Source organism: Microcoleus sp. B6-A1, assembly GCF_036705085.1.
Lineage (GTDB): Bacteria > Cyanobacteriota > Cyanobacteriia > Cyanobacteriales > Microcoleaceae > Microcoleus.
In genome coordinates, this window is record NZ_JAUBTU010000027.1 from 1 (window position 1) to 82,492 (window position 82,492).

Consider the following 82,492-nt stretch of genomic DNA (forward strand, 5'->3'; position numbering starts at 1 on the left):
TCACGCTTTGTCTCGGATGATTCACTTTTACCCCCTCAATCCGCGTATGTGCCAGTTGGGGGTGCGGAATGTGGGTTGTAAAGAGATGGCTGTTGGTTCTGATTGCGCGCTAAAACCGCCTCTACAAGTCTCGAATATATCAGAACGATCGAGGTTTTGCGATCGCGCTTTAAAATCCCGAACCGGGTTGTCTCAGAAACTCGGCTTCTTCGGGGGTTGTTTCGCGTCCGAGAATTTGATTGCGGTGGGGAAATCTCCCAAAACGCTCGATTATTTCTAAATGCTTCATCGCGTATTCAATGAGTGAATCGCTGTCAGGTTCGCCGCTGAGTTGGCTAAATAGTTCGACTGATTTTTGCTGGTTTTCTAAGTTTTCGCTGTGTTCAAAAGGCAGATAAATAAACAATTTTTGTACAGTCAGCAATTCGCGATCGAAGTTATGATTAACAGCGTATTCGGCGGTGGCTAAAGCTTTGTTGTCTGTGGCGAATGCTTGAGGCGTTCCGCGAAACATATTACGCGGAAATTGATCGAGCAGTATAATTAATGCGAGGCAATTTTCGGGGGAATCGTGCCATGAGTCGAGTTTACCGGAGGCAGCTAGTTCGTATTGTTGCAGAAATCGCGAGCGCACTTGGGCATCAAAATCCGCATCTTTTTCAAACCATTTCTTGTGGACTTTGCCAAACTCAGGAGAGTGCGATCGACCAAACCAAAAATCTAAAACTTCATTCATTAGCAATCTAGTAGGCGATTGATTATTAATTAAAGCTTCTGTGTCTGTAGTTGCACAAAATGCGCTATCTGTCCAACTACAAATCCAGGGATTAATTATTACCAAAGATGACTTCACCCAAACACAGTTACTTGCTTTCCGAGGCTATCGAGGATCGAGAAAAAAAATTAGATTACAGAGTTTAAGCTTCCAGATTCATCTGTTATCGAGTAAATCTAAAATCTAAAATCTAAAATCTAAAATCGACTGACTTAGAAACCTTTGTTGTCCGGTGCTTAAAGTTACAAACTAGCAAACAGTCTGTCCCAAGTTTTGCCTCCCACAACTCCGTCTACAGGAATATCCGCTTGTCGCTGAAATCTTTTCACTGCATTTTCGGTTGTCGGGCCGAAAACGCCATCAATTACGATCGGGTGTGCGGACAAGCCCCGCGCGTTCAACAACTTTTGCAGTTTCTTCACATCTGCCCCTTTCGAGCCACATTTTAAAATCCTTTTATGGTGTCTCACTACTGGTTGATGGCAATCATCTGTGTGGCAAACTGCGGAGCTCGCTGCATAGTTGGCTCTACTTGTGCCCGTCAGAACTAATAGACCGAGAATTGCTAGTAAATAATAAAAAGTCTGTGTTCCCGCCATACTTTCCCTGTTAATTTTCTCAAGCGTTTTTTGCAAGTTGGACGATTGTTTGAGAGTGAGAAACCGGGTTTCTGGGATGGGTGCATCCAATCTCGATTCACCTGGTTTCTGGCAACAGTCAACCGACATTCTACAATATAAGTGGCTTTACTGCAAAATCTCCGATCGTGCAAGTTAAATTTTGTTGCTCTTTGGTAGCAGCAAAGGTAACAATTACTTCGCAGGCAACTGCAACTGTCAGCATTACCAAGTTTCTCGCCAGCGGGTAATCGCAAACGTCATCATTCGCCGCTGAAGGAACCCGATAGTGTTGGTTCCAAATTATTTCCGAGTAATCGGCAGCTAATCCGACGTGCACGCAGGGAAGGGAGACACTCGCACAGTAATCCTTGACTGCTTGCCGCCCGACACTGTTATCAAAAGTATCGATGACTGTGGCGCTGACAGCAAGCAGCCGATCGGCATTTGCGGGTGTCAATTCTTTTGAGTGCGCGTCAATGCTGACTCCCAAGGCGCGGTACAGGTTGTTGGCGAGAATTTTGGCTTTGAATGCGCCGATGTCCGATCGATAATAGGGTTGAGTGGAAAGGTTGCGTTCCTCGATGCGATCGCGATCGATGACTTTTAACTGACAAAAGCCCGATCGCGCCAGACTTTCTGTAATATTCGCACCCAAAGCGCCCGCGCCGCACACCGTTACCGGGAAATTTTTGATCTGCGACATCACGGCGGCACTTCTGTAAAGTTGTTCGTGAAAAAATATACTCATGGTCAGTAGGCAGTAGGCAGTAGGCAGTAGTCTGTAGTCATTATTTTTTATCTATTTTCAACTACTCCAACTAATGATTGCAAGTCGAAGTCTTTGTCCAATCCGCTGAGACAAATGCCAGCACTCATAACAGTCAAGTCATTTTTGGCGATCGCAGAAGTGTGATGTTCTCCGGTTCCGCTAGTCCATTCAACCAGCCAATAATTTTCGCGATCGAAAAAATCCCGCAATTCACCGCCGCCCATTTTCAACGCCCGCTGCAAGCGCTTTTCTTCCCGCACTTTCGGATCGAAATCTTTAATATTTCGGGACACCAATTGGTAAACAGTTCGCATTTCCGGCGTCATCCCTTTAAAGCGAACTTCTTGAGGCAAAATCAACTTTTTTAAAGCTGCTTTCAATTCCTCAGACGGCAGCGGATCGGCGCGCCTGTCAATCTCTTCAAACCACAAACAATGACCGTCCCAGCGCGCAACAATCGGCTCAAACTGCGAACCTTCTGTTACTAAATGGACTGGTACGGGTTTCGCAACACCTGTGCGCTGTTTAGCATCAGATTCGTTCACAGGATAAGCCAGCCATGTTTGCCCTTGCAGCACGTAAGCCAAGTGCAAGCGAACGGGGAGGAGGAGTTGCAAATACTCGGCCACTTGCGGCAAACTCGGCTCCTCAATTACCGCAGCAATTTTCTCATTTACTGGCGCAAAAATAGCCCATCCTTCAAAGTTGCGTGGCTGCGGTTGAAAAGTATAAACCATTGAGCTAACTCTTATCCGCACGCTTCCCCCGCGCACGCAGGGAGCCAGGAATTGGGTATCGAGTAGCTGCCCTTCTTCGGCCGCAAGTTGGCTGAGAATTCTGCGAATATCTGCCAATGGATTGACCTCCTTAATCTTACTTGTTTTACAGAACGCACTTTTAATTTAAGCCAATAAAAAGAATTGTAAACACTCTTGACACGAAGGAATATCCTAATATAATATTGAGCGAGGATAGAATTTTAACCTTGTAAATATCTCAAGTAAATATGCTGCCAAAGCTTTTTTCTAAGTTGGTTGTAGTGACAGCTCTGACACTTCCTATTTTGGGGTCAGCCCAGGTAGCTAAAGCTCAGACCACCTATGGAGCTACTGCTTATTCTGCGACTTCTGGCGCCACTGGTATTAGTTGGAATCATGATTCACAGAGAGGAGCACTAAACGCAGCAGTAGCCGCCTGCAATGAAGAATCAGGAGGTGCTGACGACTGCGAAGCGCTGACCTATAATACCGATAATTGTGGAGCGATCGCATTAGGCGAAGGAGGAGCAGGTGCGGGCTGGGGTGACGACAAATCAGCAGCAGAAGCTCAAGCTCTCGCCGCTTGCAGCGAACTAGAGGGTGGCCGTTGTAAAGTGAAGCTTTCAGCTTGCAACGAATAATTAAACTGATAAAGATCGGTCGGAGTTGTTTATATTTTCGCTGGTAAAACAGCTTATAAAATGGTAAGTGTAAAGTGCTCTTCGGCGCACCTTCCACTTACCATTCGGCTAAAAGTAGGGTGCTATCAGAGCGCACCTTACAGTTAATCTCCTACTTCGGAAGTAACTGCATCGGGTGGCAGCAAACTTTCTAATCTATCTTTAGACCAGTATTCAGTAGGATAAGCGAGTGCAATAATATCAGAGAGTCGAATCAGCCACGTAACTTGTCCGTAAGCATCGATATTTTCCGCCTGTTCGTTAGGGGGAACTATCACCAAAAGTTCCGCAAACTCCCCGAACAAATTAATCGGGATGCCGCCGAAACTGCTATTATTTGTTTTAATCCAAACTTTGCTGCCTCGATCGAGAGCTTCTTGGAGTCTGGCGCAAAGCAAACTGGATTTTTTGACCTGGGATTTTTTGGCTTTCGACTTTTTTCCCATAGTTTTAAGAAGTTAAAGTAGTTGTATTGTGGGTTGCACAGTTCGTTAGACAGTGGGTTGAGATTTAGTGCGCTCCTCTTCGTTGGCGTAGCCCCCGTAGGGGCGGGCTTTCCTTCGGATCGCGAAAGCTAACGCTAACGCGGTTGGGTATTGAAACGGACAAAAGGAAAAAGGGATCTCGCCCCCTCGCTACCCCATTACTCTAGTCTATAAGAAAGTGCTGTACTGCGATCGTAATAACAATTTAATCGCCAAATCGGGAAATGACACCAGCTCAAAAAAAAATGCCACAGTCGCCAAACCCCAAACCCTGGTTGTCATCAGTGATTCCCAATCTAAAATCTCAAATCTAAAATGGTATTACCTGCCGTATCATGTTACACAATCAGTCAACAAGGCCCGTGTTTCCACTGTGCCCAAATGCAGTATAATCGGCGGAATCTTCCCAAATCGTTTAAGTAAAACAATGGACTGGCGAAACCTCCTTCATCCAAAGCCGAAAACTTTAACAAGTCAACCAGCGCCGCCAGAAACTCGATTATCTGTAGAATTTTTGCTGGGACTCTTTGCTGCGGGATGGACTCAACAGCAGGTTTTAGAGAAATATCCTGCACTCACTGCGGAAGAGTTGCGCGCTGCTTTGGCTGGTGCGGATTCCCAGTTAGTGTCATCCATCGCTAATCCAGAATTACAAGCAATTATCGCTCAAACTAGAGAATAATTGAAAATCGGGAAAAACTGGCAAAATTAAAACTTCAATTTTCTTCTTGCTCACTTGAATCAATTTCTCTTGGTTTAGTCACAAGTGCTAATCCTGCGAGAATCTGTCGGACTCGTTTTAGAGAGAGTTTGCCAATTTTATCTGTCAACAAAGCCTTATCTACTGTAAAAACTTGAGACACATTCACTACGCTTTGTTCTGCTAGATCTGCTTCTCCTGCTTCAAGCAATACATTACCTATCGCCCTAGCTCGTCTGAGATTAGTAGTCAATGCACAAACAATAACAGTTCTGATTTGAGAAATGTTCAGGACATCGTTTTGAATCACGACATAAGGACGAATATAGCCAGGTTCCGAACCTATCGGTTGTCCCAAATCTATCCAGTAGATATCCCCCTGACAAATTACCATTATGTTTATGTGAATTGTCGCTGATGCTGACGCATTCCCTCTAGCATAGCTTGCTCTGACGGATCTAGTCCATCTGCATAAGCATCATTGATACTGTCTAGCAGTTGTCGATCGCGAGCGGTTTGCAAGCAGTCACTAGCGATCGCTACCTGATTTTCAGTATCATCCTCTTCATCAAGCCCAAATTTTTGGCAAATTTCATCAAGTGTCTGAGGTTGAACAACTCTTGCTTTAGCTCTCTTTAATGCAGTCAGCAAACGAGTTGCATTAACGGGCGCTCGCAGCAAATAAAGAGTTTCTAGCAAACTTTCTAATTCGGCCTTAGAAATCAAAATCGCATTTTTGCCGTTAGGTCTAGTAATAACTATTACTTCCCCAGTTTCAACAGCCCGATCGCAGAGATTTTCTAAATTTGCTTCAGCATCAGTGTATGTAATCTCATTTGACATACAATAATTTTAACTCCCACTAAATTTGCGAGCATTGCCCGCCAGCTTAACTGACGAGCTATACTCGATTATATCACTTATCATCCCTCACAGGCAGCGACGTATCCAGAATTTCCATCAACAATTCCAGCCGCGAAGGACGGCTCAACATCGGCACTAAATTCGGCAAGGAGTAGTAATCTCCCGCAAACGTAAAGGTTTCTACCGATACTTGTTTGTCCTTCAATTGCTTCTGGACATATTCGCACCAAGCGCCAACTCGCACAATCACAACATCAGGATTTACCCCCAAACTGCGGCAGTAATTCTGATAAGCATCTGCAAAATAAGGTGCAGCGTTTTCGCCTTCATCTGTTACCATAATGAATTGCTCGACAACCTGCTTTTTAATCCGCATTGCTTCCACCGCGCAACCGCAACTTGTGCCGCCGCCACCGCGAATGTGCTTGAAAGCGCGTTCCCAGTCTGTCAATTCGCTGCCATTTGCTTGCACTGGATACGGCATCGTGTCAAAGGCATAAACGAACAGTGCAGCCTCGGAAATGCCGGAAATCAAAGCAGCCAGACGCTTCCCAACTTCGATCGCACTTTCCATACTTCCCGACTTGTCAATCAACAAACCAGTTGCTTTCGCAATCTTGCCGCGCTTCTTCACCTGTTCGTTTGTCACCGCTTCCAGCTTCACCGCCGTTGCTGCGTCGAAGTTTGCGCCCGCGCCCGCAACACTCGCTTTGTAAGCAGAAACCCGATCGCACTTTGCCGCTTCATCCAACTTCGAGTCAATCAACTGCTTGACTTCGGCGTGTTCCATCGCCCCGCGCGACTGAATCGATTTCAAATTGTTGATAACTTCCTGCGGCGACATCGAGTTAATCAGCGCAGCCAAAACCGTTGGCGTTAGCTGTTTGATCGCACCAACTGCGATCGTATACGGAATCTTGTACTCCACAATCAAATTCGCCTGTTCCGCAGGTGTCGCGGCTTTTGCCAACTGCTTCAAAACGAATGCCAGAGAGTCTTCCGGCGGATTGTCTTTAAACAGAATAGCATTAGCGCGATCGCTCGGCTTGACGTGCAGCGTTGCGTACAAATGCTTCATCGCTTTGCGGTTGCGGATGGCGGCGCGATCGAAAAACTGCGGATTCTTTTCCCGCGATTTCAGATAGCGAGTGACAGCAGTGCGCGCGCTGCGGGGAACCTTATTCTGGTGCTGCTTCATAAAGTCCACAATCCGCGAAACCTCGTAGGGAGGGAACTCTTGCAGCATCATAAAACCGGCATCTCGGTGTTCCGTCAGCGCCGAAGTCAGCAAATTTCCGGCAAAAACTTCCTTGTGATCGCGCACGTCGCCGTGACGTTGATACCACACTGCTAAATGACCGTAAAATATTGGGTCTAATTCGATAATTAACTTGTGAATTTCTGCTACTTTTTCTAATTGGCGGTGAGGAGTTGTGAGCAGGCTGTTGAGCATTTCCAAACGTAAATCGCGCTCTGCTGTATTCATATTCATTGGTGTTACCTTCCTATTCGATTTTGGATTTTGGATTTGAGAAGTATTCAAAATCGGTGGTTGGCAGTTGTTGCACGCTAGCGAGTGAAATTTAAAAATCACCGCGCAAGTTTGGGGAGCTTTTTTTAGTAAACCTATGGCTAAACCTAATAGGGTCTGTATGTAAGCTCTCGCGATTGGGGCGCGGCAATAACTGCTAGTGAAAATTATTTGAGGGAAGCTGTTTCTAATTCTATCGCTCTCAAATCTGGTTCAACCCAGTTAATTCGAGCTTCCCAAGACATCAGGCGATCGCGCGTGTAGTAGCGAAATGGTAAAGTGTGTGAAGCGGAGCTATCCCGTAGGGAATCGGCATATTTTGCAATCAAACCGTTAGCCAAATGTACGATCGACCGATTTTGACTTTCATCGGCGAGATACCGACGAATAGTTCGCACCCAAAACAGCGTTAGCGTTTCGTGATACCCGCTGTTTTGTGTGATTTCAATTCCTTGAACCGAGTTGTAAAGTTTAATCCCATTGCGAATCGCATTTATCGCTTCTTGCTCCGAGTCATAACACAGATACCACAGGGCAACGGTTAAATGTGCTTCGTGCGTCCATTGACTTCGCGACAGGTTGCATTCTTGGAAGGCATGAATCAGACTGTCTATCTCCTTGGGCGAGCGGTAAATGGCCAGTCTTTTTCTCATGGCTAATACCCAATTTATTCTTGAGGACGGAACTCTTCAATACAAACAGGATTATTTAATTATTATCCTGAATTAACAACCGAATCTTATCGCATTAAAAGTCACTTCGCGCAAGTTAAGAAAGCCGTTGTTCATACGCAGGAGTAGCACCTACGACTTCTATTTTCAGAGAAATGCCCAATCAAGAGCTAGTATGTAGGCTTCCTTTGTTGGGGCGCGAAGTGGAACTTTTAAGCGCCGGATAGATATAAAAAATTCAGCTATAAAAGGCAGCGCACAAGTCAGAGAAGCTTTAGCCTCGCGGCAAGTAGGAATTGAACCTACAATTCGATTTTAAGTCGAACGTATCCAGTTTGTAAGCTTCTTTTTTTAGGGTGCGCTGCCTAATACGTGCTTTAAGTGAATTTCTAGCCGTAAACGGCTTCTGGGCGAACAATTAAATCGCCGCTGGGACGGCGATCCAGAACGTAAGACTCGAAGCGAGATCCTTTGACATCAAAATGATTTGCCAGACGTTCCTTAATAGCCTTGTCGCTCATTCCTGCCGCGATACCCAGTTGGTCTTCGGCCAGATCGTAGGAACGTCCTTCAAAACGAATGTGAACCATTACCGATACCTCCTAGAGCAATTTTGGATTTTGGATTAGTAGCTTATCTGCTCTCGAATTTGGCTTTTTGTGAGACGCGGGCAAATTGCCAGTATCGGTAAAGATTCACGAAATCTGATAATCTTTACTGAAAGAAGCGCCGTTCTAAATGATAAGCTTGTTTAATTTTGCGGATTTCCTCAGCCTTTTTGGTTGATTGAAATCTGGCTGAACTTGTCTGTTCTGAATCCGCATGAAATTCGTTGAAATTAGACTGATTTCGTACAACATCTGACTCGGTTCGAGTCAATTTGTAACCGAACAGTCTCGTATAAAGTAACAACATGACAATCGAGTCTCTATTGCAAGACTTTTAAATTGATCTTCATTGAAATTTTGAGCAATATTCAGTTGTCAAGGTTCAGAATTTGCACGAAAAATACAGGTTTTTGCTTGTCCTGCGCTTTCCATATTTATATACTACAGACGTAATACACAGTTGTCAAGGGGGTCGGGAAAGTTTTTTAGATAAAACTTACACGAGTGGCGAGAAACCGGGTTTTTTCACGAAAATATTTCGTTGGTACCCGTAGATCCGGTAAAAAACCCGGTTTCTTGGGTGGGAGTGCGATCGCCCGCTGTAACATCAATCAAACATCCTTAACATAAGAAATGCTGTCGCGAATATTGTGGAAGCCAGCAGACTCGTAAAGACGCAATGCACCTGATGAATTTTCAGCATCGACGCCGATAATAGCAGTAGCCACACCGGCAGCTTTCAGTCGATGCAAACCAGCGAGCAACATTGCTCGTCCCAATCCCATTTTGCGGAAGCCACGCCTAGTGCCGAGACAAGCAATCCAGCCTTCATTGCGCCCGGTACGATCGCACTCTTCCACACTAATCTTGCAGTAACAAAAAGCGACAAATGTGCCGTCATCAGCAACAGCAATCAAGTCTAAATCATTTCTGTAATCGGGTTTAGCTAACTCGTGCTTAAATTTATCCACCGTTAAATCGTGATGATTCCAGTGATCTATAAACGACTGGTTGAACATTTCTACCCAAGCTGCCGCATCCTGTTCGCCGGGGAATTGACGCAGGGCGAAACCTTCGGGGAAGTGCGGTTCTGGGATCGGTTCAGAGAGCGATCGCGCCATTCGGCAAAAATAGCGATCGACCTTAAAACCGCAACTTGTCAGCACAGAAATGCGATCGCAATCCTCAGCGCGAGCGTAGGTTCGCAGCTTCACGCGCCCGCCCCGCATCGCAGACACCTCGCGCATCCGCACTTCACCCCAGGCGATCGCGGCTGCTTCGACATCGCCTCCGCGCGCGTAGGGGTGAACGCGAAACCACAGCCAACCGTCAATTACTTCCCCTGGTTCAGAAATCCACAACCGAGCGAAACCGATTAATTTTCCCTCCGCATCTTCCCAAAGGCGGATATCGCGGGCTTTGTCTAGGGACGGTGCGTTAAATTCTTGTTGCAATTCCGAGATGGAAGTACCTTCATCGAGCCGATCGACTTTTTCGCAAGTATTGATTAAATGGGCGATCGCATCTAAATCGCGATCGCCCGCATAGCAGCGCGCCGAGAGATTTGCCATCATAGCTAATCACCATTCCCTGTTGTTATTCAGTTTAAAAATAGCTTGGGCGATCGCACTTTTATCGATCGACTCGCCCCAATGCTCGATCGGCATTAAAAATCCGACAAGGCAAACACCCCGGCGCATCGAACCGCTACAGCAGTTGACTGCACTCGTGAGTTTGGATAAATTCAGGTTCAGGATTTGGGATGGGAGTAGAAGGACTTGAACCTTCGACCTTGAGATTAAGAGTCACCTGCTCTAACCAACTGAGCTATACTCCCGCATCTAGAATAGTATAACATACTATTTTAATTTTCGCATATTTCACCTTTTTTATTAAGTTGTGTGGTTACTGCGTGCTTCAGAGTGTAACTAATATATCCAATCGCTCCCTTGGTTAGAGATTTGCGATCGACCTTTTTATTTGTTAGCGGACAGTTTCGCAGCAGCAGCCATTTTATCGCGCTGCGCCCGCATCCCTACAGACGATCGGAGCAAAGCGCGATCGGTACTCGGAAAGAGGATAAGCTGATGTCAACTAAACATGACTGCTTGAAATGGCTGACAAAGAAGAGACTGCTGTGATCAAAGTCACAGTTCCCAAGCGTTTGCACGAAAAACTGAGAAACATCTCCCAGCAGACAGGAGTTCCTATGTCCACTCTGCTAGTCATGGCGGCTATCAAGGAATACAACCTCGTGGAGGAAACTGAAACTAAGTAACCATTAGTATACTTTAAGTACCCTTGAAAGGTACTATATGGTACAATCCAGGAATAGTCAACCCTGGAGGTGTGCTTGTGACTCAAGATGAACTCGAAGCCCTTGTCGATGAACTCGGCTTAGTGTCAGTCGTCAGCCTGCTGGCAAATATCTGCCACAACAAAGCCCGACAAACCTTGTGCCTGAAAGGACAAGGGGCTACTCCTTATACCGCTTGGAACAGCAATGGCTTCTTGCTGAAGCAGTTGATGACCAGACTGCGGCCAATCGGCAGCTACGATCGCGATTTAGACCTCAAGAACAACTGAGGTTCTGAGGTTCAACCCGTGCAAGTGCGTAAAGCATTGGTTTTAGTCGGTTAACAGCCGAGTATGTATGCTTTAACTGTTAGGGCACGGGTTGAAACTCTTCGATTTGGACTTGAACCTTGAATGGAGAGGACGGGACTCGAACCCGCATCAATCGACAGCAACTTTCAGGAAACGCGCTTCCTTACTGCCCGCCAGCAGACGGGAACTGCCCCCATCTCGGACTGTTAATTCCTTTCAGTGCCTCCGCAACCCGCTGCCAGTTTGCGTTTCCAGGGAACGTCGCGAAGCAACTTTTTACCCTACTCAACAAACCCGATCGTCCTTTTGGGAGCCGCTTTTCCAAAGTTTTTACGGTGCCATTCCACTTAGGCGACCTCCCCATAATTTTGCTCAGTATATGAGAGCAAAGCTCGTGAAAAAATCAACCATTATCCTCCATTATTTATATATAAAATCTTAAGCAATCCACCGGAGAGGTACGGCCCCTCCTATCTCTGCGTTATCAGCACAGTGCCGTACTTTCTGGCTCCCGGTGGTCAAAAGGAAGATGAAGGAATCGAACCCTTACAGTTACCTGTACCCCAGTTTTCAAGACTGGTTGCCAACCATTTAGCGGCATCTTCCGAGGGGTATCTGACGGGAATTGAACCCGCTATTACTGGTTCCACAAACCAGCGCCGCTACCACTTTGGCTTCAGACACCGCAGTGGAATCAAGGAGAATTGAACTCCTAACCTCTTGCGTGCAAGGCAAGCGCTCTACCAATTGAGCTATGACCCCGTTTTTGCTGGATCGTGGTCGGACTCGAACCGACATTTTCCTAGCAGCGAACTAGGTGCTTTACCAATTAAGCTACAAACCCAAATTTGGTGGATTGCGATCGGATTTGAACCGATATCTTTCTAACAGCCAGTTAGATGCTTTACCAATTAAGCTACGAACCCATTCAACAGGAGCGGTAGGACTTGAACCCACAACATTCGAGGTAGAAGCTCGACACTCTATCCTGTTGAGTTACGCTCCCATGTTTTTTGTTAATGCGCGATTCCCTACGGGATAGCTGCGCCGCGCGTACTTTCCGTGCAAGTTATCAGAGCATTGCGTTTTCTCAGTTACTAGAGGGACTCCGCCGATGAGTTATTACACACTCTTTAAAGGATGGCTACTTTCAAGCCAACCTGCCGGGTTCAATGCACTCCTCGTTCTCAAACGCCCGCTGATTTTGACAGCGTTACCTTTCCTCTCGTACTAAAGTATGTAGGCTCCAAAGATAGGGACACGCAAAGGGCGATCGCTCTTACTATAAAAAATTATCCATTCAATGGAATCAACCTCCTTAAATTAAAGCAAAAACAACGAGAGTGGTAGGACTCGAACCCACAACATCCGCGTCCGTTAGCGAAGCGTGCGCGGTAGCGCATAGCGCGGCGCTCTATCCATTGAGCTACACTCCCATAAATTGGTAGTCCTGACAGGAGATTACCCCGCGTCTGCTTGTAAGGCAAACGCTCTACCCTCGAAGCTCAGGACTACAAAAGCGGATGATGGGACTCGAACCCATGCGCTGAGAATGGCATACTCAGATGCTAGCCGCTACATGACATCCGCAAACCGATTTTAGATGGGAAATTTGAGATTTTGGATTGAAAAAACCTCTCGTTTAGCCAAGCGGATAACGAGGCTCGAACTCGTGCCTAGAGTTTGGAAGACTCGAATGCTACCGTTACACCATATCCGCAATTAGTTTAGCGATTGTATCTCTTTAACCTCAACATACAGCCTTTACAAAATTGTCAAGTAAGTTTGCGTTGGACTGATGGGTAAAGTTACTAATCGCTGATTTTTTAAATCTAATTCAATTCCCAGGGCTTCTAGAGGAATCACGCCTAATAAAGGATTCATACCTCCGGGCAATTCCAAACACTCAAACGTGCCTTCGCGTCCTACTAAAGAAATTTTAGCATCCTGAAAAATTCTGGCTTTACCAATGCCATTAGCAGTCTCTACATCCACTTCTTTGAGCAATTCTAAACCGAGTTGTGCAATGATACTTGCAGGCAAACACAATGTTGTTGCACCTGTATCAACTAGCACATTATTTAGAGTGACTGAACGGATTTGGTCGGAAGGCATAAATCCTCTGGCTGCGACATTTTGATCGGCGCGGTTAGTCACGGTGAGTGTGGTAATAATTTTTCCCATTGAGGTGTTGTCAGTTGCTAGCATAGTTTAACCTTGAACTACTCAACCTCAATTATGACAAGTTTTTGGAAAAATGAGTGCGATCGCCATTAGTAATTTGCTAAACTAGGAGCGGAGATAAAACACATGAAACTTATACTTACAGCACCCAATTCCCAACTATTCGCCGCATTCCAAGAGCATTTTTTCTACCTACCCAATGTCGAAATTACCAACAAACGTTTCGAGGATTTAACCGAGTATGACTGTTTGGTTAGTCCCGCCAATTCATTTGGCATGATGGATGGCGGTATCGATGCAGCCATTGTTGATTTTTTCGGTCATTCTCTAATGGTTAGGGTTCAGGATCATATCTTGGAAGACTATCTAGGCGAACAACCAGTTGGCACGTCATTTATCATCGAAACTCACCATCCCAAACATCCTTTTATCGCTCATACTCCCACCATGCGCGTACCGATGTCTGTCGTAGGAACAGACGTTCCGTATGTGGCAATGTGGGCTATGCTATTAACAATTCGGCGCTACAATCGACACGCAAAACGTAAAATTGAGAGTGTCGTTTGTCCGGGTTTAGGAACGGGTATAGGCAGAGTTCCTTATCGTGAAGCCGCGCGGCAAATGGCTCTGGCTTACGATTATTTTGTGTATCCCACGCCGTATGTCAACTGTTTTGTTGCAGCAGAAAGACAACTGCAAATTTGGGAAGGGGGCGATCGCAATCCTGCTTAAAGAGCGATCGTATTTTCCCAAGCAGGTGACAGGAGTTGAACCTGCAAGAAAGCTTTACAAGAGCCTCATGTTGCCAATTACATCACACCTGCATTTTTGGTGGCGGGGGCAGGAGTTGAACCTGCTATTAAGAGGCTTATGAGACCTCCAAGCCTACCCAGGCTACTTCACCCGCGATGTCACCAAATACCCCTGACTGGCATCGAACCAGCACTAACTAGATCCTAAATCTAGCGCCTCTACCGATTGGGCTACAGGGGCAAAACCGATTTGAGATTTGAGGTTTGAGATTTGAGATTGAATAAAACCTCATACCCCTGACAGGCCTCGAACCTGCAAAAAACACTCGTTTTGAGCGAGTGATGTTTTCCAATTACACCACAGGGGTAAAGTCGGGATGGTTGGATTTGAACCAACGACTCCATGCTCCCAAAGCATGGCTTCTGGCCGCTGAATTACATCCCGTTCATGCTCCGGGTGAGACTCGAACTCACAATCAAAATCAAACAGATTTTAAGTCTGCCGCGTCTGCCAATTCCGCCACAGGAGCAAGTAGAAACGTAGTGGAAAATTTGGTACTCCTGGTAAGATTTGAACTCACACAACACAATTTTTGAAATTGCGGCCTCTGCCAATTGGGCTACAGGAGTGTAATTGCTCTGCTTTGGTAATAGCAGAACTGGGAAGGCAGGGATCGAACCTGCATTTTTCCGCTTTCAAAGAGCGGTGCCATACCGATTAGGCGACTTCCCAATAATTGGGTGCCGGGGTAGGCTTTGAACCTACAGAAACTCCTATTTCAGAGATAGGCGACTTTACCAATTTGTCTACCCGGCAATTTAAAAAATGGCTGCCCCAGTAGGACTCGAACCTACAACCTAGCGGTTAACAACCGCTTGCTCTACCATTGAGCTATAAGGCAACGCAATCCCCCAAGTCAGTATCGAACTGACGCCCTCTTGTTCTTCAGACAAGCGCTCTACCAACTGAGCTATCGGGGGAAAACGGAGAAGGAGGGATTTGAACCCTCGACGGCTGTTAAACCGCTCTTTCTTAGCAGGAAAGCGCCTTAAGCCACTCGGCCACCTCTCCACACCGAGAACGGAGGGATTTGAACCCTCAATCTTCAGTTTTATTAACTGAGATGTTATCCGGCTACACCACGTTCTCAAGATTGCAACTGCATATTAAATACAGTTACAAATGGGTCGGGCTGGAATTGAACCAGCAACGCTTTAAGCTACTGTTTTACAGACAGCTACCCACGCCAATAGGAGGGCCGACCCAAGATAGAAATTTTGGTAGGTCGTCGAGGAATTGAACCTCGATCCATCCGCTTAAAAGGCGGCTGCAAAACCATTCTGCCAACGACCCACGAGAAGTGCTGACGGGAGTTGAACCCGCAATCACTTGGGTGAAAACCAAGCGGCTTAAACCATTTGCCTACAGCACTATAAATTGGCACAGGAACTGAGATTTGAACTCAGAATGCTGGTTTTGGAGACCAGAGTGTTGCCAGTTACACCATCCCTGCTTTTGGTGGCAGCGGCGGGATTTGCACCCGCATTGACCAAGGTATGAACTTGGCGCTTTACGATTAAGCTACGCTGCAATGTCACTTTCGCTTCGTTCCTTTTCAAAGTTCAAAAATTCAATCAAAAGACTGTTAGTTTAATCTTTTAATTTCTAATTTTTAATTTCTGATTGGGAACAGAGGTTAGGGCGGGATTTGAACCCGCGCAATTCGGTTTTGCAGACCGACGCCTTCAACCACTCGGCCACCTAACCTGGGAGTCCCGACGAGGTTTGCACTCGCAATCTTCACGCCAGAGGGGGAGACGGCTTGACTTTTGCCTACGGGACTTTGACCCCCGCCGAAAAACGGATACTTGCTTTCCCACAGGATGTGTGGATTTTAGACCCTAGTTCCAATTCCCAGATTCTTCTCCTGTAGAGTAAATCTAAAATCTAAAATCTAAAATCTAAAATCGACAAAACGGATACTTGCTTTCCGACAGGAGGTGTGGATTTTAGACCCTAGTTCCAGTTCCCAGATTCTTCTCCTGTGGAGTAAATCTAAAATCTAAAATCTAAAATCTAAAATCGACTGACGGGAGTAACGAGACTTGAACTCGCAACCTTTCGCTCGACAGGCGACTGCTCTGACCGATTGAGCTATACCCCCGCGAAAATGAACAATATTCTGTCCTTGAATTACTCAAGTTGGGACGGGGTGGCGGTTGATTCCGCGTACTACAACCCGATCGGGCTATTGTTGCCGGAGTCTACACCGCCGATGTCCACAATTATGTGACATGATTAACTTCCTATTCTGTTTTCAAGGTTCATATTGCTCGTGGGGTAAGGCTTTGAAGCTCTTTCCCCTTCGCCATACATTTATACTACATTGCGTAATACAAGACTGTCAAGGGGGTAATACAACTTTTTTTTAAATTGGGTTTTTCAATGGGGTGTCGATCGCTCCAACCAACCCTATGAATCCCCCAAAATCCTTATAAATCAAGAGATTTGGTGGCTAAACAGATGTTGTGGCTAAGGTAAATCTGATGCTGAAACTGTACTACACTCCAATGTCTCTGAATTCTCGCCGTCGCGCGAGGTGGCACTTCTGGAAAATGCGATAATCAGCTTTTAGATATCAAATACTACAAATCAAACGTTGTCTGAATTGCCCTTAACTCCCGTGTCCGCAACCACAGAACCAGATCGCCCAAACCTCCCTCACTGGCTACACTCGTTGGATACCTGTCCAAGTACCAACAGTTGGGCGATCGGCCGCGCGGCCCAACTCCACCACGGAGATGCAGTATTTACTAGGCGACAAACCAGCGGGCGCGGCCAACACGGGCGCACCTGGCACGCCCCAAGCGGTGTCTTGACTGTTAGTTTTGTACTCGACAACCTCAACCCCACTCTGTTGCCGGGGATCAGTTTAGCAGCGGGTTTAGCTGTGATTTACGCGATCGAAGATTTGGTTCCCGACTGTCGCGATATGCTGCGCCTGAAATGGCCAAACGATGTCTGGATCGATCGCCACAAATTAGCCGGAATTCTCTGCGAAGCTACTTCCGGCAATGCTTTGGGCAAAACTCGCGCCGTTGTGGGAATTGGACTCAACCGCTGCGTAGATTTCGCGGCTGCGGGATTGGATGAAAGTGCGATCGGCAATGCGATAAGCTTGCATTCTATTGCTAGTACAGTACCGGATGAACTGTGTTTGGTCGATCGACTGCGGCACTATTTACTCGAACTAGCCGATATGTTTTCTACCACAGACAAGCCAGCCTCCAAGTCCGGTTTAGCGCTACTTTTGCCGGAATTGCGCCGCCGCGATGCGTTGATTGGCTGCCCGGTGGCGATCGAACTTTCCTCGGAAACCATCTGCGGAGAAGCCGCCGGCATAGATGGATGCGGCCGCTTGTTAGTATGCTTGGCGGGCGATCGAATACAAGCCTTTACCTGCGGGCGAGTTCGATTAATTTAAGAGTCATTAGTCAGTAGTCATTAGTCAGTAGTCATTAGTCATTAGTCATTAGTCATTAGTCATTAGTCATATCCTGTCGATTACCCGCAATCAGGTAGGGGCGGGTTCACCAACAATACCTGCCAATAATTGACCATCTCAAAAACCCGCCCCGACCGGGATATTATGGTTAATCGATCGGACATGATATTAGTCATTAGTCATTAGTCATTAGGGAAAATGCCCAATTAACAATTCCCAATTAACAATTCCCAATTCCCAATTCCCAATTCCCAATTTTAATTGATCACCTCAAATACTACCAATCTGCTCAGCCACAGCGGTTGATTAGCCTCCACACCTTCGGGACGACCCTTAGTAGAAGCAACTTCTATTCTGTTGCCATTTATCCCTTGTCTAACCAAAATATTTTTCACATTTGTCGCCCTTTCCAGTGCCAACTTTTGAGTTTCTACCGGAGTGCTTTTAAAATCGCTGTAGCCAACTACCCTTAAATTCTTCGTGCGATTTTTATCCATATATTCCTTGACTTTGCTCAGCTTTTGTGCTACATCTTTCGCCTCCAAACTTGCCGAGCCTGCACCGAAATACACGCGAACTGGCATTATTATCTTTGGCGGCGGTGGAGTTCCTATTATCACTGTATTTGTTACAGACTTCACCCCCGGAATTTTCTCAAAAGCTTGAGTTATTTTCTGAGCATCTGGCACTTGGCTCACGCTGCCTGCAACGGCGACTTTTCCCTCTGCATAGCGAGCTGAGATATCAATGCTTTCTACTTTATTCAAAAGAGCTGCTGTCCGCTTGACATCGGCTTCTACTAAAACTGGATCGGGAGGTACTTCAACGGCTATAATTTTATTTTCAATTCTTGATTGTGGAGCCGCTTGCTGAGCGATTTTTTCCGCTTTCGATCGCAGATTTTGATTCGGCACTCGTCCCGAAATCTCCAATACTTTATCTTTAACATCTGCCACGAGGCGATAAACTGATAAATCGGGAGCAGATTGTAATGCTAAATTCGTATCTGCTTCTAAGCTCGCTGCAACTCCGCTGCGGTATTGATGAATTCCCCAAGGTACGCCAATTAAACCTAACGCTGCCAAACCGATCATGGGTACAATGGGTAGTTTAGGAGATTTAACTTTTACCTCTGTATCGATTAATTTTTGCAATTTCGAGTTTACTTCGGGTGGCACAGTTGCTGGATCGCCGTTAAATGACTGAATTTGAGCTCCGTATTCTAGAACAATATTGTTGAATATCGATCGCATTTTATACTTAAACCACTGGCGGGTTTCTCCTTGCATCACTACTGCTAGATAACACGAACCCGCTACTTCCAATACGATGGTAGATGTGCCGTATTCTATGGCATCAATTTCTGCAATATTTCCCGACTGAGATATGCAATCGTTGACAAAAGCCCGAATAGCAGTCAGCATCCCCGCTACCATGTCTGATTCTAGCTGTTCGCGTTCAGAGTGCTGCACTGCTGAAATTACTAATCCCGATTTTGCTTGAATTAAAAAAACAGCTTTAACACTCAGTGGTGTTGTTTCTTTCATCAGCAATTCTGCTTCAGAAATGCCCTGCAATTTGGATTTAATTTTGCGACTAATTCTCTCTGGACTTAAAGATGATTCGAGTTTTTCATTAATTTCCCGCATCATCTCGGCGATGTATTTCAAAATCGTGCTACCGATAATCGGATAAAGTGCATCCGACATTGCTTCTCGCTTGAGATGAATTTGCTGTTTGATAGCGGCGGCCATTTCCGGCGCGATCGCCATTGCAATTTCATCGGGCGATTCACTCATTCTGTGGCTGATTCCCACAGTCAGAGCCGGCGATATGGCTACTCCCATAGATTGTCTATTTTCTCGGGTTTTCGTATTAATTATTTCATCAATTATCGGACTTATGGTTTCGACAAATGATTTTCTCGACTCATTAATTGTTTGGAGCATCATTTCGGGAAACATGATTTTAATTCGGGCGATTAATTCTTCCCGATCGCCTCCCCATTCCGCATCAGTAATTTTGCGATCGAGTTCCCCTACTTTATCGTTGAGTCTGTAATTATAACTTACAACTTCATCTAACAATGGTAAAATAGATTCGATGACAGACTTTTGCAGTTGGGCGTGATGGCTAACCATCAGCTCGTCAATCAATGGTTTCAGTAAATCGGTAAACAAGTCTGTCGATTCATAAATCCGGTGTTCGATCGCCACAATCTGTTGTTCGATCTTCGCGAGTCTTTGATCGATCCTTTTATTCTGAATGATTGCATCGACAGCGGGGGCGATCGCAGATTCTATCTCTAGCTGGGCTTCCCCGATGTTTCGAGACAGCATTTCTACAATCACTGGCATTATTCTTGCCATCAACCCTTCTATCTCGGCTAAAACTTGCTGCTGAACTTCGAGAATCTTAGTTTCATTATTTAATATTTGTGCTGCAATACCGCTGTTTTGAATAGCCGTATTGACACCAGGCGCGATCGCCTCTCTCACCTCTAACTTTGTCTCCTCGATTTTCCGGTTCAGCGACTCAATCATTAACGGCATTAACCTTGCCATTATATCTTCCGGCTGCGTTTTTTGCTGTCGCTGAAGATTATTGAGTCTACTTTCTACGTCGCTCAATTTTCCTTGAACTTCTCTTTGAAGAATTGCTGATTCTATCAAAGGTTGGATCGTCGCTGCTACTTGTAGTTTTGATTCATCGATTTTCTGATTCAGCAAATCAGTTATTGCCGGCATTAGCATCGCCCTTATCTCTTCTGGCTTTTGAGTCGGCGAATGTTGCGTAGCCAGTCGGCTCTCGATGAGGCTCAATACTTTTTCTTCTATTTCTACCCAAGCTATTCTTACCTGTACTGAGGGGGCAACAGCTTCTACAACCTCTAACTTTAATTCACTAATTTTGCGGTTCAGCAAATCGCTAACTACTGGTACTAGCTGCTTGATTAAATCTTCCGGTTGCTGCTGGTAACGCTGCTGAATATTTGCAACTCTATCTTCAATTCTTACTACCTGTTCTTCAAGTCCGTTTTGATTGTGAATTACTTGATTGACTCTCGGTGCGATCGCCGAAGCTACCTCTAACTTAGACTCCTCTACCTTACGGTTTAGCAGATCGCCCACCACCGGCATCAGCCGTTGGATTAAGTGTTCTGTATTCGGCAGTGGCTGCTGGTTCAAGTTCGCAATTTGATTTTCCCAATCTGCTAATTTTGCCTCCAACTCTATCCGATTAATTTTATTATTGCTCGCGAGGTCGATCGCCTTTTTTAATTCAGACTTCAATTCGTCTAATTCTTCTCTCACTAACTCAGGAATTAACGGTTTCAGTAAAACCATCAATTCTTCTGGTTGAGACATCAGATTCTCAAAATTTTCTAACCTTTGTTCCACGCTCAAAACATTACTATAAAATTCCGGTAAATCCCTTTCAAACAGCAGTTGTTGCAACTGTTTAAACTGCTCTACTGCTTGTTCTAATTCTTCCTCCGAGGGGCGATTATTTTTGGCGACATTCCCGGCTATAGATAAATCGGGTTCCTCATTATTGTTTTCTCGTCTTTGAGAGGGGATCTCTTCATCGTTAGTTAATACTTCCGGTACAATACTCGGTGATTCGATCAGGAAAGACAATTGTTTGCGCCGATTTTCCTCATCCTCTAATCGCTGAACTGACTTTTCCGAAAGCGGTAATTTCAGCTCGCTTGGCTCTTTTTTGGATTTCTTTAATAACTGAAATTCAGTCAGTATGGTTAGCAATTCCTGAAGTTGCTCTCCAGCTTTAGAACTTGCCAGAGTTGCATCAGAAACCTCTTTTTCTGACTGATATATTTTGCCTGAATTATCATTAGATGCTGCCATACTGCGCTACCAATAGTTGATTTTAATCTACCGAAGGAAATTACCAGCTTGCTTGCCGCCTCACCCCAGCGAAAATCAATAGGAATGACACAATTGTTCCAAGCGTCAGGCGTACTAAAGCTATCGCCTTATTTTAACTGCTGTTCTGCGACTAGCCAACTGAGCCGCCAACTGCAATGCTGCCTTCATGCTGGAGGCATCTGCAATCCCTTGACCTACAATATCAAAAGCTGTGCCGTGATCGGGAGATGTGCGGACAAAAGGCAAGCCAATTGTAGTGTTGACTGCTTTATCGAAAGCCATCAATTTTACTGGAATCAACCCCTGGTCGTGGTACATTGCCAAGTAACCGTCGTGAGCTTCCTTGGCTAAACCGTACCAAACTTTAGCCGGTTTTACCCACAGGGTATCGGGGGGGACTGGCCCGTCTAACTGCACTTGAGGAAAGCGATCGCGCTGCGTTTCCAACCAAGGTATCATCCAGTCTTGCTCTTCATTTCCCAGTTTGCCATTTTCGCCGCTGTGAGGATTTAAGCCAGAAATCGCAATTTTCGGTCTTTCCAGCCCAAAATCTTCCCGCAAACAGTCTATCAGTAATTCTAGTTTTTCACTCAGTAATTCTGGAGTCAAAGCATCGGGGACTTGACGCAGGGAAATATGTGTGGTAGCCAGTAAAGTTACCAGCGTCCAGCCACTGTGGGGAGATGTGGCGGCAAACAGCATTCCGAACCGCTGCGATTTTGCCCTTTCTGCGAGAAGTTCTGTTTGTCCGGGATAATTGTAACCTGCCGCCTGCCAGCAAGTTTTGGAAATCGGGCCTGTGACGATGGCGGAGAATTCGCCGGCGATGGTACGGGCGATCGCACTTTCCATGTAAGCAAAGCTAGCCGCCCCGCTAGCTGCACTACCGACACCGGGGACAATTTCGCCCCACTTGCTGTCTGGTTCAATATCAATAATATTTAATGTTTCGGGATTTGCCGCTTCTGGGGCTGGATTGCTCGATCGCAACTTATCGTAAGTTTGCTGCAAAATTCTCTTAGATCCGAAAACCGTCACCATCAAAGCAGCAGCGGGATCTGCCAATGCCTTGAGAATCACTTCCGGGCCAATTCCCGCCGGATCTCCCAGAGTTACAGCTAGTTTTGATTCCCGATCGAGACTCAAGGCAGTTTTCTCCAACAAAATACAGGAATTTCGGCACTGAAATTTTAGCATTCCTGTACCTGGTTGCCCCAAATTATATTATCTTTATTTAATGCGATCGCCCAATTGGACATATATAATCATGAATCCTGAAATTTTCAATGCAGCCTTTTTGTCCTTTTCCCTAATTTTCGTGGGTATAGGTGGAGGCTTCCTCCTGCTCAAATTGCAAGGCGGCGAAGAATAAGTTTTTTTCAACCAATCCTTCAGAAGCCTTCTACCTTCTGCCTTCTAGAGTCTACTTGCTCCCGAAAGCAAGCCTTCTGGCGAATATCTCAAGCCTAAAATGAGAAAATTTCAGGTTTTTGTTAAGTTTTTATAACAAACTTAACAAAAACCTGATACCATCTTATAGAAAGTTTAAGATTCATAATTAATCCCTAGATGACTTTATTGATTTTAGGTGCCACCGGCACTCTCGGCCGCCAAATAGCCCGCCGCGCCCTAGACGAGGGCTACCAGGTGCGCTGTTTAGTCAGAAGTTACAGAAAAGCTGCATTTTTGAAAGAATGGGGCGCTGAACTCGTACCGGGGAACCTTTGCCAGCCAGACAGTCTGCCTCCGGCCCTAGAAGGCGTCAGTGCTATTATCGATGCAGCAACAGCCAGTGCAGCGGATTCTGTCAGCATCAAAAGAGTAGACTGGGACGGAAAAGTATCGCTGATCCAAGCAGCAGCAGCAGCAGGCATCAAGCGTTACATATTCTTTTCTTTTCTCGACGCCGAGAAATATCCCCAAGTCCCCTTGTTGGAAATTAAGCGCTGTACCGAATTGTTCTTAGCAGAATCCGGTCTAGACTACACAATCTTGAGACCTTGCGGCTTTTTGCAAGGACTGCTGAGCCTGTATGCAATGCCGATTTTGGACAATCAGGCAGTCTGGCTGCCCAACAAGCCATCCGCCCTTGCCTACATGAACACTCAGGACGTTGCTAAATTTGCCGTCCGGGCCCTTTCCGTTCCTGAAACCGAGAAAAAAAGCTTTCCGGTGGTGGGAAATCGTGCTTGGGATGCTGACGAAATCGTGCGGTTGTGCGAACGGCTGTCAGGGAAGGAAGCAAAAATTACGCGCACCCCAGACGTATTGTTGCAGGCTACTCGTAAATTAGCTACCTTCTTTCAGTGGAGTTGGAACGTAGCTGACAGATTGGCTTTTTCAGAAGTTTTGGCCGCCGGAAAACCCTTGAAAGCTCCGATGGATGATGTTTACAGTGTCTTCGGAATCGACCCTAAAGAAACTACTACTTTGGAGTCTTATCTCGAAGAATACTTTAATCTGATTATGAAGAAGCTCAAGGAAATAGAGTACGAGCAGCTTAAGACTAAAAAACGGAGTAAACAAAAAATGCCCTTTACATTTTAAAGTGCCGAAAGCTGGGATTATATACAACGACGTTAAACCTGTGGCTTGTCGCATCGCCGCAGAGTTGGAAGACAAGCTGACTGCCCGCGGCTGGGAGGTTTGCTCGGTTTCTGGTTCGGGAGGAATTCTGGGCTATTCTAGCCCCGATCGCCCCCTGTGCCACACTCAGATCGAACAACTCGTCCCCCCCGGTTTTGACAGCGACATGGAGTTTGCAGTGGTTTTGGGTGGCGACGGTACGGTGCTGTCGGCATTTCGCCAAGTCGCTCCGATTGGAGTGCCGCTGCTGACTGTCAATACCGGTCACATGGGCTTTTTAACAGAAACTTACCTGAACTTGCTGCCGCAAGCTTTGGAAAAGGTAATCGCCGGAGAATACGAAATCGAAGAAAGATCGATGCTGGCTGTGCGGCTGTTTCGAGAAAACGACTGCCTCTGGGAAGCCCTTTGTCTCAATGAAATGGTGCTGCACCGGGAACCCCTGACTTGTATGTGTCATTTTGAAGTGGCGATCGGGCAACACGCCTCTATTGACATTGCCGCAGATGGAGTCATCATCGCGACTCCCACAGGATCGACGGCTTACGCGCTGTCTGCCGGCGGGCCTGTGATCATTCCCGGAGTGCCGGTGTTGCAGTTGCTGCCTATTTGCCCGCATTCAATGGCTTCGCGGGCTTTGGTGTTTTCCAACACCGAGCCGATCAAGATTTTGCCGGCGAGTCCGACCCGCCTGGTAATGGTGGTAGATGGTAACGGCGGATGTTATGTTCTGCCCGAAGATTGGGTGCAAGTCGAGCGAGCTCCGTACCCAGCCCGCTTTATTCGGGTGCAATCTTTTGAGTTTTTCCACATTTTGCGGGAAAAATTGGGCTGGGGCTTGCCTCACATTGCTAAACCGAGTTCGGTTGAGTTGCCTTGATATTTGTTGGTAATAAGCGGAGGGCTAAAGTCCCGTCAATCGATTTTAGATTTTCGATTTTAGATTTTCGATTGACCCCACGGATAAATGCGGGGGCTTGAGGATTTTCGATTTTCGATTTTGGATTGATTCCACGGATAAATCACGTGGCGGGTACCATCAAGAAATTCGTGGTCACTTCGGCTACGCTCAGTACGTCGCCTTTTAGGGCGGCTTTTTCTTTGTTTTTGGGCAGGATAAAGTTTGATCGGAATCTCCTACGGAATCCTTAATTCTCGATCGAGATTCCGAATCATCTCCAAACTCAGGCAGCGTTTATGATAGATGTATTCTCGTACTTCTGGGAGTTTAAACCATGTCTCTCGCTGAGTTAATACCTTTGGTGAACAATCTGAGCCAGTCAGACAAATTATCACTCTTCAAACTCCTAGCAGTGCAAATCCCAGACGCTGAACTACAAGTCATCTTTTCTGCATCAGAGTATCCAGTTCGATCGCTCTACGATGCAACGGAAGCGGCAAACATTATGATGCAGATGATTCGAGACGATCGAGAGGCATCTACTCATGCCTAGTTCGATCGAGTTTCCCTTTTCTGACGATGAAGCATTACCCACGATTCCCATCACTCTGATTCATGCAGGCTTTTCTGTCTCGGCGAATGCACTGCTAGATACTGGGTCTGCGGTCAATCTATTACCTTATGACATTGGTCTGCAATTGGGTGCAATTTGGGAGGAACAAACTGTCCGCTTGCCATTGGCAGGAAATCTGGCAACGGTTGAGGCGCGGGGTGTATTTGTAGATGTTCAAATTGGGAATCTGGAACCCGTTCGCCTAGCATTTGCTTGGGCACAAGCCTCTCAGGTTCCATTAATTCTCGGGCAAACCAACTTCTTTCGAGAATTTGATGTTTGTTTTGTGCGATCGCGAGGCACGATCGAAATTATTCGCTTCTAATAAGCATCGATGCAGAACTCGGAGTTTTATTTAGCTTAACTCTCGATCGAGATTCCGAACCATCTCCAAAGTGAGGCAGCGTTTGCGAGATAGCGTTAGTACACAGGGACATTTTGGTTTAACATCCCACCCATTACCTATGCCCCATTCCCTAAACCACCGCTGCGATCGAGAAAATCAGTAATCTCCTGTTCATGGGTATGCTCCTACACTTTGAATTTTTTACAACTTCAATCCAACGGCAGCCCGACTTTTATCAATAAGCCGGGAATACAACAAATTGAACAGCACCCTTTAGGAGTTTATATTTTTTCCACAATAAATACAATGTTTTTACGTAAATTCATTAAATCTTTACAATGTATTTGATTACAACTAACTCATGATTATCAACTATACCCTAACCAAGATTTAGCGGGCTAACGTTCCCGCTCACCGGACGCAGATGAACTTTGCATCTCACCGATAACTCGACTTCGTTCCGGTGCAGCGGGATTGTTATGCTGTGCCAACTTCAACTTTCACCAAAGAACTCTAGAATCCTATCCATAAAGTTCTGCTTCCAAACTTCTTGTACTCTCTCAACCAGCCAATCATCTAAACTATTAATTTGGCTACCATATTGGTCAAGTACATCATCTCTGTAGCCATGCCCTTGACCCCACCTATTTTGAGCATAATCCCAAAATTCATTAGAGTAAGTTTGGGGAGCAAGACTATCTTTGATACAGCAGCAAATTTCTTGCCCGATCTCAATAATAAATTTCTCAAAATATTCATCTATTTGTTCGCTTAAAATTTTCATGACGGGTTTAAGCCCTGATTGTTCTGAGGCATGTTTCTCAACCAACTCAACAGCACCTATAATCTCTGCCTTTGACTCACGAAGCCTGTCCCTAAGTAATACTTCTGCAACAGTAGAACCATCGAAATAAATATCTATATCTCGCAGATCATAGGTGCCAAACCTATTATTTATTGCACGAAAAACCATCACATGATAGCTTTTAAGATGATTCTTATATCTATTCTCAAAATTACTCAAAAACTCTGTCTTTTCATGAGACTCAATAGTTTTTTTTAGATCGTTTATTAATTTTTCCTCTTGGGGGCTTAATCCTCCTCCACTTTTGATGACTTGAAAAATGTCTTCATAATTTTTTGCTTCTTGAAGTAAGGCTCTCTCTCTTCTAGAAATTAAATCATTGATAGCATCTAACAGTTCAATTCTTGCATCAGAAACATCATCCTTTTCATACTGAGGTTTCAGGATATGTTCCTCGTCGTAGAACTGAAGAGCATCATAGAAGAAAATATTCTCTAGCAAGAACTTGATGTTCTCTCTTGCAAAAGCATCATCGATCTGATTTTTTCTAACCTTAATTCCCTCGTCTCTATCCTCTACTTTTCCATCTAAGTTGACGACATCTTCAGGTTCGCCCTTTCGAGGCAGAACCAGTAATGCTACTTTTGTATCAATATCTCTCGATTCTCGCGTTAGGTATCTCTTCAGAAGCTCGCTAACATTACTTGGAGCAGCTAGAAATTGTTCCGCAAACAGACAGATTGAATTGTCTTGGTTACGGATGTAATCAGACAGATCTTTTCTATCTCTGGCATCATCCATACCTCTTGTGTCAATGATTGATCTGAAGCGAGGATATTTATTAAATTCAATTAGTTTATTACTAACACCCACATAAATTCTCTTGGGCAAAGAGAATTTATCCATTTTTCCAAGATTCAAATTGCTAAAGTTATGACGCAACCACTTTCTCTCATCTTCTACACTTTCAAAATCATCGAGAGATTCTAAACGGGTTTGATTTCTGCGTGATAAATTTGCTCTTTCAAGAACGGACTTTAAAAAGCCATCAAGATTTTTTTTATATGACTGGGCAAGTTCAGATGCTTTATCTACACGCTTTCCTTCAATCTGAGAGTCTCGAAGATCAGTGATATTTCTAATGGCTCTTAGCAGTTCAGCAGGTGGTAGGCCAGTTACTTCTGAATTTTGATCATGTTCCTTATTCCAGAAGTAGATACAGACTTCTCGGATAAATTCTTTAACTTCATCATCACTGTATGGCTCTATCTCAAGGAAGCTTCTCTTGGACATTGAGGGCTGTATGACAACTTCACAAATAGTTGTCCTCCCTGATCCCGTAGATAGCAGTTCACTAATCTTATTGACAGTCTTTCCGGTTTTACCAACAGTTTTTTCTTCTTTGTGAAACAGATTAAATAGATGACATATAGCTGTAGTTTTACCAACGCCTATTTTCCCAATAAAAACCAAATTATAATCTTGTATTTCGAGCAGTGCTTTCATTCTTGCTAGACGCACCGAAATGCTTTTAAGCGAGTTTATCGAGCAGCGAGTTTTAATAAGAAAATTAACACTCTTCTGACCTTTTATATTTCTCTCTAATATCTCAATCTCAGACTCTATCCGTCCCTTTAGGCTTTGGACAAATTGTATGCTCATATACAAAACTCTTGAAGTGCAAGACTAAACCCCGACTACTCTGACAATAGAGCAGATGCTTTTATTCCCAAATGCGTAGAAATTGGCTCATTATGATTTTCCGGGCAGCAGTAATTTTGGTACGGCATAGCTCAGTGATTGAGCAGCATAACTTATAATTATATCGCAGTTGCGGTACAATACTGAGTATAGCCGTATAATACCGCAGATTGACGATGTATGTCAACTCCTTCTTACTCCCCATCAGAATCTCCTTTCCTCGATCGAATTCGCCACACGATTCGACTCAATCACTTAAGCCGTCCTAATTAAAAAAGCTATCTTTATCCCAAACTATTGGGTCGATCGTTGCTTTCATTCCCACATCAAAGGACGTGAAGCGAATTTGGGAAAATATCGCTCAAACGATTCGGCAACTTGGGCGACAAGTTTTCATCAAAAAGTAATTTCATGCCGATAAGGTCGCGGTCATAAACCGACGCTCACGGTCAGCAGCATAAGCTATACAAGCTTTTAAATCTTCTCGCGTCAAATCGGGAAAATCGTCGAGAATTTCTGCTTCAGTCATCTCGGAAGCCAGGTACTCAAGCACTTCATAAACCGTAATTCGCAAGCCGCGTACACAAGGCTTACCACCGCGTTTATTTGCTTCGATCGTGATGTGGTTTCGGTAGTTCATAGTTTAATATGGGATTTTTAGCAGATTAGTTTAGAGAACAGATTTCAGTCCAAGACGATCGACGAATGGAAGAAAGTCCCGATCGCCAAATAAGAATTAGTGATTGTTTTCGATAATAGCATCCATCAGAAAAGCCGCGATCGCCCCTAGACACAGGGCGATACCAACGTTTTCATACCAGAGAACGACGGGTTCAAATCACCTATTTCGAGGGACTGAGTTCCACAGCATCGGTCTTTGCAGTTAACTCAACCTTTAGCGTAGAAGCTGCCTGCATCGCATGGGGACTGACTAACGAGAATTGTGCAGTCGGCTGCTGACAAGCCACCATTGTTTTCACGTGTTCCATTTCATCATCCCGAATGGCAACAAACACATCATAGAGATTGTCGATCGTTGGACGACGGAATACATTAGCACTGCTTGTTTGAAACTCCTCAAACATATACAAATCGCCATCTCGATAGTATTGGATAGCGACATCTGGTGCGGGCTGTTGCTTGAGAGCTTCAGCTTCGGCATTGAGGAACTTGTCGTAGCTGGCATAGGCGTGTCCCTCTACAAGTTCCATGAAGTTGTAGGCAGATTTGGACGACACCATGTAGACCAAAATGATAATCCAGTAGTAAATGAGTGCAGTGGCTCGTGCTAGAAGGCGATCGACCCAAAAGCTCGATCCTCCCAGTGATTCCATAATCAACAGATGATGTAGTTCATTCCACGACTCCGAAAAGTGGATTTTTAACCAATCAGCCTTCCGCCACCAGCCCAAGGTTTCATAGAGGTGAAGTACCGATAGATAAGAGAAATAAGGAACACGAGCCACGGTTTCTAGCACATAAAACCGAGGATAAGGGCGATCGGCATAGACGACATTGATCACAAAAACGAGAATACCAACTAAGAGACGAATCATTGACTGAATCCTCAATAAATACGAAAGATAATTGGAACAATTGAGCAACTAATGACTGACGACCGGAATCTCAGCCGCAATGGTTTCGAGGGGTTGGGCTTGAGTAGGCTGTTGGAAAATAGCCACGATCGCTTTAATCACGCAAAAGACAAGGATCAATGCACCAACCGAGAAGACGATATCCCCAGGGATGCGTAGCCAAACTGTCCACTGCATCCATGCCGAACCAATGACTTCAGCGCTACGAGCATACCAAGTGCCATGATTAACGGATTGCACCAATTGATAAAAACCATTAGGAATCAGTCCGAAAACCATCATCATGCCTAGACCAACATTGATCCACCAGAAGGATAAATTGAAGTTTTTCTCATCCCATGCGCGATCGGGAGTGATTTCACGCAAGGCAAAGAGCATGAGGGCGATCGCAAGGGAGCCGTAGACACCAAAAAGTGCAGAATGGGCATGGATTGGCGTGGTATTTAATCCTTGGGAATAGTAGAGGAAAATCGGTGGATTGATTAAGAAACCAAAGACACCTGCGCCAATTAAGTTCCAAAAAGCAGTGGCAATAAAGAATTTTAGTGGTACTCGATAAAATCCTTGCGCTTCTTGGGATAGCTTCATCGACTTCACCACTTCAAAGCCAATTAAGGTCAAGGGAACGACTTCTAAGGCTGAAGCAACGGAACCCATCGACGTAATGAATACAGGTGTTCCTGCAAAGTAGAGATGGTGTAACGTGCCGATTACGCCACTACCGAGATAGAGAATTGTCGTCATGTAGGTGGCTCTCAGGGCTGATGAGCGCTTTAGAAAGCCCAATTCGCTACATAGATAGGCGATCGCTACAGTCGCAAATACCTCAAAGAAGCCTTCTACCCATAAATGCACGACCCACCAACGCCAATATTCGGCAATGCTCAAATGGGTGTGATTGTTGTACATCAACCCTGACGCATAGAACAGGGGAATTGTAATCGCACTGTAGAGAAAGAAATGATTCAGTCCCGTTTTATCACCTTCCGCCTTGAGCGCAGGCTTGAGGGCGCGGTACATCAGCCAGAGCCAAAACACCATGCCACCAATCAGCAATAATTGCCAGAGGCGACCAAGTTCTACATATTCATAGCCCTGATGTCCAAACCAGAAACTATTGTCACCGCCGATAATGCCTTGGACACTAGCCCAAGATCCGATTAAGGAACCAACAACAACGACAGTCAAAGCCACTAACAAACCACCATTGCCCCAAGCTTGCAACTTCGGCTCATGTTTACCAAACCTTGGCGCGAAATATAGCCCTGCGGCGAGCCAACAGGTGGCAATCCAAAAGACGGCTAGCTGTAAATGCCAAGTCCGTGAGGCGGCATAGGGTAAATATTTCTGAAGTGGCACACCATAGAAGCCATCGCCTTCTACCGCGTAATGGGCTGTGACCATTCCCATCAACATTTGCACCAAAAATAAAGTCATAGCAACCCCAAAGAAGAGGGTGGTGACTTTTTGGCTAGGTGTGGCAAGGCGAATCAGGGGGCGATGGGCGACAGCGATTACTTCTTCGCTATCTTCTTGGGTGATGTAAACAAACAGAAATACACCGATCGCCGCAATCAGCACAATCACCGACACAATTGACCAGATCAAGAATTGAGCCGGAGCCTGATTGCCAATCAAGTCATCGTGGGGAAAGTTGGCGGTATAGGAAAATGGTGCATTCGGGCGATCGGCGGCGGCTGCCCAAGCTGTCCAAGTAAAGAAAGCAGTGACATTACGGATTTGCGTATCGTCAGTAAACCAACCGCTAGGAATGGAATGAATCTTAGAACCTTGGGATAGTAACGTTTGATAACTATCAAAAACCTTGCTTAGTCCCTTAGTTTGAGCCGCAGTGAGGGTTAAGGCTCCTGTCTCTGACGCATAGCGATTAGTTTTAAATTCTTGCTGTACCTGCGCTTGGAGGGTAGCGCGATCGACTGCCGATAAAGCCTGTAAATCTGCTTCACTAAAATCAGGATTGCCATTATGCAAAATTCCTGCCGTTGCTAAGCCCCAACGGTGTAAAACATCGGCAGTCCAGTCGGGTGCTAAATAACTGCCATGCCCCCAAATACTACCAATATGTTGCCCCCCACGACCTAGATAGGTTACTTGCCCAGCTTGAATATTCGCTTGAGTCAGAATGATTTCCTGTTGTGGAGAAACCACTGTCGCGGGAATCGGTGGTGCATTTTTATAAATCGCCGATCCTGCAAAGATCAGCACTGAAAAAGTGACGATGCAAATTAGCACAAGCCAAGCGGGTAGGCTAATTTGACGGGGACGAGCGCGGGCTGTCACCACTTTGTCAAAGGTTGGGTTTGCCATAAAGCCATAAATTCGGTTTTAAAGTACCTATGACATACCATAGGAGAATAGAACCTAATAATGCTTTGACTTAAGTCAAAAAGAACCTTAAAAAATGCTCAAGTACGTTTATATTGTCTAGCTCGGCGCTTTGTTCCAACCATCCTCACTACCCTAAACGATGTTAAATAGAGTCGATTTGAGCAACTGGTTACAAAACATTCTAATTTTTCAAGGATTATCAGCAGAGCAACTGATTCCTTTAGCTCAGATCGCTCAACTGCAAACCTTTGGAAAAGATGAGACAATTTTCCATCAGGGCAGTGAAGCAACTGGGTTTTTCATTGTCCAAGCTGGTCGTGTTAAGGTATTTAAGACTGCATCCAATGGGAAAGAACACATTTTACATTTATTAAAAAGAGGCGATTACTTTGCCGAAGTTGCCACCTTTGATGGCAAAGCTTTTCCAGCTTCTGCGATCGCATTGGAATCCACAGAATTAATCTTCTTCCCTCGGTTAGCTTTTCTGGATTTACTTCATCAATATCCTGCGCTCGCCATCAATATGCTGACAAGTTTGGCAACCCGTTCGCGTAAATTGGCACAGATGGTGGAAGATCTGTCGTTTAAAGAAGTGCCACAAAGATTAGCGGCTTATTTATTAGATTTGAGCGGTCGCGCTAATGGTGATCAAGTTATTAATCTAGATGTTACTAAAACTCAGCTAGCTGCTATTTTAGGGACGATTTCTGCTACCCTTTCTAGGGCATTCTCGCATCTCCACGATAAAGGATTAATTACGATCAATGGTTCTCAGATTGAGTTATTGGATCGCGAGCGGCTACAAGCGTTGAGTCAGAATGTAGAGTTGGGCGATCGCTTTTAGATCATGAATTTTGGAGTTTAGGTCACGGAAAAGTTATTCCACATGGGATTTATGATTTTCAACAAAACATAGGATATATAACATTATGAAACAGTAAATATGCCAGTGAATTGGCGTGTGAGGCTTTAAAAGATTGGTGGAATAATCATGGAAAAACTACCTACCCTAACGCTAATTCGATTCGGTGTATTATGATAAAGCAAGCAGCGATAAATTCTCGTCTTCACAAAATAATTTGATCGCGTTAAAGTTCCGACGTAGCAAATTTTCAATTTGCAATGTCGAACAGTTTCCAAGGCGAAGCCAAATAACTTTCGGTGGATTCCCAAATACTAAGCTCAGGTCGTGCATATCCGCGTCTTTCGAGACAATCATCAAATTATTTCTTTTGCATAATCCCAAACTATTGGGTCGATCGTTGCTTTCATTCCCACATCAAAGGACGTGAAGCGAATTTGGGAAAAGATCGCTCAAACGATTCGGCAACTTGGGCGACAAATTTTCATCAAAAAGTAATTTCATGCCGATAAGGTCGCGGTCATAAACCGACGCTCGCGGTCAGCAGCATAAGCTATGCAGGCTTTTAAATCTTCTCGCGTCAAATCGGGAAAATCGCCCTTTAATTTCTGCTTCGGTCATCTCGGAAGCCAGGTACTCAAGCACTTCATAAACCGTAATTCGCAAGCCGCGTACACAAGGCTTACCACCGCGTTTATTTGCTTCGATCGTGATGTGGTTTCGGTAGTTCATAGTTGGAATTTTTGAGAATCTCCTCGTTTGAGGTTTGGCGAAAAGATTAGATATACTAGCTTGTTACATGGGTGCGCGATCGAATAATTGTACGGCAGTTGCGGTACAATACTGGATATAATCGAGTAATACCGCAGCTCGATCGTGTATGTCAACCGCTTCTTAATTATATTTTAGATTAGAGTCGATCGCACACCCTCGGCGATCGCAAAAATTAAGACATTCATCAGAACTTCTTCACGCACGAATAACTGTAATGGTTCGCCCCATTGGTGTCAGATGAATTTCAGTATTCAGTCGTTCTTCTAATTCGAGCGCATTCTCGCGTCGATCGAATATCACCAACCACCCTGAATCTTCTCCCAATCGAGCCAAATATCCATCTAACTGTTCCAACCCTTTACTCAACGGATACTCCTGCGGAGTCGCTGCGCTAACGACTTTCCGAGTTCGCCAAACCTTCAGTTCAATTCCCAATGTTACCTCACCATAACGCAAACATAAATCCATTCTGTCGCGTCCGATCGCATATTCCCGTTCCAACGTTCCCCCACCATTAATCACCCGATGCAGAAATGCCATTAACACCAAATGCGGGGCTATTTCGGGATAAGATGCACTTTTGAGTAACGGTTCGCCATGCTGTAGCCAAAATGCGAGAAACGCTTGCAGGAGTGCTTCTGGAATCAGTTCGCCGCGATCGTTCAACCAACTCGGACTGATAATCGGTAAACTATCTTGCGGCCCTTGCGCCAAAACTCGCGGCAACACTTCTCGATAAATCGGGTTGGCGATAACTAAACCCCCGGCTGGATCGCGTTTGAGCAAGCCTAAATCGAGCAGATATTGGCGATCGTCATTAGAAGATTCTGGCAATTCTCGTCCGGCTAACATTGGCTCGATAATGGCTTTGACTCGGTTTTCTCGCAGTCGTTCTGCCAAACTATCTAAATGCGTATCTTGTCGTTTTATGAGAATTTCTTTGGCTTCTAAAATATGTTGTGGTGTAATTTCTATAGATTCATCGGTAACTAATTCTTCTACAATTTCCTTAGCTAAAGCATTCACTAACCAAGGTTGTCCCTGAGTCAGTTCAAAAGCTAAGGCTACGGCTTCAGGTGTAAAAACTTGTCCGGTATCTTGGGTATGTTGTGCGTAGAGTTCCGCGACTTCTGAGGCATTAAAATCTCTGAGAGTAATCGATCGCACTTTAATATTAAACGGACTGGATGTATGGAGTCGATCGCTTCCCCCGGCAGCCACTTTGTAATCGCGAACATCCCGCAAACCAATTAAACCCACCGATTGCGGAAACGCTTTCGGGCGATTGGGATAACCATCGCGCAGTTGGCGCAGAATAGAAATCAAAGCTTGGTCTTGTAGTGCGTCAATTTCATCGATGAAAACCACCAAAGGACGAGGAGAAGATTGTGCCCACAGGCTGAGTACATCGCCGATTTGCTGTCCCGGTTCCGACGAGGGCCAAGCAGGCGGCTGCAATTCTGGGGGAAGTCGAATCGAAATCGCCCGTCGCCAAGCACCGAGAATGGCATCCTCTGCACCCGCAATGTCTTGACTGAAGGGTGCGCCGACTTCTACCGACAGCATCACAGCGGTGTATTGTCCGCTTTCGGTGAGTTGTTTGGCTAACGCCAGCATAGCGGTGGTTTTCCCCACTTGCCGGGGTGCATGGATGACGAAATAGTTGCGTTGAGCGATTAACCGTTCTAAGCTTGGTAAGCGTACCGTGGGCGACAGTGCGTAATGAATGTCTTCTTGGCATGGGCCAGCAGTATTGAACCAACGTGGCATAGGTTAACTGGGGCGAATGGGGCTGCTCTCAGTTTACTGTACTGTTATTGGAATGGCGTTCTGGTTGTTCAGCGGGGGTTTGTAGCGACTCTCGGTACCCGATGAAACTCTCTTAGAGCGAAAGTCGTGCTCGATTCTTGATTCAAAAGACCTCTTGCAAAAATAATTAGGACGGGCAAGATGCCCATCCCACAAAATTTATTTTTTCTTGTGGGATGGGCATCTTGCCCGTCCCATCAATAGATGAAAAGGATGTTTTGCAAGAGGTCTAAAGAACCGAAGAAATCCAACTGCCAACTGCCAAAGTTTCACTCTTCCACGCGATAGCCCAATTCCGCCAAACGAGTGCGAGACTGCCGCCATTTCGGCTGCACCTTGACAAATAACTCCAAATACACTTTGCCTTCAATTAACTTTTGAATCTGTTCGCGGGCCGCACTGCCGATCGACTTGAGCATACTGCCGCTTTTACCGATTAAAATACCTTTTTGGGAATCCCGTTCGACGTGAATTGTCGCCAGAATGCGCGTAATTTTTGCTTCTTCTTGAACAATGTCGATCGCAATTGCTACAGAATGCGGCACTTCTTCCCGCGTCAGCAGCAAAATCTGTTCCCGAATCAATTCGCCCATAATAAAGCGTTCCGGCTGGTCAGTCACCAAATCGGGCGGATAATAATAAGGCCCAACCTCCAAATGTTCGATTAACAATTGTTGCAGCGGCTCGACACCCTCGCCCGTGAGAGCGGAAAATTTCACTACAGGCCACTCAGGATTGACAATTTGCTCGTAAGTTCGATCGATCAACACGGAATCCTCCGGTTGTTCGTCCAACTTATTCATCCCCAAAATCACCGGAACTTTGCAATTGCTGAGAATTTCGATAATATATCGATCGCCCCCTCCCGATTCCACCGAACCATCCACCACAAACAGCACCACATCCACCGACTGAATCGCGGTGCGGGCATTCTGCACCAAAACCTTGCCCAATTGGTGATGCGGCTTGTGAATTCCGGGAGTATCTACAAAAATAATTTGTGCTTCCGGTGTCGTTAGGATGCCCCGCAGCCTGTTACGTGTCGTCTGAGACACCGGCGAAGTAATAGCAATTTTCTGCCCCACCAACTGATTCATCAGCGTTGATTTTCCGACATTCGGGCGTCCGATAATACCCACAAAGCCCGATTTGTAACCCGCCGGAGCCGCGGGAACACCCATAATGTCCGATACGTCGATAAATTTACTATCTTCCACTAAAATCACCTATTTTCAAGCCCCTTCTCTGTCTATTGTCGCCTGAAAATACTCAAACGCCCATCGATGCACTGTAGCATCTTTCTCGCCCTGGTATAGCGCGCCACACTCAAAGCTCGATCGAGCCGCTTTCCCAGTGTTAAAACAGGATACGCGATCGGCAAAACTTGATATCTGAGACAAAATTTGATAAAGTTCCAATGACATCGCTCAAAAATGAATCATTCTGGTAAAACCGACTCCCCAATGCTGTAACAACTTCAGATGTGTAAATATCTAACTCAACTGAAACTTTTCTACAGCTTGTCAGGCCAACCAGTTTTAACATTTTTGAGAATGTTTGGTAATAAATTAGGTAAGTTGAACTCAAACTCAAAAGCTCAATAACATCAGGCGCTTTCTCTATAAAAGCTAGTGTCTTTTGAGCATACCTAAATTAGTGCTAATCGTCATAAAGTTGAGGAGATGAATCGAATGAAATCGAAATTATTTTGGAGTGCCTGCACCGTTTTGGTAGCAAGCTTGCCTGTTCCCGCATTGGCTCAAACAAGTCCTCCCACCAGCCCTCAAGCAGGTATTGACTACAAGGGTGGCTCGAAGAATTACCAGTTGGTACCGGGCCGAATCCAGGACAGAACCTTGCCCAGAGCATTTGACTTTCCAATTATTACCAATGTTGGTACTGACACTAGCATTACCTCGGATTTCCTAATTACCGATCAGTTTCGCGCCCCAGCGGGTCGTACAGAATACACCGGAGCTCTCACCTCCTGGGCAACATCAATCAGAGAATGTCTGGCAAAACAACCGCTGTTGATTCGAGCCAGCACTAAGAACCCGATTCAGATTAATGGTAAAGTAGGCACGATTGTCAGAAACGCAAATAACCGTGCAGTTTGCAAATAAGCCAGCAATATCACAGGGGCTAAATTGACCGTAATTGCTGTAAGGGCGGGTTCACCAATATCTCCCATGCAAGCATCGATACAGTAAACCCGTCACCGCAGCGATATTGGGGTCAATCGAGGTCAGTTGATATAACTTCCGCTATCTTAAAGATAAAAACTAGAGAGTGTTTTTGAACAAAAAGAGCAATAGAAAACCTATTGCTCTTTTTGTTGGCGAAATTTCAATTAATATCTATTAGGACTTATACAGCGGATTCCAGGTTTATAAAGTACACCCCAGAAACCGGGTTTCTTCTGGATTTCTCGCCAGAAACCGGTTTTATTCAAGAAACCCGGTTTCTCTGTACTTCACTTACCTGGAAAGTGCTGTATGATATCGGCTGAAACGACATCATATAAGACGTTTGTAGTGAGGAATGCAAGTCCTTATCAAAGTTTAAGGACTTGCATTCCTCACTGCAAACGAGATAATTACGCAGAAACCAGCTTGTTTCCAAAAAATCCCGTGGAACGCGAGGGATATGGATTTTAACACCTGGTTTATGAAAGTTTGTCTGCGTAATTCACGATTTAGGAGCGCAAAATTCATGTGTACTCAGTAAAATTTCGCCATAATCAGGAATCCAAGCTAGCCACTGTTCTTCCGAAGATTCACACAACAGCCACGCTTCGTCAAAGCTGAATGCCGTTGGCGGGTTGAACAATTTAACCCACATAGAAGGAGTCAATTTTGGTGCAGGTACGGCGCAGCCAAATTTTTCCCAGTCGCGGACATTGGCGAAGCTTCCGGGCGTTGGTTGGGATTGCCAAGTACGAATATCTGTTTGCAGTTTCATCACAACTCCTTTTGGGCTAAGACTCTGAACCAGGTCGGGGTTGCAACAACCCAGAGCGACGGCGCAGATAAACTTTGATTATGTAGTCTATGTTACGGAATTATCTAGGCGAATGTGTAAGGTTGTAGCAAAAATTTACAATCGAGAGGAAAAAACGGGCTCAAAGCTGAAAAGGTCGATCGGCTATTGTTGCGCTCGGCAACGATCGCCTACCATAGCAAACAACATCTGATTTATTCCAAAAATTCCCACATGAACCAAACTGCAAAATCCCACTGGAAAACTCTAGACCGCTTTGTAGAGATCAACTCTCATTGGGTAAAACTAATCGCCGAACATCTCGAAACAACCGAAGGAAAAACAGTAGAATATTGGCGAGTAGAAAGAGCAGATTCAGTTGTAATCTTGACAATTCAAGCTGACCAATTGCTGTTTCCCACACCGATGTATCGCCCCGGCGTGGCAGAATCAACCCTGGATTTTCCCGGCGGTCGCGTACCAGCCGAAGCCACGCCAGCCGCGCAAGTTCCAGCTATACTCAAGAAAGAACTAGGTGTGACAGAAAGTGCGATCGCCCGCCTCGAACCGATTAACAATATCGGCTGGGCAGTAAACAGTTCCTTCTCCAATCAAAAACTCTACGGTTTTGTTGCAGAATTGCACCCGACAGCAACAGTAAACCCCGAATTTATCGGTGCTGAATATCCTGTCACCCCAGACGGAATTCGCGACTTGCTCAAAAAATTAACTTGCCTCCAATGTCGAGCCTTACTGCTAGAATGGCAAAATCAAGTCGATTTTAGATTTTAGATTTTAGATTTTAGATTTTAGATTAGGAATTGTTTTCCGAGGAGCGCCGATTTTACAGCCTCTTCGGTGGTTCATAAAGTACAGTATAAAGCTATATTGTGTGGTGTTAATCTGTTTGGTGCGTCGCGGCGAAATATTGGTCGATAAAACTTACAGATTGACGGGTGGCGACGCACCAAACAGCAGGCGATCGCTCTTCTTGTGTGTACCACATCTACATGGAATATGCTGTAACTTGCTGAAAACCCAAATCACCGGAACTAATCATGCCTCTCAATAATGAAGTTGCTGTCGAATGCCTCGACGTGACATATCGCCTCAACCGCAGGCATTTAGTAGACAAACTTAATTTCAAAGTGCTACAAGGAGAAGTTTTAGTATTGCTGGGACGCAGCGGTAGTGGCAAAACTACTACCATGAAATTGATTAACAATTTACTAACGCCAAGCAGCGGCGAAGTTCTTGTCATGGGAAAACCGACAACTCAGTGGAACCCAATTCAACTGCGCCGAAAAATTGGTTATGTGATTCAAGAAATCGGTTTGTTTCCCCATTTTACCGTGGAGCAAAACGTCGGTTTAGTGCCAAAATTAGAAGGTTGGGAGGGCGATCGTATTCAATCTCGCGTCCGACAACTGTTAGAATTAGTCAACCTCAACCCCCAGCACTTCGCCAAACGCTATCCCCATCAGTTATCCGGCGGACAGCGGCAGCGGGTAGGCGTCGCTAGAGCACTGGCGGCTGACCCTCCGATATTGTTAATGGACGAACCATTTGGTGCTTTAGACCCGATTACTCGTCTGGAATTACAGCGGGAATTCGGTCAATTGCAGCAGCAACTTGGCAAAACTGTGATTTTTGTGACTCACGGCATTCAAGAAGCTTTTTTGTTAGCTTCTAGAATTGGTTTGATGCAAGATGGACGGTTGGTTGAATTGGCAACACCTGATGATTTTCTCAAATCTCAGCATCCAGAAGCGGGGGCATTTCTTGAATGTTTGCAATTACCCATGATGGGGTAATAATATAATGTGCGATCGCATCCTTCGTTTATGAGTATGGGCGGGGCGGGTTTTTGAAGCTGATGGTTGGGAATTAAAGATATTGGTGAACCCGCCCCTACGATATTTTTAATTATACCACAATTGCCAATTACCAAATGATAGAATTTTTAAATCGGTATGGTGCGGAGATTGTTCAGCGCGCGCTCGAACACTTATATTTAGTAACTGTTGCAATTTTTATCGCTATTATTGTGGGGATGCCCCTGGGAATTTTAGCTACAAGAAAACCTAAATTGAAAAAGCCAATTTTGGGATTTGCTAATATTATGCAAACAATTCCCAGTTTAGCTTTGTTTGGCTTGCTAATCCCGGTGCCGGTAGTGGGTGGAATAGGCGATCGCACGGCAATTATCGCCCTCACTCTGTATTCTTTACTGCCTATTATCCGCAATACTTATACTGGGATTGTCGGCGTCGATCCAGCGATTACGGAAGCCGGAAGAGGCATGGGGATGACTGATATGCAACTGTTATGGCAAGTGGAAATTCCCCTGGCGCTGGGCGTGATTCTGGCGGGCGTGCGAGTTGCTGCGGTAATTGCGATCGGACTTGCTACAATCGCCGCTGCAATTGGCGCGGGTGGCTTGGGGGTGTTTATTTTCCGTGGCGTTGCTACCGTCAACAATCAGTTACTTTTGGCTGGGGCAATTCCGGCGGCTTTAATGGCCTTAGCTGCGGATTTTGGGCTGGGTTGGGTAGAAGCGCGCCTCTCGAAAAGTACATTAAAAACTCTTAATGAGGACTAAAATCCTGGCTACCTTCCGTCAGCGTTGTCACTCTCTGCGAACCCGAAGCATTCGCAGGATTTGCTATCAGATTGCGGATTTCATTTGACCGTTCAATGTACTCGCGATCGCTCAAAACAGCTTGGCTTCCCTCCAGCGAAATAGCATCTGCCAAATCGATCCAAGAACGGCAACCGCCGTATTCAGGAATGTAGGGAATTTCGCGGATTTCTGCAAGGCGATAAGCCCGCAGTAATAAAATATAAATTGGCTGAGCTTGTTTCCATTTCAGGCGATCGCTGACAAAATTTTCATTCCAAATATGGTAAGGAAATAGCGCAGTAATTGCCGGTTCCCAAGCCACCAAAAAAACATCAGTAATCTCCGCCCAACTGCCAATTCTAATAACTTCTGGATGCCAACCAGATTCGACAGTCTTGACTTGATGTGCAAACTCCGGTTTTAATAAATCCGGCTGTTGGTGTTCAAAAGTTGGATACAGCAAAACCTGTTTGTCAGTGACATTGAACTGTCCTGCTTGCTCGCGAATTCCCCCCTTCCGCAACAGCACAATCGTTTGACCTTGTTCCAAAGCATTAACTGCTACATTCCATTCTTTCAGCGCCCTAGTAGTTGATTTCATGGGAATTTAGTTGGGTTTTAACAATAGTAACAAAAATCGGTACTTTCAAGCAAGTACAGCCACTTTTTCCTCTTAAAATTGGCGTAGTCCTGAGTATGCAGGACTATATTATTGTGATAAAGAGAATAATTAGTTGGATCACATCGTGGGCCAACTGCTGTTTTCTTTATTACTCTAACCGATAAAATAATCGTCTCTTCTGTGTCCAAGCTATCCTCTACTATCACACGGGGTATATTCAGCAACTTTGTCGTTAATTTTTTCAGGATTTTACTTAAAACTTAAGAAAATTTAAAGATTCTCGCATCTTAAGTGCCGAACAAGCATATTTATATTTGTTAAAACTTAAATATTCTTCAAAAAGCTTAGATTATACTTATTTATATACTTATTTAGAGTGCAGAGAAAATAGTTTTTTAATTCTGTTCTGTCATAAATATCAGTACACCTACTGAAATACCGCCTGCTATTCAATTTATTATTATTAGTGAAATTACGCACATGAGCATTACTATTTTCGGTTACAACCTAAGCGAAGCTATTTACGAAAGTGTCAATACGATTATTTATCGCGGCACAAAAGACAGTGATAAAACCTCAGCAATTATCAAAACCTTCAAAGCTGAGCATCCGACAATCGAAGAAATTTCCCGCTTAAGACACGAACATAAAATACTTCGACATTTAGACAGTCAAGGAATAGTCAAACCCATAGCTTTAGAAAACTATCATAACGGCTTAGCGCTGATAGTAGAAAATTTTAGCGGTCAATCCTTGAAAGATTATCTTAACAATCAACCCTTGGCTATAAACGCATTTCTCAAAATCGGCATTCAGTTAGCAAACACTCTGGGAGAGATCCATCATAGTAATGTAATCCATAAAGACATTAAGCCCCAAAATATCCTAATTAACCCAGATACAAACGAATTAAAAATCATTGATTTTAGCATTGCTTCTCTCTTAGAGCGAGAAAATCAAACCGTCACCACTCCCAACTTATTAGAAGGAACTCTCGCTTATATGTCGCCGGAACAAACCGGCAGAATGAACCGCTCAGTGGACTACCGCACCGACTTTTACTCCCTCGGTATTACATTTTATGAAATGCTGACGGGTAAGCTACCTTTTTCCGCAAAAGACCCCCTGGAATTCGTTCATTGCCATATAGCTAAAGCACCAATACCACCTAAAAAGCTGAATCCAGAAATCCCGGATACAGTTTCGGAAATTGTAATGAAATTATTATCTAAAACCGCTGAAGATAGATATCAAAGTGCTTTCGGACTAAAAGCTGACTTGGAAAACTGCCAGCAGATGCTTTCGGCTGGAGAGATTTTCCCCTTTATTATAGGTCAACTAGATTCCTACAGCCAATTTATGATTCCGCAAAAACTCTATGGACGGGAAAGAGAAGTTGCTAGTTTGCTAGAAGCCTTCGCTCGCGTCAGTGGTGGGACAACTGGAATGATGCTAGTTTCCGGTTATTCAGGTATCGGCAAATCTTCCTTAGTTAACGAAGTTGATAAACCTATAGTCGGAGCACGAGGGTATTTTCTTTCGGGTAAATTTGACCAATTTAAGCGGAATATTCCTTATGCTGCTTTAATTCAAGCATTTCAAGGATTGATGCGGCAACTGCTCACTGAAAATTCTGCTCAAATAGCAATTTGGAAAGCTAAAATTCTCGAAGCACTTGGTGCCAATGGGCAAATTATTATTGAGGTTATTCCCGAAGTAGAAAAGATTATTGAGCCACAGCCTGCGGTTCCGACTTTGGGGCCCACTGAATCTCAAAACCGATTTAATCGAGTGTTTCAAAAATTTATACAGGTGTTTAGTAAACCTGAACACCCCCTAGTGATATTTTTGGATGACTTGCAGTGGGCAGATTCGGCTTCCCTCAAGCTTATCCAACTAATTATGACCGATCCAGATAGTAAATATCTGCTATTAATTGGGGCTTATCGAGATAATGAAGTCAGTGCCACTCATCCCTTAATTTATACCTTAGAGCAAATTCACAATACTAGGGCAACAGTAAATAATATTATCCTCCAATCTTTGGAGCTATCTCATGTTAACCAATTAGTGAGCGAAACTCTTCGCAGTCACATTTCCGAAGTTTTACCCCTGGCTGAGTTAGTTTTTAAGAAAACCCAGGGAAATCCCTTCTTCTTAACTCAACTGCTCAAATCCCTTTATCAAGACCAACTTCTATCCTTTGATTTCAATCGAGTTTGTTGGCAGTGGGATATCCAACTGCTTCAAGGCATTGATATCAGCGATAATGTCGTCGAATTGATGGTCAGCCAAATTCAAAAGCTATCGTCACCGACGCAGAATGTCTTAAAATTAGCTGCCTGTATAGGAGATAAATTTAGTTTAGACGTTTTGGCAATTGCTAATAAAAAATCTCAGTCAGAGACCGCAAGGGATTTATGGGAAGCGCTACAAGCTGGTTTCGTTCTGCCACTAAATAATTCCTACAAAATCCCCCTGCTATTTGACTCGGAAATATCTACCGAAAACTCAACGGAGCCGTTTAATGTCACCTACAAGTTTTTGCATGACCGAGTGCAACAGGCGTCTTATTCTCTGATACCCGACGATCAGAAAAAAGAAACTCACCGAAAAATTGGTCAACTACTGCTGAATTCCACAAGCCCTGAAGAACGAAAAGAAAATATCTTTGCACTGGTTAACCAACTAAATTATGGAACGGATTTAATCACTTTAGAGTTGGAAAGATATGAGTTGGCAGAACTTAATCTGATCGCTGGACGGAAAGCCAAAGCTGCCACAGCTTATGAGTCGGCTGTCAAATATTTGAATGTGGGTTTAGGACTACTCGTAGATGATAGCTGGGAGAGTCAATATGAGCTGACGTTTAACCTCCATCTGGAAGCAGCAGAAACTGAATATATAAACACTAATTATGAGCGATCGCAACAGTTGTCTGAGACGAGCCAGAAACAAGCGAAAACCCTTCTGGAAAAAGGCAAGGTCTATGAACTTAGAATTCAATTAGAGATGTCTCAAAATCGGAGAATATCAGCTATAGATAATGGACTCGCAGTTCTGGAAATGTTCGGGATTAGCCTAGAGCCAGAACCACCTCAAGAACTGATAGTTGATGATTTAGCTAACTTGCCGACAATGACAGCTCCCGATAAACTCGCAGCTATGCGAATATTAAATCTTATTATAACACCAGCTTTTATTGTAAATCCTGCGATGTTTCCGCGAATTCTTTATACAAAAATAGCCTTGTCTATTAAGTATGGGAATTCGCCTGAATCTGCTTTTGCTTATGTTTGGTATGGAGTGTTACTCTGTGGAGGATTAGGAGACATAGATTCTGGATATAGATTTGGCAAGTTAGCTATTGATTTACTAGAAAAATTCAACGCAGTTACCCTTAAATCCCAAATAATTTGTATATTTAATTGTCTGGCAAGGTTTTGGAAAGATCCGCTTAAGGCAACCCTAGAATCTTTGGTTGAGGCCATTCAAAGTGGTATAGAAACTGGAGATATAGAATATGCTTGTCACAGTATAGCAAATTATTGCAATCACTTACTTTTTAGCGGGGGAGAACTACAAAAACTTGAGCAAGAACAGGCAAAATATGTTGCTATGACCATTCAGCTCAAACAAGAATATGATACTTTATTTGTGAAAGTTCACCAGCAAATAGTTGACAATTTACTGGACAAAAACTCAGACAAATACCATTTACTAGGTGCAAGCTTTAATGAAGAAGAACTACTGCCAGGAATTATAGCTTCTAATAATGGGACTTTGCTCTATGCCTATTATGCCGGCAAAATGATGCTATCTTATTTATTTAAAGAGTTTAATCAAACAGTGAGGATTGCTCATTTAGCATTAAAATACGCCAGCATGGGTGCAGGATTAATCCACATGAGTATCGACAACTTCTACCATTCTCTTTCCCTCCTAGCACTGTATCCAAAAGCCTCGCCCAAAAAGAAAGAAAAATATCTAAGTGTAGTAGCAGCTAACCAAGAAAAAATGAAGACTTGGGCGTTCCATGCGCCGTGCAATTTTCAGCACAAGTATGAGTTAGTAGAAGCAGAAAAAGCGCGGATTTTGGGACAACCTTTAGAAGCGAGCGATTATTACGATCGCGCCATAGGAGGAGCCAAAGAACAGGGATACATCCAAGAAGAAGCATTAGCCAACGAATTAGCAGGAGACTTTTATTTTTCCCGTTCTAAAGATAAAATTGCTCGGATTTATTTAACCGATGCTCGCTACGGATATATTCGCTGGGGAGCTAAAGCTATAGTCAAAGATTTGGAAGCGAGGTATCCTCAAATATTTTCCCGGATAGCGAAGCCCGAAAGTCAAGGTAGCCCGGTCACTATGATCACTACCTCGACGAGTGGAGGAAGTGCAGGATCTCTAGATTTAGCTACTGTGATCAAAGCATCCCAAGCTCTTTCTGGTGAAATTGTACTGAGTAAGCTGTTGGCGAAATTGATGAAAATTGCGATCGAGAATGCGGGCGCTCAAAGTGGCCTTTTCATTTTAGAAAAAGCTGGAAATCTACTATACTAATTGAAGCCTATGGAACCGTAGATAGCGATGTAGAAGTGCTGCAAACAATCCCAGTAGAAAATAGTCAGCAACTACCCATATCTTTGATTAACTATGTTGCCAGAACTCAGGAAAATGTTGTATTAAACGATGCGACTTGTGAGGGAACCTTCACGGCGGATACTTATATCGTCAACCAAAAACCCAAGTCAGTATTATGTACTCCCATCGTCCATCAAGGAAAACTTACTGGTATTCTATATTTAGAAAATAATCTCACAACTGGTGCTTTTACTCCCGATGGTTTAGAAGTTTTACAACTTTTATCTTCTCAAGCAGCTATTTCGATTGAAAATGCCCGTCTTTATAACGATTTGGAAGCAGCAAACGCTACTTTAGAAGCGAAGGTGGCAGAAAGAACGCAACAGTTACAAGAAAAAAATATCCATTTACAAAAAGCAGAAGAATTAGCGAAAGCAGCCAACTCTGCCAAGAGTGAGTTTCTTGCTAATATGAGCCACGAACTCCGAACGCCACTTAATGGCATTTTGGGTTACACGCAAATCCTCAAACGACAAAAAAACTTGGCTGAGCAGCAAAAAGATAGTCTGAACGTGATTAGTCAGTGCGGCGATCACCTCTTAACCCTGATTAACGATATTTTAGACCTCTCTAAAATCGAAGCCAGAAAAATGGAAATCCACCTCAGTAATTTCCATTTATCAGAATTTTTGGAAGGCCTGGCTGAAATTTGCAATATTCGGGCAGAACAAAAGGGAATCTCCCTGATTTACGAGGCAATTACCCCACTACCTATTGCCGTCCAGGGAGATGAAAAAAGGTTGCGGCAAGTTTTAATCAACTTACTCGGCAATGCGATTAAGTTTACCGAAAAAGGTGGGGTGGCATTCAAAGTAGGATATCAGGATGGCAAAATCCGGTTTCAAGTGGAAGATACCGGAGTGGGTATGGCATCAGAGCAATTGAAAGACATATTTTTGCCTTTTCACCAAGTAGGGGATGCCAACCTTAAGGTTGAAGGAACCGGGTTAGGACTGGCAATTAGCCGCCAATTAGTCCAGATGATGGGTGGTGAAATAAAGGTGAAAAGTACATTAGGACAAGGGAGCGTTTTCTGGTTCGATTTAGATTTGCCAGAAGTATCGGAATGGGCGACTAATGCAGCCAAAGCAAATGCCAACACAATCGTTGGTTTCAAAGGCCGAAAGCGAAAAATTATCATAGCGGACGACAAGTGGCAGAATCGCTCGATCATCGCGGGAATGCTTCAGCCGTTAGGATTTGAAATTCTGGAAGCAACGGAGGGTCAGGACTGTTTAAACAAGGCAGTGGAGTTTAAACCCGACTGTATTTTAATGGACTTGATGATGCCAGTAATGAGTGGCTTAGAAGCAACGCGCCGACTTCGCAAATTACTAGGTAAGACTAAGTTAGTGGTGATTGCTACTTCTGCCAGCGTTTTTGATTTCGATCGACAACAAAGTGCCGAGGTAGGTTGCAATGATTTTATTCCCAAACCCATACGAATCGAGGAGCTTTTAGAAAAATTACGTACTCATTTAGGGTTAGAATGGATTTATGAAGAAAATCTGGAAGAGATTAGGAGAGCAGAAGGAGAAAAAAAATCTCTAAGTTCTGAAATTGTAGCTCCCCCCGATGAGGAAATGGCCGTTCTATTCGATCTAGCAATGATGGGCGATCTCCGAGGAATTGCGGATCGATCTGCAAAACTCGAACAACTCAATGAGCAATGGGTTCCCTTTGCTACCCATCTGCGCCAGTTAGCGAAAGGATTTGAAGAACAACAAATCCTAGAGTTTATTAAACAATATAGGACGACAACCAATGAGTAGTGAACTTCCCGAACAAAGCACCATTTTAATCGTAGATGACACTCCGACTAATTTAGGTGTCCTGTTCGATTTTTTGGCTGATTATGGCTTTAAAGTATTGGTAGCTAGGGATGGGAAAAGTGCTCTCCAGAAGGTCGCATATGCTGCGCCCGATCTGATTTTGTTGGATGTGCTTATGCCAGGAATAGATGGGTTTGAAACTTGCCGCCGTTTGCAAGCGAATGATTTAACCAGAGACATTCCCGTGATTTTTATGACTGCCCTTGCTGATACGGTGGATAAGGTTAAAGGTTTGAGTCTGGGTGCGGTGGATTATATTACTAAGCCTCTTCAGCATGAAGAGGTTTTAGCTCGCGTTAATGTCCACATGAAGCTCCGCAATTTGTCGAAGAAACTCTTAGAGCAAAATGTGTGCTTGCAAGCAGAAATTGAACAGCGTGTCAAAGCGGAATCTTCGCTCTTGAAGCTGGCATCGGAGCTGGAAAGGCGAGTTGATGAAAGGACGGCTGAACTTTTCCAATCCAATCAATTGCTCAAACAGGAGATTCAAGAGCGTCTGCAAGCAGAGGCGGGATTGCAACAATCGGAAGCTCAATTGCGAATCCAAACTCAATGTTTAGAAAAGGCTTTTCGAGACTTACAAATCACGCAGACTAAACTTGTGCAGAGCGAAAAAATGTCTTCTCTAGGTCAGCTTGTTGCAGGTGTAGCCCATGAAATCAATAATCCCGTTAATTTTATCTTTGGGAATCTTTCTTATGCCGATGATTATACCCAAAATTTGATAGATCTCGTCAATCTTTATCACCAAAAATTCCCGGATGCAGGGCCAAAAGTTGAACATAAAATAGAGGAAATAGAACTAGGTTTTTTGGTTGAAGACTTACCTAAATTGCTGAGTTCAATGAAGGTAGGCGTAGACCGGATTCGCGAAATTGTTCAGTCGCTGCGAATCTTCTCGCGATTGGATGAATCTGAAATGAAACCGGTGGATATTCACCAGGGTATTGATAGCACTCTGTTAATTTTGCATAACCGTGTTAAAGGAAGAGGCGATCGACCTGCAATTGATGTGGTCAAAGAATTCGGCAATCTGCCTCTGGTAGAGTGTTATGCGGGTCAGCTTAACCAGGTGTTTATGAATCTTGTTGCTAATGCTATTGATGCCATAGATGATTATAATACGACGCGATCGTTAAGTGAAATGAAAGCTAATCCTTCTAAAATTTTCATTCGCACGGAAGTCACGGAATCTAATCGGGTGTTAATCCAGATTAAGGATAATGGGCCTGGGATGACGGAAGACATTAGCCAACGCCTATTTGAACCATTTTTTACTACTAAGCCTATCGGGAAGGGCACTGGTATTGGGCTGTCAATTTCCCATCAGATTGTAGTGGATAAGCACGGGGGCCAGCTCAATTGTATTTCTGCTCCTAATCAGGGGGCAATCTTTATTATTGATATTCCAATTCACCAGAAAATTTTTGCTAATAATTTAATTACGAGGTCGGAAACAGCTTTGGGTATTTCTTAGTTGATTTTAAATTAACGAGACTTAAACAAATTTCAAGGCCAAATAAATCCCAAACGGGCTTGATACGCAATAAATACCTCCATATTTTCTTGCAGCCCGTCCACAAATCTATAAAATATCGCTATTCTCAAAGCTGACCAAGCAGAGGGTAGATGTGCGTAAATTTAGGAGACTGCAATCCTAATCACTTAAGACCGTAATCAGGATTTTTTAGCTACCACATTAAATACAACTGAACCAAAACTTCAGATCTGTCAAATTATTTAATTGGCGAACTAAAACGTCCAGATGTTCCGATGTTTATCGTCTCGTTGGTGAACCCTCCTGTGCGGTGTAGTCGTACAGGAGAGCTTATGACCAGGGGTTTAGTCCTGACCCCCTTTATTGCTAAATTCTCACTGCAAAAGATGCTGCTAATTCCCGTTCTGGTTCCATACCAACTGTAGGCGGCATGGAACGATTTGCTACTTGCTCAATTAGTTGTAAATGTTGCGGCAGCATTTTAGCTAAACTGTAGCGTTCTAGGGCAGTTTGACGGGCTTTGATGCGAATTTCTGCCATGCGGGTAGGATGGTCTAAAACTTCATCAATGCGATCGGCTACTTGTTTGGGCGAGAAGTAATCGACTAGCAAACCGTTTTCTCCGTCGCGGATAACTTCTCTGACTGGCCCTGTGTCGGAACCAATTACTAAACATCCGGTTGATAGAGATTCAATCATTGACCAAGATAGCACAAAAGGTCTGGTCAAATAAACGTGTACGTCGGATGCTTGAATTACTTTTAAATACAGTCCGTAAGGTAGGGGGCCGACAAAGTGAACTCGCGACAAATCTAGCGGCACTTTTTTGAGCATATGGTCTTTGTAAGACTCGCCGTTGGGTAAAGAACGCCCATAACAAACTCTTTCGGAACCAACGATTACGACGTGACAGTTGGGGCGGCGTTCTTGCACATAGGCGATCGACTCAATGAATTCGGGAAAACCCCGGTAAGGTTCCATTCCCCGCGATACGTAGGTGACAATTTCATCAACGCCAGACAAGTCTAAGTTAGGCAAAACCAGTTTAGCACCGGGGTCGGGTTTGAAGTAATCGGTATCTACGCCGTCGTGGAGTGTGGATAATTTTTGTTGTAATTCTGGCGGAAATTGCGATCGCTGCCAATAAGTGGGGGACAAACCCCAATCGCAAGAGTATAAATCGATCAAAATCGGCGCATTTTTGATTCTAATTCTGGCCATATCGTCAACTGTTAAAGGTTCCGCTGGGTCAAAATCTGCGTCGGAACCAATAGCATGATAAAACCACTCGAAATAGCACAAAAGCGGCGTATTTGGAAAAGCTTCTTTGACAAACAATGTCGGCCCCCAACCGGAATGTCCGCAGATAATATCGGGTACAAAACCGTCTGCTTTGAGTTGTTCGGCCATTCTAAATACGGCTTGTCCGTAGATGACGGCACTTTCTAAAGGGCGGACGTATTGGTGAGTCTGCGCGTGGGGTTCCCGGCTGGGGGTAAATGCTGCTTTGCGAACGCCGGGAATGTTCCACTCTGGGCGCTCGTTTTTAGTGCCGAAAACAATTTGATTTTTCGGATCTGCGCCTAAAGCCGTGATAATGTGGCGGTATTGGGCGGGGAAGTTGGGATGGAGAAATAATGCTTTCATTGTCTGTTGTCTGTTGACTGTTGTCTGTTGACTGTTGACTGTTGACTGTGGGAATCAAATATTTTGAGGCGGCTAAAAAACTTTGGTTTTATTCATTGGGTGTTGGTGCTTTGCATATCCAGACACAATCTCGCGGTACTGAAGATGTATTTTTCAGGATGATTTCATAGTTTAAATGATGGAGAAATTTTTCCATAATTGTATCAGTCATAACTGAAAATGCCGTGCCGTCTCTGCGTCCCAGCAGGTTTTTGTCCCACTCGCTGGCGAATTTTTGCCACCCTAATTCGCTGAGAATATTCCCGTGGTGAAAGACGCAAATTCGATCGCCCCGCAGCAGTTTGGGAATTCGAGTTAGGTAGTTGAATATATCTACGGGCTCTACGTGTACCATTGTATCGTAACAAAAGCAGACATCGGCTGAACCTGGAGCGATGCCGTCTAATGTTAAACCGTCGAGTTTGACGTAAGAAACGCGATCGTCTCCCAAGCGCGATCGGGCGGCTTGCAGCATTTGACTGGAAATGTCGGCACAAATTAGTCGATCGCAATATTTCAGCAACAGCGAACCTGTTTTTCCGCCGCCGATACCAATTTCTAAAACCGTATGTTCTTTTTTGATGTACGGTGCAATAAATTGCTGTTCTATCAAGGATTCATATTCTGATAGCGAGTTAGCCGCACCGGCACCTTTCCCTATCCATTCATCGCCCAAATAAGCAAGTTCAGGATTATTATCTTTCCATTCTTGGGCGTAGCTGTCCCAAGCTTCTTCGTAGTCTATTTTAGGCGGTATTATTTCCATTGTTTTTTTTTAGGTCTCAGAATACACAAACAAAAGTCGCTTGATAGTCCTCCCGGCTGCTCCATTAAGATTGTTTCAATCTCAAGCAATAACTTTATTATTGTTTCACTCTTCGGTTCTCCGTCTGAAAGTTGATCGTGAGCTAAGAAAGGGTAAAGTTCGTGAAGCAACCCTCCACCGGCTGGATTCAAGACTTCCACATCAAAGTAGAATTCTAAAAACGGAAGTATCAGCTTTGACCGGACTGCTTCTGAAGGGTCTCTCGTAAATACTTTCTCAATACTTGGACTCGAAAATTTTTCAGTTGTTCCCGACCTTAGCGTGTAGGGAAAACATTTGTAAATGCGATTAATCAAATCCACTTGAGCTTGATTATATATATTGTAGCAATCTCCTATGTATTCATTGACAATAAAATATCCATCGGGTTTTAAACATTTCCGAACAATTGATAAACATCGTTCTAGTTCTTTGACGTGATGCAGCGAACCCGAGCAAAAAACGAGATCGTATTTTTTATTATCATCAATCGCAAAAAAATTAAAGTCATCTTGATAAAAATTAATCTCTACTCCCGCTGCTGCGGCATCTTTTCTAGCAATTTCTAAAGAACTTTCGGAAAAGTCAAAGGCATCAATTTGAGTTGCTAATCCTAATTTAGCCATGAGAATCTCGTGATTTCCCACTCCGCAACCAATAGACAAAAGACGATCGAACCGTCGATTTTTGAAATATTTTTTGACTAACCAGGTTAGCCAGTAACCTTGAGTCTTACCACCTGACAGCCGATGGTTTATAGCTTGTTCGATAATCGGATTAGACAACCAGTAACCCTGCTTCCCAATTGCGGCTGTTGGGTTACTCTCCCAGTAATTTTTAGCTGTTAATTCCTTGGAGGTGTTCTCTTCCCTGCTGATCGAAATTTGACGCCCTACTTTTTTACCATTGAATATTGAAGGATTACTTTTTAGGAGTAAAATAACCTTCTCTAAAAATTTGACCATAAGCTTGAGTCATTTCTGCAAAAGTATTCAACGACTCTAACACATATTTAGCATTTTCTGCTAACCGTTGCCGCAAAGATTTATCTTCCAATAAACTATGCAGTGAGGCCGCTAGTTCTTCTGGGCGATCGGGCGTGTAAAACAAACCGTTAATTCCCGGTCTCACTTGTTCTTTAATTCCAAAAACCGGCGTTGTAATAATTGGCAAATCGCAAGCCATCGCTTCCAAAATCACTCTCGGAAAACTTTCGACGCGAGAAGTGCAAACAAAAATATCAGCCGCTTTGTAATATTTTCCCGTCTCCCCAGTTTCCGGGACTACTGTTACCCTTTGCCGCAACTCTTGTGGCAATTCCCCCACCAAATCGGCTAATTTATTGCTGTAAATACTCGGGCGATCGCCCACAATAAAACACCTAATTTTTTTGTGCCATTTGTCAGGCAAAAGAGAAAGTGCCTTAACTAAATCCTGCTGTCCTTTGCGTTCGCATACCGTTCCCAGCAGCAAAATAACCACATCTTCCGCTGCAACACCTAAAGTTTTTCTAGCCCATTCAGAATTATCCGAATTTTCCAGTTTGCTCAAATCTAAGCCGTTGTGAATCACGGTAAAATTGTGGTGGCTGTTGAGAGGCAAATACCTGTCCCGCGTTGCATCCGCCACAAAAATCACCTTGTAAGGAAAGCGAAAACACTCTAAAGCTCTCGCCGCAATCTCGGAACCAAACCTGTTAAAATAAGTTTGCCAAGGTTCGCTTTCGTGCACGTTCCACACCACAGGAATTCCGATTTGGTGCGCCGCATCAACTACAAAAAAGTTTTCTAAAGTATTGGCATAAATTGTCTCTACTTTTAAACTTGCAATTTCTGTGCTAAAACTGCGGATGGCTTCATCGTAAGCATCGCGCTGATAGATGTGTTCGAGAGGATTGTCGCGCACAATTACTTCAATTCCCTGCTGTTGGTAAGCTTGACGCAGGGGCCCGTCTGTTACGCAAAGTACGATCGGCTTAATCACACCCTCAGCCGCCAATTTCACAGCGATTTCGTACTGATGCAGCGGCGCACCAGTGAAATCCAGCGAATTGCTACACATCAAAACTTTGATAGGATTAACAAAACCATTGGCTGCTTCCAACAAACCAGAATCACTAAATTTGCGTTCTGCCTTCTCGGTTACATCCGTTACATCCGTTACATCGGTTACAAAATCCGTTGCCGAACCTTCTTCGTTCATAAAAACCCGTCGAGGTTGAATATGAAAATACTCATCTTCTAAAGACAAGTGAGGACTGTAAAAACTGTCATTTTTGCCCGCATACTTACGCCTAAAAGCTGCCACTTCTTGAGGATTGTCGGTAAAACCCCTAGAAGTTCCTTCTTTGTGCAACAACTCCGCATCGGGACAATATACGCACCGATAACCCCGTTCTAACAGTCGGTATCCGTAATCTGCATCATTGTAAGCAACAGCAAAATTCTCCTCATCAAAACCGCCCAATTCTAAGAACAATTGACGTGGAGTAATCGTGCAAGCCGCTGTTACTGCAGAGTAATTTCGCGTCACCATCGCTTGAGACAGATAGCCTCGATTTTCGCTGTTCATCAGCTTAAAAGCATGACCAGCCAAGCCGTGATGCAGCCCGTGAATTACGCCCGCGTGCTGAATTCTGCCGTCGGGATATAACAGCCGCGCGCCGACTGCACCCACAGCGGGAATTTGAGCGTATCCCACCATTTGACTCAGCCAGCGGGGGTTAATTACTTCAGTATCGTTGTTCAAAAACAACACATATTCGCTGTCAACTTGTTCGGCCGCGCGGTTGTTAATTGCTGCAAAACTAAACTTGCCCCCAGGATTTTTTATATGCAAAACTTGGCAATTTAATTGCTTTAAATATTCCAGAGTTTTCGGGTCGTCGCTTTCGTTGTCGATAACGGCAACTTGATAATTTTTGTATGTTGTAGTTTCTAGAGAATCCAGACAGGCTTTCAGCAATTTTAGCTGATTTTTAGTAGGAATAATTACCGTTACTGATGGGCCGTTATCCGGGAAATCCTGGGCAAATATGCCCAAATTTTCTTTAATCGCCCATGCGTGCTGAGCGACATTGCCGTTAATTTTGCGGCGGTTGAGTGCGTCTTGAATGGCTTGTTGACCTGCTGCAAAACTGGCGGGTTTCGCCGCCCCAGATATGGCTGTAGAACCGGGTGCGGTTCGCCAGTGATACAGCACTAACGGCAGGTGCGCGACGTGGCGAGAAATTTCGGTGGCTCTCAAGGCAAAATCGTAATCTTGCGAGCCTTCAAAACCTATCCGCAAACCGCCTATTTGTTCAAAAATGTGTCTTTTTACGGCGCACAAATGACCGAGATACATATAGGAAAGCAGCAGTTCCGGCGACCATTCCGGTTTGAATTGCGGGGCGAATCGGCGACCTTTAGTGTCGATTTTGTCGTCGTCGGAATAGAGAAAATCGGTGGCTGGATGGGTGGCAAAATATAAGGCGACTTCGCCTAATGCGTCTGGAGTTAGTTCGTCGTCGTTGTCTAAAAACAGGATGATGTCGCCTGTTGCGAGGGCGGCGGCGCTGTTGGTTGCTGCGCTGATGTTGCCGTTTTCTGTACGAAATGTGATGCGGATACGATCGTCCTTTTGAACCCAGTTTTTCAAAGTGTCAGCAACAGTGAAATCGGTGCTGCAATCGTCGGCAATGCAGAGTTCCCAGTTTGAATAAACTTGATTGATTACGCTGTCGATCGCACTTTCGAGAAAATCTATCTGCGGATTGTAAACTGGCATTACTACCGAAATTTTTGGCAGGGGTTCCCGGCAGGATTTTAACCGAGAAATCAAATAATCGCGCGCGCGATCGTTCCACTGATTCACCTCCAGCCATGCGTCATACCTATCAATAGGTTTAGGCACGATAAAACCCGCAGGCGGCAGTAAATCTCCCGGCGCAGTAAACTGTTTTTGCTGCCGATAAATCTTCCCCAACTGGCGGATCACTTTCACAATTTCCCAAGGCATCGGCACAATTCTACCAAGACGCTGTTTTCTTTCCTTCGCCCGCTGCTGAATTGCGGCTGTAAACCTTGATAACTCCTCAAACTTATCTGCACTTCGCTGCCAGATATGGTAGCGCCGCACAGTCAATTTTTTCGGCGCTTGAAAATACAAAATTTCCCCGGTTTCTAACTCAGCTTGCAGAGAAACGTGCCATTCCCCAGGAGGCAAATCGACAAGGGCCTCAAAACCGCTTTCCGAACTGTTAACCCAGTCTGGAAACACTTCGCCGACATCTTTTCGCCGCAAACCGTAGGCGCATTCTACAGAAGTATCGCCGCACAACAAGCTTAATTTAGCAATTTTGCGATCGTGGTGGCAGCACCAACCTGCAAACAAAATTTGACCCTGACGCTGTTCCCACACCACTGGTACATCTAACGATGCTTGAATCGTTGATACTAACAACGGATAAGCTGCCAAAAGATGCCATTTACCTCGATCATCTTGCGCTTCCAGTAGCACTTCGTGCCGTCCTGCAGGCGCTTCCAATTCAATTGTAAAACCTGATTTCTTCGCTGCCGGAATATTAGAGTGTGCTAGCGCTATATCACTTCTATCTATGCCGTAAACGCCTGCGAAACTCTGGTCTTTAATTCTGGCCCGGACTGCTGTAGTCTCTCTTTTTTGGTTAAAAACCCAGCCGATAATTAGCAGGTTGGAATCACAAACTTGCCAAGTAGTGGGTTGATCTAACGAAAAAATAAATTTAGGGAACAAGTCGCGAATTTTGCGCTGAATTTCCCACAAATTTTCCCTCAATTGCCACCATATTGAAGACTTGATTATAGCAAGTTCTGCCCGAAAAAGTTCATTTTCCTGGCGCGCTTTTTCTAAATTTTCCTGAGTATCCTTTAATCTTTCCTGATTTTGACTTTGTGCTGTTTCTAACTGAAGTAACTCAGCTAACTTTTGCTGCAATATAAATTCAGTCTCTTCAAATTGTACCTGAGTTTGCCCTAATTCTGCTTCTAATTCTAATACTTTCGCTAAAGCTGTTTGAAATTGCGATTCTTTGCCGGCAAGCTGTACCTGAGTTTGTCCTAATTCTGTTTCTAATCCGAGGAGTTTCGCTAAAGCTTCTTGAAATTGCGATTCTTTGCCGGCAAGCTGTACCTGAGTTTCCCCTAATTCTGCTTCTAATTTTAAGACTTTTGTTAAAGCTTCTTGAAATTGCGATTCTTTGCCGGCAAGCTGTACCTGAGTTTGTCCTAATTCTGTTTCTAATCCGAGGAGTTTTGCTAAAGCTTCTTGAAAATTTGATTCTTTGCCTGCAAGCTGTACTTGAGTTGCTCCTAATTCTGTCTCTAATCCCAACACTTTCGCCTGGGCCTGGTGAAATTGTTCTTGCCACTGTTTGAGTTCGGAAGAGCTGGTTTTTTGCTGTTTTTCCAGTAAGCGGATTTTTAGCCAATCTTCAAATGGCCAGACTGGAGAGGCTGGGAAATGAATAACTTGATCGATCGCATCTTTCGACTCGCTGCTGAGATTGCCAGCTTGGGTTTCCAAAAGTTCATATAGTTCTAATGCTTCGGGAAAATATTTTTCTATTAAACTCGGTCTGTGACTTTTGACAATATCGTTGACTAATAAAGATTCTTCAAAATTGTCGCCCGGTATCGCACCTAAGTTAACATTAAATTTTTCGTTGACTCGATCGAGGAAAAGTTCAGGAGTGTTGCCGATGGGGTAAACGTTGGCTAGGAGACAGCGATGGGGGAAACGTTCATAAAGTTCTAAAACTTTTTGATTGTAGTGAATCCACATTTTTACTGCCATTTCGGGATTTTGCAGCAAGCTGACATCGGTTCCCCGGCGGTAAAGGGAATCGACTACTTCCCAGGGCGATCGATAAACACAGATAAAATTAGCTTCGGGGAGCAAAGTCAGCCAAAAATCCCAAAAAAGGGCTGTTCGCGGGTCTTTCCAACCCCAATGTTTATGAGTTTGTTGATTTTGGTCGATCGCCCTTTTGGCGATTTCCACGTATTCTGCTGCTACCGGAATCGTTTTTTCCAACGTACATCCGAGTTCATCAATACCGTGCGATCGCAAAACACTTTTGTGAAACTCCACAAAATCAACATTCTCGAAATGACCTTTCACATTTCCGTCGGCCGGCCCCACTAACTTTTTACCAATATCAACCCCGACTTTCTGAAACAAAGAAGCTGTTAAAGACGTACCGGAACGGTGCATTCCGGTAACAATAAAAACCGATGGTTTACTCTCATTTGTACTCACAATTTATCTCCCTCGCCCTAATTCCCACACCAAATTTACTCGCTACTCTCCCGCTAAGCCCAGGGAGCGCCTGACTTGAAACCAGGCGCTTCTGATCTTCCAGAACTTGCTGCTTTCCATTGCCAAAACCCGACACTTCGCTTGCTCTAGTTCTTGCTTGAGATTAATTAGCTGATTTTCTGTTTTCTCCAACTGCCTTTGCACCGATACTAAGTGATTTTTAGTTTGCTCCAACTGCGTTTGAGCTGAAACTAATTGCGTTTGAGCTTCTTGCAAACTTGTTTGAGATTCTTCCAACTTTGTTTCAGTAATCATTAACTTACTTTGATTTTGCTCCCATTGTATCTTAGCCGACTCCAACTGAGTCTCAAGTAATTTGAGTTTTGTCTGAGTAGAACCCAATAAAGACTGCGATTGTCTTTGGTTAACCAGCGATTTAACAGTGCAAGTTTCCAGAATCCATTCCAAACCATAGTTATTGATTGCTTTGACTATTAACACATCCTGCAACCCTACAGTGTTTTTGGGTAAATAACAGCTCCACCCCGACTGCAAAGCCCCATTAGTTTCAAAATATCCAGCCACATCCGGGCGATCGTAAAAAGGCTCGCATCTCTGTACAACCTCGCCGTTTACCAGCACTTGCAGCTCCTCAATTCGACCGTCGAGATTCACATCAGCTACCCATCCTTCTAGATACAAATTCTCCTGATTCGTAAAAGCAGCAACATCAATATATCCTTCCGGGTGATGATTGAATTTCAACTCCGAAAAATCTTTAACTAGCTCATTTGTGACAACATACAAATCCTGAAACCTGCATATCCCTTTTTTGATGCGGTGAACAAAAGCTTTGCCTGCGCTAACTCGCTCGACAGTTTCTCTTACAAACTTTTCAGTTACATAAGTTGTGCCGTATTCCTCCTTATCTAAAGACTGACTTTCGCTGTTGGCGCTGAACAAAATACCGCTGGCAGGCATTTCTACATCAGGAGCCCGTAAACACTCATCGTGAACGCTAAACATCAAAACGCCATTAGGAGTCAACAAATCGTACAAATTTTGCAACCAACTTGTAAAAGTTCTTTCCGGCATATGACTGAAAAAAGAATTAGCCAGAATGCAGTCAAACTTGCGGTCAATTAAATAATTTTCTGGTTTTCCAGTTGAGACAATACCGTTGACGCCCAAGTATTCAGTTTGAAACTTAACCGCGTTAGCATAAATGTCAGAAACCCAAATTCGTTCCGGCGGTATTTCCTGAATCAAAAACCTGGTAAATCGACCGTAACCGCAGGCAAAATCTAAAAACGAGGGTACTTTTTCAAAACTGCCAAAATGCCATTCCACAACTTGTTTAACCGTATCCAAGATGCGACTACCGAGCGAATAATATCGCACCAAAGCCCGAACGCGATCGTCTTTGACGTTGTTCAAGCTGAACAAATACATTTCATCGTCTTCGCAGATATTCTGTTTAAAATTTTCTGGCCACTTAGTTTGATCTTGAATAAATGCTTGGATTACGGGATTTTCGACTAAATCTAAATTGATATCGCTCATTGTTTTTACAGAATTTTAGATAACCTCTGTTGACTGCTCTTTCACTAGAGTATCAGCATTAACAACAGTTAAACACGGTTCGATCAGCAAGTCAACGATGCCGTTACCGCAGGACTCAGTACAAGACTGAACTCTAAACATCGCCACATCAACGCAGCGATCCAGATAAGTTAAATCTCCATCTACCGTTCCCACAACCCCAGCATTCAGAAAATAAACACCGGGATTCAGCAAACATTTAAAATGAAACTTCACTACAATTGTCGTTCCCGCTTCCACATACCTAACTGACTGAGTAGAAGCCTTCAAAGAAGCACCCGCCAACTCAAAACCGCTAATTGTTTTAATCAACATTCCAAACCTAACTTTGGAAGTTGACCGCGAGAAAGTGACAGAGTAAGTATAAATATAATCTTGACGACCGATCAAGTGATTTACCACATTTCCCTTCAGCGTCTCGATGTGGGGGTTGATAATTTCCGCTCCGCGAGACGGATACCTTACCGTATTCGACGGTATCATCCCCGGATCGTAAAATTCATCATAATATTCCTTGGGTTTAGAGAGGTGTTGCTCCGGTTTAACTTCCCTCTTTGTGCTTTCTAAATTAGCATCCTGAAGGTGGTCTAGATTTTCCTGTTTTGTCAGTTGGTTCAGAGCTCGAATATCTGACTTCAACCCCAGAACCTGATCCGGATCGGCATAAATCAGCTTTTGATACTTAGAAATTACCACCTTCGGCGTGTGAGCGAGCAGCAATTCACCGCTATCCATTAAAATCGCCGACGTACAAAGTTGCACCACAGAAGTAGCAGCGTGAGAAACAAATAAAATGGTTCCGCCACCTTCCTGAATGCTTTGCAAGCGGGCAAAACACTTGCGTTGAAAAGCTTCGTCCCCCACAGAAAGCGCCTCGTCAACCACCAAAATATCTGGCTCCACGCTAGTCGCAACGGCAAAAGCTAGCCTGACAAACATACCGCTAGAATAAGTCTTGACTGGCTGTTCGATGAAATCCCCAATATCAGCAAAAGCAGCTATATCGTCAAATTTTTCTTCAGTTTCTTTTTGATTGAATCCCAGTAACTGAGCGTTAAAAAACACATTTTGCCGCCCGGTAAATTCCGGGTTAAACCCGCTTCCGAGTTCCAACAAAGCGGAGACTCGCCCTTTAACATCCACGCTTCCTGCAGTAGGAGTCAGCGTCCCCACAATTATTTGCAGGAGAGTGCTTTTTCCCGAACCGTTGCGACCGACAATTCCCAGAGTTTGTCCTTGAGGAATTTCCAGATTGATGTCGTGTAGGGCCCAAAATTCGTCAGCCAGTTTTTTGCTGGGGTAAATAATTTCCTTTAAGCGGTCTCCTGGACGATCGTACCGCTTAAAGCATTTGGAAACATTTTTTAGTGAAATTACATTTTCTGTCATTGGCGGCAGTCAATCGATTTTAGATTTTAGATTTTAGATTTTAGATTTTAGATTTTAGATTGACTTTACAGCATATTCCAGGTTCATAAAGTACATTACCAGCTATATTTTGTGGTGTTAATCTGTAGGGTGCGTCGCTCCGAGATATTGAATAAAACTTGCCGATTTACGGGTGTATCCGCACCTTACTTGCTAGAAAATTGTGTTTACTACATATACATAGAATATGCTGTATATCTCAAACAAATTTACAGCATATCTCAATAAGTTTACAGCACGTCAGCAAAAGCGGGACGCAAACGCCGGTAAACCGCCAAACCTCCACAAAATATAGCAGCAGAAATTAGCGTGGCGACACCCCATTCGCCCCAATGCTTAACTTCTCCAAGCAGTATGAGGTCTCGGTAAACCTCCGAGATGGCGGCCATTGGATTCAGCCAAAATATCCACGCTCGCCACTCTTGGGGGATGATGGATGCTGGGTAGACGATCGGCGTCAAATAAAACCAAAAATTTAGAATAACACCTAATGTCTGAGGAATGTCTCGCAAAAATACAGTCAAGCCCGCTGTCAAATATCCCAAACCAGCAGTTATCAGCAACTGAGGTATCCACACCAGCGGCAGCAAGCATAAAGTAGCGTTGAGCTTTTGCGACGACACTGCTACTATCACAATCAAAGCTGCTAAACCCAGAGAACTTTCAATAAAAGCTGTAAAAATCGGCACTAGGGGCAACAAACCGAGAGGAAATACCACTTTTTTCACTAAATTCGGCTGTCCCACCACCGATACTCCCGACTTGATCAAACCGCTGGTGAAGGCAGTCCAAGGCAGCAAACCTGCAAACAACCAGACTCCAAATGTAATGTCGCTGTTTTCTGGGAAGCCTGCAAGGCTGAGCTTTACCTTGAGGACGATCGAAAATACGTATGTGTAAATCACCAATTGCGATAGCTGATTCAGCAGCGGCCACAAATTGCCCAGAATCGAGCCTTTGTATTGAGCTTCCAAGTCCCGGCGCACCAATGTTGCCAGCAGATTCAGCTTCGCCCACCGCTGGGGCGTACTTGCCTGCCGCCTGCCGCCCAGCCTTCGGGCCTTTTGGGCAACTCCTTTCACAGTTCTCTGCAATTTTTTCGCCCTCGTTCACTAGCTTCACACCTAAATCAACTCAAGCTACAATTGTGCAGCTTTTGCTAAACCGCAATTATTCCACAGCCCCGTCGTTTTGATCAAGGATCTGCCGCCCTAGCTTGGGCTTCTTCTTTCGGCGTTGCTTATTTACGGTATGAAACGTTAAATATGCCCCTCATAGAAACCAGTATCCACAAAGCTTTTGGATTTTAAAGTTATTTTTTTCATACCCTGATTAAGCAACGCCCTTCCTTCTTTCTTCTTTCCCCTTCCTTCGGAGGTTATTTTAGCCGATCGCCGATCGAACTGCCGAACCGATCGCCCGTTTTTGCTCGTCGTCGTAGCCCCACCGCCGGAAAAATTTTTCATACTCGCCGTTGGCACTGTGCAAACTTTCTAGCATTTGCGACGCTATAGTTTGACACGCTGCCATTTGCAGCATTTGAATTAAATTGCGCGATCGCTCCTGCACTCTAGCAGAATCGGCCGCCATTTCCTCCTTTTGCTGGCGAGAATGATGTACAACCATTGCCGCCGACATCGCCAAATTTTTCACCAGCAGTTCTGCTACGATCTCAGGAGCCGATCGCAGCGCCTCGACTACTCCGGGTGACGGGTGATCTGCCTCCGGTCGATCGTCCGTTAGATAGGTGACAAAAAACCCCCTAGCACCGTTCTGTGTTTTCACCAGAGATGTAACAGCTTGCTGGATGTCGGCTTGTAAAAGTCGATCGGCCTCCATGAACGACAGTAAAGATTGAGTCAGCTCGATCGCCCCCTCAAAAGTTATGCTTTCCGATGCTAATAAAGAAGATGGAATACTCATAACGAACTCAATAATTTTAAAGATTCTGCTAACAAGTGTAAACAATTCCCGCTGCTCGAACGCAGATAAATATGGCTATTATATCCTCCAAACAACAGCCCCCCGACCCAAATCTACCCGAAGACATAGCCCCAGCCCGTCGCAAAAAAGCCGTCAAACCCCAGCCGGAATCATTGCTAGAATCGCAAGAACTACCCGACGAAATCAACAGCAAACAAGACGACAAAATCCGACCTCAGCGTTTAGCTGAATACATCGGGCAAAAAGACTTGAGAGAAGTTTTGGCGATCGCAATTGCAGCAGCCAAATCTCGCGGCGAACCGATGGATCACCTGTTACTGTACGGCCCGCCCGGGTTGGGCAAAACCACAATGTCGCTAATTTTAGCAGCAGAAATGGAAGTTGAATGCAAAATCACCACCGCCCCAGCCTTAGAAAAGCCGCGAGATATTGTCGGATTGCTGATCAACCTCAAAGCAGGCGACGTGCTGTTTATCGACGAAATTCACCGCTTATCTAAAGTTACAGAAGAAATCCTCTATCCGGCGATGGAAGACTGTCGGTTAGATATTACGATCGGGCAAGGCAAAAGCGCCAAAATTCGCAGCATTCCCCTGAAACCATTTACCTTAGTAGGAGCAACCACAAAAGTCGGATCGCTGACATCTCCATTGCGCGATCGCTTCGGCTTGATCCAAAGATTGCGGTACTATGAAATAGACGAACTCAGCCTAATTGTCCAAAGAACCGCCCAAGTTCTAGACACTCAAATCACCCCAGAAGGAGCCACAGAAATTGCCCGCCGAGCTCGCGGAACCCCCCGGATAGCTAACCGCTTGCTGCGGCGAGTTAGAGACTACAGCGAAGTCAAAAATTTAAAGCCAATTGATGCCGAAGTTGCCTCACTCGCCCTCGAATTATTCAACGTCGATCCGCTAGGTTTAGATTGGACAGATAGGCGGATCTTGACAGCAATGATTGAGAACTTTAACGGTGGTCCAGTGGGATTAGAAACCCTCGCAGCTTCCACAGGAGAAGACACTCAAACCATTGAGGATGTATACGAACCTTATTTAATGCAAATCGGATTTTTGCAGCGGACAAATCGCGGGAGAATGGTAACGGTTGCTGCTAGAAAACACTTGGGTTTTATTGAATAAAAAAGGGAACCTGGGCATTGGTTATTGGTCATTCATTATTGGAGCCACTCCTAAATAACTAATAACTAATAACTAATGACTTACAGCGGTTCTCAAGCGTGGTGAGGTATGCCCACGGAGGCCTATGCCCTATGCCCTATAGTACCTCATCTTTCAGAGAAAGGCTATAGAACCCCTCTTATAAATTAAGTAGGGTGCGTACTGCGTACCTTACCGCTATAAGTAGTGTGAAACCACTTTTGGCATCCAGGAATGAACTAATAACCAATAAGCTGTTACGCATTTAAATGGGAAATTCGGGACAGGCTAGAAGCCCGTCCCACAAGAGTTTTATTGATTTTTGACACACAGTTTAAATGTATAACAGCTTAACCAATAACTAATAACTGCTAAGATAAATTATTTTTCCATTTTTTTTACTGCAGTTAAATCAGCTTTTAAATCATCGGAAACCCGTGACAAATTACGCAATACTTTTTCCCGATCTGCCGCAATTTTTAGAGCTGTTTCCCAAGTAAAAGTAAAAGAATGAAAAGAATCCGAATCAATTCTATCTTTATCCAAATCCTCCATAACTTGCTTAAAAATCTCAAATAACTCTTCTTGCAACCGATCTATTTCCTCAAAACTTCCGGCTTTGCGGATTCTTTGAATCAAATTTAGAATAATCAAATTAAACTTGTCAGCTCGATTTTTTTGTTTCTGCAAAAAGCGCGCTCGCAACTGCCAAAGCCAAGAAACAAAAAGAGTAAGAAACGAAAAGGACAAACCGATAACATCGGAATTTGCTGCTACGAAATCGGGCTTTTCGCGATCGTAATAAGCCTGAGCGCCGTCATGTATTGGTAGAGCAAAACTACCGCTTCTGGACGGCTCACTAATCATGGTCGCCAAACGATTAGCAGCCACCAAATTGCGGCGGCGATCGAACAAAATCTGCGTAATTTCCTTAACTATTTCCGGATCGACATCCTGACGAACCAACAGAGTAGCCTCCACCCCAACGGTAGGCAAATCCACATCTGGTACTGCTGGAGCGGCCTTGTAAGTACCCTTAGGAATCAAGTTAGCTTCGAGATAAGGCAACTTAATTTTCATCGCCGCCGCTTGGTCGATGGGCACCAACTTTGCCCGCGTATTTTGCAGCAAATCGCTAACCAAATCGCTCCCCGGAGGTAGCACCCGAAAAATAGCATCAGCCTCGCCGCTAGCAAACAACTTATTACCCTCAGCCCAAGAGCCAGGAGTAGACTTAAAATCGCTTGCTTTCAAACCGTAATGTTGGCTGACTAACCAAAAAGCACTGTAAGAACCGCTGCCTTTATCCATCAGCGCAATATGTTTTCCTTTTAAATCAGAAACGCTTTGAATTCCCGACTGTTCCGAAACAATTAAATGAAAAGCTTCCTTAAACAAAGAAGCAATTAGCCGCCCTTCAGGGACGGCCTCAGTATCGTTCTGAACTATAGCTAACTGAGCCTTATTTGCCTGAAGCAGGCGCATATTTTCCTTCGAGCCTTGAGTCTCAACAACTTTAATCCGCAGGCGCGGATTTTGTTGAATAACTACCTCAGCAATTGCTTGTGCGAAAGGATAATAAATCCCTGTCTTGTTTCCCGTCGCTATGGTTAATTCATAGACTCGCTGCTTGTCTTGGTGCAGATTCCACCCAAAAGCTCCAATCAAGACAACACTTAATAGAGCAATGGGAAACAGAAATTTATTTTGCATTAAGGTTGAGACTCCATAGAACGTGGCAAAATCAAAAGTATTCTCGATCAAAATGAAAATTGGACTCTGGAAATTCGACGCACCCGATAGTGGAGGAGCCAATGCCCGATGCCCGATGCCCGATGCCCGATGCCCGATGCCCAATTCCCAATTCCCAATTCCCAATTCCCAATTCCCAATTCCCCATCTTCCATGTTAATATCCCTCAGAATAGAAAACTTTGCCTTAATTGACTGCCTGGATCTAGAATTTGGCCCGAGTTTAAACGTATTTACAGGGGAAACCGGCGCCGGCAAATCGATTATTCTAGATGCGATCGATGCAGTTTTGGGCGGGAAAGTCGATCGCCGATCGATTCGCACCGGAGCAGCGCGGGCAATATTGGAAGCTACCTTTGAATTGGACAAAGCCGCAGCTTTGTGGCTGGGCGAGCAAGAAATCGAACCCATCGACGGAAATTTAGCCGTTTGCAGCCGGGAAATTAACGCATCAAGCGGTGCTCTACGCACCAGATCGCGCTTGAACGGAATTCTCGTCAACCGCCAGTTAATGGATCAACTGCGCGATCGGCTTGTCGAAATTACCGCCCAAGGCCAAACCGTCCACCTCGGACAAGAAACCCTCCAGCGAGAATGGCTGGATTTATACGGCGGCAAAAAGCTCACTGAAGCGCGATCGATCATCGCCTCCGCGTGGCTGGGAGCCAACAACGCCAAAACAGCCCTCAAACGCAGGCGTCAGTCGGAACAGCAGCGACTGCAAAGACTTGATTTGTTAGAATACCAAGTCCGAGAACTCGGCGAAGCCCACATCGAAGACGCCGACGAACTTGAACAGCTAGAACACGAATCAATCCGGCTGGGCCACGTCGTCGAATTGCAGCAGCAGAGTTACCAAGTCCACCAAGCCCTGTACCAAAACGAGGGCGACAGCGCATCAGCCGCCGACTTGTTGAGCAAAGCCGAAGTAATTTTAAGCGACATGGCGGTTTACGATGTGCAATTGCAACCAATCCTAGAAATGGTCAGCGATGCTTTAGCTCAAGCCACAGAAGCCAGTCGGCAAATTAGCAGCTACGGCGAACAATTAGAAGCAGATCCCGAAAGACTCGAAGAAGTAGAAGATCGGATTCGCGAACTCAAACAAATTTGTCGCAAATACGGGCCGCTCAAAGAAGCGATCGCCTACTATCAAAGCATTCAAAACGAACTAAATGAACTTTTAGAAGGAGGCGAGTCAATGGAAGCCTTAGAACTCGCATATCAGAACGCTTTAGAGCAATTAAAAGACGCTTGCACCCACCTCACTACCCTGCGGCGCGAAGCAGCCCTCAAACTAGAAACGCACCTCGTAGGAGAACTTAAGCCCTTAGCAATGGAAAAAGTGCAATTTCAAGTCGAAATCTCGCCTTGTACCCCAACCGCTACGGGTGCCGACCAAATCGCCTTTTGTTTCAGCCCCAACCCGGGCGAACCTTTGCAACCCCTGGGCGCGATCGCCTCTGGGGGAGAAATGAGCCGCTTTTTGCTCGCCATCAAAGCCTGTTTTTCCCAAATAGAAAGTGCCGGTACGCTGATTTTTGACGAAATCGACGCCGGAGTCTCCGGGAGAGTCGCTGGGGCGATCGCCAAAAAACTCTACCAACTCTCGGACAAACACCAAGTTCTCTGCGTCACCCACCAGCCGCTGATCGCCGCGATGGCTGATTTTCATTTTCGCGTCAACAAACAGACGATCGAAGCAGAACCAAGTATCGAGGAACCCGCAGCCAACTCTGAACCAGTCGAACGCACAGTAGTCAGAGTTGCCGCTCTCAACAGTGAGCAGCGGCGGGAAGAACTGGCCCAACTCGCTAGTGGCCGCTCAGCAACAGAAGCCATCGCCTTCGCTGAATCCCTGCTTGTCGAAGCCGCCGGATTGCGCCAAACTCAGTCCGCCAAACCCTGATCAGACCATCAAGCCGATCGGGGGGTTAAAAGGCGGAGTTTTTTCAGAGTCGGAGGTTACACTAAAAATGTCAACCGCAAATTTTACAAAAAAAAGTTCAAAGCCCCGTGAATTTAGTGGGATGAAAGCTAAGAGCAGCAAAATAGAGAGAAATTCTAGTTAAAAACCACAATTGTGTAGAGAAGGGCACACATCACTAGCAACTGGTAGTGTCACAATTGCGGCTAGTCCCACAAGGCCACCCCTCTTTCAGCAGTCCTCCCGCCAGTACGCATTCATGTTACTGGGGGCGATCGGCTCAAAGAGTGGCAGAACCTACTTAAACCAGGTACGCACAATGTCAAAATCAGTTAATAAACCCTTTAAACAAGATTCGCGATCTCTAAAAAGATTGCAGCACTCCCACCGCCTCGTTACTCTCCCACCCTCCCTTGGGCAGCAAGGTCAACTGAATTTCCCTTGCCTTGTGGCCGGAGTTCTGTAAACTGGGAAATACTTTCACACATACTTGAGTCTTGTGCGACAAGTGACTCACTAATCAACTTCCCCGCTCTCTTGGCTTAGAGACTAACCCTTACACTTAAGCTTCTGTAAAGGTCTATGAAATCTGCATCTTCCACCAATTACTCTTCTCTGGACAACGTGATTGATGTCGCTGTTGTCGGCGGTGAAAATCATCATCAGGAAAATTATTCTCCCCCGGAAATTAGGAGCAGTGCAATTATCCCGCGCCAAGGAAACCTCTCTGGCATTCTCGACCTTCTAAATAAGCAAAGTTTCACAGTAGTAGTTAAGGAAGTAGAAGACAAACTTAAGGTTGTCAATCAAACCCTGGGAATGCTCGACAATATCCTGGAGAGCGAGGGATTTGATGCCATCCTCAACGAGATGTTGCAGTCGATTACCCTCAAAACAGGGGAATTGCTGAATGCCGATCGCAGCACGATATTTTTATTAGACGACGAAAAAAATGAACTGTGGGCGATCGTCGCTAAAGACGAAAATGGCAAAAACCTAGAAATCCGAGTTCCGGCCCACGTGGGTATTGCAGGAGAAGTAGCCACGTTCCAAAAAGTGGTTAATATCCCTTACGATTTTTACAACGACGAACGATCGGCTAACGCCAAAAAAACTGATGAAAAAACGGGCTACCGCACTTATACAATGCTGGCAATGCCCCTGATTAATGAAGACACAAAAGAGTTAGTAGCAGTTGTTCAACTGATTAATAAACTAAGACCAAACCACGAAAAATACCCGACTTTAGACGAACAAATAGACAGGCACGGATTTACGAAAGAAGACGAACAAGTTTTTAAAGAATTTGCTCCCTCGATTCGCCTAATTCTAGAATCTTCCAAATCTTTCTACGCAGCAACTCAGAGACAACGAGCAGCAACGGCGCTGATGAATGCCGTCAATGCTCTTTCTCAGAGCAGTTTAGACTTAGAAGATACCCTAAAAAGGGTGATGGATCAGGCCCAAGAACTCATGAATGCCGATCGCAGCACCCTGTGGCTGATCGACGAAGAGAAAGACGAACTGTGGACTAAAATCCCGATGGGCGGCAACCTGAAAGAAATTCGCATACCCAGAACCGCAGGTTTTGCAGGCATCGTCGCCCAATCTAGCGAACCGCTGCTGATTCCCTTTGACGTGTACGACGACCCCCGCGCCGCCACTTCCAAAGAAGTAGATCAAAAGTCGGGCTACCGCACTTGCAGTATGCTTTGTATGCCAGTCTTTAACTCGGACAAAAAATTGATTGGCGTCACCCAATTAGTTAATAAAAAACGACAAGGAGAATTCCCCCCCTACAACCCGGAAGATTGGCCTCACGCCCCCGAACAGTGGAAAGCGAGTTTCAATCGCAACGACATGGAATTTATGAAGGCGTTTAACATCCAAGCAGGAGTCGCGCTGCAAAACGCCAAACTGTTTGCCGAAGTCAAACAGCAAGAACAAAGACAAAAAGATATGCTGCACGCCTTGACTAACGGCGTGATTTCTACCGATAAAAAAGGCAATATAGTAGCGACAAATCCCAGTGCCAAAAACTTACTGGGTGTTAGCGATGCAGAATTAGCCGAAGGTCAATCTTTACGTGAGTTAATTAAGTTAGAAAAAGGCGATTTTGCCAAATGGTTTGATGCGTCTTTGTCTCCCGAAGACGATAAAGACCGCCAGCAGTATTACCCCGATCAAGTTTTGCTGACCTTGGAAGGAGAGGGGCAGAGTATCAATCTCTCGATTAATTCAATGACTGACGCTACCGACCCCAACAAGGTAAACGGCGCGTTAGTCGTCATGGAAGATATTAGCAGCGCCAAGCAAATCAAAAACTTGATGTACCGTTACATGACGCCAGAAGTAGCCGAAGCTTTGTTAGCTTCAGGGGATACTGGATTGGGCGGTAAGCGCAAAAACGTTTCGGTGCTGTTCTCAGACATTCGCAGCTATACCACACTTACGGAAAAATTGCAAGCCGAAGAAGTGGTAGTGATGCTGAATAAATATTTTGAAGTGATGGTAGATGTCGTATTCGAGTACGGAGGGACTCTCGACAAATACATCGGCGACGCTCTGATGGCAGTTTTTGGCTCTCCAGCGCCCCTAGAGGATCATGCTTGGTGCGCCATGCAAACTGCAGTGAAAATGCGGGAAAAACTGGCTGAGTTCAATCAAGATCGCGTGGCACATGGCGAATTGCCGATCGGCATTGGTATGGGCGTGCATTCCGATGAAGTTGTCAGCGGCAACATCGGTAGTAGCAAACGCATGGAATTGACTTCGATCGGAGACGGCGTTAACCTCGCCTCTCGCTTAGAAGGCGCTAGCAAGCAGTACGGCACCGACTTGATCATCAGCGACAATACTTACCGAGATTATGCCGATCGGCTGTACGTGCGAGAACTCGACTTTATTACTGTCAAAGGCAAAAGCGAACCTGTAATCGTTTACGAACTCGTCGGCATCCGCGAGGGATACTCGCCAGTGGGCAAGTCACTAACCGAAACACAGCAACAAATTATAGAACATTACACGAAGGGGCGCGAACATTACAAAACTCCAGTCAGCCAAAGACTCTCAGAAAGTGAGGTGAAAAACATCTTAAAGGATGTCGCCGAAATGCCAGAGGCAGAGATTAAGAAACTGTCCTACAATCTAGAGCAACAGTTGGAACACGAACTAAGGAAGCTGTTATATCAACTGAAAAAGCTGTCAGAGTACGACCCGAAAAACCTGTCCGAAGCAGACAAACTCATCGTACTGTTGCAGCCAGAAATCCAACTGCTGAAATTGGAAGGCATCAAAAACCTCTCGGAAGACGAAGCGAAAATGCTGCTGCAAGCAAAAATCAAGCCCCTATCAGCAGACGATATTAAATACTTGCAAGAAGGCGAAGTCAAAAAGCTGTTGGAAGCAGACATCTTAGAACCATCAAATCCCCAAATCAAGCGGCTGAAACCGGCAGAGATCAGGCAGCTATTGCAGGCGAAAATTAAAAGTCGCGCCTGCGAGACAGTTGCAGAAATGTTAGATGAGGAATTTGAAAACCTGGGACTCGATCGGGTGAAAAAACTGCTGAGCGAGTTTAAGAAAGCCTTAGAACCAAAAGCCAAGCAAGCCTTTAAAGACGCTGAACGCGAATTTAACGCCGTTCTGGAAGTTGACCCGAAAAACAAGGCAGCTAAATTGCACGTCGATCGCTGTATGTTATTTCAACATCGGTTTTCAGACGTACTCAACTGGGATGGTGTGTGGAATCTCACAGAAAAATAGCAGTAGCCCACAGCAAATCCTCGCGGTGGTGCCAGGGTTCGGGGTGGGGGCGATCGCGATCGGGGGTGCGCCTCCCATCCCACCACCAATTAACCTTAATATCCTATTGAGGTAATTGTAAATAAGCTCCAACAGGTATTATGGTTATATAACGGGATTTGAATTTGCAAGCGAGATGCGGGGGTTTCGCCCTACGTGTTTCGTTCGCACTACCTACGGCAACAAACTTAGCACTTCTATTATTTGAAGCGCTTAAAAATAGTTATGACTGGCTGCAGCGTTACCCGGTTTCTGAGAAAAATCTTGGAGAAAGGCGACGAAACATCCGCTCAAAAACCGGGTTTCTCACCCCGCCCGCGTAAGTCTTAATAGCGTTAGCGGCTCCTAACAAGAGCTTCCTTCGCAGATAGTCAATGTTCTAGTCTTAGATATAGAAAACCACTAGCGTCAGTTATGGATAATTGGAATTCGCAATCGGGAGATGTTGAGTGGGTAGATCAGGTTTACCAACTATTGCTGGAGATTGCTCGGAGCTCGCTGTCAGATATCCCCAGAATCCCGGAAAACATCACTGTTAAGGCTATCCCTCTGATCCAGAAGGTACAAAGCATTCAGCAAAGACCTGACGGGCAAGTGTTCAAATCTGGTTCCTTTTCAGTCAACGATCACGAATGGGTCGATCGAGTCTGCCAACTATTGGTAGAACTAACCAGCGCGTCTTTGTCGGAACAGCCAAAAATGCCGGAAAACCTGGCGGGCAGATCTTTAGCCCTCGCCGATAGAGCACAAAAAATTAAAGAAGATATCGAAGAAAATGCAGCCCAAACCCCAGCAGATGAAGATGAAAATTCCTTACAGTCTCCAGACGAGCTGCTTTCCCTCTTGCACCACAGTTTGAAAACTCAGCGCGCCAAAAGCTACAACCCCGATGCCCCCGAATGGCAGCAAGTCTTGAGTCTGCTCGACGTAGTGCAGTCACTTTACAAGCAAATCCAAAATTAAATTCCAGCTTAACTCAGGCGCGTCTTGATTGTGCCAGAAAGCTGGCTTTTAAAGGCGGTTGCTATTTGACATAAAATTTTTTTTGCCCTAGCCCAAACATTTCCGATTATTGCGCTTTTGTCAACTACACTAGGTTTAATCGGTTCTAGGGCAAGAGAACATGAGCGGAGAAAACATCGGCGATTTGTCAAAAGAAATATTAGCCGATCGCTATCAGTGCGATCGGCGGCTCGGCAAGCAAGCAGGAAGGCAAACCTTACTCGCCCGCGACTTAAAAACCCAAAAGCAAGTAGTAGTCAAACTCCTGTCATTCAGCAGCGACTTTAACTGGGAAGACTTAAAACTGTTCCAGCGAGAAGTCGAAACCTTAAAATCCCTATCCCATCCCGCAATTCCCCGATATCTAGACTCCTTTGAAATCGACACCCCCAACCGCAAAGGATTCGCCCTAGTTCAGACTTACATCGCAGCCAAATCCCTACAAGAATATCTCTCAGACGGCCGCACCTTCAGCGAAAGCGAAGTCAAACAATTAGCCACAGCATTATTAGACATCCTCGCCTACCTGCACCAGCGACAGCCCCCAGTCATTCACCGCGACATTAAACCCAGCAATATTTTACTCAAAAATCGATCGGGAAACAGCGTCGGCGAAGTCTACCTAGTCGATTTCGGTGCAGTTCAAACCCTAGCAACCCAACAAGGAAAAACAGTCACCGTTGTCGGAACTTATGGCTATATGCCGCCCGAACAATTTGGCGGCAGAGCAGTTCCAGCTTCCGACTTGTACAGCTTGGGAGCAACATTAATCGCCTTAATTACCAAGCAGCATCCTGCCGACTTGCCACAGCAAGATTTGCAGATTGAATTCGAGCAATTCACCCAACTAAGTCCCGCTTTTACCAATTGGCTGAAGTGGATGACGCATCCGAGTTTAGAATGCCGTCCCGCCTCAGTCCAAATAGCCAAAGAAGTTCTAGAAAAACCACAGGAAATAAATAAATATTCCCAGACATTGAGACTGGGAAAAACGCTAGATACCTCTAGGTTGTTCAAGAATGCGATCGGGCGCAGCACTTGGATGGGCACTCTAGGTGTAGGAGCTTGTGCAGCAATTTACGGAACCTTTATTTTTCCGGTAGTGGCGACAATTTTAGGAGGATTTATCGGTCTTTTTCTCGGCTTGCTGCTGGGGTTGGGGAACGGAATAATCGTAGGAATTGTGACGCGCTTGTGGTTTTTTCCCCTAACTAATCCCAAACTTCACCGACAGGTTTTAACTGCAATTAGTATTGTACTCTGTACCTCGATAAGCATCGTCTACTTTCGGATAATGGATTGGAATAAGCTAAACGATTTGAGTTTTGAGATTATTTTCGTGCTAGCACCGTCGCTAATTGCAGGACTGTCAATGGGGGCAAGTAGCAAGTCTATTGCCCGGTGGTATCAAAAAGAAAGTGGACTGTAATCTAAAATTTACAGTTCTGGACTCACTCCGAGCAAATAAACCGGGTTTTTACGAAAAGACGCATTACAACCGCCAGACTCGCTAAACAACCCGGTTTCTGAACCCCGACGCTCCCCTCACACTCAAATTAATGTAAAAAAATATGACCAGCAAAATATTAGCAGAACGCTACGAAGTGCAGCGACAACTAGGAAAACAAACTGGTCGCCAAACGCTGCTGGCTCGTGACTTACAAACTCAAGAATTAGTTGTCATCAAACAGCTATTCCTCGGCAGCGATTTTGAATGGCAAGACCTCAAGCTATTTGAACGGGAAGCGGAAACTTTAAAAGCACTTTCTCACCCAGCAATTCCGCGCTACCTCGATTACCTGGAAATTGACGAACTAAACAGTAAAAGCTTTGCGCTGGTACAGACTTATGTAGAGGGAAAAACTTTGCAAGAGCATTTGCGATCGGGGCGTACTTTTAGCGAAAGCGAGGTAAAACAATTAGCTAAATCGCTGTTAGCAATTTTGAATTATTTGCACAAGCAAAATCCGCCTGTTATTCACCGTGACATTAAACCCAGTAATATTTTACTGCACAGCAGATCAGGTAACTCGGTCGGACAAGTTTATTTAGTTGATTTCGGTTCGGTGCAGAACCAAGCTGCAAAATTTGGCGGCACAATTACAGTAGTGGGAACTTACGGGTATATGGCACCGGAACAATTTGGCGGGCGCTCGGTTCCGGCTTCTGACCTCTACGGTTTAGGTGCAACTTTAATTTATTTGGTAACGGGTTTGCATCCCACCGAACTGTCGCAGCAGGATTTGAAAATTCAATTTGCCGATCGGGTACCGCAGGTCAATCCTAATTTAATAGATTGGCTGGAGTGGATGACAGAACCAAGTTTGTCCAAACGGTTATCTTCGGCTAGGGAAGCATGGCGAGGGCTTAAAAATCCCCGCCTGATCAACAAAAATCCTATGGTGGTGCTGCAGCCACAAGGCAGCGATATTAAACTTACAAAAAACTCCGAGTTTATAGAAATTGTAATTCCGCCACCAGGCATCGGTTTTGGTTTAATTGCCACGCTTTCGGCTGTGGTATCTGCGAGTCCTGTCTCATTTATAGCAAGGGATATGTTGAGCGATGCGTTAAAGATAAATCCCCAATTTTTTATAATAATATCAGGAAGTTTGTTATGTATGGCAGGACTAAAGTTGATATTTGCACTATTTCGAGAAAGGCGCCTCAGAATCGATAGCCAGCAAATCTCCTGTAGCAGCCATCTACTGGGGTTGAGATGGAATCATGCCAAGCCATCTCCCAGAAACGAGATTTGCCAGTTGGAAATTCAACAACGTGAATATAGAAACAGCGGTATTGGTGTAAAAGTTATAAAAGTTATAAAAGTTATGATTTTTGCTTTTTCAATCCCTAGAGAGTTATATCAAGCGGCATCATTACTTATGCAGAAGCGCCACTCGGAAGTGAGATTAGGGAAAGTCTATCAGATGATAGTTCAAGCAGGCAACCACAAATATCAGTTAGGAGAGAAGGAGGGACTAAGTGAATCAGAAATCAAGTGGTTAGCAACAGAACTAAGCCAGTGGTTGGGATTGAAAATTAAAATAATTTTGACAGACGGTAAACAGAATAAATGGTTCTGAACATATCTCCCTCGCCCAAACAAAGCATTCCCCTCTCAAACTGTGGGATGGGCGTCCCGCCCGTCCCCTCTCTCTTGTGTGGGATGGGCGGGACGCCCGTCCGCTCTCTTTTGTGTGGGATGGGCGGGACGCCCGAAAGCGTGTATTCTCCCAGCCGGCGACACACTCCCCCGCTTTCGGTCAATCTCATGCAGCCGAAAGGCCCGATCGCCCGTAAAATGCTATCAAAGGGGTTTGGCAAGTAGCACTCTCCCCCGAAGATCTGTTAACTTGGAGATATTGTTGTGGACTTATCGCTAATTCCGGCACAGCCGAAACCAGGACTGCTCAACGTCCTCATCGAAATTACCGCCGGTAGCAAAAACAAGTACGAATTTGATAAAGACTTACAAGCCTTTGCTCTCGATCGGGTGCTTTCTTCCTCAGTCCAATATCCGTGCGACTACGGCTTCATACCCAATACCTTAGCCGATGATGGCGACCCCCTCGACGGCATGGTCATGATGGATGAGCCCACATTTCCAGGGTGCATAATCGCAGCCCGTCCGATCGGAATGCTGGAAATGATCGACGGAGGCGACAGGGACGAAAAACTTTTGTGCGTTCCCGACAAAGACCCCCGCTATGCTCACTATAAGTCCCTCAAAGACGTAGCCCCCCACCGCTTGGACGAAATAGCCGAATTTTTTAGAACCTACAAAAATTTGGAGAAAAAAGTCACGGAAATTCTGGGTTGGCAAGATGTTGATCAAGTCATGCCCTTAGTGGAAAAGTGCATCGCAGCCGATCGCAAATAAGCCCCTAGCCCGCACTCCTCGACTGCAACCCGACTAAAAACTCAGAGGGCCGAACTTAAGGCGATGCTGCACGTCAGGCGATGCAGTCGAGGAACGGGTAGCTAGAAGGTCAAATCCGTCGTCAATGCCGAGTCACCGGAACAGCATTCCCCAAAACCCCGCCCCTGCCCCAATCTTGAAAAAAATACTACTCCTAGAGTAAGATGAAGCGCGAATTATACCCCAGAGGAATGCGTTCTACGTTTGAGGAAATTTTACCCTAACACTTAGAGCGATCGGCGCTATCTTAATCTCAGAACACAGAACACGCCGGGCAGCCCGCAGGGTGCAAAAAATAATCTCTCAAGCGTGACATCTCCTACACCAACCGGTACGGTTTAGGCTTGTAATAGCCCAAGTGTGCGGCACTCGAATGGTTTCCCGATCCAGCGCTTTATTATAGTACAGATTGCTAAAAACTAAAAAGTAAAAACTAAGATTTCAACTCCCAAGTTCCTGCCGCCAAAACTAAAAAAAATGCCAGATTCCGCACCCTCTCTAGCCAATCCACAGCCCTCCGATCGCAAAGCCACTATGGAAAATAGTCCTTTGACCGAGTTTGTCGTTCAGTTTTGGGGCGTGCGGGGCAGCATCGCCACCCCCGGCACCAAAACACTGCGCTACGGAGGCAACACCTCCTGTGTAGAAATGCGCTTGGGCAAAAAACGCCTGATCTTTGACGGTGGTACGGGCCTGCGAGTTCTGGGCCTCAATCTGCTGCGGCAAATGCCGGTGGAAGCCCATATGTTTTTTAGTCATACTCACTGGGATCACATTCAAGGGTTTCCGTTTTTTACTCCCGCCTTTATCCCAGGGAACTGCTTTCACATTTACGGTGCGATCGCCCCCAACGGCACTACAATCAAACACCGTCTTGCCGACCAAATGGTGCACCCCAATTTTCCCGTCCCCATCCAGGTGATGCAGTCAGACCTCAAATTCAACGATTTGACGCCTGGGGATATTATCGAACTCGACGATGTGAAAATAGAAACGGCACTGCTGAACCATCCCAACACCGCGATCGGATATCGAGTCACCTGGCAGGGACACACGGCCGTCTACTGCACCGATACAGAACATTTTCCCGATCGCCTCGACGACAACGTGTTACACCTAGCTCGCAACGCCGACGTGCTGATTTACGACGCTAACTACACCAACGAAGAGTATTACAACTTCAAAACCCCGAAAGTCGGTTGGGGACACTCGACTTGGCAAGCAGGAGTAGAAATAGCGAAAGCTGCTGGAGTCAAAAAGATCGTGATGTTTCACCATGATCCGGGTCACGACGACAATTTTCTTGATGGCGTAGAAGCAGAGGTGCAGGCAGCGTTCGCCAATAGCTGCTTAGCCCGCGAAGGCATGAGCATACCAGTGATTTAACCAAAAATAAATTCAGAATTATGAAACAGGAAAAACCCCGCAAACGTCGCAGAGTAGGCTTGCGGGGGCTTTACTCAACGTTGCTAGTGTTGATAATTATCTGCTGTACCTGCGGCGGATGGGTTGCAGCTCAGACTGCCTATTCTCGCACTCCCGCGCGACTTGCTCAGGTGTCTTCGATCGAGGATACTGGTACGGTCGATCGCATCCCCGAACGCTACCAACTCGGACAGCAACTGTACCTAGAAAACTGCGCCACCTGTCACATCGCTTTACCGCCGCAAGTCTTACCTACAGAAACTTGGCGCCGATTGCTGCAAGATTCCCAACACTACGGACAAACCATCAAACTGCTAGTAGACCCGCCCCGCCTGCTAGTCTGGAACTACCTGCAAACTTTTTCCCGTCCCCAAGCCAAAGACGAAGAACTCGCCTACCGAGTCGCCAGTTCTCGCTATTTCAAAGCACTGCACCCCAAAGTCAAATTGCCACAACCTGCAAATATCAGCAGTTGCGTTACTTGTCATCCCGGTGCATCTAAATACAATTTCCGCAATCTTACCGCCGAGTGGCAAAACTCTCCGTAGGGAATGCAGGACTTATCCAAAAACGATTGAGTAGGGGGGTTATGGGGGCAGTTTGTGGATTGGGTGTATCGCCCGACTGCGGATGAGGAGATTTTAGGGCAACCGGAGGAAATTGATACGGCGACACCCGCGACGAGCCACATCAAAGCAGGAAACTTTTAACCTCCACAGACCAAAACCCTACACCATTACTCATCGTCACGTTCTTCTTGCAGAACATACTCAGGGCGAAACGATTCAGGCCATGAGTTCAAATCATCGCAGTCAATTTTTGGCTCAAAGGGGAACAGGTTAACCCGCTTGCGTTCGCCCTCCACAACTTCCTCAATTGTGAAGGACGCTTCGTAGAAAATGGGCTTGAGATAACGTTGGGGAATATAAGCGTAAACTATGGCTTCGGGGTCGTGTTCTGCCAAAGCCTCCATCAACTCTTTTACGGTCATGCTTTCCATGTATGCTCATTCCTCGCTAAATTACCCGCTAAAGTAACAGAAAATCTTTGCTCTTCCCAACTTGCCCCTAATTGCACCCCAACATTATAGGGCAAAACATTAACACGCTTCTCCTGTATCCAGTAACCCCATAACCTCAACAGAACGATTTTGATAAATTAGTGTTAAAGGCAGATACGGAACATCAGCTAAAACACAAAATTCATCTCGTTTATGTTGAAAAGAATATCACCTACCCTTAAACATTTTGAGTTGGCTTATTTTCTGTTTCTACTAACTGCATCAATTGCTCGGCGGCACTATTAGACGTATGCACTGAATACATAATTTCGGCAGCTTCATTACCCATTACAATTCCTTCTTTTTTCGCTAATTCAGCGATTAAAAACTGCATAATTTGAAAGTTTGCGGCACGGGATAACTGACGAAGTTGGGCTAATAATTCAATATTTGACATAAAACGCCCTTGAATTCCTTTTTCTCTTTTACCAAAACTTTGAAATTTAAACCCCTCCCAAAGATTTTGGTTTTAACTCTTTATCTGCGTCCATCTGCGTTTATCGGCTCCATCTGCGGTTAAAGCTCAAACACAAACTAAACAGGCAAAAACAGTTCTGAAAAGCTAATTTCAATCTCAGGAAAAGCTAGCATTCTAATTGCAGCATTATCTGCAACAACTATCTCAGATTGATAGCCTCCCGGTGCAGGATTCCGATAAATATATGCCTCGCGGGCCGCTACATCTAATATCCAATATTCAGCGATATTTGCTCTCGCATAAATCGGGGCCTTTTCCCGGCGGTCAATTTGTAAGGTCGAGTAGGAAACTTCAATTAACAGCAAGATTTCGCTAGGATTTGGGTGATGGTCGCGATAATCTCCCGGATCGATACAAACAATAGCTATATCTGGTTCCGGTTCCGAAGTTGCTAAAGTAATTGGCAACTGCACGCGAATTAATGCTAAATCTCTTAGCAGGTGTTGTAGATATCGATCGCTGCGTTGGGTTGTAGCAGCATGGGGTGGAGTTTGTGCGCTCATTTCAACAATTCTCCCATCTAGCAATTCAATCTTATCACCTTCTGTGAGAATGCCAGCTTCAATCATGCGGTGATATTCTTCGACTGTCCAAGTTCTTTCTTTTGTTGCTGTCATAATCTTTGCCTGCAAAAGCTTACTTCATATTATAGTAATTGCCGATTCAATCAAAAAACACTGGTTTGTCCGGTGCTGGTCGAGATCCCTTTTGAAAGCGTTCCCAAGACTGTTTTAATTGAGCAGGATCTGGATATTCGCGATGGTAAACCACCAGGACATTCGTCAAATTCCGTCCCGGCGGCAATAAAATCTGCCCTTGATGAGCCAAACCCACGGAAGCACCACCGTCCAAATTCATCGCTTCAAAACAGCCGTAGCACGGGCGAGGGCGGGACGCCATCGCTTGCATAACTTTAGCTTCTGCTTCCAAAGACAAACTATCAAAAAAAGTTACCAAAAATAACTTATCTCTCGAAGCGGGAAAGCCGATCGCCGTTCTCGAACCCACGCCCACAACATGAGAATCTTTAAAACCTTCCGATAAAGGAGACAGCCAAACTTTCCCCCCTTTAACCAATCTCGGCCCGCAAGTCAAAGAAAACCAATATTGACTCCAATCCAGCTTACGCTTACTGGGCCTGGCACCTTACAAATAACCTCTCGCTTTACCCTCATCAATAACTCTGACGGCTAACGGTGAAGTTTTGCGACTGCCGATAACGTCTGTTGCCAAACCGACCAAACTCGCTAGTCAGTTCCAACTGAGATGTTGCACCATTGTCAATAAGCCTTTGATGAACGGGCTCTGGGGCCCGTTCCACAAGAGGAAAATCTACTCTTTGTGGAACAGGCGGGAAAGCCTGTTAAGAGAGAATGGTGCCCGATGTGAGTTCCAACCGAGTGGTTAGCAGCAGCTTGAGTAGCCTAGAAGTAAAAAATCTGTGCCTTTAGCTACTTTTTGACAAATTGTTATGATATCTTAACTTTAGCGGAGGCTAGTTCCGACAATTTAAGAAGCCTGGTTATCAAGTAACCTGATTTATGATAGACCGTAAAAAAATTCAACTGAAATGGGAAAGTTATTGGTTTAAAACCTTTGGGAGATGGCGATCGTGTCCATTAGCCTGCCCAATAGACAGACCTCATCCTCGGCATATTGTTTGGAGTTGGATTGGCAGTTTTTTGGCAATTACTGCAACGTCCTATCTGGCTGTAAAAACTAATTCTCCTTTACTAATGGCTCCGTTTGGCGCTACAAGCGTTCTGATCTTTGGTGTCCCTGAGAGCCCTTTGGCTCAACCCCGGAATGTCATTGGGGGCAATTTCTTAGCTGCTCTCACCAGTTTAATGATTCTGCATTTTGTCGGTTCTTCTCCTTGGGCGATGGGAATGGCTGTTTCTAGTGCGATCGGCATTATGCAGATTACCAGAACTCTACATCCGCCTTCGGGAGCAGTTGCCTTAGTCGTCATGATGACCCAACCAGACTGGAAATTTTTGCTAACACCTGCTTTTGAGGGCTCAATAATCTTGGTCTTGTGCGCCGTCATCTTTAATAATTTAGCGGCAGAAAGGACGTATCCCAACCACTGGTTATAGCATTGTCTCTAATTCTCTCATCCTTCCCTTGGGATCACTACCCAAAATCTGGATGCTCCCTCGATTCCTTCTTCCTTTTTCGTTCTTTCTTCCATCCGTTAGATCCCACATTCCGCACCCCCAACTGGCACATACGCGGATTGAGGGGGTAAAAGTGAATCATCCGAGACAAAGCGTGAGT

General features: G+C 45.0%; 64 protein-coding genes, 29 tRNA genes and 3 pseudogenes. 29 read left to right on the top strand and 67 right to left on the bottom strand.

Annotation, left to right across the window (positions count from 1 at the left end; genetic code table 11):
* Nucleotides 1-169: 169 nt before the first annotated feature.
* The 4 genes from QUB11_RS12125 to QUB11_RS12140 form a co-directional block, all read right to left on the bottom strand.
* Nucleotides 170-736, bottom strand: coding sequence for a DUF924 family protein (locus tag QUB11_RS12125; RefSeq protein ID WP_333203418.1), 567 nt, complete (start codon nucleotides 734-736; stop codon nucleotides 170-172).
* Between the two features lie 281 nt (nucleotides 737-1,017).
* Nucleotides 1,018-1,464 carry a peptidoglycan-binding domain-containing protein gene (locus tag QUB11_RS12130; protein ID WP_333203420.1) on the bottom strand — a complete coding sequence of 149 codons (447 nt, stop codon included), beginning with the start codon at nucleotides 1,462-1,464 and terminating at the stop codon, nucleotides 1,018-1,020.
* A gap of 40 nt (nucleotides 1,465-1,504) precedes the next feature.
* A complete protein-coding gene (locus QUB11_RS12135; protein ID WP_333203422.1) occupies nucleotides 1,505-2,143 on the bottom strand; it encodes a ThiF family adenylyltransferase in 639 nt (212 codons plus the stop codon).
* A 47-nt stretch (nucleotides 2,144-2,190) separates the two neighbouring features.
* On the bottom strand, nucleotides 2,191-3,018 hold the full coding sequence (locus QUB11_RS12140) for a hypothetical protein (protein ID WP_333203424.1): 828 nt from the start codon (nucleotides 3,016-3,018) through the stop codon (nucleotides 2,191-2,193).
* Nucleotides 3,019-3,170: 152 nt separating this feature from the next.
* Between QUB11_RS12140 and QUB11_RS12145 the strand changes: the two genes are divergently transcribed.
* Nucleotides 3,171-3,563, top strand: a complete 393-nt coding sequence (locus tag QUB11_RS12145; RefSeq protein WP_333154439.1) for a DUF4189 domain-containing protein — start codon at nucleotides 3,171-3,173, stop codon at nucleotides 3,561-3,563.
* A gap of 143 nt (nucleotides 3,564-3,706) precedes the next feature.
* Here QUB11_RS12145 and QUB11_RS12150 read toward each other — a convergent pair whose 3' ends face one another.
* On the bottom strand, nucleotides 3,707-4,048 hold the full coding sequence (locus QUB11_RS12150) for a hypothetical protein (protein ID WP_333203426.1): 342 nt from the start codon (nucleotides 4,046-4,048) through the stop codon (nucleotides 3,707-3,709).
* Nucleotides 4,049-4,514: 466 nt separating this feature from the next.
* Between QUB11_RS12150 and QUB11_RS12155 the strand changes: the two genes are divergently transcribed.
* On the top strand, nucleotides 4,515-4,769 hold the full coding sequence (locus QUB11_RS12155) for a DUF433 domain-containing protein (RefSeq protein WP_333203428.1): 255 nt from the start codon (nucleotides 4,515-4,517) through the stop codon (nucleotides 4,767-4,769).
* A 34-nt stretch (nucleotides 4,770-4,803) separates the two neighbouring features.
* Here QUB11_RS12155 and QUB11_RS12160 read toward each other — a convergent pair whose 3' ends face one another.
* The 7 genes from QUB11_RS12160 to QUB11_RS12190 all read right to left on the bottom strand — a co-directional run bounded on the left by QUB11_RS12160 (nucleotide 4,804) and on the right by QUB11_RS12190 (nucleotide 10,298).
* The gene (locus QUB11_RS12160; protein WP_333203430.1) at nucleotides 4,804-5,181 is read right to left on the bottom strand and encodes a type II toxin-antitoxin system PemK/MazF family toxin; all 378 of its coding nucleotides are present in this window, start codon (nucleotides 5,179-5,181) and stop codon (nucleotides 4,804-4,806) included.
* Between the two features lie 5 nt (nucleotides 5,182-5,186).
* Nucleotides 5,187-5,630: a type II toxin-antitoxin system prevent-host-death family antitoxin gene (locus tag QUB11_RS12165; RefSeq protein WP_333203432.1), complete on the bottom strand. Its 444-nt coding sequence runs from the start codon at nucleotides 5,628-5,630 to the stop codon at nucleotides 5,187-5,189.
* Between the two features lie 73 nt (nucleotides 5,631-5,703).
* Nucleotides 5,704-7,143 carry a hypothetical protein gene (locus tag QUB11_RS12170; protein WP_333203434.1) on the bottom strand — a complete coding sequence of 480 codons (1,440 nt, stop codon included), beginning with the start codon at nucleotides 7,141-7,143 and terminating at the stop codon, nucleotides 5,704-5,706.
* Nucleotides 7,144-7,349: 206 nt separating this feature from the next.
* Nucleotides 7,350-7,835, bottom strand: coding sequence for a hypothetical protein (locus QUB11_RS12175; RefSeq protein WP_333203436.1), 486 nt, complete (start codon nucleotides 7,833-7,835; stop codon nucleotides 7,350-7,352).
* A 407-nt stretch (nucleotides 7,836-8,242) separates the two neighbouring features.
* The gene (locus QUB11_RS12180) at nucleotides 8,243-8,443 is read right to left on the bottom strand and encodes a hypothetical protein (RefSeq protein WP_333101629.1); all 201 of its coding nucleotides are present in this window, start codon (nucleotides 8,441-8,443) and stop codon (nucleotides 8,243-8,245) included.
* Nucleotides 8,444-9,072: 629 nt separating this feature from the next.
* The gene (locus tag QUB11_RS12185) at nucleotides 9,073-10,035 is read right to left on the bottom strand and encodes a GNAT family N-acetyltransferase (RefSeq protein WP_333203438.1); all 963 of its coding nucleotides are present in this window, start codon (nucleotides 10,033-10,035) and stop codon (nucleotides 9,073-9,075) included.
* A gap of 189 nt (nucleotides 10,036-10,224) precedes the next feature.
* Nucleotides 10,225-10,298 (bottom strand) — tRNA-Lys (locus QUB11_RS12190).
* 276 nt (nucleotides 10,299-10,574) lie between these two features.
* Between QUB11_RS12190 and QUB11_RS12195 the strand changes: the two genes are divergently transcribed.
* Both QUB11_RS12195 and QUB11_RS12200 read left to right on the top strand, forming a co-directional pair.
* Entirely contained in the window at nucleotides 10,575-10,739 is a 165-nt protein-coding gene (locus QUB11_RS12195; RefSeq protein WP_333203442.1) for a ribbon-helix-helix domain-containing protein, read from the top strand.
* 77 nt (nucleotides 10,740-10,816) lie between these two features.
* Nucleotides 10,817-11,047, top strand: a complete 231-nt coding sequence (locus tag QUB11_RS12200) for a hypothetical protein (protein WP_333033740.1) — start codon at nucleotides 10,817-10,819, stop codon at nucleotides 11,045-11,047.
* Between the two features lie 544 nt (nucleotides 11,048-11,591).
* Here the strand turns inward: QUB11_RS12200 and QUB11_RS12205 are convergent.
* From QUB11_RS12205 to QUB11_RS12250, 10 genes are all read right to left on the bottom strand, one after another.
* Nucleotides 11,592-11,674: transfer RNA gene (locus QUB11_RS12205), tRNA-Ser, on the bottom strand.
* A 4-nt stretch (nucleotides 11,675-11,678) separates the two neighbouring features.
* Nucleotides 11,679-11,752 (bottom strand) — tRNA-His (locus QUB11_RS12210).
* Between the two features lie 5 nt (nucleotides 11,753-11,757).
* Nucleotides 11,758-11,830: transfer RNA gene (locus QUB11_RS12215), tRNA-Ala, on the bottom strand.
* A gap of 8 nt (nucleotides 11,831-11,838) precedes the next feature.
* Nucleotides 11,839-11,912: transfer RNA gene (locus QUB11_RS12220), tRNA-Ala, on the bottom strand.
* A gap of 5 nt (nucleotides 11,913-11,917) precedes the next feature.
* Nucleotides 11,918-11,994, bottom strand: a tRNA-Ala gene (locus tag QUB11_RS12225).
* A 6-nt stretch (nucleotides 11,995-12,000) separates the two neighbouring features.
* Nucleotides 12,001-12,074 (bottom strand) — tRNA-Arg (locus QUB11_RS12230).
* 332 nt (nucleotides 12,075-12,406) lie between these two features.
* Nucleotides 12,407-12,504 (bottom strand) — tRNA-OTHER (locus QUB11_RS12235).
* 82 nt (nucleotides 12,505-12,586) lie between these two features.
* Nucleotides 12,587-12,658, bottom strand: a tRNA-Gly gene (locus QUB11_RS12240).
* Between the two features lie 59 nt (nucleotides 12,659-12,717).
* A tRNA-Gly gene (locus tag QUB11_RS12245) sits at nucleotides 12,718-12,788 on the bottom strand.
* Between the two features lie 44 nt (nucleotides 12,789-12,832).
* The gene (locus tag QUB11_RS12250; RefSeq protein ID WP_333101624.1) at nucleotides 12,833-13,276 is read right to left on the bottom strand and encodes a retroviral-like aspartic protease family protein; all 444 of its coding nucleotides are present in this window, start codon (nucleotides 13,274-13,276) and stop codon (nucleotides 12,833-12,835) included.
* Nucleotides 13,277-13,378: 102 nt separating this feature from the next.
* Here QUB11_RS12250 and QUB11_RS12255 point away from each other — a divergent pair, with 102 nt between their 5' ends.
* Nucleotides 13,379-13,984: a macro domain-containing protein gene (locus QUB11_RS12255; RefSeq protein WP_333203443.1), complete on the top strand. Its 606-nt coding sequence runs from the start codon at nucleotides 13,379-13,381 to the stop codon at nucleotides 13,982-13,984.
* Nucleotides 13,985-14,004: 20 nt separating this feature from the next.
* On the opposite strand, the gene QUB11_RS12260 is transcribed toward QUB11_RS12255, so the two are convergent.
* The 19 genes from QUB11_RS12260 to QUB11_RS12350 form a co-directional block, all read right to left on the bottom strand.
* A tRNA-Thr gene (locus tag QUB11_RS12260) sits at nucleotides 14,005-14,076 on the bottom strand.
* 95 nt (nucleotides 14,077-14,171) lie between these two features.
* Nucleotides 14,172-14,245: transfer RNA gene (locus tag QUB11_RS12265), tRNA-Leu, on the bottom strand.
* Nucleotides 14,246-14,296: 51 nt separating this feature from the next.
* Nucleotides 14,297-14,372: transfer RNA gene (locus QUB11_RS12270), tRNA-Leu, on the bottom strand.
* Nucleotides 14,373-14,376: 4 nt separating this feature from the next.
* Nucleotides 14,377-14,449 (bottom strand) — tRNA-Pro (locus tag QUB11_RS12275).
* A gap of 4 nt (nucleotides 14,450-14,453) precedes the next feature.
* Nucleotides 14,454-14,534, bottom strand: a tRNA-Leu gene (locus QUB11_RS12280).
* 23 nt (nucleotides 14,535-14,557) lie between these two features.
* Nucleotides 14,558-14,634: transfer RNA gene (locus QUB11_RS12285), tRNA-Leu, on the bottom strand.
* A gap of 29 nt (nucleotides 14,635-14,663) precedes the next feature.
* Nucleotides 14,664-14,737, bottom strand: a tRNA-Gln gene (locus tag QUB11_RS12290).
* A 5-nt stretch (nucleotides 14,738-14,742) separates the two neighbouring features.
* Nucleotides 14,743-14,821: transfer RNA gene (locus QUB11_RS12295), tRNA-Gln, on the bottom strand.
* A 10-nt stretch (nucleotides 14,822-14,831) separates the two neighbouring features.
* Nucleotides 14,832-14,906, bottom strand: a tRNA-Asn gene (locus tag QUB11_RS12300).
* Nucleotides 14,907-14,912: 6 nt separating this feature from the next.
* A tRNA-Phe gene (locus QUB11_RS12305) sits at nucleotides 14,913-14,985 on the bottom strand.
* Nucleotides 14,986-14,989: 4 nt separating this feature from the next.
* A tRNA-Ser gene (locus tag QUB11_RS12310) sits at nucleotides 14,990-15,076 on the bottom strand.
* Between the two features lie 4 nt (nucleotides 15,077-15,080).
* A tRNA-Tyr gene (locus tag QUB11_RS12315) sits at nucleotides 15,081-15,154 on the bottom strand.
* Nucleotides 15,155-15,188: 34 nt separating this feature from the next.
* A tRNA-Tyr gene (locus tag QUB11_RS12320) sits at nucleotides 15,189-15,270 on the bottom strand.
* Between the two features lie 13 nt (nucleotides 15,271-15,283).
* Nucleotides 15,284-15,358: transfer RNA gene (locus tag QUB11_RS12325), tRNA-Lys, on the bottom strand.
* Nucleotides 15,359-15,363: 5 nt separating this feature from the next.
* Nucleotides 15,364-15,437: transfer RNA gene (locus tag QUB11_RS12330), tRNA-Glu, on the bottom strand.
* 6 nt (nucleotides 15,438-15,443) lie between these two features.
* A tRNA-Trp gene (locus QUB11_RS12335) sits at nucleotides 15,444-15,518 on the bottom strand.
* Nucleotides 15,519-15,521: 3 nt separating this feature from the next.
* Nucleotides 15,522-15,596: transfer RNA gene (locus tag QUB11_RS12340), tRNA-Met, on the bottom strand.
* A 102-nt stretch (nucleotides 15,597-15,698) separates the two neighbouring features.
* Nucleotides 15,699-15,772, bottom strand: a tRNA-Cys gene (locus QUB11_RS12345).
* Between the two features lie 323 nt (nucleotides 15,773-16,095).
* Nucleotides 16,096-16,169: transfer RNA gene (locus QUB11_RS12350), tRNA-Asp, on the bottom strand.
* A gap of 519 nt (nucleotides 16,170-16,688) precedes the next feature.
* Here QUB11_RS12350 and QUB11_RS12355 point away from each other — a divergent pair.
* Nucleotides 16,689-17,489 carry a biotin--[acetyl-CoA-carboxylase] ligase gene (locus QUB11_RS12355; RefSeq protein WP_333203444.1) on the top strand — a complete coding sequence of 267 codons (801 nt, stop codon included), beginning with the start codon at nucleotides 16,689-16,691 and terminating at the stop codon, nucleotides 17,487-17,489.
* Nucleotides 17,490-17,767: 278 nt separating this feature from the next.
* On the opposite strand, the gene QUB11_RS12360 is transcribed toward QUB11_RS12355, so the two are convergent.
* Together QUB11_RS12360 and pdxA are read right to left on the bottom strand one after the other, a co-directional pair.
* Nucleotides 17,768-21,379, bottom strand: a complete 3,612-nt coding sequence (locus QUB11_RS12360; protein WP_333203446.1) for an OmpA family protein — start codon at nucleotides 21,377-21,379, stop codon at nucleotides 17,768-17,770.
* A gap of 120 nt (nucleotides 21,380-21,499) precedes the next feature.
* Nucleotides 21,500-22,597 carry a 4-hydroxythreonine-4-phosphate dehydrogenase PdxA gene (gene pdxA / locus QUB11_RS12365; RefSeq protein WP_333203448.1) on the bottom strand — a complete coding sequence of 366 codons (1,098 nt, stop codon included), beginning with the start codon at nucleotides 22,595-22,597 and terminating at the stop codon, nucleotides 21,500-21,502.
* A gap of 70 nt (nucleotides 22,598-22,667) precedes the next feature.
* On the opposite strand from pdxA, the gene petM reads away from it, so the two are divergent.
* The 5 genes from petM to QUB11_RS12390 all read left to right on the top strand — a co-directional run bounded on the left by petM (nucleotide 22,668) and on the right by QUB11_RS12390 (nucleotide 25,825).
* On the top strand, nucleotides 22,668-22,772 hold the full coding sequence (petM, locus tag QUB11_RS12370) for a cytochrome b6-f complex subunit PetM (RefSeq protein ID WP_172189541.1): 105 nt from the start codon (nucleotides 22,668-22,670) through the stop codon (nucleotides 22,770-22,772).
* A gap of 197 nt (nucleotides 22,773-22,969) precedes the next feature.
* Nucleotides 22,970-23,947, top strand: coding sequence for an NmrA family NAD(P)-binding protein (locus tag QUB11_RS12375; protein ID WP_333101618.1), 978 nt, complete (start codon nucleotides 22,970-22,972; stop codon nucleotides 23,945-23,947).
* Nucleotide 23,948: 1 nt separating this feature from the next.
* Nucleotides 23,949-24,866: an NAD(+) kinase gene (locus QUB11_RS12380; protein WP_333053556.1), complete on the top strand. Its 918-nt coding sequence runs from the start codon at nucleotides 23,949-23,951 to the stop codon at nucleotides 24,864-24,866.
* Between the two features lie 355 nt (nucleotides 24,867-25,221).
* Nucleotides 25,222-25,440, top strand: coding sequence for a hypothetical protein (locus QUB11_RS12385; RefSeq protein ID WP_333053554.1), 219 nt, complete (start codon nucleotides 25,222-25,224; stop codon nucleotides 25,438-25,440).
* Nucleotides 25,433-25,825 (top strand): aspartyl protease family protein, encoded by a 393-nt coding sequence (locus QUB11_RS12390; protein WP_333145301.1) that lies wholly within the window; start codon nucleotides 25,433-25,435, stop codon nucleotides 25,823-25,825. The genes QUB11_RS12385 and QUB11_RS12390 overlap by 8 nt, the downstream gene beginning before the upstream one ends.
* Before the next feature lie 514 nt (nucleotides 25,826-26,339).
* On the opposite strand, the gene QUB11_RS12395 is transcribed toward QUB11_RS12390, so the two are convergent.
* The 5 genes from QUB11_RS12395 to QUB11_RS12410 form a co-directional block, all read right to left on the bottom strand.
* Entirely contained in the window at nucleotides 26,340-28,157 is a 1,818-nt protein-coding gene (locus QUB11_RS12395; RefSeq protein ID WP_333390652.1) for a hypothetical protein, read from the bottom strand.
* A 521-nt stretch (nucleotides 28,158-28,678) separates the two neighbouring features.
* Nucleotides 28,679-28,765: a DUF5615 family PIN-like protein gene (locus QUB11_RS31270; RefSeq protein ID WP_263053636.1), complete on the bottom strand. Its 87-nt coding sequence runs from the start codon at nucleotides 28,763-28,765 to the stop codon at nucleotides 28,679-28,681.
* Nucleotides 28,762-28,992 (bottom strand): DUF433 domain-containing protein, encoded by a 231-nt coding sequence (locus QUB11_RS12400; RefSeq protein ID WP_006634608.1) that lies wholly within the window; start codon nucleotides 28,990-28,992, stop codon nucleotides 28,762-28,764. Before QUB11_RS12400 ends, QUB11_RS31270 begins: the two co-directional genes overlap by 4 nt.
* Before the next feature lie 202 nt (nucleotides 28,993-29,194).
* Nucleotides 29,195-29,908 carry an alternative oxidase gene (locus QUB11_RS12405; protein ID WP_333249444.1) on the bottom strand — a complete coding sequence of 238 codons (714 nt, stop codon included), beginning with the start codon at nucleotides 29,906-29,908 and terminating at the stop codon, nucleotides 29,195-29,197.
* A 48-nt stretch (nucleotides 29,909-29,956) separates the two neighbouring features.
* Entirely contained in the window at nucleotides 29,957-32,275 is a 2,319-nt protein-coding gene (locus QUB11_RS12410) for a nitric-oxide reductase large subunit (protein ID WP_333390655.1), read from the bottom strand.
* A 178-nt stretch (nucleotides 32,276-32,453) separates the two neighbouring features.
* Between QUB11_RS12410 and QUB11_RS12415 the strand changes: the two genes are divergently transcribed.
* Nucleotides 32,454-33,140, top strand: coding sequence for a Crp/Fnr family transcriptional regulator (locus tag QUB11_RS12415; protein ID WP_333390657.1), 687 nt, complete (start codon nucleotides 32,454-32,456; stop codon nucleotides 33,138-33,140).
* Between the two features lie 189 nt (nucleotides 33,141-33,329).
* On the opposite strand, the pseudogene QUB11_RS31275 reads toward QUB11_RS12415, so the two are convergent.
* The 4 genes and pseudogenes from QUB11_RS31275 to era form a co-directional block, all read right to left on the bottom strand.
* Nucleotides 33,330-33,662: pseudogene (locus tag QUB11_RS31275) on the bottom strand (DUF5615 family PIN-like protein).
* Nucleotides 33,659-33,890, bottom strand: a pseudogene (locus QUB11_RS12420) (DUF433 domain-containing protein). Before QUB11_RS12420 ends, QUB11_RS31275 begins: the two co-directional pseudogenes overlap by 4 nt.
* A gap of 237 nt (nucleotides 33,891-34,127) precedes the next feature.
* On the bottom strand, nucleotides 34,128-35,702 hold the full coding sequence (locus QUB11_RS12425) for an ATP-binding protein (protein WP_333390660.1): 1,575 nt from the start codon (nucleotides 35,700-35,702) through the stop codon (nucleotides 34,128-34,130).
* Between the two features lie 308 nt (nucleotides 35,703-36,010).
* On the bottom strand, nucleotides 36,011-36,922 hold the full coding sequence (gene era / locus QUB11_RS12430; RefSeq protein ID WP_293354472.1) for a GTPase Era: 912 nt from the start codon (nucleotides 36,920-36,922) through the stop codon (nucleotides 36,011-36,013).
* Between the two features lie 510 nt (nucleotides 36,923-37,432).
* Here era and QUB11_RS12435 point away from each other — a divergent pair.
* Nucleotides 37,433-37,864 (top strand): hypothetical protein, encoded by a 432-nt coding sequence (locus QUB11_RS12435; RefSeq protein WP_333203458.1) that lies wholly within the window; start codon nucleotides 37,433-37,435, stop codon nucleotides 37,862-37,864.
* Nucleotides 37,865-38,429: 565 nt separating this feature from the next.
* Here QUB11_RS12435 and QUB11_RS12440 read toward each other — a convergent pair.
* Nucleotides 38,430-38,702, bottom strand: coding sequence for a hypothetical protein (locus tag QUB11_RS12440; protein ID WP_333203460.1), 273 nt, complete (start codon nucleotides 38,700-38,702; stop codon nucleotides 38,430-38,432).
* A gap of 252 nt (nucleotides 38,703-38,954) precedes the next feature.
* Here QUB11_RS12440 and QUB11_RS12445 point away from each other — a divergent pair, with 252 nt between their 5' ends.
* The 3 genes from QUB11_RS12445 (at nucleotide 38,955) to QUB11_RS12455 (ending at nucleotide 41,322) form a co-directional block, all read left to right on the top strand.
* Nucleotides 38,955-39,512 carry an NUDIX hydrolase gene (locus QUB11_RS12445; RefSeq protein WP_333203462.1) on the top strand — a complete coding sequence of 186 codons (558 nt, stop codon included), beginning with the start codon at nucleotides 38,955-38,957 and terminating at the stop codon, nucleotides 39,510-39,512.
* A 266-nt stretch (nucleotides 39,513-39,778) separates the two neighbouring features.
* Nucleotides 39,779-40,534 (top strand): ATP-binding cassette domain-containing protein, encoded by a 756-nt coding sequence (locus QUB11_RS12450; protein ID WP_333203464.1) that lies wholly within the window; start codon nucleotides 39,779-39,781, stop codon nucleotides 40,532-40,534.
* A gap of 137 nt (nucleotides 40,535-40,671) precedes the next feature.
* Nucleotides 40,672-41,322 carry an ABC transporter permease gene (locus QUB11_RS12455; RefSeq protein WP_333203466.1) on the top strand — a complete coding sequence of 217 codons (651 nt, stop codon included), beginning with the start codon at nucleotides 40,672-40,674 and terminating at the stop codon, nucleotides 41,320-41,322.
* Here QUB11_RS12455 and QUB11_RS12460 read toward each other — a convergent pair.
* Nucleotides 41,309-41,944 carry a DUF1802 family protein gene (locus QUB11_RS12460; protein WP_333203468.1) on the bottom strand — a complete coding sequence of 212 codons (636 nt, stop codon included), beginning with the start codon at nucleotides 41,942-41,944 and terminating at the stop codon, nucleotides 41,309-41,311. The genes QUB11_RS12455 and QUB11_RS12460 overlap by 14 nt on opposite strands.
* 501 nt (nucleotides 41,945-42,445) lie before the next feature.
* Here QUB11_RS12460 and QUB11_RS12465 point away from each other — a divergent pair.
* A pseudogene (locus tag QUB11_RS12465) lies at nucleotides 42,446-48,384 on the top strand (AAA family ATPase).
* Entirely contained in the window at nucleotides 48,377-49,921 is a 1,545-nt protein-coding gene (locus QUB11_RS12475; protein WP_333203474.1) for a response regulator, read from the top strand. The pseudogene QUB11_RS12465 and the gene QUB11_RS12475 overlap by 8 nt, the downstream one beginning before the upstream one ends.
* A 387-nt stretch (nucleotides 49,922-50,308) precedes the next feature.
* Here the strand turns inward: QUB11_RS12475 and QUB11_RS12480 are convergent, their stop codons facing one another.
* From QUB11_RS12480 to QUB11_RS12515, 8 genes are all read right to left on the bottom strand, one after another.
* Nucleotides 50,309-51,589: a glycosyltransferase family 4 protein gene (locus tag QUB11_RS12480; RefSeq protein WP_333203476.1), complete on the bottom strand. Its 1,281-nt coding sequence runs from the start codon at nucleotides 51,587-51,589 to the stop codon at nucleotides 50,309-50,311.
* Nucleotides 51,590-51,677: 88 nt separating this feature from the next.
* Complete coding sequence (locus tag QUB11_RS12485; RefSeq protein WP_333203478.1) at nucleotides 51,678-52,394, bottom strand: class I SAM-dependent methyltransferase; 717 nt, start codon at nucleotides 52,392-52,394, stop codon at nucleotides 51,678-51,680.
* A complete protein-coding gene (locus tag QUB11_RS12490) occupies nucleotides 52,385-53,398 on the bottom strand; it encodes a class I SAM-dependent methyltransferase (protein ID WP_333203480.1) in 1,014 nt (337 codons plus the stop codon). Before QUB11_RS12490 ends, QUB11_RS12485 begins: the two co-directional genes overlap by 10 nt.
* Entirely contained in the window at nucleotides 53,355-58,712 is a 5,358-nt protein-coding gene (locus QUB11_RS12495) for a glycosyltransferase (protein WP_333203482.1), read from the bottom strand. Before QUB11_RS12495 ends, QUB11_RS12490 begins: the two co-directional genes overlap by 44 nt.
* Before the next feature lie 42 nt (nucleotides 58,713-58,754).
* Complete coding sequence (locus QUB11_RS12500) at nucleotides 58,755-60,275, bottom strand: methyltransferase (protein ID WP_333203484.1); 1,521 nt, start codon at nucleotides 60,273-60,275, stop codon at nucleotides 58,755-58,757.
* A 15-nt stretch (nucleotides 60,276-60,290) separates the two neighbouring features.
* A complete protein-coding gene (locus QUB11_RS12505; protein WP_333203486.1) occupies nucleotides 60,291-61,703 on the bottom strand; it encodes an ABC transporter ATP-binding protein in 1,413 nt (470 codons plus the stop codon).
* 269 nt (nucleotides 61,704-61,972) lie between these two features.
* Nucleotides 61,973-62,824, bottom strand: a complete 852-nt coding sequence (locus QUB11_RS12510; RefSeq protein WP_445300770.1) for an ABC transporter permease — start codon at nucleotides 62,822-62,824, stop codon at nucleotides 61,973-61,975.
* A 301-nt stretch (nucleotides 62,825-63,125) separates the two neighbouring features.
* Nucleotides 63,126-63,665 carry a hypothetical protein gene (locus tag QUB11_RS12515; protein WP_333203488.1) on the bottom strand — a complete coding sequence of 180 codons (540 nt, stop codon included), beginning with the start codon at nucleotides 63,663-63,665 and terminating at the stop codon, nucleotides 63,126-63,128.
* 71 nt (nucleotides 63,666-63,736) lie between these two features.
* Here QUB11_RS12515 and ruvB point away from each other — a divergent pair, with 71 nt between their 5' ends.
* Complete coding sequence (ruvB, locus tag QUB11_RS12520; protein WP_333203490.1) at nucleotides 63,737-64,825, top strand: Holliday junction branch migration DNA helicase RuvB; 1,089 nt, start codon at nucleotides 63,737-63,739, stop codon at nucleotides 64,823-64,825.
* Nucleotides 64,826-65,224: 399 nt separating this feature from the next.
* On the opposite strand, the gene QUB11_RS12525 is transcribed toward ruvB, so the two are convergent.
* The gene (locus QUB11_RS12525) at nucleotides 65,225-66,556 is read right to left on the bottom strand and encodes a TAXI family TRAP transporter solute-binding subunit (protein WP_333203492.1); all 1,332 of its coding nucleotides are present in this window, start codon (nucleotides 66,554-66,556) and stop codon (nucleotides 65,225-65,227) included.
* 192 nt (nucleotides 66,557-66,748) lie between these two features.
* Between QUB11_RS12525 and recN the strand changes: the two genes are divergently transcribed.
* The 9 genes from recN to QUB11_RS12570 all read left to right on the top strand — a co-directional run bounded on the left by recN (nucleotide 66,749) and on the right by QUB11_RS12570 (nucleotide 79,222).
* A complete protein-coding gene (gene recN, locus QUB11_RS12530; RefSeq protein WP_333203521.1) occupies nucleotides 66,749-68,503 on the top strand; it encodes a DNA repair protein RecN in 1,755 nt (584 codons plus the stop codon).
* Between the two features lie 600 nt (nucleotides 68,504-69,103).
* Nucleotides 69,104-72,286: a GAF domain-containing protein gene (locus QUB11_RS12535; RefSeq protein WP_333203494.1), complete on the top strand. Its 3,183-nt coding sequence runs from the start codon at nucleotides 69,104-69,106 to the stop codon at nucleotides 72,284-72,286.
* Between the two features lie 453 nt (nucleotides 72,287-72,739).
* Nucleotides 72,740-73,288, top strand: coding sequence for an inorganic pyrophosphatase (locus QUB11_RS12540; RefSeq protein WP_333203496.1), 549 nt, complete (start codon nucleotides 72,740-72,742; stop codon nucleotides 73,286-73,288).
* Nucleotides 73,289-73,448: 160 nt separating this feature from the next.
* Nucleotides 73,449-74,756 carry a serine/threonine-protein kinase gene (locus QUB11_RS12545; protein ID WP_333203499.1) on the top strand — a complete coding sequence of 436 codons (1,308 nt, stop codon included), beginning with the start codon at nucleotides 73,449-73,451 and terminating at the stop codon, nucleotides 74,754-74,756.
* Nucleotides 74,757-74,898: 142 nt separating this feature from the next.
* The gene (locus QUB11_RS12550) at nucleotides 74,899-76,413 is read left to right on the top strand and encodes a serine/threonine-protein kinase (RefSeq protein ID WP_333203501.1); all 1,515 of its coding nucleotides are present in this window, start codon (nucleotides 74,899-74,901) and stop codon (nucleotides 76,411-76,413) included.
* A complete protein-coding gene (locus QUB11_RS12555; RefSeq protein ID WP_333203503.1) occupies nucleotides 76,404-76,658 on the top strand; it encodes a hypothetical protein in 255 nt (84 codons plus the stop codon). The genes QUB11_RS12550 and QUB11_RS12555 overlap by 10 nt, the downstream gene beginning before the upstream one ends.
* 39 nt (nucleotides 76,659-76,697) lie before the next feature.
* Entirely contained in the window at nucleotides 76,698-77,210 is a 513-nt protein-coding gene (locus tag QUB11_RS12560) for an inorganic diphosphatase (protein ID WP_006634582.1), read from the top strand.
* Between the two features lie 516 nt (nucleotides 77,211-77,726).
* Nucleotides 77,727-78,635, top strand: a complete 909-nt coding sequence (locus QUB11_RS12565) for an MBL fold metallo-hydrolase (RefSeq protein WP_333203505.1) — start codon at nucleotides 77,727-77,729, stop codon at nucleotides 78,633-78,635.
* Nucleotides 78,636-78,655: 20 nt separating this feature from the next.
* Entirely contained in the window at nucleotides 78,656-79,222 is a 567-nt protein-coding gene (locus QUB11_RS12570) for a diheme cytochrome C (RefSeq protein WP_333203507.1), read from the top strand.
* Nucleotides 79,223-79,410: 188 nt separating this feature from the next.
* Here QUB11_RS12570 and QUB11_RS12575 read toward each other — a convergent pair whose 3' ends face one another.
* The 4 genes from QUB11_RS12575 to QUB11_RS12590 all read right to left on the bottom strand — a co-directional run bounded on the left by QUB11_RS12575 (nucleotide 79,411) and on the right by QUB11_RS12590 (nucleotide 81,334).
* Nucleotides 79,411-79,674, bottom strand: a complete 264-nt coding sequence (locus tag QUB11_RS12575) for a hypothetical protein (protein WP_333203509.1) — start codon at nucleotides 79,672-79,674, stop codon at nucleotides 79,411-79,413.
* A 238-nt stretch (nucleotides 79,675-79,912) separates the two neighbouring features.
* Nucleotides 79,913-80,131 (bottom strand): hypothetical protein, encoded by a 219-nt coding sequence (locus QUB11_RS12580; RefSeq protein WP_333203511.1) that lies wholly within the window; start codon nucleotides 80,129-80,131, stop codon nucleotides 79,913-79,915.
* Between the two features lie 137 nt (nucleotides 80,132-80,268).
* Nucleotides 80,269-80,829 (bottom strand): Uma2 family endonuclease, encoded by a 561-nt coding sequence (locus QUB11_RS12585; protein ID WP_333203513.1) that lies wholly within the window; start codon nucleotides 80,827-80,829, stop codon nucleotides 80,269-80,271.
* A 46-nt stretch (nucleotides 80,830-80,875) separates the two neighbouring features.
* A complete protein-coding gene (locus QUB11_RS12590; protein ID WP_333203522.1) occupies nucleotides 80,876-81,334 on the bottom strand; it encodes a phosphodiester glycosidase family protein in 459 nt (152 codons plus the stop codon).
* Between the two features lie 419 nt (nucleotides 81,335-81,753).
* Between QUB11_RS12590 and QUB11_RS12595 the strand changes: the two genes are divergently transcribed.
* Nucleotides 81,754-82,311 carry an HPP family protein gene (locus QUB11_RS12595; protein ID WP_333203515.1) on the top strand — a complete coding sequence of 186 codons (558 nt, stop codon included), beginning with the start codon at nucleotides 81,754-81,756 and terminating at the stop codon, nucleotides 82,309-82,311.
* Nucleotides 82,312-82,492: the final 181 nt, after the last annotated feature.

Excerpts from the sequence above, each read along its gene's own strand:
- QUB11_RS12445 (WP_333203462.1), top strand. The coding sequence starts at position 38,955 with ATGAACCAAACTGCAAAATCCCACTGGAAAACTCTAGACCGCTTTGTA.
- QUB11_RS12250 (WP_333101624.1), bottom strand. The coding sequence starts at position 13,276 with ATGCTAGCAACTGACAACACCTCAATGGGAAAAATTATTACCACACTC.
- QUB11_RS12170 (WP_333203434.1), bottom strand. The coding sequence starts at position 7,143 with ATGAATATGAATACAGCAGAGCGCGATTTACGTTTGGAAATGCTCAAC.
- QUB11_RS12455 (WP_333203466.1), top strand. The coding sequence starts at position 40,672 with ATGATAGAATTTTTAAATCGGTATGGTGCGGAGATTGTTCAGCGCGCG.
- QUB11_RS31270 (WP_263053636.1), bottom strand. The coding sequence starts at position 28,765 with ATGAAATTACTTTTTGATGAAAACTTGTCGCCCAAGTTGCCGAATCGT.
- pdxA (WP_333203448.1), bottom strand. The coding sequence starts at position 22,597 with ATGCTAAAATTTCAGTGCCGAAATTCCTGTATTTTGTTGGAGAAAACT.
- QUB11_RS12155 (WP_333203428.1), top strand. The coding sequence starts at position 4,515 with ATGGACTGGCGAAACCTCCTTCATCCAAAGCCGAAAACTTTAACAAGT.
- QUB11_RS12385 (WP_333053554.1), top strand. The coding sequence starts at position 25,222 with ATGTCTCTCGCTGAGTTAATACCTTTGGTGAACAATCTGAGCCAGTCA.
- QUB11_RS12185 (WP_333203438.1), bottom strand. The coding sequence starts at position 10,035 with ATGATGGCAAATCTCTCGGCGCGCTGCTATGCGGGCGATCGCGATTTA.
- QUB11_RS12375 (WP_333101618.1), top strand. The coding sequence starts at position 22,970 with ATGACTTTATTGATTTTAGGTGCCACCGGCACTCTCGGCCGCCAAATA.
- QUB11_RS12195 (WP_333203442.1), top strand. The coding sequence starts at position 10,575 with ATGGCTGACAAAGAAGAGACTGCTGTGATCAAAGTCACAGTTCCCAAG.
- petM (WP_172189541.1), top strand. The coding sequence starts at position 22,668 with ATGAATCCTGAAATTTTCAATGCAGCCTTTTTGTCCTTTTCCCTAATT.
- QUB11_RS12580 (WP_333203511.1), bottom strand. The coding sequence starts at position 80,131 with ATGTCAAATATTGAATTATTAGCCCAACTTCGTCAGTTATCCCGTGCC.
- QUB11_RS12575 (WP_333203509.1), bottom strand. The coding sequence starts at position 79,674 with ATGGAAAGCATGACCGTAAAAGAGTTGATGGAGGCTTTGGCAGAACAC.
- QUB11_RS12180 (WP_333101629.1), bottom strand. The coding sequence starts at position 8,443 with ATGGTTCACATTCGTTTTGAAGGACGTTCCTACGATCTGGCCGAAGAC.
- QUB11_RS12405 (WP_333249444.1), bottom strand. The coding sequence starts at position 29,908 with ATGATTCGTCTCTTAGTTGGTATTCTCGTTTTTGTGATCAATGTCGTC.
- QUB11_RS12500 (WP_333203484.1), bottom strand. The coding sequence starts at position 60,275 with ATGAGCGATATCAATTTAGATTTAGTCGAAAATCCCGTAATCCAAGCA.
- QUB11_RS12165 (WP_333203432.1), bottom strand. The coding sequence starts at position 5,630 with ATGTCAAATGAGATTACATACACTGATGCTGAAGCAAATTTAGAAAAT.
- QUB11_RS12555 (WP_333203503.1), top strand. The coding sequence starts at position 76,404 with ATGGTTCTGAACATATCTCCCTCGCCCAAACAAAGCATTCCCCTCTCA.
- QUB11_RS12550 (WP_333203501.1), top strand. The coding sequence starts at position 74,899 with ATGACCAGCAAAATATTAGCAGAACGCTACGAAGTGCAGCGACAACTA.
- recN (WP_333203521.1), top strand. The coding sequence starts at position 66,749 with ATGTTAATATCCCTCAGAATAGAAAACTTTGCCTTAATTGACTGCCTG.
- QUB11_RS12460 (WP_333203468.1), bottom strand. The coding sequence starts at position 41,944 with ATGAAATCAACTACTAGGGCGCTGAAAGAATGGAATGTAGCAGTTAAT.
- QUB11_RS12595 (WP_333203515.1), top strand. The coding sequence starts at position 81,754 with ATGATAGACCGTAAAAAAATTCAACTGAAATGGGAAAGTTATTGGTTT.
- QUB11_RS12395 (WP_333390652.1), bottom strand. The coding sequence starts at position 28,157 with ATGAAAGCACTGCTCGAAATACAAGATTATAATTTGGTTTTTATTGGG.
- QUB11_RS12125 (WP_333203418.1), bottom strand. The coding sequence starts at position 736 with ATGAATGAAGTTTTAGATTTTTGGTTTGGTCGATCGCACTCTCCTGAG.
- QUB11_RS12535 (WP_333203494.1), top strand. The coding sequence starts at position 69,104 with ATGAAATCTGCATCTTCCACCAATTACTCTTCTCTGGACAACGTGATT.
- QUB11_RS12545 (WP_333203499.1), top strand. The coding sequence starts at position 73,449 with ATGAGCGGAGAAAACATCGGCGATTTGTCAAAAGAAATATTAGCCGAT.
- QUB11_RS12400 (WP_006634608.1), bottom strand. The coding sequence starts at position 28,992 with ATGAACTACCGAAACCACATCACGATCGAAGCAAATAAACGCGGTGGT.
- QUB11_RS12480 (WP_333203476.1), bottom strand. The coding sequence starts at position 51,589 with ATGAAAGCATTATTTCTCCATCCCAACTTCCCCGCCCAATACCGCCAC.
- QUB11_RS12150 (WP_333203426.1), bottom strand. The coding sequence starts at position 4,048 with ATGGGAAAAAAGTCGAAAGCCAAAAAATCCCAGGTCAAAAAATCCAGT.
- QUB11_RS12570 (WP_333203507.1), top strand. The coding sequence starts at position 78,656 with ATGAAACAGGAAAAACCCCGCAAACGTCGCAGAGTAGGCTTGCGGGGG.
- QUB11_RS12450 (WP_333203464.1), top strand. The coding sequence starts at position 39,779 with ATGCCTCTCAATAATGAAGTTGCTGTCGAATGCCTCGACGTGACATAT.
- QUB11_RS12425 (WP_333390660.1), bottom strand. The coding sequence starts at position 35,702 with ATGCCACGTTGGTTCAATACTGCTGGCCCATGCCAAGAAGACATTCAT.
- QUB11_RS12505 (WP_333203486.1), bottom strand. The coding sequence starts at position 61,703 with ATGACAGAAAATGTAATTTCACTAAAAAATGTTTCCAAATGCTTTAAG.
- QUB11_RS12485 (WP_333203478.1), bottom strand. The coding sequence starts at position 52,394 with ATGGAAATAATACCGCCTAAAATAGACTACGAAGAAGCTTGGGACAGC.
- era (WP_293354472.1), bottom strand. The coding sequence starts at position 36,922 with ATGGGTGTTCCCGCGGCTCCGGCGGGTTACAAATCGGGCTTTGTGGGT.
- QUB11_RS12145 (WP_333154439.1), top strand. The coding sequence starts at position 3,171 with ATGCTGCCAAAGCTTTTTTCTAAGTTGGTTGTAGTGACAGCTCTGACA.
- QUB11_RS12515 (WP_333203488.1), bottom strand. The coding sequence starts at position 63,665 with ATGAGTATTCCATCTTCTTTATTAGCATCGGAAAGCATAACTTTTGAG.
- QUB11_RS12540 (WP_333203496.1), top strand. The coding sequence starts at position 72,740 with ATGGATAATTGGAATTCGCAATCGGGAGATGTTGAGTGGGTAGATCAG.
- QUB11_RS12435 (WP_333203458.1), top strand. The coding sequence starts at position 37,433 with ATGAAATCGAAATTATTTTGGAGTGCCTGCACCGTTTTGGTAGCAAGC.
- QUB11_RS12255 (WP_333203443.1), top strand. The coding sequence starts at position 13,379 with ATGAAACTTATACTTACAGCACCCAATTCCCAACTATTCGCCGCATTC.
- QUB11_RS12160 (WP_333203430.1), bottom strand. The coding sequence starts at position 5,181 with ATGGTAATTTGTCAGGGGGATATCTACTGGATAGATTTGGGACAACCG.
- QUB11_RS12440 (WP_333203460.1), bottom strand. The coding sequence starts at position 38,702 with ATGAAACTGCAAACAGATATTCGTACTTGGCAATCCCAACCAACGCCC.
- ruvB (WP_333203490.1), top strand. The coding sequence starts at position 63,737 with ATGGCTATTATATCCTCCAAACAACAGCCCCCCGACCCAAATCTACCC.
- QUB11_RS12410 (WP_333390655.1), bottom strand. The coding sequence starts at position 32,275 with ATGGCAAACCCAACCTTTGACAAAGTGGTGACAGCCCGCGCTCGTCCC.
- QUB11_RS12565 (WP_333203505.1), top strand. The coding sequence starts at position 77,727 with ATGCCAGATTCCGCACCCTCTCTAGCCAATCCACAGCCCTCCGATCGC.
- QUB11_RS12525 (WP_333203492.1), bottom strand. The coding sequence starts at position 66,556 with ATGCAAAATAAATTTCTGTTTCCCATTGCTCTATTAAGTGTTGTCTTG.
- QUB11_RS12135 (WP_333203422.1), bottom strand. The coding sequence starts at position 2,143 with ATGAGTATATTTTTTCACGAACAACTTTACAGAAGTGCCGCCGTGATG.
- QUB11_RS12490 (WP_333203480.1), bottom strand. The coding sequence starts at position 53,398 with ATGGTCAAATTTTTAGAGAAGGTTATTTTACTCCTAAAAAGTAATCCT.
- QUB11_RS12360 (WP_333203446.1), bottom strand. The coding sequence starts at position 21,379 with ATGGCAGCATCTAATGATAATTCAGGCAAAATATATCAGTCAGAAAAA.
- QUB11_RS12175 (WP_333203436.1), bottom strand. The coding sequence starts at position 7,835 with ATGAGAAAAAGACTGGCCATTTACCGCTCGCCCAAGGAGATAGACAGT.
- QUB11_RS12475 (WP_333203474.1), top strand. The coding sequence starts at position 48,377 with ATGAGTAGTGAACTTCCCGAACAAAGCACCATTTTAATCGTAGATGAC.
- QUB11_RS12585 (WP_333203513.1), bottom strand. The coding sequence starts at position 80,829 with ATGACAGCAACAAAAGAAAGAACTTGGACAGTCGAAGAATATCACCGC.
- QUB11_RS12390 (WP_333145301.1), top strand. The coding sequence starts at position 25,433 with ATGCCTAGTTCGATCGAGTTTCCCTTTTCTGACGATGAAGCATTACCC.